96 protein-coding genes and 5 pseudogenes (1 of these 101 only partly in view) are annotated in these 115,343 nt (G+C 64.0%); 66 read left to right on the forward strand and 35 right to left on the reverse strand.

From position 1 onward, the window contains the following. Positions 1-433 precede the first annotated feature (433 nt). The 10 genes and pseudogenes from CR917_RS28255 to CR917_RS23655 form a co-directional block, all read left to right on the forward strand. A pseudogene (locus tag CR917_RS28255) lies at positions 434-748 on the forward strand (transposase); the annotation flags it as partial. An 87-nt stretch (positions 749-835) separates the two neighbouring features. Further along, entirely contained in the window at positions 836-2,374 is a 1,539-nt protein-coding gene (locus CR917_RS23615; protein ID WP_088515468.1) for a ShlB/FhaC/HecB family hemolysin secretion/activation protein, read from the forward strand. Positions 2,375-2,404: 30 nt separating this feature from the next. Next, positions 2,405-4,210 (forward strand): DUF2341 domain-containing protein, encoded by a 1,806-nt coding sequence (locus CR917_RS23620; protein ID WP_054916079.1) that lies wholly within the window; start codon positions 2,405-2,407, stop codon positions 4,208-4,210. A 10-nt stretch (positions 4,211-4,220) separates the two neighbouring features. After that, positions 4,221-4,646: a biopolymer transporter ExbD gene (locus CR917_RS23625; protein WP_043860333.1), complete on the forward strand. Its 426-nt coding sequence runs from the start codon at positions 4,221-4,223 to the stop codon at positions 4,644-4,646. 8 nt (positions 4,647-4,654) lie between these two features. Beyond that, a complete protein-coding gene (locus tag CR917_RS23630; protein WP_371920444.1) occupies positions 4,655-5,329 on the forward strand; it encodes an energy transducer TonB in 675 nt (224 codons plus the stop codon). A 53-nt stretch (positions 5,330-5,382) separates the two neighbouring features. Further along, a complete protein-coding gene (locus CR917_RS23635; protein WP_104573033.1) occupies positions 5,383-7,065 on the forward strand; it encodes a putative porin in 1,683 nt (560 codons plus the stop codon). 24 nt (positions 7,066-7,089) lie between these two features. Further along, positions 7,090-7,749, forward strand: coding sequence for a hypothetical protein (locus tag CR917_RS23640; protein WP_043860179.1), 660 nt, complete (start codon positions 7,090-7,092; stop codon positions 7,747-7,749). A gap of 17 nt (positions 7,750-7,766) precedes the next feature. Beyond that, positions 7,767-8,243 carry a YbjN domain-containing protein gene (locus CR917_RS23645; protein ID WP_043860180.1) on the forward strand — a complete coding sequence of 159 codons (477 nt, stop codon included), beginning with the start codon at positions 7,767-7,769 and terminating at the stop codon, positions 8,241-8,243. Continuing rightward, positions 8,240-9,196: a peptidylprolyl isomerase gene (locus tag CR917_RS23650; RefSeq protein ID WP_058541152.1), complete on the forward strand. Its 957-nt coding sequence runs from the start codon at positions 8,240-8,242 to the stop codon at positions 9,194-9,196. Before CR917_RS23645 ends, CR917_RS23650 begins: the two co-directional genes overlap by 4 nt. 54 nt (positions 9,197-9,250) lie before the next feature. After that, positions 9,251-10,219: a LysR family transcriptional regulator gene (locus tag CR917_RS23655; protein ID WP_104573034.1), complete on the forward strand. Its 969-nt coding sequence runs from the start codon at positions 9,251-9,253 to the stop codon at positions 10,217-10,219. Positions 10,220-10,272: 53 nt separating this feature from the next. Here the strand turns inward: CR917_RS23655 and CR917_RS23660 are convergent, their stop codons facing one another. Then, positions 10,273-11,898 (reverse strand): methyl-accepting chemotaxis protein, encoded by a 1,626-nt coding sequence (locus CR917_RS23660; protein WP_104573035.1) that lies wholly within the window; start codon positions 11,896-11,898, stop codon positions 10,273-10,275. A gap of 127 nt (positions 11,899-12,025) precedes the next feature. Further along, on the reverse strand, positions 12,026-12,937 hold the full coding sequence (locus CR917_RS23665) for an AraC family transcriptional regulator (RefSeq protein ID WP_043860183.1): 912 nt from the start codon (positions 12,935-12,937) through the stop codon (positions 12,026-12,028). Positions 12,938-13,043: 106 nt separating this feature from the next. Between CR917_RS23665 and CR917_RS23670 the strand changes: the two genes are divergently transcribed. From CR917_RS23670 to CR917_RS23690, 5 genes are read left to right on the forward strand one after another with little or no spacing between them, the layout of a single operon-like run. Further along, positions 13,044-13,604 carry a carboxymuconolactone decarboxylase family protein gene (locus CR917_RS23670; protein ID WP_043860184.1) on the forward strand — a complete coding sequence of 187 codons (561 nt, stop codon included), beginning with the start codon at positions 13,044-13,046 and terminating at the stop codon, positions 13,602-13,604. A 51-nt stretch (positions 13,605-13,655) separates the two neighbouring features. Then, the gene (locus CR917_RS23675) at positions 13,656-14,723 is read left to right on the forward strand and encodes an acyl-CoA dehydrogenase family protein (protein WP_058541149.1); all 1,068 of its coding nucleotides are present in this window, start codon (positions 13,656-13,658) and stop codon (positions 14,721-14,723) included. Beyond that, a complete protein-coding gene (locus CR917_RS23680; protein ID WP_043860186.1) occupies positions 14,720-15,568 on the forward strand; it encodes an ABC transporter ATP-binding protein in 849 nt (282 codons plus the stop codon). The genes CR917_RS23675 and CR917_RS23680 overlap by 4 nt, the downstream gene beginning before the upstream one ends. Then, positions 15,534-16,733 carry an ABC transporter substrate-binding protein gene (locus CR917_RS23685; RefSeq protein ID WP_104573036.1) on the forward strand — a complete coding sequence of 400 codons (1,200 nt, stop codon included), beginning with the start codon at positions 15,534-15,536 and terminating at the stop codon, positions 16,731-16,733. The genes CR917_RS23680 and CR917_RS23685 overlap by 35 nt, the downstream gene beginning before the upstream one ends. Beyond that, the gene (locus tag CR917_RS23690; RefSeq protein ID WP_054916072.1) at positions 16,733-17,485 is read left to right on the forward strand and encodes an ABC transporter permease; all 753 of its coding nucleotides are present in this window, start codon (positions 16,733-16,735) and stop codon (positions 17,483-17,485) included. The genes CR917_RS23685 and CR917_RS23690 overlap by 1 nt, the downstream gene beginning before the upstream one ends. A gap of 69 nt (positions 17,486-17,554) precedes the next feature. Here the strand turns inward: CR917_RS23690 and CR917_RS23695 are convergent, their stop codons facing one another. From CR917_RS23695 to CR917_RS23715, 5 genes are all read right to left on the reverse strand, one after another. After that, positions 17,555-18,385: an AraC family transcriptional regulator gene (locus CR917_RS23695; protein WP_058541147.1), complete on the reverse strand. Its 831-nt coding sequence runs from the start codon at positions 18,383-18,385 to the stop codon at positions 17,555-17,557. Then, on the reverse strand, positions 18,382-18,705 hold the full coding sequence (locus CR917_RS23700) for an AzlD domain-containing protein (protein WP_043860190.1): 324 nt from the start codon (positions 18,703-18,705) through the stop codon (positions 18,382-18,384). Before CR917_RS23700 ends, CR917_RS23695 begins: the two co-directional genes overlap by 4 nt. Beyond that, positions 18,702-19,400, reverse strand: coding sequence for an AzlC family ABC transporter permease (locus CR917_RS23705; RefSeq protein ID WP_058541146.1), 699 nt, complete (start codon positions 19,398-19,400; stop codon positions 18,702-18,704). The genes CR917_RS23700 and CR917_RS23705 overlap by 4 nt, the downstream gene beginning before the upstream one ends. Positions 19,401-19,483: 83 nt before the next feature. Next, the gene (locus CR917_RS23710) at positions 19,484-20,170 is read right to left on the reverse strand and encodes a hypothetical protein (RefSeq protein ID WP_043860192.1); all 687 of its coding nucleotides are present in this window, start codon (positions 20,168-20,170) and stop codon (positions 19,484-19,486) included. 36 nt (positions 20,171-20,206) lie between these two features. After that, positions 20,207-21,160: a LysR family transcriptional regulator gene (locus tag CR917_RS23715; protein WP_078480214.1), complete on the reverse strand. Its 954-nt coding sequence runs from the start codon at positions 21,158-21,160 to the stop codon at positions 20,207-20,209. A 117-nt stretch (positions 21,161-21,277) separates the two neighbouring features. Between CR917_RS23715 and CR917_RS23720 the strand changes: the two genes are divergently transcribed. The 3 genes from CR917_RS23720 (at position 21,278) to CR917_RS23730 (ending at position 25,702) form a co-directional block, all read left to right on the forward strand. After that, positions 21,278-22,492, forward strand: coding sequence for an MFS transporter (locus tag CR917_RS23720; RefSeq protein WP_104573037.1), 1,215 nt, complete (start codon positions 21,278-21,280; stop codon positions 22,490-22,492). Positions 22,493-22,546: 54 nt separating this feature from the next. After that, entirely contained in the window at positions 22,547-24,907 is a 2,361-nt protein-coding gene (locus CR917_RS23725) for a DNA polymerase II (protein WP_104573038.1), read from the forward strand. A gap of 243 nt (positions 24,908-25,150) precedes the next feature. Then, positions 25,151-25,702, forward strand: a complete 552-nt coding sequence (locus CR917_RS23730) for a DUF4174 domain-containing protein (RefSeq protein ID WP_043860195.1) — start codon at positions 25,151-25,153, stop codon at positions 25,700-25,702. A gap of 79 nt (positions 25,703-25,781) precedes the next feature. On the opposite strand, the gene CR917_RS23735 is transcribed toward CR917_RS23730, so the two are convergent. Continuing rightward, complete coding sequence (locus tag CR917_RS23735) at positions 25,782-26,228, reverse strand: GNAT family N-acetyltransferase (RefSeq protein ID WP_104573039.1); 447 nt, start codon at positions 26,226-26,228, stop codon at positions 25,782-25,784. A 132-nt stretch (positions 26,229-26,360) separates the two neighbouring features. On the opposite strand from CR917_RS23735, the gene CR917_RS23740 reads away from it, so the two are divergent. The 4 genes from CR917_RS23740 (at position 26,361) to CR917_RS23755 (ending at position 32,824) form a co-directional block, all read left to right on the forward strand. Beyond that, the gene (locus CR917_RS23740) at positions 26,361-26,867 is read left to right on the forward strand and encodes a sigma-70 family RNA polymerase sigma factor (protein WP_043860201.1); all 507 of its coding nucleotides are present in this window, start codon (positions 26,361-26,363) and stop codon (positions 26,865-26,867) included. After that, positions 26,864-27,838 carry a FecR domain-containing protein gene (locus tag CR917_RS23745; RefSeq protein WP_104573040.1) on the forward strand — a complete coding sequence of 325 codons (975 nt, stop codon included), beginning with the start codon at positions 26,864-26,866 and terminating at the stop codon, positions 27,836-27,838. The genes CR917_RS23740 and CR917_RS23745 overlap by 4 nt, the downstream gene beginning before the upstream one ends. Before the next feature lie 84 nt (positions 27,839-27,922). Continuing rightward, positions 27,923-30,361 carry a TonB-dependent siderophore receptor gene (locus tag CR917_RS23750; RefSeq protein ID WP_104573215.1) on the forward strand — a complete coding sequence of 813 codons (2,439 nt, stop codon included), beginning with the start codon at positions 27,923-27,925 and terminating at the stop codon, positions 30,359-30,361. A gap of 240 nt (positions 30,362-30,601) precedes the next feature. Beyond that, positions 30,602-32,824: a TonB-dependent receptor gene (locus tag CR917_RS23755; protein WP_104573041.1), complete on the forward strand. Its 2,223-nt coding sequence runs from the start codon at positions 30,602-30,604 to the stop codon at positions 32,822-32,824. Positions 32,825-33,057: 233 nt separating this feature from the next. On the opposite strand, the gene CR917_RS23760 is transcribed toward CR917_RS23755, so the two are convergent. Then, complete coding sequence (locus CR917_RS23760; protein ID WP_104573042.1) at positions 33,058-33,939, reverse strand: LysR family transcriptional regulator; 882 nt, start codon at positions 33,937-33,939, stop codon at positions 33,058-33,060. A 120-nt stretch (positions 33,940-34,059) separates the two neighbouring features. Here CR917_RS23760 and CR917_RS23765 point away from each other — a divergent pair, with 120 nt between their 5' ends. Further along, positions 34,060-34,668 carry a LysE family translocator gene (locus tag CR917_RS23765; RefSeq protein ID WP_043862636.1) on the forward strand — a complete coding sequence of 203 codons (609 nt, stop codon included), beginning with the start codon at positions 34,060-34,062 and terminating at the stop codon, positions 34,666-34,668. Here the strand turns inward: CR917_RS23765 and CR917_RS27495 are convergent. Then, positions 34,665-34,835, reverse strand: a complete 171-nt coding sequence (locus tag CR917_RS27495; RefSeq protein WP_221181553.1) for a DUF6026 family protein — start codon at positions 34,833-34,835, stop codon at positions 34,665-34,667. The genes CR917_RS23765 and CR917_RS27495 overlap by 4 nt on opposite strands. Before the next feature lie 191 nt (positions 34,836-35,026). On the opposite strand from CR917_RS27495, the pseudogene gnd reads away from it, so the two are divergent. The 5 genes and pseudogenes from gnd to nudC form a co-directional block, all read left to right on the forward strand. Beyond that, positions 35,027-36,013: pseudogene (gene gnd / locus CR917_RS23770) on the forward strand (phosphogluconate dehydrogenase (NAD(+)-dependent, decarboxylating)); the annotation flags it as partial. Further along, positions 36,010-37,509 (forward strand): glucose-6-phosphate dehydrogenase, encoded by a 1,500-nt coding sequence (gene zwf, locus CR917_RS23775; RefSeq protein WP_104573043.1) that lies wholly within the window; start codon positions 36,010-36,012, stop codon positions 37,507-37,509. The pseudogene gnd and the gene zwf, both read left to right, overlap by 4 nt. Before the next feature lie 10 nt (positions 37,510-37,519). Further along, entirely contained in the window at positions 37,520-39,319 is a 1,800-nt protein-coding gene (locus CR917_RS23780) for a glycoside hydrolase family 15 protein (RefSeq protein WP_104573044.1), read from the forward strand. 134 nt (positions 39,320-39,453) lie between these two features. Beyond that, complete coding sequence (locus CR917_RS23785) at positions 39,454-40,266, forward strand: crotonase/enoyl-CoA hydratase family protein (protein WP_043859926.1); 813 nt, start codon at positions 39,454-39,456, stop codon at positions 40,264-40,266. A 30-nt stretch (positions 40,267-40,296) separates the two neighbouring features. Continuing rightward, positions 40,297-41,127: an NAD(+) diphosphatase gene (gene nudC / locus CR917_RS23790; protein ID WP_058541138.1), complete on the forward strand. Its 831-nt coding sequence runs from the start codon at positions 40,297-40,299 to the stop codon at positions 41,125-41,127. Here nudC and CR917_RS23795 read toward each other — a convergent pair. The 5 genes from CR917_RS23795 to CR917_RS23815 all read right to left on the reverse strand — a co-directional run bounded on the left by CR917_RS23795 (position 41,095) and on the right by CR917_RS23815 (position 45,166). Further along, entirely contained in the window at positions 41,095-41,874 is a 780-nt protein-coding gene (locus CR917_RS23795; protein ID WP_043859924.1) for a TSUP family transporter, read from the reverse strand. The genes nudC and CR917_RS23795 overlap by 33 nt on opposite strands. A 166-nt stretch (positions 41,875-42,040) precedes the next feature. Next, complete coding sequence (locus CR917_RS23800) at positions 42,041-42,808, reverse strand: SDR family oxidoreductase (RefSeq protein WP_043859923.1); 768 nt, start codon at positions 42,806-42,808, stop codon at positions 42,041-42,043. Between the two features lie 28 nt (positions 42,809-42,836). Further along, entirely contained in the window at positions 42,837-43,904 is a 1,068-nt protein-coding gene (locus CR917_RS23805; RefSeq protein ID WP_054915451.1) for a phosphotransferase family protein, read from the reverse strand. A gap of 178 nt (positions 43,905-44,082) precedes the next feature. Next, positions 44,083-44,400 (reverse strand): SCP2 sterol-binding domain-containing protein, encoded by a 318-nt coding sequence (locus CR917_RS23810; RefSeq protein WP_043859921.1) that lies wholly within the window; start codon positions 44,398-44,400, stop codon positions 44,083-44,085. A gap of 55 nt (positions 44,401-44,455) precedes the next feature. After that, positions 44,456-45,166: a histidine phosphatase family protein gene (locus tag CR917_RS23815; RefSeq protein ID WP_104573045.1), complete on the reverse strand. Its 711-nt coding sequence runs from the start codon at positions 45,164-45,166 to the stop codon at positions 44,456-44,458. A gap of 197 nt (positions 45,167-45,363) precedes the next feature. On the opposite strand from CR917_RS23815, the gene sohB reads away from it, so the two are divergent. Both sohB and CR917_RS23825 read left to right on the forward strand, forming a co-directional pair. After that, entirely contained in the window at positions 45,364-46,380 is a 1,017-nt protein-coding gene (gene sohB / locus CR917_RS23820; RefSeq protein ID WP_054915449.1) for a protease SohB, read from the forward strand. A gap of 69 nt (positions 46,381-46,449) precedes the next feature. Next, positions 46,450-51,372 (forward strand): NEL-type E3 ubiquitin ligase domain-containing protein, encoded by a 4,923-nt coding sequence (locus tag CR917_RS23825; protein ID WP_104573046.1) that lies wholly within the window; start codon positions 46,450-46,452, stop codon positions 51,370-51,372. A 53-nt stretch (positions 51,373-51,425) separates the two neighbouring features. Here CR917_RS23825 and CR917_RS23830 read toward each other — a convergent pair whose 3' ends face one another. Beyond that, positions 51,426-51,920, reverse strand: coding sequence for a DUF934 domain-containing protein (locus tag CR917_RS23830; protein ID WP_043859917.1), 495 nt, complete (start codon positions 51,918-51,920; stop codon positions 51,426-51,428). Beyond that, positions 51,904-53,562: a nitrite/sulfite reductase gene (locus CR917_RS23835; protein ID WP_043859916.1), complete on the reverse strand. Its 1,659-nt coding sequence runs from the start codon at positions 53,560-53,562 to the stop codon at positions 51,904-51,906. The genes CR917_RS23830 and CR917_RS23835 overlap by 17 nt, the downstream gene beginning before the upstream one ends. A 228-nt stretch (positions 53,563-53,790) precedes the next feature. On the opposite strand from CR917_RS23835, the gene CR917_RS23840 reads away from it, so the two are divergent. Then, positions 53,791-54,873 (forward strand): ABC transporter substrate-binding protein, encoded by a 1,083-nt coding sequence (locus CR917_RS23840; protein ID WP_058541135.1) that lies wholly within the window; start codon positions 53,791-53,793, stop codon positions 54,871-54,873. 272 nt (positions 54,874-55,145) lie between these two features. Here CR917_RS23840 and CR917_RS23845 read toward each other — a convergent pair whose 3' ends face one another. Both CR917_RS23845 and ccoN read right to left on the reverse strand, forming a co-directional pair. Next, positions 55,146-55,358 (reverse strand): cbb3-type cytochrome c oxidase subunit 3, encoded by a 213-nt coding sequence (locus tag CR917_RS23845; protein WP_371920445.1) that lies wholly within the window; start codon positions 55,356-55,358, stop codon positions 55,146-55,148. Between the two features lie 10 nt (positions 55,359-55,368). Continuing rightward, entirely contained in the window at positions 55,369-56,796 is a 1,428-nt protein-coding gene (gene ccoN, locus CR917_RS23850; RefSeq protein WP_043863022.1) for a cytochrome-c oxidase, cbb3-type subunit I, read from the reverse strand. A gap of 451 nt (positions 56,797-57,247) precedes the next feature. On the opposite strand from ccoN, the gene CR917_RS23855 reads away from it, so the two are divergent. The 7 genes from CR917_RS23855 (at position 57,248) to CR917_RS23885 (ending at position 65,325) form a co-directional block, all read left to right on the forward strand. Next, positions 57,248-58,864, forward strand: coding sequence for a phosphopantetheine-binding protein (locus CR917_RS23855; protein ID WP_104573047.1), 1,617 nt, complete (start codon positions 57,248-57,250; stop codon positions 58,862-58,864). Continuing rightward, positions 58,851-60,428 carry a class I adenylate-forming enzyme family protein gene (locus CR917_RS23860; RefSeq protein ID WP_104573048.1) on the forward strand — a complete coding sequence of 526 codons (1,578 nt, stop codon included), beginning with the start codon at positions 58,851-58,853 and terminating at the stop codon, positions 60,426-60,428. Before CR917_RS23855 ends, CR917_RS23860 begins: the two co-directional genes overlap by 14 nt. 58 nt (positions 60,429-60,486) lie before the next feature. Next, the gene (locus tag CR917_RS23865) at positions 60,487-61,413 is read left to right on the forward strand and encodes an alpha/beta fold hydrolase (RefSeq protein ID WP_104573049.1); all 927 of its coding nucleotides are present in this window, start codon (positions 60,487-60,489) and stop codon (positions 61,411-61,413) included. A 12-nt stretch (positions 61,414-61,425) separates the two neighbouring features. Continuing rightward, positions 61,426-62,112 carry a ribulose-phosphate 3-epimerase gene (rpe, locus tag CR917_RS23870; protein ID WP_043863018.1) on the forward strand — a complete coding sequence of 229 codons (687 nt, stop codon included), beginning with the start codon at positions 61,426-61,428 and terminating at the stop codon, positions 62,110-62,112. Positions 62,113-62,139: 27 nt separating this feature from the next. Further along, positions 62,140-63,225, forward strand: coding sequence for a uroporphyrinogen decarboxylase (hemE, locus tag CR917_RS23875; RefSeq protein ID WP_054915444.1), 1,086 nt, complete (start codon positions 62,140-62,142; stop codon positions 63,223-63,225). After that, positions 63,218-63,646, forward strand: coding sequence for a MarR family winged helix-turn-helix transcriptional regulator (locus tag CR917_RS23880; RefSeq protein WP_043863016.1), 429 nt, complete (start codon positions 63,218-63,220; stop codon positions 63,644-63,646). Before hemE ends, CR917_RS23880 begins: the two co-directional genes overlap by 8 nt. A 179-nt stretch (positions 63,647-63,825) precedes the next feature. Continuing rightward, positions 63,826-65,325, forward strand: coding sequence for an aldehyde dehydrogenase family protein (locus CR917_RS23885; RefSeq protein WP_104573050.1), 1,500 nt, complete (start codon positions 63,826-63,828; stop codon positions 65,323-65,325). Between the two features lie 23 nt (positions 65,326-65,348). Here CR917_RS23885 and feaR read toward each other — a convergent pair whose 3' ends face one another. From feaR to paaY, 3 genes are all read right to left on the reverse strand, one after another. Then, a complete protein-coding gene (gene feaR / locus CR917_RS23890; protein ID WP_104573051.1) occupies positions 65,349-66,257 on the reverse strand; it encodes a transcriptional regulator FeaR in 909 nt (302 codons plus the stop codon). Positions 66,258-66,323: 66 nt separating this feature from the next. Continuing rightward, positions 66,324-67,247, reverse strand: a complete 924-nt coding sequence (gene paaX, locus CR917_RS23895) for a phenylacetic acid degradation operon negative regulatory protein PaaX (RefSeq protein ID WP_054915441.1) — start codon at positions 67,245-67,247, stop codon at positions 66,324-66,326. A gap of 73 nt (positions 67,248-67,320) precedes the next feature. Further along, positions 67,321-67,917: a phenylacetic acid degradation protein PaaY gene (paaY, locus tag CR917_RS23900; protein WP_043863012.1), complete on the reverse strand. Its 597-nt coding sequence runs from the start codon at positions 67,915-67,917 to the stop codon at positions 67,321-67,323. A 261-nt stretch (positions 67,918-68,178) separates the two neighbouring features. On the opposite strand from paaY, the gene paaF reads away from it, so the two are divergent. The 18 genes and pseudogenes from paaF (at position 68,179) to CR917_RS23990 (ending at position 87,479) form a co-directional block, all read left to right on the forward strand. Continuing rightward, positions 68,179-68,952 carry a 2,3-dehydroadipyl-CoA hydratase PaaF gene (gene paaF, locus CR917_RS23905; RefSeq protein WP_104573217.1) on the forward strand — a complete coding sequence of 258 codons (774 nt, stop codon included), beginning with the start codon at positions 68,179-68,181 and terminating at the stop codon, positions 68,950-68,952. Positions 68,953-68,996: 44 nt separating this feature from the next. Next, on the forward strand, positions 68,997-69,788 hold the full coding sequence (gene paaG, locus CR917_RS23910; protein WP_043863010.1) for a 2-(1,2-epoxy-1,2-dihydrophenyl)acetyl-CoA isomerase PaaG: 792 nt from the start codon (positions 68,997-68,999) through the stop codon (positions 69,786-69,788). A gap of 2 nt (positions 69,789-69,790) precedes the next feature. Further along, entirely contained in the window at positions 69,791-71,365 is a 1,575-nt protein-coding gene (gene paaH / locus CR917_RS23915; protein WP_104573052.1) for a 3-hydroxyacyl-CoA dehydrogenase PaaH, read from the forward strand. Further along, positions 71,358-71,807 (forward strand): hydroxyphenylacetyl-CoA thioesterase PaaI, encoded by a 450-nt coding sequence (paaI, locus tag CR917_RS23920; protein WP_043863008.1) that lies wholly within the window; start codon positions 71,358-71,360, stop codon positions 71,805-71,807. Before paaH ends, paaI begins: the two co-directional genes overlap by 8 nt. Beyond that, positions 71,800-73,005 (forward strand): 3-oxoadipyl-CoA thiolase, encoded by a 1,206-nt coding sequence (gene pcaF, locus CR917_RS23925; protein WP_078480200.1) that lies wholly within the window; start codon positions 71,800-71,802, stop codon positions 73,003-73,005. The genes paaI and pcaF overlap by 8 nt, the downstream gene beginning before the upstream one ends. Before the next feature lie 82 nt (positions 73,006-73,087). Next, positions 73,088-74,404, forward strand: a complete 1,317-nt coding sequence (gene paaK / locus CR917_RS23930; protein WP_054915437.1) for a phenylacetate--CoA ligase PaaK — start codon at positions 73,088-73,090, stop codon at positions 74,402-74,404. A gap of 229 nt (positions 74,405-74,633) precedes the next feature. Further along, entirely contained in the window at positions 74,634-75,623 is a 990-nt protein-coding gene (gene paaA, locus CR917_RS23935; RefSeq protein WP_054915436.1) for a 1,2-phenylacetyl-CoA epoxidase subunit PaaA, read from the forward strand. Positions 75,624-75,648: 25 nt separating this feature from the next. Then, complete coding sequence (paaB, locus tag CR917_RS23940) at positions 75,649-75,930, forward strand: 1,2-phenylacetyl-CoA epoxidase subunit PaaB (protein ID WP_043863004.1); 282 nt, start codon at positions 75,649-75,651, stop codon at positions 75,928-75,930. 8 nt (positions 75,931-75,938) lie between these two features. Beyond that, positions 75,939-76,703 carry a 1,2-phenylacetyl-CoA epoxidase subunit PaaC gene (paaC, locus tag CR917_RS23945; RefSeq protein WP_078480199.1) on the forward strand — a complete coding sequence of 255 codons (765 nt, stop codon included), beginning with the start codon at positions 75,939-75,941 and terminating at the stop codon, positions 76,701-76,703. Continuing rightward, positions 76,690-77,223, forward strand: a complete 534-nt coding sequence (gene paaD, locus CR917_RS23950) for a 1,2-phenylacetyl-CoA epoxidase subunit PaaD (RefSeq protein ID WP_054915435.1) — start codon at positions 76,690-76,692, stop codon at positions 77,221-77,223. The genes paaC and paaD overlap by 14 nt, the downstream gene beginning before the upstream one ends. Positions 77,224-77,254: 31 nt before the next feature. Further along, complete coding sequence (gene paaE / locus CR917_RS23955; RefSeq protein ID WP_043863001.1) at positions 77,255-78,331, forward strand: 1,2-phenylacetyl-CoA epoxidase subunit PaaE; 1,077 nt, start codon at positions 77,255-77,257, stop codon at positions 78,329-78,331. 118 nt (positions 78,332-78,449) lie between these two features. Then, positions 78,450-78,758, forward strand: coding sequence for a DUF485 domain-containing protein (locus tag CR917_RS23960; RefSeq protein ID WP_043863000.1), 309 nt, complete (start codon positions 78,450-78,452; stop codon positions 78,756-78,758). Then, positions 78,749-80,317: pseudogene (locus CR917_RS23965) on the forward strand (cation acetate symporter); the annotation flags it as partial. The gene CR917_RS23960 and the pseudogene CR917_RS23965, both read left to right, overlap by 10 nt. Positions 80,318-80,348: 31 nt before the next feature. Next, entirely contained in the window at positions 80,349-81,590 is a 1,242-nt protein-coding gene (locus CR917_RS23970) for an OprD family porin (RefSeq protein ID WP_043862998.1), read from the forward strand. A gap of 32 nt (positions 81,591-81,622) precedes the next feature. Further along, the gene (gene paaZ, locus CR917_RS23975) at positions 81,623-83,677 is read left to right on the forward strand and encodes a phenylacetic acid degradation bifunctional protein PaaZ (protein WP_104573053.1); all 2,055 of its coding nucleotides are present in this window, start codon (positions 81,623-81,625) and stop codon (positions 83,675-83,677) included. A gap of 235 nt (positions 83,678-83,912) precedes the next feature. Beyond that, a complete protein-coding gene (locus CR917_RS23980) occupies positions 83,913-86,006 on the forward strand; it encodes a PQQ-dependent dehydrogenase, methanol/ethanol family (RefSeq protein ID WP_104573054.1) in 2,094 nt (697 codons plus the stop codon). Positions 86,007-86,094: 88 nt separating this feature from the next. After that, positions 86,095-86,961, forward strand: a complete 867-nt coding sequence (locus tag CR917_RS23985) for a transporter (RefSeq protein ID WP_043862995.1) — start codon at positions 86,095-86,097, stop codon at positions 86,959-86,961. 128 nt (positions 86,962-87,089) lie between these two features. After that, complete coding sequence (locus CR917_RS23990; protein WP_146095038.1) at positions 87,090-87,479, forward strand: hypothetical protein; 390 nt, start codon at positions 87,090-87,092, stop codon at positions 87,477-87,479. Positions 87,480-87,573: 94 nt separating this feature from the next. On the opposite strand, the gene CR917_RS23995 is transcribed toward CR917_RS23990, so the two are convergent. Next, positions 87,574-88,821 carry an MFS transporter gene (locus CR917_RS23995; RefSeq protein WP_104573055.1) on the reverse strand — a complete coding sequence of 416 codons (1,248 nt, stop codon included), beginning with the start codon at positions 88,819-88,821 and terminating at the stop codon, positions 87,574-87,576. A gap of 103 nt (positions 88,822-88,924) precedes the next feature. On the opposite strand from CR917_RS23995, the gene CR917_RS24000 reads away from it, so the two are divergent. Beyond that, positions 88,925-89,893 (forward strand): AraC family transcriptional regulator, encoded by a 969-nt coding sequence (locus CR917_RS24000; RefSeq protein WP_104573056.1) that lies wholly within the window; start codon positions 88,925-88,927, stop codon positions 89,891-89,893. A 126-nt stretch (positions 89,894-90,019) separates the two neighbouring features. On the opposite strand, the gene CR917_RS24005 is transcribed toward CR917_RS24000, so the two are convergent. After that, entirely contained in the window at positions 90,020-90,328 is a 309-nt protein-coding gene (locus CR917_RS24005) for a DUF3077 domain-containing protein (RefSeq protein ID WP_078480193.1), read from the reverse strand. Between the two features lie 640 nt (positions 90,329-90,968). On the opposite strand from CR917_RS24005, the gene CR917_RS24010 reads away from it, so the two are divergent. After that, entirely contained in the window at positions 90,969-92,783 is a 1,815-nt protein-coding gene (locus CR917_RS24010; protein WP_256589752.1) for a hypothetical protein, read from the forward strand. After that, positions 92,783-95,863: an AAA family ATPase gene (locus tag CR917_RS24015; RefSeq protein ID WP_104573057.1), complete on the forward strand. Its 3,081-nt coding sequence runs from the start codon at positions 92,783-92,785 to the stop codon at positions 95,861-95,863. The genes CR917_RS24010 and CR917_RS24015 overlap by 1 nt, the downstream gene beginning before the upstream one ends. A gap of 338 nt (positions 95,864-96,201) precedes the next feature. Here the strand turns inward: CR917_RS24015 and CR917_RS24020 are convergent. Then, a pseudogene (locus CR917_RS24020) lies at positions 96,202-96,762 on the reverse strand (GNAT family N-acetyltransferase); the annotation flags it as partial. Positions 96,763-97,320: 558 nt separating this feature from the next. Here CR917_RS24020 and CR917_RS24025 point away from each other — a divergent pair. The 5 genes and pseudogenes from CR917_RS24025 to CR917_RS27835 all read left to right on the forward strand — a co-directional run. After that, complete coding sequence (locus CR917_RS24025; RefSeq protein ID WP_043862990.1) at positions 97,321-97,863, forward strand: redoxin domain-containing protein; 543 nt, start codon at positions 97,321-97,323, stop codon at positions 97,861-97,863. An 11-nt stretch (positions 97,864-97,874) separates the two neighbouring features. Then, positions 97,875-98,414: a thioredoxin domain-containing protein gene (locus tag CR917_RS24030; RefSeq protein ID WP_012051936.1), complete on the forward strand. Its 540-nt coding sequence runs from the start codon at positions 97,875-97,877 to the stop codon at positions 98,412-98,414. 98 nt (positions 98,415-98,512) lie between these two features. Beyond that, on the forward strand, positions 98,513-99,613 hold the full coding sequence (locus tag CR917_RS24035) for a low temperature requirement protein A (protein ID WP_104573058.1): 1,101 nt from the start codon (positions 98,513-98,515) through the stop codon (positions 99,611-99,613). A gap of 228 nt (positions 99,614-99,841) precedes the next feature. Beyond that, the gene (locus CR917_RS24040; RefSeq protein ID WP_043862987.1) at positions 99,842-100,144 is read left to right on the forward strand and encodes a putative quinol monooxygenase; all 303 of its coding nucleotides are present in this window, start codon (positions 99,842-99,844) and stop codon (positions 100,142-100,144) included. A gap of 197 nt (positions 100,145-100,341) precedes the next feature. Beyond that, positions 100,342-100,521, forward strand: a pseudogene (locus CR917_RS27835) (potassium transporter); the annotation flags it as partial. A 38-nt stretch (positions 100,522-100,559) separates the two neighbouring features. Here CR917_RS27835 and CR917_RS24050 read toward each other — a convergent pair. From CR917_RS24050 to CR917_RS24090, 9 genes are all read right to left on the reverse strand, one after another. Next, entirely contained in the window at positions 100,560-101,543 is a 984-nt protein-coding gene (locus tag CR917_RS24050) for an LLM class oxidoreductase (RefSeq protein WP_043862986.1), read from the reverse strand. A 412-nt stretch (positions 101,544-101,955) separates the two neighbouring features. Beyond that, entirely contained in the window at positions 101,956-102,522 is a 567-nt protein-coding gene (locus CR917_RS24055) for a hypothetical protein (RefSeq protein ID WP_104573059.1), read from the reverse strand. Between the two features lie 197 nt (positions 102,523-102,719). Further along, positions 102,720-103,352 (reverse strand): hypothetical protein, encoded by a 633-nt coding sequence (locus CR917_RS24060; protein ID WP_104573060.1) that lies wholly within the window; start codon positions 103,350-103,352, stop codon positions 102,720-102,722. A 111-nt stretch (positions 103,353-103,463) separates the two neighbouring features. Then, the gene (locus tag CR917_RS24065; RefSeq protein ID WP_104573061.1) at positions 103,464-104,690 is read right to left on the reverse strand and encodes an MFS transporter; all 1,227 of its coding nucleotides are present in this window, start codon (positions 104,688-104,690) and stop codon (positions 103,464-103,466) included. Positions 104,691-104,738: 48 nt separating this feature from the next. Next, complete coding sequence (locus CR917_RS24070; protein WP_043862984.1) at positions 104,739-105,125, reverse strand: ectoine synthase; 387 nt, start codon at positions 105,123-105,125, stop codon at positions 104,739-104,741. Between the two features lie 36 nt (positions 105,126-105,161). Beyond that, positions 105,162-106,244 (reverse strand): acyl-CoA dehydrogenase family protein, encoded by a 1,083-nt coding sequence (locus CR917_RS24075; RefSeq protein ID WP_256589753.1) that lies wholly within the window; start codon positions 106,242-106,244, stop codon positions 105,162-105,164. A 91-nt stretch (positions 106,245-106,335) separates the two neighbouring features. Beyond that, positions 106,336-107,370 (reverse strand): hypothetical protein, encoded by a 1,035-nt coding sequence (locus tag CR917_RS24080; protein WP_043862982.1) that lies wholly within the window; start codon positions 107,368-107,370, stop codon positions 106,336-106,338. 16 nt (positions 107,371-107,386) lie between these two features. Next, entirely contained in the window at positions 107,387-108,928 is a 1,542-nt protein-coding gene (locus CR917_RS24085) for a class I adenylate-forming enzyme family protein (protein WP_104573063.1), read from the reverse strand. Positions 108,929-109,490: 562 nt separating this feature from the next. Then, complete coding sequence (locus CR917_RS24090) at positions 109,491-111,665, reverse strand: TonB-dependent siderophore receptor (RefSeq protein ID WP_104573064.1); 2,175 nt, start codon at positions 111,663-111,665, stop codon at positions 109,491-109,493. Positions 111,666-111,840: 175 nt separating this feature from the next. Here CR917_RS24090 and CR917_RS24095 point away from each other — a divergent pair, with 175 nt between their 5' ends. Then, positions 111,841-113,295 carry a DUF1254 domain-containing protein gene (locus CR917_RS24095; protein ID WP_104573065.1) on the forward strand — a complete coding sequence of 485 codons (1,455 nt, stop codon included), beginning with the start codon at positions 111,841-111,843 and terminating at the stop codon, positions 113,293-113,295. 33 nt (positions 113,296-113,328) lie between these two features. Continuing rightward, on the forward strand, positions 113,329-114,822 hold the full coding sequence (locus CR917_RS24100) for a DUF1254 domain-containing protein (RefSeq protein WP_043862979.1): 1,494 nt from the start codon (positions 113,329-113,331) through the stop codon (positions 114,820-114,822). A 56-nt stretch (positions 114,823-114,878) separates the two neighbouring features. Here the strand turns inward: CR917_RS24100 and CR917_RS24105 are convergent, their stop codons facing one another. After that, a protein-coding gene (locus CR917_RS24105; protein ID WP_043862978.1) for a recombinase family protein crosses the window boundary here: on the reverse strand, positions 114,879-115,343 show its 3' portion. Its footprint extends 99 nt past the window's final position; 465 of the gene's 564 nt are visible here — the last part of the coding sequence; the start codon falls outside the window, past its right edge; its stop codon occupies positions 114,879-114,881.

Genomic DNA, 115,343 nt, shown 5'->3' on the forward strand with positions numbered 1-115,343 from the left:
ACTGGATAGCCCAGGCCCTGCATCTCTCTTCATGAAGCTTTGGTGACAAAAGTTCGGTAGCAAAGCGCCACCCCCGTCATGGGTATGTGCAGTCACTGCGCAGCCGCACAGGGACGAAGGGAGTGGAGCGATGGGAACCATGGAACGCTACGCAAAAGTCGGAATGCAGGAACTCGATCAACGCCTGGCGAAGATCGTCGAAGCCGCGCGCAAGCAACCGGTGTCGGTGTACCGCTACGGCGCACCCTGGGTGTGGATCGTGTCCCAGGACGACTGGCAAAGCGCGCTCAAGGAAGTCTCCAGCTGCATCCCGCCAGGCCATTCGCTGGTGATGCTCAAGCCCAGGGTCGAGGAACTGCTGGCCGCCCACGCGCAGGAGCTGGCCGACCTGGCCCGGCGCAACGCGATGAGCATCGCCCCGCACACCCTGATGCACCTGCTGCTGTTGCAGCTGCTGTATTCGGTCCCCAGCGAAAAACAACTCTACGAACAGCTCAACTACAACCTGCTGTTCCGCTGGTTCGTGGGCCTGGAACTCAAGTCGCGGGTGTGGAGCTTCAACCTGTTCAGCCACGACCTCAACGCACTGCTGGCCTGCCAGCAGGCCACGCGCCTGCTGCAGTCGATCGTCAACGAGGTGTGCAACGCGGGCCTGGCGCAGATGCCCGAGTTCAGCCTCAACCTGGCCCAGCTGCACAGCTGGCTGGCCCGCCACGCCGGTCACGGCGGCGCAGACAACCATTCATAAGACACGGCCCTGGGCCAGACGGATTTCCTTGAACGAGGGGGCGGTGTGGAGCATTTGTTTTTCAACGGGTGGCGAGCCGGCGCAGTGATGCTGCTGGCCCTGGGAACCCACCACGCAAGCGCCGAACAGGCCGAGCGTCGCGTCGACATCAACGAGTACGTGGTGCGCGGCAACACGGTGCTCGATGCCCGCGCCATCGAGGAGGCGGTGTACCCCTACCTCGGCCCGCAGAAGACCCTGGTGGATCTGGAAGGCGCCCGCGAGGCCCTGCAGAAACGCTATCAGGCGCTGGGCTATCAGTCGGTGTTCGTCGAGCTGCCCGAGCAGCAGGTCGAAGGCGGCGTGGTGTACCTGCAGGTCAGCGAAACCAGGGTCGGCCGGGTACGAGTGGTCGGCGCCAGGCATTACTCGCCCGTGGAGATCCGCGAGCAGGTGCCGGCCCTGAGCGAGGGCCAGGTACCGGACTTTGCCAAGGTCCAGGGCGAACTGGCCGCACTCAACCGCGGCCCCGGGCGCCAGGTGATGCCACTGGTGCGCGAAGGCCAGCGCCCCGGCACCCTGGACGTCGACCTGCAGGTCGAAGACAAGCAGCCCTGGCACGCCAGCATCGGCCTGAACAACGACTACAGCGCCGACACCAGAAAGCTGCGCAGCGTGGCCACCGTGGGCTACAACAACCTCTGGCAACTGGGTCACAGCGTGTCGCTGACCTGGTTCACCGCCCCCCAGGACACCGACAACGCGCAGGTGTGGTCCGGTTCATACAGCGCGCCCCTGAACCCGCGCTGGACCCTGCAGGCCAGCGGCTACAAGTCCGACAGCAGCGTGGCCACCGTGGGCGGCAGCAACGTGCTGGGCAAGGGCCATTCCTACGGGCTGTCGGCGATCTACTCACTGGTGCCGGACGGCAACTGGGCCAACTCGTTTTCCGTGGGCATCGACTTCAAGGACTTCGACGAGCAGGTCGAACTGGGCGGCGAGCGCGATACCGTGCCGCTCAAGTACGCACCGATCACCCTGGCCTACAACGGCTTTCGCTACACCGAAGCCTCGCAACTGGGGCTGGGCCTGAGCCTGGTGGCCGGCACACGCCGGCTGTTCGGCTACGGCAGCGACGACGAGGCCTTCGACTACAAGCGCTACCGCGCCGACTCCAGTTTCGCCGCGCTCAAGGGCGATGCGAACTACACCTTCACGTTTGCCGGCGACTGGCAGAGCGCAACCAAGCTGGGCTTTCAACTGGCCTCCGGGGCCCTGGTGTCCAACGAACAGTTCGCTGCCGGCGGCGCCACCTCGGTGCGCGGCTACCTGGCCGCCGAACGCACCGGCGACGACGGCCTGCTGTTCTCCCAGGAACTGCGCACGCCCTCGCTGGGCCGCTACGTGGGCAGCTACATCAGCGACTGGCGCTTCTATGTGTTCGCCGAAGGCGCGCAGCTGTCGCTGCAGGACCCGCTGCCCGAGCAGGACGACCACTTCAGCCTGGCCAGCGTCGGCCTGGGCACCCGCGCCACCCTCAACGACTGGCTGTCCGGCAGCCTGGACTGGGGCCTGCCGCTCAAGGACGGCGCGAACACCGAGAAAAACCACTCGCGTCTGCACTTCAGCGTACAGGCAACCTTCTGACCCCATCGGCATCGACCCTGGAGACATTCCATGCAACGCCTCATCTTGACCCTGCTCATTTGCCTGGGCTTTGCCCTGCCGGGCAGCGCCAGTGCCTGGTGGCAGGACGACTGGCAGTTCCGCAAGCAGATTTCCGTCGACACCACGCCCCAGGGCGCGGCGCTGACCCAGTCGCTGGGCCGCACGGCACTGCTGGTACGCCTGCACACCGGCAATTTCAGCTTTGACGGGGTCAATGAAAACGGCGCGGACATCCGCTTCGTGGCCAGCGACGACAAGACCGTGCTCAACCACCAGATCGAAAGCTTCGACCCGCTGATGGGCATGGCGCTGATCTGGGTCGACGTGCCGGACGTGCAGGGCGGCCAGCGCCAGGACCTGTGGATGTACTACGGCAACCCCAAGGCGCAGCCGGCCAATGCGCAACCGGCCTTCGATGCCGACTACACCCTGCTGATGCACTTCGACGGCGCCGCACCGCGTGACGCCAGCCCCTACGGCAACCAGGCCCAGGGCAGTGCGGCGAGCATCGAGGGCATCATCGGTCGCGCCATCCAGTTCAACGGCCAGCCGCTGCTGCTGGCACCCAGCCCGTCGCTGCAACTGCCGGCTGGCGCCGCCTTCACCTTCAGCGCCTGGGTACGCCAGGACCAGCTGCTGGGCGATCAGTTGCTGCTGGCCCGCCATGAAGGCGAAAACCGCCTGCTGCTGGGTGTGAGCCAGGGCCTGCCGTTCGTCGAGGTCAACGGCCTGCGCAGCGCTGCCGGCCAGGTGCTCGATGCCGGCCAGTGGCAACACCTGGCGCTGGTGGGCGAGGGCGGTACGCTCAGCCTGCTGGTGGACGGGCGCCAGGTCGCCAGCCTGACCGCGGCGGTGCCGGCGTTCAATTCGACCCTGGCCATCGGCGCCGACCTGCCGCCGGCCGAGGGTCAGCCAGCCGGCGCCTATGTGCCGTTCGTGGGGGCGATGGACGAGCTGCGCCTGTCGCGCATCGCCCGCGCCGTGCCGGTGCTGCAGGCCGACGCGCTGGCCCAGGGCGCCGAGTCGCGCCTGGTGGTGTACGGGGTGGATGAAGAGCAGTCCGGTTTCGGTTTCGGCAGCCTGGGCTTTCTGCTCAAGGCGGTGCCGCTGGACGCCTGGATCATCATCGCGGTGCTGGTGCTGATGATGGTGCAGTCGTGGGTGATCATGCTACGCAAGAACCGCACCCTCAACCACGTCAGCCAGGCCAACCGGCTGTTTCGCGAGCAGTTCGCCAACATCGGCACGCGCCTTGAGATGTTCGCCGACGACACCGCCCTGGGCGAGCGCCTGACGCACTCGTCGCTGTGGCGCCTGTACCTGGTGGCGGTCAAGGAGATCCGTACCCGCCGCGCCCAGGGCTTCGACACCTCGGCGGTGTCGGCGGCCACCATCGAGGCCATTCGCTGCTCCATGGACGGGGTGCGCACCCGCGAGAACCAGGCGCTGGGCTCGAAGCTGTCGAGCCTGTCCAACGCGATTGCCGGCGGCCCTTACATCGGCCTGCTGGGCACCGTGCTGGGGATCATGGTGGTGTTCCTGGGCACCGCGATGGCCGGTGACGTGAACATCAACGCCATCGCCCCCGGCATGGCCGCGGCGTTGCTGGCCACCGCCATGGGCCTGTTCGTCGCGATCCCCGCGCTGTTTGGCTACAACCGCCTGATCACCCGCAACAAGGAGGTCAGCGCCGACATGCGCGTGTTCGTCGACGAGTTCATCACTCGCCTGGCCGAGCTGCATGGCGAAGGCCAGGCCGGCGAGGCCAGCCACCGGCGTGCTGCCCACGCTGCCCACCCGTCCGTACCGGCCTGAGGAGAGCGCCATGGCAGCCATGAATGCTTCCCACGACGATGACGACGACGCGGCCGTCGACAGCATCAACGTCACCCCGCTGGTGGATGTGCTGATGGTGGTGCTGGTGATGTTCATCCTCACCGCCACCGCGCAGGTGTCGGGCATCCAGATCCAGCTGCCCAAGGCCAGTGCCTCGGTGTCGCTGTCCCAGCCCAAGACCAAGGCGATCTCGGTCAACGATGCCGGGCAGGTGTTTCTCGACGCCTACCCGGTGACCCTGGCCGAACTGGAAGAGCGCCTGCGCAGCGAGAAGGCGCGCAGCCCGGACTTCCCGATCATCGTGCGCGGCGACGCGGCGGTGCAGTACCAGAAGGTGGTCGAGGTGCTCGACCTGTTGCGTCGGCTGGAGCTGGCCCAGGTCGGGCTGGTGACCGGCAAGCCGAACCAGGGTTGAGGATGCCCATGAACCAGAAGTTCGATAGCCGGCGCCTGCTCAAGTGGGGCGCCGTGGCACTGGTGGGCGCGGGCCTGGCCTGGTTGCTGTGGCAGTGGGCCAACGACATGAGCGGGGTGCGCCGCGAGGCACCGAAGATCCCCGCGATCATTCCGCTGCCGCCCCCCCCACCGCCGCCGCCCCCCGAGCCCCCCAAGGAACCGGAGCCGCCCGTGGAAGAGAAGATTGTCGAGCCGCAGCCGGTGCCCGAGGCCGAGGAGGTCAAGCCGGCCGAGGAGGCGCCGCCGAGCCCGGCCGATGACATGGCCAACCCGATGCAGATCGACGGCGATGCACAGGCCGGCGGGGACGCTTTCAACATCGGTGCCGGCAAGGGCGGCGGCATGGCCGGCGGCGGTGGCGGGCTGGGTAGCGGCAGCTACGGCCAGTTCCTGGCGTATGCCTTCCAGCGCCTGCTGCGCGACAACCCCGAGCTGCGCAACCTGACCTTCAACCTGCAGGGCGATGTTTGGCTCAGCGAAACCGGCGAGGTGACCCGCGTCGAGCTGGTGCGCTCCAGCGGCGATGCCGCGGTGGACGCCCAGGTGCTGGCCGCGTTGCGCGCCGCCCCGGCCATGACCCAGCGCCCGCCGGCGAGCCTGACCCTGCCGGTGCGCATCGCCTTGCAGGGGCGCCGCGGATGAACCCGGCGCCCGATCCCTACGACGCACGACTTACCAACAGGAGCGGTAAATCCATGATGTGCTCAGTGAACCGATTGACCCTGGCAGTCGGCCTGGTGGTCGCCGCGGCGGTCGGTCCGGCCGTGGCGCAGACCCCGGCGCCGTCGCAGAACGCGACGATCAACCTGATCCGCCTGCTGGTGCAGCAGGGTGTGCTCAAGCAGGACCAGGCCCAGGCCCTGATCGACCAGGCCGAAAGCGAGGCGGTGCAGGCCCGCGCCAGCGTGGCGGCGGTGCCGGCGGCCAATGGCGAGGTGCGCGTGCAGTATGTGCCGGCCATCGTGCGCGACCAGATCCGCGACGAGGTCAAGGCCGAGGTGATGGCCCAGGCCAGGCAGGAGAACTGGGCCGCGCCCAACACCTTCCCCGACTGGGCCTCGCGCATCAGCTTCGATGGCGACGTGCGCCTGCGCGACGAGTCGCGCTACTTCTCGGGCAACAACAGCAACGAGATCATCGATTTCGCCAAGCTCAACGCCGACGGCCCCTACGACGTCAACCCCAACAACGGGCGCAACCTGCCGCCGCTGCTCAATACCCGCGAAGACCGCGAGAACCTGCTGCGCCTGCGCGCGCGCCTGGGCCTGAAGGCGGTGCTGTCGCCGAGCTGGACGGCGGGTATCCGCATCGGCACCGGCAGCGACAACGGCCCGGTGTCCACCACCCAGACCCTGGGCGGCGGCTTCGGCAAGAAGGACCTGTGGCTCGACCAGGGCTACCTGAGCTGGGTGGCCAGCGAGCGCGTGACCCTGACCGGCGGGCGTATCGCCAACCCGTTCATGTCCACCGACATGCTGTATTCCAACGACCTCAACTTCGACGGCGTGGCGGCCCTGTTCAACCAGCCGCTGAGCGACAGCCTGAGCCTGTTCGGGACCCTCGGCGCGTTCCCGGTGGAGTACAGCGCCGACACCGCCAGCAGCAACGGGCTGGACAAGGAGAGCAGCGACAACAAGTGGCTGTACGGCGCGCAGCTGGGCGCCAACTGGCAGATCAACGACAGCAACCGGCTCAAGGGCGCGCTGGCCTACTACCGCTTCGACGACATTGCCGGCGAACGCTCCGGGGCATGCGAGCCGTGGAACGGCGACCCTGGCTGCGACAGTGACGGCAGCCGCCCGACCTTCATGCAGAAGGGCAACACGCTGTTCCTGCTGCGCGACATCACGCCCAACCCGGCCAACCCGGCCGCCACCCCGCAGCCGCAGTTCGTGGGGCTGGCGTCGGAGTTCAACCTGCTGGACCTGAACGCGGTATGGGACACCGAGCTGCCGCACGACTTCAAGCTGCGCAGCCAGGCCAACTACATCCACAACCTGGCCTACGACGAAGGCGAGATGCGCAAGCGTTCGGCCGGCCAGTTGGCCAACAACCTCGACAGCGACGGCAACATCAAGAGCGGTGCCAATGCGTGGATGGTGCAGTTCACCCTGGGCAACGCGCTGGAGCTGAAAAAGCAGGGCGACTGGAACCTGTTCGCCGGCTACAAGCACATCCAGCCCGATGCCTTGCCCGACGGCTTCAACGATTCCTCGTTCCACCTGGGCGGCACCAACGCCAAGGGCTACATCCTCGGTGCCAACTACGGCCTGGACCAGAACGTGTACGCCACGGCGCGCTGGATGAGTACCGAGGCGGTGTACGGCGCGCCGTTCGATATCGATGTGCTACAACTTGAAGTCAACACGCGCTTCTAGCAGGCGCGCACAGGGAGAAAGAGCATGAACAAGCGAGCCTATCGGGCCTGTTGTTCGTACCTGCTGGTGGCGTTGGGCGTGAGCTGGGCGGGGGTGGCTGCGGCCGAAGGCATGGAAGAGCGCCTGCGCACCCAGCTGCGCAGTACCACCCAGCAGTTGCAGGCGCTGCAGAGCGAACAGGCGCAGGCTTCGGCGGCGCGCCAGAGCGCCGAGCAGCAACGCGATGCGGCCCAGGCCCAGGTGCAGCAACTGACCGCGCAACTGGCCCAGGCCCGTGGCCAGGCCGAGCAGCTGCTGGGCCAGCAGCAGGCCCTGCACGGCCAGGCGCAGGCGCTGGTGGCCAGCAGCAACGCGCAACTGGGCAAGTACAAGCAGGCCTACGACGAGCTGCTGGGCATGGCCAAGGCCAAGGAAGCCGAGCGTGCGCGCCTGGCCGCCAGCCTGGCCGAGCGCGAGCAGCAGGTGCTGGCGTGTTCGGCAAAGAATCAGCAGATGTACGGGGTCGCCAAGGGGATTCTTGCGGCCTACGAAAAGATCGATGTGGCGGATGTGATGAAGATGCGCCAACCCTTTGCCGGGGGCGCCCGGGTGAAGTTCGAGGAACTTGCCCAGGCCTACGGCGATCAGCTGTACCAGACCCAGTTCGATGCCGCGCAGGGCGGCAGCAAACCGCAAGTCAATTGACACAAGGAAGCGAAGCCATGAGCGACAACCAACTGATCGAAACCGTCAGCGCCGACTCTCTGACCACCCTGTTGCAGGATGCAGGTTGCCGAGTCAATCGCAGCGAGCAGAATGCCGTGGTGCAACTGCTCAGTGCCAGCCAGGGCGTGGGCTATGCGGTGCGCTTTGGCAACCGTGCCGAGCGCGAGGGCGAGTTCCTCGACTTCACCTACAGCTGCGCCCTGCGCATCCAGGGTGAGCTGCCGGCCGGGCTGGCCGAACGCTGGAACGTGTCGCGCCGCTTCGCGCGGCTGTCGGTGCAGGGCGAGTTCCTGGTGATGGAGATGGACGTGATGGTGGCCGACGGCGTCAGCCACAAGCACCTGCTGGGCAGCCTGGTGCTGTGGGACCGCCTGCTGCAGGAGTTCATCGTGTACCTGCGCGACTACAGCCGCAACGTGGCCCAGGTGCAGGACGAGGCGGTGGCCGGGGCTGAAGCGGTGAGCGCTTCGTGACTCGACGTACGCTGTGGGCCGGCGCGGGCGCGCTGGCCGTTCTGGGCGTGGCAGTGGTGTTGGCACTGCGCACGGGGGATGACCCGGTGGCAGCCAGCGCGAAAGCGCCGGCGGTTGCCGCTGTGGCGAGCGATGCGGGGCCGGCGCTGGCGCGCCTGGGCGACCAGCAGGTCAGCGTGGAGGAGCTCAAGGCGCTGTTCGCCAAGCTGCCGGCGCCGGCGCGCGAGGAACTGAGCGGCAATCGCCAGGCCCTGGAGGGCTGGATTCGCTCGCGCCTGGCGGAAAAGGCGCTGTACCAGCAGGCCCAGGCCCAGGGCTGGTCGGAGCGTCCCGATGTGCAGGCGCAGACCCATGCGGTGGTGGAGCAGATCGTGCTGCGCGACTACCTGAACTCGGTCAGCCAGGTACCGGCCGACTATCCCAGCGAGGCTGAACTGCAGGCGGCCTACGAGAACGGCAAGGCCAGCCTGCAACTGCCCACGCGCTATCACCTGAGCCAGATCTTCCTGGCGGTGCCGGACGAGCAGTCGGTGGCACGCGTGCGCAAGCAGGCGCTGGCCCTGAGCAAGCAGGCCCAGGCTGCCAATGCCGACTTTGCCGCGCTGGCCAGGGCCAACTCGCAGGACCGCGAGAGTGCGCAGCGTGGCGGCGACAGTGGTCTGCAGCCGCTGAGCCAGTTGCTGCCGCAGGTGCGCGATGCGGTGCCGCAGCTCAAGGAAGGGGCGGTGAGCGAGCCGTTGCAGAGTGCGGCGGGCTTTCACATCGTCAAGCTCATCGAGGTGCAGCCGCCGCGTGTGGCCAGCCTGGACGAGGTGCGCGACAGCCTGCGTGACCTGTTGCGGGCCCAGCGCCAGGAACAGGTGGCCCGGGCCTACGTGGACGGCATGTTCAACAGCGCGACGCTGAGTATCGATGGCGCTGCGCTCAATCAGGTCATGGACGCCAGCCGCTAGGCGGCGTCGATCAAGGAAGAGCGGGCCCTGGCCGGGGCCCGGCAGGAGGCGAGGATGCCGATGTTCGATATGCCGCACTACGTGCCCGATTATCCGCCGGCCGAGCCGCTGGCCAAGGTGCGGGCCGGGCTGGGCTGGGTGCAGGACGAGCAGATGCTCAGCTGTTTTCTGGCCAGTGCGCGGTGCGGCTGCTTCATGCAGGCTGCGCGCAGCCTCAACCTCAAGTCCACCCTGTTGCGCAAGAAGCTGGCGCAGCTGGAAGCGCGGGTGGGGTATCCATTGTTCGTCAACCGCGGCCATGCCCTGGTGCTCAGCCGCGAGGGGCGCCAGTTGCAGGCGTTGCTGCAGTCGAGCCTGAGCAGCAAGCCACAGGCCATGACCGCGCTGGATGCGCCGGTGCTGGTGCACCTGGCGGTGGCCGAACCGATCATGCAGGACATTCTGGCGCGCAACCTGGTGGCCTTCGTGCGCCAGAACGCCGGGATCCGCCTGGACGTCAGCGGCCTGGATGCACAGGGATTGGCGCAGGCCGATGTAGTGCTGTGGCTCGATGACGAGGCGGGCAGCGTGCCGCTGCCGGGGTTTGCCGGCGAGGCGCCGACGCGCCTGGCGCAGCTGGAGTATCACCCGCACATTGCCAAGCGCTATTCGCGCGAGAGCAACCGGCCGGTGTGCCGGGACGACCTGCGCGACTACATGCTGGTGCAGTGGCAGGGCGAGGCCCAGGTGGCGGCGCTGGCGCCGTGGAACCGCCTGTTGAACGAGCGCGAGGCGGGGGTGACGCGGGTGCCGGGCTACGGCCTGTTCAGCCAGTTGATCAAGTGCAGCGCGTGCATCGGCTTGCTGCCGCATTATGCGGCGCAGCTGGACCGTGGCCTGCTGGCATTGCCGGGGTTGCTGGAGGCGCCGATGCGCCGCACGGTGTGGCTGGCGGTGCATGAGCGTGCGGCGCAGGCGGCGTTGGTGCAGGTGCTGGTGACCATGATCCGGGCCGCGTTCGAGGAGCGTCGGGAGTGGTTCTGAAGGGGCGCGGTGCCCTGTAGGCGCCGGCTTTGCCGGCGAACCGGCGCCGCACCTCAGACGATAAAACGCGTGACCAGCGTGGTCAGTTGCGTGGCCAGCTGCGACAGCGCATGGCTGGCGACGCGGGTCTGCTCGGCGCCCGCCGCCGAGCGGCCCGACAATTCACGAATGTTCAGCAGGTTGCGATCCACCTCGCGGGCCACCTGGGCCTGCTCCTCTGCCGCGCTGGCAATCACCAGGTTGCGCTCGTTGATCTGGCCGATGGCCGTGTAGATGCCCTCCAGCACCTGGCCTGACGCCTGGGTGATGCCCAGCGTGGACTGCGCGCGGCCGGTACTGGCCTGCATCGAGTCCACCGCCGCCTGGGTGCCCTGTTGCACGCTGTTGATCATCTGCTCGATTTCCTGGGTCGATTGCTGCGTGCGGTAGGCCAGGGTCCTGACCTCATCGGCCACCACCGCAAACCCGCGCCCGGCCTCGCCGGCACGCGCCGCCTCGATGGCGGCATTGAGCGCCAGCAGGTTGGTCTGCTCCGACACCGAACGGATCACCTCCAGCACCGTGCCTATCTCGCGAATCTGCACCGCCAGCTGTTGCAGGCGCTCGCCGCTGATCGCCACTTCGCGAGCCATGGCCTGGGTGCCGTCGATGTTGTCGGCCACCTGCTGGCGGCTCTGTTCGGCCAAGGCATTGGAGGCACTGGCCGCCTGGGAGGTGGACACCGCATTGCGCGCCACTTCCTCGACCGCCGTGGTCATCTCGGTAACCGCCGTGGCGGCCTGTTCCAGCTCCTGGTCCTGCTGGCGCAGGCTCTGGGTGCTCTGCTCGGTCACGCTGTCCAGGGCCTGGGCGGCGCTGGACAGCTGCGTGGCGCAGGCGGTGATCTGCCCCAGGGTATCGCGCTGGCTGTGCTGCATGCGCTCCAGTTCGGCGAACAGCTGGCCGATCTCGTTGTGGCTGCGCACCGTCACCGGCACGCTCAGGTCGCCCCCGGCAATGCGCTGAAAATGCACGCCGGCCTCGCGCAGCGGGCGTAGCACACGGGCGACGATAAAGGCCCAGCACACGGCGGCCAGCACCAGGGTCAACAGCCCCAGCAGCACGCTCAGCCACTGGGCCGTGGCCAGGCGCTGGTCGGACTCGGCCATGATCTGCCGGCTGCGCTCGGCCAGGGCTGCCACCAGTTGCTGGCGCAGCGCCTGCAGGCCACGCATGGCGTTGCCGGCATCCACGTTGACGGTGAAGTAGTCGTCCAGCGAGCCCTTGAGCGTGGCGGCGCGCTGCCCGGCCACGGCGTTGGCGTAGTCGGCGAAGGTGCGCTGCAGGTCCTGGGCCAGGGCCTTTTGCGCCGGCTCATGGGTGTTGGTGACGAAGGCGTCGACCAGCGCCTGGCTGTCGCCCAGCAGCTTTTGCGACATGGCCAGGCGCGCCTTGGCACTGTCGAGGTGGCCGCCTTGCTGCTCGATAAAGCCCGACGACACGTTGGCACTGGCGCGAATCGCCATCAGCAGCGCGTTATTGAGGCGGTCGGACTGCTGGGCGGTCTGGTCCAGCTCGTTGATCTGCGCGTCGCTGCCCACCGCCGCCCGCCAGGCGCTGACGGTGGAAAACAGCAGGGTGGCGCTGAACAGCAGCAGCACCCAGAACATTCCGGTGCGGATCTTGAGGTCGGCAAGCATGCGGGCATTACTCCTGGCAGTAAAAAATACCCCCACTCTGTGCGGTGGGTAGGCTGCTATCGGAGGCGCGGCGCATGACTTTAGGGGGCGACGACGGGTTCTGTTCGATTACCGCACAGCCTTTGTTTCAGCGGCCCTCGTGCTGGCGGCGGTAGGCGCCGGGCTGCACGCCGATGGCCTTGCCGAACGCCCGGGTGAAGGCGGCGATGGACTGGTAGCCCACCGCTGCGCAGACCTGCTCGACGGTGTTGTTGGCCTTGAGCAACTGGCAGGCGTGACGCATGCGCAGCGCCAGCAGCACCTGGCCCGGCGACTGGCCGGCCAGCTCGTTGAAACGCTTGAAGAAGGCCGAGCGCGACAGCCCTGTGCAGGCGGCCATGCTCTCCAGCGACCAGGGCTGTTCGGGGTGTTCGATCAACTGCTCCAGCAGCGGGGCGAACGCGGGGTGACGGGCCAGGGCGACCAGGCCGCCAAGGTCCTGGTTGTCGCTCACCTGCTGGCGCAGCACGTACAAGAACAGCAACTGGCTCAGGCGCTCCAGCAGGGTGGAGGAGGGTGCGGGGGTGCGCTGGCATTCCTCCAGGATCAGTTCGAATAGCGCCCGCGCCGCCTGCAGCGACGGGTCGCCGGTGCGCAGGATGATCCAGTCGGCCAGCGACTCGGCCATCAGCGACGACAGCCCCGGCTGGAAGTGAAAGAACCCGCACACCAGCCCCACGCCATCCGCCGCCTGGCTGTCGAGTGCCTGCATCGGGATGCGCGGCTGGCAGCGCGCGGTGTCGCTGTCGGCGCTGTCGGACAGGCGATAGGGCAGGTCGCGCAGCAGGAACACCGCCTCGCCGGCCTCCAGCCGCTGCGGCTCGGGCTGGCCGTCGATGTGCAGCCAGCAGTGGCCCTGCACCACCACATGAAAGCTGGCCCGGGCCAGGCCCTGGGTGCTGGCGTGCCAGCCACCGCAGTAGCGCCCCACATGGAACAGGCTGGCGTCCAGTTCCAGACGCTCTAATAACCAATCGACCAAAACGCTGGAAGAAATCATCTAATGGAAACACTCAGGAGCAAGTAATCGCGACTGTAGAATATGGATCGGTTTTCTTATAACCAACAGACTTGGCGAACACCTTCAGTATGCAGGAGACCACGCCATGTCACGCATCACTCTACACACCGTGCAAAGCGCCCCGGAAGCCGCGCGCCCGTTCCTGGAGAACGCGCAGAAGAATTCCGGCTTCATTCCCAACCTGCTGGGCGTGCTGGCCAACGCGCCGGCCGCGCTGGAAACCTATGTGACGGTTTCGGCGCTCAATGGCAAGGCCGAGCTGAGCCTGGCCGAGCGCGAAGTGGTGCAGCTCATTGCCGCCACCCAGCACGGCTGCGACTTCTGCGTGGCCGGCCATACGGCGGTGGCGCTGAACAAGGCCAAGCTGCCCGAAGAAGTGGTGCAGGCCCTGCGTGCGCGCGGCGAGTTACCATCGCCCAGGCTCGAAACCCTGGCGAAGTTTGCCCGCGAAGTGATTGCCACCCGTGGCAATGTGAGCGATGCCACCTACGCTGAGTTTCGCGAGGCCGGTTACACCGAAGGCCATGCCCTGGAAGTTATCCTGGGGGTGAGCCTGGCCACGCTGTGCAATTTCGCCAACGTGTTTGCGCGCACGCCGCTCAATGACGAGCTGGCCAAGTATCGCTGGCAGGCCGACGCTCAGTGAGCCCCGTGGCGCCAGTGTGTGGCTGGCGCCCTGTTCTAAGGAGGAAAGAACATGCTTGATCCCGTATTGCAGCACTGGCTGGAGGCCAATGCCGAGGCGCTCGACCAGGGCCGGTGCGACCCGCAGCAGGTGCTGGGGCAACTGGCCGCAGCCAAGGTGCTGGGTGTGGGTGTGGACCCGCGTCAGGGCGGCAGCGGCGCCAGTGTGGCCGACGCCGTGGAAACCGTGGCCAGCGTTGCCAGCTATTCGCTGGCCGCCGCCTTCGTGTTCTGGGGCCAGCGGGCCTTTATCGAATACCTGCTGCACAGCCCCAACAGCGCCCTGCGCGAGCGCCTGCTGCCGTCGTTGCTCAGCGGTGAGCTGGCCGGTGCCACCGGGCTCTCCAACGCAATGAAGTTTCTGTCCGGCATCGAGTCGCTGCAGGTCAGCGCCACGGCGCGCGGCGAGCAGGGCTGGGCGCTCAACGGGCGCCTGCACTGGGTCACCAACCTGCGCAAGGGCGGCTTCGTGGTGGCCGCCGCCATCGACCGCGCCGAAGGCGGTGCACCGTTCGTGGTGGCGATCCCCGACGGCATCGCGGGGGTGCAGCGCTCCCCCGACCTGCAACTGATGGGGCTGCAGTCGAGCAATACCGCCGCGCTGGATTTCGATCAGGTGGCCCTGGGCCGCGACTGGCTGCTGCATGAGGATGCCCGGCAGTTCCTGCCGGCGGTGCGCCCGGCGTTCCTGGGCCTGCAGTGCGGCATGGCCATCGGCCTGGCGCGGCGCGCCTTGCAGGAAGCGCAGGGGCACCTGCAGGGGGTGCGTTCGGTGCTGGCGCAAACCCTCGAGGCGCAGCGCGAGCTGCTGGCCGATGTGGTGAGCGAGCTCAAGGCCGGCCTGCTCGACGGGCGCTTCCTGGGCAACCCGGCGTCGCTGTTCAAGGTGCGCATCAGCCTGGCCGAGATCGTTGGCGAGGCGCTGCAACTGGAGCTGCAGGCCAGCGGCGGCAAGGCCTACCTGAGCGAGTACGGCGCAGGCTTTGCGCGGCGCTGGCGCGAGTCGGCGTTCGTGCCGATCGTGACCCCGAGCCTGGTGCAACTGCGCGCCGAGCTGCAACGCCAGGCACGCGCAGCATGAGCAAGGTGGTACTGCAGGCCCGCGGTATCAGCCTGGGCTACGCCCGCGAACAGGGCTGGCAAACCCTGCTCGAAGGCTTCGACCTGGACCTGGCGCCGGGCGAAGTGGTGTCGATCCTGGGCCCCAGCGGGGTGGGCAAGTCCAGCCTGCTGCGGGTACTGGCCGGCTTGCAGGCGGCGCGCGATGGTCGCGTGAGCCTGCTCGGCGAGCCGCTGGACGGCCCGCATCCACGGGTGGCGGTGGCGTTCCAGGACCCCAGCCTGCTGCCCTGGCTGAGCCTGGAAAGCAACGTCGCCTTCGGCCTGGATTTCGCTCGCCAGCCGCGTTTGGCCAAGGCCGAGCGCGAGGCGCGCATCGACCATGCGATCGCCGCCGTGGGCCTGCAGCATGCACGCCAGCATTACCCGGCGCAGTTGTCCGGCGGCATGGCCCAGCGCACCGCGCTGGCGCGCTGCCTGGCGCGCCAGCCCCATGTACTGCTGCTGGACGAGCCCTTTGGCGCGCTGGACGAAGTGACCCGCGCCGACATGCAGCAACTGCTGCTGAGCGTGATCGCCGAACACGGCACCGCTGCGGTGCTGATCACCCACGATATCGACGAGGCCCTGCTGTTGTCCGACCGCATCCTGCTACTGGGCGACCACCCGGCGCGGACCCTCGGCCAATGGCCCATCGACCTGGCGCACCCGCGTGAGCAGCAGGTCGAGGCGCTGGGCGCGTTGCGCATCGAGATTCTCAAGACCCTTCGGCGGGCGAGCCGCACCCACACTTCCCCAACCGATTCTTTGCCTACGCCGTCGGAGACTGCCCATGTGCCTGGACGACTTCACCCACACTCGTCGTGATTTTCTCAAACTCAGCGCGGTGCTCAGTGCCGCCGGTGCGATGCCGCTGCTGAGCAGCCTGCAGGCGCGTGCCGCCGCCGAGCCGGATGCGCCGGTGCGCATCGGCTACCTGCCGATCACCGACGCCACGCCGTTGCTGGTGGCGCACAACAACGGCCTGTTCGAGGCCGAGGGCATCAAGGCCGAGCGCCCGGTGCTGCTGCGCAGCTGGGCGCAGGTGATCGAGGCGTTCATTTCCGGGCAGGTCAACGTGATCCACCTGCTGTCGCCGATGACCGTGTGGGCGCGTTACGGCAGCAAGGTGCCGGCCAAGGTGGTGGCCTGGAACCACGTGGGCGGCTCGGGGCTGACCGTGGCCCCGGACATCACCGAGGTGAAGCAGCTGGGCGGCAAGACGGTGGCGATCCCGTTCTGGTACTCCATTCACAACGTGGTGGTGCAGCAACTGTTCCGTGATAACGGCTTGGAGCCGGTGTCGCGGGCGGCTACGGCTGCGGTGGCGGCCAACGAGGTCAACCTGGTGGTACTGCCGCCTTCGGACATGCCGCCGGCGTTGGCCAGCAAGCGCATTGCCGGCTACATCGTCGCCGAGCCGTTCAATGCCCTGGCCGAGGAACTCAAGGTCGGGCGCGTGCAGCGCTTTACCGGGGACGTGTGGCGCAACCATGCATGCTGCGTGGTGTTCATGCACGAGCACGACCTGAACAACCGCCCCGAGTGGTCGCAGAAGGTGGTCAACGCCATCGTCAAGGCCCAGCTGTGGACCCGCGACCACCGCGCCGAGGCGGCGCAGATTCTGTCCAAGAGTGGCGCCAATCGCTATACCCCGCATGCCCCCGAGGTGCTGGGCCGGGTGCTCACGCCGGCTGCCGACAGCCGCGAACAGTATGTGCAGAGCGGGGCGATCCGGCATGCGCAGTGGGACGAGCAGCGCATCGACTTCCAGCCGTACCCGTTCCCCAGCTACACCGAGGAACTGGTGCGCCGCCTCAAGGACACCCTGATCGAAGGCGACAAGGGCTTCCTGGCCGCACTGGACCCGCAACAGACCGCCCGCGACCTGGTGGATGACCGCTTCGTGCGCAACGCCATCGGTGCCGTCGGCGGGCTCAAGGCCTTCGGCTTGCCCGACAGCTTCGAGCGCAGCGAGGAGTTCGCGGTCTGATGGTCAAGCCAGTCAAACACGCGGCCCTGGGTATCGCCGGGCTGCTGGTGCTGTTGTTGCTGTGGTGGGGTGGGATCGTGCTGTTCGGCGGTGACGGGCTGGCCTTGCGGTTTGCGCCGCAGGCCACCTTTGCCAGCCTGCTGGAGCTTTTGGGGCATGCCGAGCTGTACGAGCATGTGGCGGTGAGCCTCAAGCGCATTCTGGTGGGGTTGGTGCTGGCGTTGCTGGTGGGCGTGCCGCTGGGTTTGCTGGTGGGCAGCTACCGGCGCCTGGACGCGGCGACCACCCCGGCGTTCCAGTTCCTGCGCATGATCTCGCCGCTGTCGTGGATGCCGGTGGTGGTGATGCTGATGGGGGTGGGTGATGCGCCGATCTACTTCCTGCTGGCGTTTGCCGCGTTGTGGCCGATCTTGCTCAACACGGCGGCGGGTGTGCGTCAGCTCGACCCGCGCTGGTTGCAGTTGAGCCGCAGCCTGAGCGCCACGCGCTGGGAGACCTTGCGCAAGGTGATCCTGCCGGGGGTGGTGGGGCATGTGCTGACCGGCGTGCGGCTGGCCATCGGCATATTGTGGATCGTGCTGGTGCCGTGCGAGATGCTCGGGGTGAGTGCGGGGCTGGGGTATTTCATTCTGGATACCCGCGACCGGCTGGCGTACTCGGAGCTGATGGCGATGGTGCTGGTGATCGGGGTGCTGGGCTTCATGCTGGATGCACTGGCGCGAGGGCTGCATCGGCGCTGGGTGCATGGGTGAGGGGCTGACCCCTTCGCCGGCAAGGCCGGCTCCTGCATTGGCTCCAGGTCGTGGGGGCAGCCCGGCACCTCACATCGAACACGCCCGCCGATACTCCCCCGGCGTCACGCCGTACGCCTGCTTGAATTGCCGGTTCAGATGACTCTGGTCCGAATACCCCAGCGCAAACGCAACGTTGAACGGCAGGCAATCAGCCTTGAGCAATTCCCGTGCACGGCTCAGCCGGCGCTGCTTGAGCCAGGCATGCGGCGGCAGGCCGGTAGCCTGGCGAAACACCCGGGCAAAATGAAACGGCGACAACCCCACCGCAAGCGCCAACTCCTCCAGCGACGGCGGGTAGGCCAGCCGGCTTTCCATCAGCTCCTTGGCCCTGGCCACCGACTGCGGCTCCTGCCCCGGTGCCCGCGCCTCGCGCGCCCCGGCATGACGCTGCACCAGCAGCAACACCGCCTCGCGCCAGGCGGTCTGCTGCTCCAGCGCACTGGCGCCATGCTCGGCCAGGCTGTGCAAGCCACTGAAGGCACGCGCCAGCTGCGGGTCGTGCAGCACGCTGGCCTTGAAGATGGGCAGGCCGCCGCGCTTGAGCTCCAGCTCGTCCAGCACCGAGGTGATGCGCTCCTGCTCGGGGTAGTAGCCACGGTAGCGCCAGCCGTGGGCATGCGCCTTGGCACCGGTGTGCAGCTCGTCCGGGTTGATCAGCACCATGCTGCCCTCGGGCGCCAGGTGCTCGCTGCCACGGTGCCAGAAGCGCTGTGCACCGGACTCGATGATGGTGATCACGTAGCCTTCGTGCACATGCGGGGCGAAGCGCTGCTGCACGTAGCGCGCATGCAGCATCTCGATGTCGCCCAGCGCCTGGGCCTGCCACAGGCGGGTCTGTTCACGCAGCACGGTTTTCATGGGGCGCCGTTCAACCACCAGCGCAGCACGAAGAACAACCCCATGCTCAGCAACATGCTGAGCAGCACGCTGCGGGTCCACAGCACCAGCACGACGGCCACGATCGCGCCCAGCAGGTAGGGGTTGGCCAGGCTCAGGTCGAGCTGGTGGTCAGGCATGAACACGATCGGCCCGCAGATGGCGGTGAGCATGCCCGGCACGGCAAACCCCAGGAACTGCCGCGCATTGGAACTCAGGCGCAACGGCAGGCGGGGTTCGAGAAAGGCGTAGCGGTTGAGAAACACCAGCAGGCCCATGGCAACGATCAGCAGCATGATCATGTGCGTGCTCCGGTCAGTTTCTGGCAGATGAAGCCTGCGCTCATGCCCAGCAGCCCGGCCAGCACCAGCGCGGTTTCCCAGTGCCAGTAGCTGAACAGCACCGAGCTGAACAGGGCCACCGCCACGCAAACCACGGTGGCCAGGTTGCGTACCAGCGGCGCGATCAGCGCCACGAAGGTGGCGACGATGGAGAAGTCCAGGCCCAGCTGGTCCAGGTGCGGGATGTTGCGCCCCAGCACGATGCCGGCCAGGGTGAACAGGTTCCAGGCAATGTAGAAGGTCAGGCCCACACCCAGCGCGTACCAGCGGTTGAACTGCTGGCGGTCGTACTGGCTGGTGAGGGCGAAGAATTCGTCGGTCAGCAGAAAGCCCAGGCCCAGCCGCCAGCGCAGCGGCAGGTCGGCGATCACCGGGCGCATCGACAGGCCGTACAGCAGGTGCTGGGAGGTCAGCAGCAGGGTGGTGAGCAGGATCGAGAACAGGTTGGCGCCGCCCTTGAGCATGCCAATGGCCACCAGTTGCGCGGCGCCGGCGAACACGATGGCCGACAGGCCCTGGCCTTCGAGCGGGGTGAGGTTGGCCTCGATGGCCATGGAACCGGCCAGCAGCCCCCAGGGGGCCACCGCCAGCGACAGCGGCAGGCAGGCGATCGCGCCTTGGATGTAGGCAGTGCGGGCAACGGCAGAACGGGACATGACAACACACGCTTGGGGTCGGTTGCACAGGATGCCAGAGCCGTGGGCGCTTGCCTTGTACGATCTTGCGGTGCCCGCGTACTTCAGCGCTGGCTGGTGAGGCGTCGCTGCGCCGGCAGGCAGCCGTTGATGTCGACGGCCTTCTGGTAGTAGGTAAGGCGCTGGCCCGGGTCGATGGTGCCCAGCAGGCGGTAGACCTCGGCCTGGAAGTCACGCTGGCGCCCCCACTGCATGTTCAGCCCCTGGGGCTGCTGGCGATTGCATTCAAGGCGCACCGCCGGCTGCGGGTAATAGGGGGCGTACAGGGTGTTGTTCAGCGGTATGCGTTCCAGCGCCTGGCGGTAGTCGGCGCTGTCGCTGAAGGCCGGGCACCAGGTGGTGATGCCCAGGGCGGCCGGGGCGAAGCCCTGGCGAATGCTGGCTTCGAGCAGCGGGCAGGCGGACCTGGCGATGTCGTTCTGCGGCAGGTAGGTGATGTAGAACAGCGCCAGGCGGTACTGCGCCACCGGGTGGTCGAGTTCGGCCGCCTTGCGCAGCAGCGCCACCGCCGGTTCCAGGATGCGCCCCAGCGCCTCGACCTCGCCGATCAGCTCCTGGTCGCCGGGCTCGGGGGTCAGTGGCAGGGCACGGCTGCGTGCATCGGCCTGCTCCAGAAACGGCAGGGCCTGGCGGTACAGCAGGTCGGCGTGGGGGTCGATGCGCACCTCATCGGCCAGGGCCAGGGCGGGCAGCAGACAGAGCAGGCTGATGTAGCGACAGGCAGAAAACACGTTAACGTTCCATCCGCGAAAAAAGGGCAGCGCTGGTCATGTCGGTATCCGGCTATCCATGGTTGGGTGGGGCTCCTGGGTCGGCATTCTAGCGGTTGGCGGCACCGGGGCAAACAGCCGTTGCTCCATGAAGTCGATGAATACCCGCAGCTTGGGCGACATCTGTCGCCCCGATGGCCACAACAGGTACAGACAACCGCCGTGGTCCAGGTGTTCATCCAGTACCGTCACCAATTCGCCGCGTTCCAGTTGCTGGGTGATGGTGAAGTCCGGCAGGCAGGCGATACCGTGGCCGCGCATGGCAAAGCAGATGCGTGTTTCCAGGTGGTTGCACACCATCGACACCGGCACCTCGTGGTCGGCGCCGTTGTCGGCGCGGCGCAGTGGCCAGCGCTGGAGTTTGCCGGTGGTCAGGAAGCGGTAGTGCAGCCCGGCGTGACGGGCCAGCTCGCGGGGATGGCGCGGTGTGCCGTGCTCGGCGAAGTAGGCCGGCGAGCCCACCAGCACATGCCGGAAGTCGCCCAGGCGGCGGGCATTGAGACGCGAATCGGAGGGTTCGCCGGCCCGCAATACCACGTCGAAACCTTCGCCGACGATATCCACCATGCGGTCGCTGAAGTCCAGGTCCAGTTCGATCTGCGGGTACTGCCCGATGAAGTCGCTGAGCAGCGGCACGATCATGCTGCTGACCTGGGGCAGGCTCACCCGCAGCTTGCCGCGCGGGGCCTGGCTGGCCTGGGACAGCTCGGCTTCGGTGGCTTCGATTTCGGCCAGGATGCGCCGGCTGCGCTCCAGAAACAGCGCGCCCTCGGCAGTGAGGGTGATGCTGCGGGTGCTGCGGTGGAACAGGCGTACCGCCAGCCGGCTCTCCAGCCGCGCCACGCGCTTGCCCACCGCCGAGGCGCTGACCCCCAGGGCCTTGCCGGCGGCCACGAAACTGCGGGTTTCGGCCACTTTCACAAACACCACGAAGCCGCTGAGGCTGTCCATGGTCGTTCTCCGATTGCGGACAGGTGTGTCCGGATTGTGCGGAATTCTACCCGTCTTTTTCCGCAGTGGCGGGAAGGATTACCGTGCAGTCACTTTTTTATTTCAGGAGTTTGCACCATGTCCCAGAGCAGTTGCCCGGCCCAGGCCGCAGCAGGGGTGGAGGCCGAACCGGCGTTCCCGTTGTCCGGCCTGCTGGCGTTGTCGATGGCCGGCTTCATCGCGATTCTCACCGAGACCCTGCCGGCCGGCCTGCTGGGGCACATCGCCAGCGGCCTGCAGGTCAGCGAGGCGATGGCCGGGCAACTGGTCACGGCCTATGCGCTGGGCTCGCTGCTGGCGGCGATCCCGCTGGTGACCCTGACCCAGGGCTGGCGCCGACGCAGGGTGCTGATGCTGGCGGTGCTCGGCTTCGGGGTGTTCAACACGGTGACGGCGGTGTCCGAGCACTACACCCTGACCCTGGTGGCGCGCTTCATGTGCGGGGTGGCGGCCGGCCTGGCGTGGGGCGTGATCGCCGGGTACGCACGGCGCATGGTCAGCGTGAGCCAGCAGGGCCGGGCGATGGCGGTGGCCATGATCGGCGCGCCCCTGGCGCTGTCGCTGGGGGTGCCGGCGGGCACCTGGCTGGGCGACCTGCTGGGCTGGCGCAGCACCTTCGTGCTGGTGTCGCTGGCGACCCTGGTGCTGATGGGCTGGGTGCTGCTCAGCGTGCCGGACTTCGACGGCCTGCCGGCCGGCAGGCGTGCCGCCATCGGCCAGGTGCTGGCCACCCCCGGGGTGAGCGCGGTGCTGGCGGTGATCTTCACCTGGGTGCTGGCGCACAACGTGCTGTACACCTACATCGTGCCGTTTCTGCAGGCCGGCGGCATGGCCGGCAGCACCGGCCCGGTACTGCTGCTGTTCGGCTGCGCCGCGCTGGTGGGGATTGGCGTGGTGGGCGTGCTGATCGACCGCCACCTGCGCCGGCTGGTGCTGGGCAGCCTGGTCGGTTTCGGCGTGGCGTCGGTGCTGCTGGGCCTGGCTACCGGTGCGCCGCTGCTGGTGTACTTCAGTGTGGCGCTGTGGGGCCTGAGCTTCGGCGGCGCCGGCACCCTGCTGCAGACCGCCAGTGCCGATGCGGCGGGCGAGGGTGCGGACGTGGCGCAGTCGATGATCGTCACCGTGTGGAACCTGGCCATCGCCGTGGCCGGGCTGGTGGGCGGCGTGCTGCTGAGCCACTGGGGCGTGCAGAGTTTCCCGTGGCTGCTGCTGGCGCTGGTGGGGCTGGCGTTGACCCTGACCCTGCGTTCGCACCGGCACGGTTTTCCGCTGGGGCGGCGCAATGCCGGGTAAGCCCGGCACTATCAGGTAGAATCGGCGCATTGACAGGGGTACGAGGTTGCAGCGGTGGAGGTTCAACAGGGCTTTGTCCTGACCCGGCACTGGCGGGATACGCCAGAGGGCACATGCGTGGAGTTCTGGCTGGCGACCGACCAGGGCCCGCGCCAGTTGCGCCTGCCCGTGCAGACGTCGGTGGCGTTCGTCGCCGCCACCCAGCGTGCCCATGTCGAGGCGGTGCTGCGCACCGAACGCGACGTCGAGCTGCGCGAGCTGGCGCTGTGCGACTTCCGCCACCGACCGGTGCTGGGCCTGTACTGCCGCCAGCATCGCCAGCTGATGCAGCTGGAAAAACGCCTGCGCGCCGCGGGCGTCGACCTGCTGGAAGCCGACATCCGCCCGCCCGAGCGCTACCTGATGGAGCGCTTCATCACTGCCCCGGTGACGTTCAGCGGCCGCCCCGATGCCGACGGCCTGCTGCTCGACGCCCAGCTCAAGCCGGCCCCGGACTACCGGCCGAACCTGCGCCTGGTGTCGCTGGACATCGAGACCACCGAGCGCGGCGAGCTGTATTCGATTGCCTTGGAAGGTTGTGGCCAGCGCCAGGTGTACATGCTCGGCCCGGCCAACGGCGACGCCAGTGGCGTGGACTTCGACCTGGAGTACTGCGCCAGCCGTGCCCAGCTGCTGGAGCGCCTGAACGACTGGATGGCCCGGCACGACCCCGACGCGATCATCGGCTGGAACCTGGTGCAGTTCGACCTGCGCGTGCTGCACGCCCATGCCCAGCAGTTGCAGGTGCCGCTGCGCCTGGGGCGCGGCGGCGAGGTGATGGAATGGCGCGAGCACGGCAGCCGCACGCACTTTTTTGCCGCCGCTGCCGGGCGCCTGATCATCGACGGCATCGAGGCGCTGCGGTCGGCGACCTGGAGCTTCCCCTCGTTCAGCCTGGAGAACGTCGCCCAGACCCTGCTCGGCGAAGGCAAGGCCATCGATACGCCGTACCAGCGCATGGACGAAATCAACCGCATGTTCGCCGAGGACAAGCCGGCCCTGGCGCGCTACAACCTCAAGGACTGCGAGCTGGTCACGCGCATCTTCGCCAGGACCGAGCTGCTGACCTTTCTGCTCGAACGCGCCACGGTCACCGGCCTGCCGGCCGACCGCAGCGGCGGTTCGGTGGCGGCGTTCTGTCACCTGTACATACCGCTGATGCACCGCCAGGGCTTTGTCGCCCCAAGCCTGGGCGGGCGCCCGGACGAGGCCAGCCCCGGCGGCTTCGTGATGGATTCGCGCCCCGGCCTGTACGAGTCGGTGCTGGTGCTGGACTACAAGAGCCTGTACCCGTCGATCATCCGCACCTTCCTGATCGACCCCATCGGCCTGGTCGAGGGCCTGCGCGAGCCGGATGACGAACACTCGGTGCCGGGTTTTCGCGGCGCACGCTTCTCGCGCACACGGCATTGCCTGCCGGCCATCGTCGAGCACGTGTGGCAGGGCCGCGAGCAGGCCAAGCGCGAACACAATGCGCCGCTGTCGCAGGCGCTGAAGATCATCATGAACGCCTTCTACGGGGTGCTTGGTTCCAGTGGCTGCCGCTTTTTCGACCCGCGCCTGGCGTCGTCGATCACAATGCGCGGGCACGCGATCATGCGCCGCACCCGCGAGCTGATCGAGGCCCAGGGCTACACGGTGATCTACGGCGATACCGACTCGACCTTCGTGTGGCTCAAGCGGGCCCATGACGAGGCGCAGGCCGGGGAGATCGGGCGTGCCCTGGTGCAGCAGGTCAACCAGTGGTGGCGCGAGCACCTGCGCGATGAGTACGGCCTGGACAGTGCGCTGGAGCTGCAGTACGAAACCCACTACAAGCGCTTTCTGATGCCCACCATCCGCGGTGCCGAGGAGGGCAGCAAGAAGCGCTATGCAGGCCTGGTGCACCGCGAGGGCGGGCCCGACGAGATGGTCTACAAGGGCCTGGAGGCCGTGCGCACCGACTGGTCGCCGCTGGCCCAGCACTTTCAGCAGGAGCTGTACCAGCGCATTTTCGAGCGCAGGCCGCACCAGGCCTATGTGAAGGACTACGTGCAGCGCACCCTGGCCGGGGAGCTGGACGATCAACTGGTCTACCGCAAGCGCCTGCGCCGGCCCCTGGACGACTACCAGCGCAACGTGCCGCCGCATGTGCGGGCGGCACGCATGGCCGACGAGTTCAACGACAGCCAGGGGCGGCCACGCCAGTACCAGAATGGCGGGTGGATCAGCTACGTGATGACCCTGGCCGGGCCCGAGCCTTTGGAAAACCGGCGCAACGGCATCGACTACGAGCATTACCTGACCCGGCAGCTGCAGCCGGTGGCCGATGCGATACTGCCGTTTGTGGGGGATGACTTCAGCACCCTGATCGATCGGCAGATGGGGTTGTTCTGATGGGGCTGTTGCGCCCCTGCACACCACCATTGAGCGAACCTGCAGGAGCCGGCCTGGCCGGCGAAGGGGCCAGTGGCCCGACACATCCCTGACCTTCAGCTATCCTCTGCACATGCACAGCTACCCTTGAAACCGAAAGTTACTTTTGTAAACGTCCACACACGCGGGCAGTCGTTTAGGCTCGCTCGGATCTTTCGCTTTGATCTGTAGTCTTTGGTGCATGGAAACAAGAAGGAGATGCACATGCTTGTTCGGTCACTGACCTTCGCCACCCTGCTGGCAGTCGCCAGCCCGCTGCTCGCCGATGACGCGCCCCTGGCCGTTGACCTGGGCAAGTCCAGACCCCTGATCGTGATTGCCCCCAGCACCGCCGACCCGACCTTGCGCACCCTGAACGAGGCCCTCAAGGACCCGGCGACCAAGAGCAAGTTCGAGGAGCGCAACCTGGTGCTCTACAGCGTGGCGGGCATGGTCGGCAAGCGTGACGACAAGAACCTCGAGCAGCAGACCACCATGGCGCTGATTCGCGAACTCAGCCTGGGCGCGCGCAAGGGCACCCAGGTGGTGCTGGTGGGCAAGGACGGCGAGAAGCACATCATCGAGCATGACGGCACGGTGGAGCCGGAGCAGATCTTCGCGGCGGTCGACCAGTTGCCGGCCAGCGAAAAGGCCATTGTGGCGCCGACGGTCGCAGCGCCCGCCGCCGAGCCTGCGCCAGAGGGCAAGCCGGGCAAGCATGCCAAGCCGGCCAAGCCCGCCAAGCCGGCTGCGCCGCCCAAGCCGCTGGAAGACTGAGACACCCCTTCGCCGGCAAGGCCGGCGCCTACAGGTTCAGCGCTACGCCTGTAGGCGTCGGCCTTGCCGGCCAGGCACTTCAGCCGCCCAGCCGCTTCTCCATGAACACCCGCCGAAACCCCGCCTGCACGGCCCTGTGGGTTTCGCGATAACCCAGCCGCTCATACAGCCCCAGGTTTTCGCTCATCGCTTCATTGGTGTACAACCGCACCACCTCCAGCCCCAGCTGCCGGGCACGCGCTTCGGCATGCGCCATCAGTTGTCGCCCAAGCCCGCGGCCCTGAGCGGCCGGGCTTACCGCGACATTGTCGAGCAACAGGCCATCGGCCTGGGCGATCAGCACCAGCACACCGAGCACCTGACCTTGCTCTTCGAACACCTCGACCCGACCCTGGGCGATCAGCGCGGCGTAATCCTCCAGCATCGGCCCCGGCCTGGCACCGATGCGTGGAATGTACAGCGCATAGGCAGCCTCGATCAGTGCCTGTACAGGTGCAACGTCGTGGGCGGTGGCGGGGCGGATCATCGGCAGGCTCCTGGTGGGTGGCAGCAAGCGCCTACCTTAAATCAAGGCGTTGTCGCAGGGCAGCATTGCTTTCATGGCAAAACATCAACATGATAATGAGACAAATTACCATTCGTGTCGGATTTGCCCAGCGTGCCCACGCCTTCAGACCCCAACGCCCTGTTCACCGCGCTCTATAGCGACAACTACCGCTGGCTGCGCGGCTGGCTGTATCGCCAGTTGCACTGCCCGCAGGATGCCGCCGACCTGACCCAGGACACGTTCGTGCGCGCTCTGGGCTCGCAGCAGTTGCCACAGCTGGAGCAGCCGCGGGCCTTCCTGGCCACCGTGGCGCGCCATCTGCTGCGTAACCTGTGGCGCCGCCGCAGCCTGGAGCGCGCCTACCTGGAGCAGCTGGCTTTGCTGCCCGACAGCTTCAGCCCCTCTGAAGAAGACCTGGCCCTGGTGCGCGAGGCCATCGAGAGCATCGACCGTCTGCTGGCGGGCCTGCCGCTGCGGGTGCGCCAGGCGTTCGTGCTGCATCGTCTGGAAGGCCTGTCGCAGCCGGCAATAGCCGAGCAACTGGGCGTGTCGCTGGCGACGGTGGAGCGCGACCTGCGCCGCGCCTTTGTGCATTGCCTGAGCGTGGTGGGCCCATGAGCGTGCCCAAGGTGGATTCGGCCACCCAGTCGGCGGTCGACTGGTTGCTGCGGCTGGAGTCGGTACCGCCTGGCGATGCGCGGCATCAGGCCTTCGAAGCCTGGCTGTCGGCCAGCCCGGCCAACCGCCACGCCTGGCAGCGGGTCAATGCACTGCTCAGCCAGCCGCTGGCCAGCCTCGAAGAAGCCGAGGCGCGCAGCCCCGGCCAGCGCCAGGCCGCCAGTCGCAGCTTGCTGGCGGCGCCCGTGCACGGCCGGCGCAAGGTGCTGGGTGGCGGCCTGGCGATGCTGCTGCTGGGGCTGGGTGCAGGCGGCATCGCCAACCGTCTGACACCGCTCGAAGGCCTGTTTGCCGATCTGCACAGTGCCACGGGTGAGCGCAAGCGCGTGACCCTGGCCGATGGCAGCGAACTGTTGCTCAACGCGCGTAGCGCCGTGGACATTCGCTTCGACGCTGCGCAGCGCCGTGTGCTGATACGTGAAGGTGAGGTGCTGGTAAGGGTGGCGGCCGATGCCGCGAGGCCCTTCGTGATTGCCACGGCGCACGGCGAGGCGCGTGCCTTGGGTACGCAGTTCCTGGTGCGCCAGAGCCGTGACCACAGCCTGGTGGCAGTGCAGCAGCACAGCGTGCGACTGACCACCCGTGGGGGCGCCAGCAGCGTTGTCGAACAGGGCCAGGCGGCGCGTTTCGATGCGCAGGGTATCCACCCCGAAGCAGTGTCGCTGCGCAGCCGCGCCGACTGGCAGAGCGGGCAACTGGTGGTACACGACGAGCCCTTGGGCGAGGTGGTCGAAGTGCTGCGCCGCTATCGTCCGGGGCTGCTGCGCATAAGCCCGCAGGCGGCGCAGGTGCGGGTGTTCGGGGTGTTCAGCCTGGATGACAGCGATGCCACCCTGCACGCATTGGCCGAGACCTTGCCGATTCGCCTGGAGCAGTACGGCGGCTGGCTGACCCGAATAGAGGCGCGCTGATTTTTTTGCACCCGGTGTGAGGGGGTTGGCGTTTTCGTCGGTCTTGCTCGTTGAATGCCAACCTACAACGAGCACCTTGCCACCATGTCACACATGACTTTCCGCCCAGGGCTGCTGGCCCTGGCCATCGCCCTTGGCCCGCTGTCGACGATGCCTGCGCAGGCCGACAACGCCATCGCGGCCAGCAGTGTCGTGCACCGTTTCGACCTGCCGGCCGGGCCGCTGGGCGAGACGCTCAGCCGTATCTCTCGCGAAGGCGGGCACACCCTGTCGGTAAGCCCGGCGCTGCTGGAGGGCAAGCGTGCCGCTGCGGTACGCGGTAATTTCACTGCCGAACAGGCCGCGCGCCAGGCGCTGACCGGCACTGGCCTGGGGCTGGGCAGCACCCGCGGCGGCACCTGGAGCCTGTACCCGTTGAGCGATGGCGCCGCGCTCAACCTGGCGCCCACCGCCATCGATGGCCGCAGCCTGGAAGACGCGCGCGGCCCGGTGGAAGGTTACGTGGCCACCCGCAGCGCCACGGCCACCAAGACCGACACGCCGATCCTCGAAATCCCCCAGGCAGTCAACGTGGTCACCGCCGCCCAGGTGCAGACCCAGGGCGCTCGCAACCTGACCCAGGCGTTGCGCTATACGCCGGGGCTGAGTACCAACGGCTACACCGACCGCAACACCATCGCCGACGAGATCGGCAGCCGCGGCTTTGCGCCGACCCTGCTGTACCTGGATGGCGCCTACCTGCCGTATGCCGGCAGCCTGGGCGGCGCGCCGCAGATCGACCCCTACCTGCTTGAACGCATCGAAGTGCTCAAGGGCCCGGCTTCGGTGCTGTACGGCCAGAACCAGCCGGGCGGCATGATCAACCTGGTGTCCAAGCGCCCGGGCACCGAGGACCATCATCAGGTCAAGCTCAGCTATGGCAGCTATGACCGGGTCAAGGGTGCCTTCGACGTGGGCGGTGCGCTGGACGCCGACAAGACCCTGAGCTATCGCCTGGTGGGCCTGGCCAAGAGCGGCAACGAGCAGGTCGAGCATGCCGACGAGTCGCGCACGCTGATCGCGCCGAGCCTGACCTGGGCGCCAAACGAGCAGACCGAGTTCACCGCCTACGCGCAGATCCAGCGCGACAAGGGCGCGGCGGACTATCAGGCGCTGCCGGTCATCGGCACGCTGTATCGCAACAGCCGCGGCCAGCATATCGACCGCGACGTGTTCCTGGGCGACAGCGACTGGAACGCCTACACCCGCGACCAGCAGGTGTTCGGCTACGACCTGGCGCACGTGTTCAACGACAACCTGAAGTTTCGTCAGAGTGCACGCTACATCGACGTCAACGATCGCTACCGCGGCTTCTACCTGAACCGCTTCGTCACCGATGCCAACGGCGTGGTCGACGATACCCGCGCCACCCGCACCAAGCTGGACTGGCGCCAGCACAACACCACCTACAGCATCGATAACAACCTGGAGGGCACGTTCAGCACCGGGGCGCTGGAGCACACCCTGCTGGGCGGCGTGGACTACCGCAAGTTCACCCGTCGCTACCAGGGCTACAACCTCTACAACGCCGAGATCATCGACCTGTACAACCCCACCAACTACCACACCGACGGCGTGCCGACCCTGACCACCAAGTGGGACAACACGGTGAAGCAGACCGGCCTGTACGTGCAGGACCAGATCCGCTTCGACCGCTTCATCCTGACCCTGGGCGGGCGCCAGGACTGGGCCGAGGTCGAGAACCGTGACCTGCTGGCGCAAAGCCCGGCAGAGCGCAAGGTGCCGCAGAAGGACAAGAAGTTCACCAAGCGAGTGGGCCTGACCTACGTCACCGAGTTCGGCCTGGCGCCCTATGTGAGCTATGCCGAATCGTTCATGCCGTCGGTGGGCAAGAGCTCACCGGCGCGTGGTGCCAGTTCGTTCAAGCCGATCGAGGGCGAGCAGTATGAAGTGGGGGTCAAGTACCAGCCGCAGGACAACACCCTGATCACGGCGTCGGTGTACCAGATCAAGCAGAAGAACGTGCTGACCACCGACCGCGACGACCCGATGTACCAGACCCAGGATGGCGAGATCCGCTCGCGCGGTATCGAACTGGAGGCCAAGAGCAGCGTGGGGCAGGTGGACCTGCTGCTGGCGCTGTCGTACCTGGATTCGTTCCGCACCAAGAGCGCCGACGGCGACGAGGGCAACCGCAACGCGGCGCAGGCACCGTGGTCGGCCAGCAGCTGGGTGGCCTGGCATTTCGACGACAGCCTGGCCGGGCTGACAGTAGGGGCAGGGGCCAGGTACACCGGCAAGAACTACGGGGACTCGGCGAACACCTTCAAGACACCGTCGTTCGTGGTGTATGACGCAACGATCAACTACGACCTGGCGCAGCTGGGGTTGAAGGGCCTGCAGGCGAGCCTGAACGTGCAGAATCTGTTCGACCGGGAGTATGTGTCGACGTGCGTGTATGCGTTTGGCTGCTATTACGGTCAGGAGCGTACGGCGGCGCTTGAGTTGACCTACGACTGGTAAAAGCTTCGCGGGTCAAGCCCGCTCTTGCAGGGTGGCGGTGATCACTTTGGGAGCGGGCTTGACCCTCGATGGGCTGCGCAGCAGCCCTGATGCCCAGCACACAACCCGCTGCTGCCACACTGTTGCCTGGTCAGCAGCCGCTGTTCGAATAATCCATAAAATTCATATAATTCAACTACATAAAGCATTGGCACGCTGCTTGCGATAGTCCGCTTACCCTGACTTATCGGAACCCCCGCCATGCCTGCCCCTACCGCCTATCTACCCCTTGCGCTGGCCATTGCCGCCACGTTGCACGGCACCGCCGCCCTGGCCGCCGCACCGCCCGCCGACGCCTTGCCCACCGTCACCGTGACCGCGCAGAAGCGCGAAGAATCGGTACAGGACGTACCCTCGGCGATCTCGGTGGTCAGTGACCGCCAGATCGACCGCAGCGGCGGCGGCTTCAGTGCCGGCAAGGCCCTGCAGAACGTGCCCAACGCCATCGCCCCCGAGTTCGCCGGGCACCAGCGCCCGCGCTGGTACATCCGCGGCATGGGCTCGGGCGACATGGCCTCGACCACCGTGTACCCGGTGGGCATCTATACCGATGACGTGTACATCGACCCGCACGTGGCCACCGGCTTCCCGCTCTACGACATGGAGCGCGTCGAGGTGCTGCGCGGCCCGCAAGGCACGCTGTGGGGCAAGAACACCACCGGTGGCGCGATCAACTTCGTGTCGCGCAAGCCAAGCTTCGAAGACGGCGCCAACGGCTACTTCAAGCTCGACCTGGGCAACTACAATTCGCGCCTGTACGAAGGTGCCTACGGCGATACCCTGGTCAAGGACCGCCTGGCCGCGCGGGTGGCGTTCATCGACCAGAGCAGCGACGGCCAGCTCAAGAACGAGGTCGATGGCCACACTGCCGGCGACATCCATGACCAGGCCCTGCGCCTGCAACTGCTGGCCCAGGTCAACGACGACCTGCAGGCCACCCTGCAGCTGCACGCCCGTGACTACAAGGGGCAAGGTATCGTGGCCCGCGCCTGGGGTGCCGGGCCGGGCGGCAGCACGCTGTTCGGGCCCGCGCCCAAGCCTGCCTCCGACAAGGTCGCCTTCACCGGCAAGGCCGATGACCGCATCGAGCACAACGGCCTGCAACTGGCGCTCAAGTGGGACCTTGGCGAGCTGCAGCTGGACTCGATCACCGCCTTCGACGACGTGCACGAAAAGGCCCAGAGCCCGAACATGAGCATCTACGAGTTCGGCCGTGGCTATAACGACGACCGCTGGAAGCAGGTGTCGCAGGAGCTGCGCCTGTCGTCGGCGAAGAACCAGCCGGTGAGCTGGATCGTCGGCACCCACCTGTTCCACGAACAGCTCGACAGCCACAACAGCAATGCGCTGTTCCCCGAAGCCTACAACCAGGCCTTCGGCGTGGCCGACTTCGGGCGTACCGACATCGACCAGAAGACCGACAGCTTCGCGCTGTTCGGCAGCAGCACCTGGCAGGCCACCGACGACCTGAGCTTCACCGCCGGCCTGCGCTGGACCCGCGAAACCAAGGACATCGACCTGCGCCGGGTGGCCGCGCCGGATGCTGCCAGTGTCGACTTCAGCAACCGCAACGACTGGTGGAAGCATTACAGCGGGCCGCTGGTGACCACGGTGGTGCAGGACGAGAAACGCACCTGGAACAAGCTGACCTATGATTTCACCCCCGAATACCAGCTCAACGACAACGCGCGGGTGTACTTTCGTTATGCCAAGGGCTTTCGTTCCGGCGGCTTCAGCGGCGGGGCGCAGGTGCAGGCCGAGGCCTCGGTGGTGGCGCCGGAGAACGTCGACGCCTACGAACTGGGGGTCAAGAGCGAGTGGTTCGACGAGCGCCTGATCGCCAATGCCAACGTGTTCTACTACGACTATTCGGACATCCAGGTGAACGCGGTGTCGGTGCGCAACGGGCAGGTGGTGTCGCTGCTGACCAACAGCGGCCAGGGCGTGATACGCGGTGCGGAGTTCGAGTTGCAGGCGCTGCCCTTGGCCAACCTGGAACTGCATGGCTCGCTGGGGCTACTGCACACCGAGTTGCAGGACTTCGAATCGGGGGGTGTGGACTACTCGGGCAACCGCATTGCACGTTCGCCGTCGCGCACACTGGCGGTGGGGGGCAGTTATCGCATTGCGCTGGAGAACGGCGACGACATCACCCTGGGCACCGACTGGCGCTACCAGAGCCGGATCTTCTTTCTGCCCACCGCGCAGGCCGACCACAGCGTGTCGCAGGGTGGCTACACATTGGGCAATGCCAGCGCCACGTACCATGTGGGCGGGCAATATGACCTGGACTTCACCGCCTACGTGAACAACCTCACCGACAAGCAGTACAAGACCGACAGCGTGCCGCTGCCGTTCGATGTGGCGTGGGATGCGCGGGGGGATCGCAGGACGTTCGGGGTGAGTGCCACGACGCGGTTCTGAGGTCGCTCTTGCGGGCCTCTTCGCCGGCAAGGCCGGCTCCTACAAGGTTGCGCCGTCTGTAGGAGCCGGCCTTGCCGGCGAAGAGGCCAGCAGGTACACCCGCAATCGCTCGATGCTCTCGCGCCACGCACTGCCCACCGGCCATACCAGGTAGTAGGCATCTCCCGTTGCCACCGCCTGTTCGAACTGAGGTCGGGCTTGANTGTGGGAGCGGGCTTGCCCCGCGAAGTTTTTCAGGCCGGCAACTGCCCCAGCAGGTACACCCGCAATCGCTCGATGCTCTCGCGCCACGCACTGCCCACCGGCCACACCAGGTAGTAGGCATCTCCCGTTGCCACCGCCTGTTCGAACGGCAACGCCAGCCGCCCGGCGCGGACATCGTCGCTCACCAGCGCCAGGTCGCCGATCGACACGCCATGCCCGGCCATGGCCGCCGCAATCCCTTGCTCCAGCGTATCGAACAGCGTGCCGCGCTGCAGGTCGACCTGCTCGAGCAGGCCCGCCCCGCGCAGCCAGCGCTGCCAGTCCCGCCGGTCATTGGACGGGTGCAGCAACGCCACCCCGGCCAGCCGCTGCGCATCCCACACGCCATCCCCCAGCAACCCCGGCGCACAGATCGGGATCAATCGCTCATCGAACAGCCTGCACACCTCGACCTGCCCACCGAACTGCCCATTGCCCAGCAGCACCGCGCAGTCGTAGGGCTCGCTGGCAAAATCCACGCTGTCGACGTCCATCCACACGCTTGCCAGCTGCACGGTGTCGGCCTGGGCGTAACGCTGGATGCAGCCCAGCAGCCAGCGCATGGTCAGGGTGGAGGGCGCCTTCAGGCGCAGGTGGCGCGAAGCGCTGCGAAACGGCTGGCAGGCCTGTTCGATCAGGGCAAAGCCCGCCCCCAGTTGCTCGGCCAGGCGCCGCCCGGCGTCGGTGAGGCGCAGGCGCGGGCCGTGGCGCTCGAACAGGCGGCAACCGAACTGGGCCTCCAGGGTGCGGATATGGCGGCTGATGGCGCTCTGGGTCAGCGCCAGCTCTTCCCCGGCGCGGGTGAACGAACAGGTGCGCGCCGCCACTTCAAAGGCGCGCAGTGCATACAACGGGGGCAGACGTTCAACCATGCCAGGGGCAGTCCATGATGAGTATTTGTCGTAGTAGGGCAGAGCATTTTGCGTTTTTCAAGGGCCATGCAGCTGCGCACACTTTGCACCTGACCTGCATTGACGACAAAGGAGCCTCTTTTGAACACCACGCTGCTGTTGGCCTACCTGGGCACTGTACTCATTCTGATCGCCACCCCTGGGCCGGTGGTGGCGCTGGTGGTCGGCACCAGCGGGCGTTCGGGCACCGGGGCGGCCATACGCACGGCGCTGGGGGCCAATGCCGCCTCCCTGGTGCTGGTGGCCGCCGCTGCGCTGATCCTGGCCGGCAGCCTGGCACTCAGCCCGGTGGTTCTCAATGCGGTGGCGCTGGTGGGGTGCGTGTTCATGGCCTGGCTGGGGCTGGGGGCGCTGCGTGCGCCAGCCGTGGAGGATGCGCCGCCGCCCAGGGCAAGTGGCTGGTGGCACGGCTTTGCGGTGGGTATCGCCAACCCCAAGGACATTCTGTTCTTCGTGGCGTTCTTCCCGCAGTTCATCCACGTCACGGCCTCGTTCGGCACCAGCATCGGGGTGCTGGCGGCGTTGTGGCTGGTGGTCGACCTGGGGGTGCTGGCGCTGTACATCGCGCTGATGCGCGGCGCCCTGGCGCAGCGGCACCGGGCGCTGGTGGCCCGGCTGTCGGGGCTGGTGCTGTTGCTGGTGGCGGTGGCCGGCGCTGTGTATTCGGCGCGGGCGCTGCTGGCCGCCTAGAGAGTGACCACGGCCTTGTCGCTGCCCTGGGCCTGTTGCAACAGCAGGCTCAGCTGCGCCACCTGACGCTGCAACTGGTCGCGTTCTTCCTTGAGGCGGCGCAGTTCGTCGCGGCGCACGCTCACGTAAAGGGTCTGGGGTGGGCTCGCTGACATCAAGGTTCCCATTGCACACCTCGCAATTGGTTTGGTACATGGTTTGAGCGTAGACGCTCGATCGGCCGCGATTCTGAATTCTTTTTCCTGTCATGGGAACTTTTTTGTTTATCGCTGTCGTGCCGTTGGTCGATGAAACCAACCCGGGCCTGCCTGGACTAACCTTGAAGGCCTGAGCAGGCTTTCTACACTTTACGGAGCATCGGCACATGCAACTGGGAATCGTGGGGCTGGGCCGCATGGGCGGCAATATTGCAAGGCGCCTGATGCGCGAGGGGCACCACACCGTGGTGCATGACCGCAACGCGCCCGCCATCGATACGCTGGTGGCCGAGGGCGCCACAGGCGCCGCCGACCTGGCCGCACTGGTGCAGCAACTGGACGCGCCGCGCGCGGTCTGGGTGATGCTGCCGGCGGGCGAGGCCACCGAGCAGACCATCGCGCAACTGGCCGACCTGCTGGAGGCGGACGATGTGATCATCGACGGCGGCAATACCTTCTACAAGGACGACATCCGCCGCGCCCAGCACCTGGCCGAGCGCCAGTTGCACTACGTGGACGTCGGCACCTCCGGTGGCGTGTGGGGCCTTGAGCGCGGCTACTGCATGATGATCGGCGGCGAGCAGGCGATTTTCGAACGCCTCGAGCCGCTGTTCGCCACCCTGGCACCGGGTGAGGGCGACATTCCACGTACCCGTGGCCGAACCGGCCCCAGCGAGCGCGCCGAAAAGGGCTATATCCATGCCGGGCCACCCGGCGCCGGGCATTTCGTCAAGATGATCCACAACGGCATCGAGTACGGCCTGATGCAGGCCTATGCCGAGGGCTTCGACATTCTCAAGACCAAGGCCAGCGAGAGCCTGCCGGCCGACCAGCGCTTCGACCTCAACCTGCCCGAAATCGCCGAGGTGTGGCGCCGCGGCAGCGTGGTCACCTCGTGGCTGCTGGACCTGACCGCCGATGCACTGGTGGCCGACCCGCAGCTGGGCAGCTACAGCGGCTCGGTGTCCGACAGCGGCGAAGGGCGCTGGACCATCGATGCGGCGGTGGAGCAGGCGGTGCCGGTACCGGTGTTGTCCAGCGCACTGTTCGCGCGCTTTCGTTCACGCCAGCAGCAGGGCACCTACGGTGACAAGCTGCTGTCGGCGATGCGCTTCGGTTTTGGTGGCCATGTCGAGAAGCCCGAATGAGTGAACACGACGTCGAAGCGGCACCAGCCTGTACCCTGTTCCTGTTTGGCGCCAATGGCGACCTGGTCAAACGCCTGCTGATGCCAGCGTTGTACAACCTGCACCGCGACGGCCTGCTGGACAAAGGCATGCGCATCGTCGGGGTCGACCACAACCCGGCCACCGACGGCGAATTCGCCGAGCGCCTGGAAACCTTCATGCGTGAACGCGACCAGGGCGAGGGCGCCACCCGGTGCCTGGACGACAAGCTGTGGAAGCGCCTGGCCAAGGGCATCGGCTACCTCACCGGCGACTTCATGGAGCCCTCCACCTACCAGGCCATCGCCGAGCGCATCGATAAGGGGCGCACCGGCAACGCGATCTTCTACCTGGCCACCTCGCCGCGTTTTTTCAGCGGCGTGGTGCAGCAACTGGGGGCGGCCGGGCTGCTGGACGAGGCCAACGGCTTTCGTCGGGTGGTGGTGGAGAAGCCCTTCGGTTCGGACCTGGCCAGCGCCGAGGCGCTGAACGCCTGCCTGCTCAAGGTGATGAGCGAAAAGCAGATCTACCGCATCGACCACTACCTGGGCAAGGAGACGGTACAGAACATCCTGGTCAGCCGTTTTTCCAACGGCCTGTTCGAGGCGTTCTGGAACAACCACTACATCGATCACGTGCAGATCACCGCTGCCGAGACGGTGGGCGTGGAAACCCGTGGCGCCTTCTACGACACCACCGGGGCACTGCGCGACATGGTGCCCAACCACCTGTTCCAGCTGCTGGCGATGGTGGCGATGGAGCCGCCCGCCGCCTTTGGCGCGGACGCGGTGCGCAGTGAAAAGGCCAAGGTGATCGGTGCGATTCGCCCGTGGTCCAAGGCCATGGCCCTGAAGAACTCGGTGCGCGGGCAGTACACCGCCGGCAAGCAGGGGCGCAAGAAGCTGGCCGGCTACCGCCAGGAGCCTCGTGTAGACCCCGACAGCCAGACCGAAACCTACGTGGCGCTCAAGGTGATGATCGACAACTGGCGCTGGGTGGGCGTGCCGTTCTACCTGCGCACCGGCAAGCGCATGAGCGTGCGTGACACCGAGATCGCCATCTGCTTCAAGCCAGCGCCCTATGCGCAGTTTCGCGACAGCGACGCCGAGCGGCCCAAGCCCAACTACCTGAAGATCCAGATCCAGCCCAATGAAGGCATGTGGTTCGACCTGCAGGCCAAGCGCCCGGGGCCGACCCTGGCCATGGAGAACGTCGAGCTGGGTTTTGCCTACAAGGACTTCTTCAAGATGCAGCCCTCCACGGGCTACGAAACCCTGATCTACGACTGCCTGACGGGCGACCAGACGCTGTTCCAGCGTGCCGACAACATCGAGAACGGCTGGCGTGCGGTGCAGCCGTTCCTGGACGCCTGGGCGCAGGGCGGTGAGGTGCAGCCGTATGCGGCCGGGGAAGACGGGCCGCAGGCGGCCGACGAACTGCTGGCCCGCGATCGGCGGGTCTGGCACAGCATTGGTTGACGGGAGGTTCATGACGGGCGCCATCGAAGACTACGCACTACTGGGCAATTGCCGCAGCGCAGCACTGGTGGGCCGTGACGGCTCGCTGGACTGGCTGTGCTTTCCACGCTTCGACTCGCCGGCCTGCTTTGCCGCGCTGCTGGGCGACGAAGAAAACGGGCGCTGGCAGATCGCGCCGCGCGAAGCGCCACTGGAGGTAACCCGCGAGTACCAGCAGGACACCCTGATCCTGCACACCACCTTCGTGACTGCCAGCGGCCGTGCGCGGCTGATCGACTGCATGCCGCTGGACGATGCGCACCACAGCGTGCTGCGCATCGTCGAGGGGCTGGAGGGCGAGGTGGCCTTCGACATGGACCTGGTGATGCGCTTCGACTATGGCAGCAGCGTGCCCTGGGTCGAGAAGCTCGACCCGCTGACCTTGACCGCCGTGGCCGGGCCGGACCGCCTGACCCTGCGCAGCACGGTGAGCACCCACGCACGCGATCACCATACCGGCAGCCGCTTCAGCGTGAAGGCCGGTCAGCGCCACACCTTCAACCTGAGCCACCAGCCATCGCACCTGCCGTTGCAGCCGGCCTTCGAGCCGGAGCAGGCGCTGCTGGACACCGCGCACAAGTGGCGCGAGTTTGCTGCGCGCTGCCCGCAGGTGGGCGAGCACACGGCGCGGGTCAAGCGCTCGCTGATCACCCTCAAGGCGCTGACCTATGCGCCCACCGGCGGCATCGTGGCCGCGGCCACCACCTCGCTGCCGGAGCACCTGGGTGGCGAGCGCAACTGGGATTACCGCTACTGCTGGCTGCGCGATGCCACCATGACCTTGCTGGCGTTCATGAACCTGGGCTACTTCGAGGAGGCCCAGGCCTGGCGCGAATGGCTGCTGCGCTCGGTGGCGGGCAACCCCGAGCAGATGCAGATCATGTACGGCCTGGCCGGCGAGCGCCGGCTGCCGGAGTACGAGCTGCCCTGGCTGGCCGGCTATGCCGGTTCGCAGCCGGTGCGGGTGGGCAATGCCGCGGCGGTGCAGCACCAGCTGGACATCTATGGCGAGGTGGCCGATGCGCTGTGTCAGGCCATGCGCGGCGGCCTGCCGCGCTTGCCGCGCAGTGCGGCGATCGGGCGGGTGATCATGCCGTACCTGGAGACCATCTGGCGCCAACCCGACGAGGGCATCTGGGAGGTGCGCGGGCCGCAGCAGCATTTCACCCACTCCAAGGTGATGGCCTGGGTGGCGTTCGATCGGGCGGCCAGCCTGAGCGAGCCGACCGAGGAGGGCAAGGCCCAGGCTGCGCACTACCGCGAGGTGGCCGCGCAGATCCATCGCCAGGTGTGCGAGCAGGGCGTCGATGCGCAACTGGGCTGTTTTGTGCAGGCCTATGGCTCGCAGGAGATGGACGCGAGCCTGCTGCAGATTGCCCTGACCGGTTTTCTGCCAGCCGACGACCCGAGGTTTCTGGCAACCCTGGCGCAGATCGAGAAGCGCCTGCTGCATGACGGGCTGGTGCGCCGCTACGACAGCGACAGCGGCTGCGATGGGCTGGCGCCGGGGGAAGGTACGTTTCTGGTGTGCTCGTTCTGGCTGGCGGACGTGTACGTGCTGCTGGGGCGCCAGCAAGAGGCCCAGGCGTTGTTCGAGCGCCTGTGCGGGCTGTGCAACGATGTGGGGCTGCTGGCCGAGCAGTACGACCCGCAAGGTGGCCGCATGCTGGGCAATTTCCCGCAGGCCTTCAGCCATATCGGCATCATCAACACGGCGCTGAACCTGCACCGGGCGCAGTGTCCGGTGCGCGACAGGGCCCGCTGCGGGTGACTGCGGCGGCCGCTTCGCCGGCAAGGCCGGATCCTGCAGTGCAGGAGCAACAGCCCAGCCTTTGGCACAAGCGCCGCCTATGGTCTGCGATATAGTCCAGCCACCCCATCCCGCGTCAGCCCAAGGAGTGCCACGTGACCGACTACACCGCGTTCAAGGTCGAACTGTCGAACAGCATCGCCCACGTCCAGATCAACCGCCCGGAAAAGATCAACGCCATGAATGCCGCGTTCTGGAGCGAGATCGTCGAGATCTTCCAGTGGATCGACGAGACCGACGCGGTGCGCGTGGTGGTGATCAGCGGCGCCGGCAAGCATTTTTCTTCCGGCATCGACCTGATGCTGCTGGCCTCGGTGGCCAACGAAATGGGCAAGGACGTAGGCCGCAACGCGCGCCTGCTGCGGCGCAAGATCCTGCAGATGCAGGCCTCGTTCAATGCCGTGGATACTTGCCGCAAGCCGGTGCTGGCAGCCATCCAGGGCTACTGCCTGGGCGGCGCGATCGACCTGATCGCCGCCTGCGACATGCGCTACGCGGCTGCCGATGCGCAGTTCTCGATCAAGGAAATCGACATGGGCATGGCCGCAGACGTCGGCACCCTGCAGCGCCTGCCACGCATCATCGGCGACGGCATGCTGCGCGAGCTGGCCTACACCGGGCGCACTGTCGGCGCCGACGAGGCGCGCCAGATCGGCCTGGTCAACCGCACCTTCGACGATCAGGCCAGCCTGCTGGACGGGGTTTTTGCGATTGCCGCCGAGATCGCGGGCAAATCCCCGATTGCCGTGGCCGGCACCAAGGAGATGCTCAGCTACATGCGCGATCACCGCATCGACGACGGGCTGGAATACATTGCCACCTGGAACGCTGCCATGTTGCAATCCACCGACCTGCGGGTGGCGATGGCCGCCAGCATGAGCAAACAGAAACCGCAGTTCGACGACTGAGCCCGGTCGCGAACCCTCAAGGAACGCAACATGTCAGCGCGCTGGACCACTGCAGTACTGGACCCCAACACCCCCGGCGGCCTGGCCGTCGCCCACTGTGCCGAGGGCTTTCTGGTGGACGCCAACGGCGCGCTGTTCCCGCGGGACTGGCTCAGGCGCCAGGACCTGGACGTGGTGTGCGAGCACGGCATCGGCCACTTCGACGGCCAGCCGGTGTTTCTGCTCGAACTGCGCTCGGCACAGGCGCCCCAGGGCTGCAGCTGGCGCGGCCTGCGCCAGTTCATGCTGGAAGGCGATTCCGATACCTACACCCTCCTTGGTTATGCCGCGCAGATCGCCACCTGGGCCCGCGAGCACCGCTTTTGCGGCAGTTGCGGGCAGGCGATGGTGCAGATCCAGTGGGAGCGCGCGATGTACTGCGCCGGCTGCGAGCTGCGCAGCTACCCGCGCATTTCGCCGAGCATGATCGTGCTGATCACCCGTGGCGACGAGATACTGCTGGCGCGCTCGCCACGCTTCGTGACCGGCGTGTACAGCACCCTGGCCGGGTTTGCCGAGCCGGGCGAGTCGGCCGAGGACTGCCTGGTGCGTGAGGTGCGTGAAGAGGTGGCGCTGGAGGTGAAGAACCTCCAGTACGTGGGCAGCCAGTGCTGGCCGTTCCCGCATTCGATGATGCTGGGCTTTCATGCCGAATACGCCGGCGGCGAGATCGTGATGCAGGCCGACGAGATCGAGGATGCCCAGTGGTTCAGCGTGCATGCGCTGCCGCCGTTGCCGGCGGGCCGCTCGATTGCGCGTTACCTGATCGACCTGTACGTGGCGCGCCGCCTAGGCCTGGCCGAACCAGTGCTGCCACGCTAGGCGCACGGTCAGGGCCAGCACCACGGTGATGAACACCGGGCGGATGAACTTGCTGCCGCCGCTGATGGCGGTGCGTGCGCCGAAGAACGCGCCGACCATCAGCGACGAGCCCATGGCCAGGCCCACCGCCCAGTCCACCTGGCCGGAGAAGATGAACACCGACAGTGCTGCGGCGTTGCTCACGAAGTTCATGCTGCGCGCCACGCCGCTGGCCTTGACCAGGTCGATGGGGTAGAGCAGCAGGGTGCTGACGGTCCAGAACGCGCCGGTGCCCGGGCCGGCCACGCCGTCATAGAAACCCAGGGTCAAGCCCTGGGGCAGTTGCCACTTCTTCTTGATCGGCGCATCGGCGTCCAGCGGCGCCTTTGGCGTGCCGCCGAACAGCAGGTAAACGCCGCAGGCGAACACCACCACCGGGAGCATCTTGTTCAGCCATTCGGCCGGCAGGTAGTGGGCAACGATGGCGCCGATGAAGGCCCCTACCAGGGTACCGACCAGGGCATGTCGCCACTGTGCGGGGTGGAACAGCTTGCGCCGGTAGTAGGTGAAGCCGGCGGTGGCCGAGCCGAAGGTGGAGCTGAGCTTGTTGGTGCCCAGCACCAGGTGCGGCGGCATGCCGGCGGTGAGCAGAGCGGGGGTGGTGAGCAGGCCGCCGCCGCCGGCGATGGCGTCGATGAACCCGGCCACGAAGGCCACGGCGGCAAGAATGGCTAGGGTGGTGAGATCTACGCTGAGTTCGAAGGGCATGGTGTTGGGCTTATTCGACTGGGGCGCAGAACGGTAAAGCTGCGCCTGAGGGGCGCTATGGTAAAGGAGATGGTGCGTGCCTGTCAGGGCCCTATCGCGGGTCAAGCCCGCTCCCACAGAAATAGCGGTGATCCTTGTGGGAGCGGGCTTGACCCGCTATGCGGTATCAGGACAGGAACCCCCCATCCACATTCAACGCCGTACCGGTGGTGTAGCTGGACGCATCGCTGGCCAGGTACAGCACCGCGCCCGCCATCTCCTTCGGATCGGCCACGCGCTTGAGCGGGATCTGCTGCAGCGCCGTGTTCAGGATCGCTTCGTTCTTGACCAGCGCCGAGGCGAACCTGGTGTCGGTCAGCCCCGGCAGCAGCGCATTGCAGCGGATGCCAAAGGGGGCGCATTCCTTGGCGAACACCTTGGTCATGTTGATCACCGCCGCCTTGGTCACCGAGTAGATCCCCTGGAACACCCCCGGCGATACGCCATTGATCGATGCCACGTTGATGATGCTGCCGCCGCCGTTTTCGCGCATCAGCTTGCCGGCCTCGACCGACATGAAGAAGTAGCCGCGGATGTTCACGTCGACGGTCTTCTGGAAGGCGCTCAGGTCGGTGTCCAGCACGTTGCAGAACTGCGGGTTGGTGGCGGCGTTGTTGACCAGGATGTCCAGGCGCCCGAACTGCTCGCGAATGCCGGCGAACACCGCGCCGATCTGTTCCATCTCGCCAATGTGGCAGGCCACCGCCGTGGCCTTGCCGCCGGCGGCGATGATCGCGTCGGCCACGTGCTGGCAGCCGTCGAGCTTGCGGCTGGACACGATCACGTGGGCACCCTGCTGGGCCAGCAGGTGGGCAATCGCCTCGCCGATGCCGCGGCTGGCGCCGGACACGAAGGCGATCTTGCCGTCGAGGTCGAACAACTGGGTCTTGGACATGGGGCGGGTTCCTTGTAGTTGTAGGGCGTCAGAGCGTGGATTTGCCGATGACCTGGAGGCTCATGTGCTCCAGCAGCTTGTTCATGTGCACGAACTGGGCGAAGCGCTTGTCCTGGGTCTGGCCATGGAAGAAGCGGTAGTAGATCTGCTGCACGATGCCGGCCAGGCGGAACAGGCCGTAGGTGTAGTAGAAGTCGAAGTTGTCGATCTGCAGCCCGGCACGTTCGGCGTAGTAGTCGACGAACTGGCGCCGGGTGAGCATGCCCGGTGCGTTGCTCGGCTGGCGACGCATCAGTTGCACGGGCGCAGGGTCGCCGGCTTCGATCCAGTAGGCCAGGGTATTGCCCAGGTCCATCAGCGGGTCGCCGAGGGTGGTCATTTCCCAGTCCAGCACGCCGATGATGCGCATGGGGTTGTCGGCGTCGAGGATCACGTTGTCGAAGCGGTAGTCGTTGTGCACGATGGCGGGGCGTGGGTGGTCGGCCGGCATCTTCTCGCGCAGCCAGGCGATCACCGCTTCCCAGCGCGGTGCATCCGGGGTCAGGGCCTTTTCATAACGTGCGCTCCAGCCTTCGATCTGGCGCTGCACATAGCCTTCGGGCTTGCCCAGGTCGGCCAGGCCGCAGGCGGTGTAGTCCACCTGGTGCAGCTCGACCAGGCGGTCGATGAAGCTCTTGCACAGGGCTTCGGTGCGCTGGCTATCCAGGCCCAGTTCGGGGGGCAGGTCCGAGCGCAGGATGATGCCCTTGACCCGGTCCATCACGTAGAACTCGCCGCCGATCAGCGATTCGTCGGTGCAGTGCACGTAGGCCTTGGGGCAATAGGGGAAGCCGCTGTTGAGCTGGTTGAGGATGCGAAACTCGCGGCCCATGTCGTGGGCCGACTTGGCCTTTTGCCCGAACGGCGGGCGGCGCAGCACGAACTCGCGGTCCGGGTAGCTGAGCAGGTAGGTGAGGTTGGACGCGCCACCGGGGAACTGGCTGATCACCGGCGTGCCGCTCAGGCCTGGAATGCTGGCCTTGAGATAAGGGTCGATGAGGGCGGCATCGAGTTCTTCGCCGGGGCGAACCTGGGTCGACTGGTCGGTGAGCGTCATGCTTTTCCCTTATTCTGAAAGTCGCTGATTATTGTTTAATCTAATTCTCGCGGATAAACCGAACAAGTGTTTGACTGTGTTATAGGCCAGCGTGTTGCACCACGATCACCACCCCTGATGCCGGGCGAAAAAAAACCGAAGCACAAGGCTTCGGTTCTGGTCGGCATCAGCGCAAGGCTCAGGCCGGGAACAGCTCGCTGAGTTTCATCGACAGCATCATGTCGCCTTCGACGCGCAGCTTGCCGCCCATGAAGGCCTGCATGCCGTCGGTTTCGCCGCTGACGATGCCCTTGAGGGTTTCGCTGTCCAGCACCAGGGTGCAGTTGGCGTCAGGGTTTTCGCCTTCCTGCAGGTCGCAGGTGCCGTCCTTGACGATCAGCGAGAAGTGCTTGTCTTCGTCGGTGATGTTGAAGCCGAACACCAGGTCCAGGCCGGCAGCGGCGGCAGGGTTGAACTTCTCTTGCATGGCTTGAACGGCTTTAGCTACGTCGGTCATGGTGTATTCCTTATTAAGTGATGTAAGCGACCCTGGGGCCGCAACAGGCCGGTGCTCATCGGTAGGTGATGAGCGCCGGCACCCTCAGCAACTGCACGTGGGCCTGGTTGTTGAAGGAAGCCAGCGCCACCTCGCGGCCACGAAACTTCAGATGGCTGAGCGAGGTGTTGACGATCTGCCAGTTCAGCGCGAACGCCTGGCTGGGGGTGATGCCGGTGATCAGGTGGAGCAGGGCGGTGATGGTGCCGCCGGAGGTGAAGATGGCAATGTTGTCGCCTTGCCCGGCCTCGCGCAGCAGGCGTTGCAGGCCGTCGTGCACCTGCTCGACGAAGCCTTGCCAGCTTTGCAGGCCGTCGACATCGTGCTCGCCGCCGTGCCAGCGCTGCACCAGCAGGGCGAACAGGCGCTGGAACTCGCTGCGGTTGTTGCGGGCATTGCGCAGGATGTGCAGCGCCTCGGGCTCGTCCGGCAGCAGGCCGGGCAGCAGCGCGCGGATGACGGCGTCGGCGTCGAATTCGTTGAAGGCAGGGTCGGTTTCCAGGCTGGGTACCGCGCTGCCGGTAGCCTGCAGGCGGGCCAGGGCCAGGCGTGCGGTGTGCTGCTGGCGGCGCAGGTCGCCGGCCACGCAGCGATCCAGGCGCAGGCCCAGCTGGGCGAGGTGATCGCCCAGTGCTTCGCTCTGGGCAATGCCGGTCGGCGACAACACGTCGTAGTCGTCGGCACCAAAGGAGGCCTGGCCATGTCGAATGAGGTAGATGCTGCCCACGTCGTATGCCTGGAGTGAAGGTTCTGGCGAGGGTAGGTGGCCGATGGCGGCCTGTCAACGAAAAAACATACAAGCGTTTGAAAAGGTCGTTTGAACTGCGTTTCGGGGCGTTGCCCACGCTGGTGGAGGCGTGGCCGCGCCGGTATGCTTGGGCCACGTTTGGCGCCGTACGGGCGCAGACATGTTAAGGAGCTACTGTGGATTTTCTTGCTGAATACGCCAGCTTTCTGGCCAAGACCGCGACCCTGGTGATCGCGCTCCTGGTGGTGTTGTCGGCCATTGCCGGGTTGCGCGGCAAGGGCCGGCGCAAGGCCGGGGGGCAGTTGCATGTGACTCGCCTCAACGATTTCTACAAGGACCTGCGCGAGCGCCTGGAGTCGGGTCTGCTCGACAAGGCCCAGCTCAAGGCCCTGCGCAAGCAGCAGGCCAAGCGCGACAAGCAGCAGAAGAAAAAGCCCGAGGACAAGCCGCGGGTGTTCGTGCTGGATTTCGACGGCGACATCAAGGCCTCGGCCACCGAGAGCCTGCGCAATGAAATCACCGCGCTGCTGACCCTCGCCACGCCCAAGGACGAAGTGGTACTGCGCCTTGAAAGCGGTGGCGGCATGGTGCACAGCTATGGCCTGGCCTCCTCGCAGCTGGCGCGTATCCGCCAGGCCGGCGTGCCGCTGACGGTGTGCATCGACAAGGTGGCGGCCAGCGGCGGCTACATGATGGCCTGCATCGGTGACAGGATCGTCAGTGCGCCCTTCGCCATTCTGGGCTCCATCGGGGTGGTGGCGCAGTTGCCCAACGTCAACCGCCTGCTGAAAAAGCACGATGTAGACTTCGAGGTGTTCACGGCGGGTGAGTACAAGCGCACCGTGACCGTGTTTGGCGAAAACACCGAGAAGGGCCGCGAGAAGTTCCAGGAAGACCTGGACGTGACCCATCAGCTGTTCAAGGATTTCGTCTCGCGTTACCGCCCGCAGTTGCACATCGATGAGGTGGCCACCGGCGAGGTCTGGCTGGGTGTGGCGGCACTGAACAAGCAACTGGTGGACGAGCTGCGCACCAGTGACGAATACCTGAGCGAACGCGCTCGCGATTCGAACCTGTATCACCTGCATTTTGCCGAACGCAAGAGCCTGCAGGAGCGCGTTGGCCTGGCTGCCAGCGCCTCCATCGAGAACACCCTGGTGGGCTTGTGGAGCCGTCTGGGCCGCTGGCGCTGAGCAATATGTAGCACTTCACCTGCGTCATGATGGGGTCTGCTTGGGGTTCAATCTACCCCGAGGACCATCATGACCACTCCCACCGATTCCACCGACACCTATGTCACCCCGGGGCCGCACGGCCCCTTCATCCATCAGCGCATGCCTGACTGGCTCAAGCACTCCACCCCTGCAAGTTTCGCGGCCCTGAGCCAGCCCTGGGGCGCCGAACAGCACCAGGGCGCAGGGGATGCGCCGGCGCCCTGGTTCAGCAATGCCCGCGAGGACCAGCGCCAGGCACTGCTCGCCTGCCAGCAGCACGCCCGCGCCTGCGCCGACGCGTTGGCGCGTACCCTGCGCCCCCTCAAAGGCATCGTCGAGTTCGCCGAGCCGCTGCTCAAGGCCAGGCTCAAGCGCGACTTGCAGCGCGACGACGACGTCAACACCCACGAATTCGTGCACGTTACCCACGACACCGAACTGCTGGGTGCGCTGGTGCGCGTGGTGCCCAGGCGCCAGAGCCTGCTGCAGGCGGCGCTGCAGAACTTTGCCCGGGATGCCGAATTCGACGCCGGTACGGCCCTGGCGGCCAAGGGCGCATTTTCCATGGCTCTGGTACCTGGCAGCGAGCACGCGCCGCGCTATCGCTACGTTTACAGCAGCAAGCTGGCGGTGGCCCCGCGCGACTTTGCCCGTGTGTGCCATGAGCTGGACCTGGGCAAGCAGTACCAGGACCACCTGGCTGCAGTGTACGAGGCGCCGGCCACCCATGATCGGGTTCGCCGGCAGTCCATCGAGGCCTACAAGGCGCGCCTGCGCGTGCGCACCTGGATTGCGGCGATGAAGGGCGAGATTGGCGAGGCTGCCCGCAGCGCCTTGCTCGGCTGGCTCGATGGCACCGGTGCCGCCCAGTACAACGGCAAGCCCCTGGTGTTCAGCACCCTGGAAATGTTCGGCATTGGCTTGTCCGGTATCTGGGTGGCCAGTGCCGACCGCCTGCTCAGCGAGCAGACCGAGCCTGTGCTGGTGTATGTGCCTGGCGCGCCCCTGTACCCGCTCAAGGAATACCCGAGCATCGAGGCGTTCAAGCGCGACCTGCGCATCAACCTGATTTCGCCCGCCTATCAGCAGGCCATGCGCGGTTGTGTGGCCCGGGCCGATGAAGAGCGCTTCTTCGGGCTGCTGGAAAGCAATCTGTTTCACCTGGTCGATGGCCAGCACGGGCTGCTGGAGCGCCAGCCCAACCTGGAGGCGGACCTGTACCTGCGTGAACACCGTGTGGAAGATGACCTGTTCGAGTTGCAGCATCGACGCCTGATCGAGAAGGCCAAGGCTGATGCGCGGCACCTGGCCGTGCCCAGTGCCGACGCGGACGAAGCGGCCCGCGAGGCGCGCCTGGCGTACTGGGAAAGCATCGGTCTGAACGTGCTCAACAGCGCCGCCTTCTTCGTACCCGGGCTGGGGGAGGTGATGGCGGTGGTGGCGGCCGGCCAGTTGATCGGGGAGGTGGTCGAGGGCATCGAAGACTGGGAGGTGGGTGATCGCGAGCTGGCCATGGCGCACCTGCAGTCGGTGGCACTGAACATTGCATTCGCCGTGGGCCTGGGGCTTGCCCTCAAGCCGTTGGCCGTCGGGCCGGGCAGCGAGTTGCTGGAAGGCACAGTCCAGATCAGGCTGGCCAACGGGCAGTACCGGCTGTGGAAGCCGCAGCTGGAGCCCTATGCCGCGGATGTCGATCTGTCGGGGGTCGTGCCGGACCTTCAGGGGCGCTACAGCGTGGGCGACAAGACCTACATTCGTGTGCAGGGCCGCGCCTACGAGGTGGTCGGCACCGAAGCGGGCCAGTACCAGGTCCGCCATCCTCGCGATGACGCCTACCAGCCGCCGGTGGTGCACAACGGCGCCGGGGCCTGGCGCCTCGAGGCCGAAGACCCGCAGCAGTGGGAAGGCCTGACGTTGTGGCGGCGCCTGGGCCATCTGGTGGACGGCATGGGTGACGAGGACCTGCTGAACATGGCCGCCATCACCGGCATCGACGAGGCACGCCTGCGCCGCCTGCACAGCAACAACGAGCCTTTGCCGGCGTTGCTCGGCGACAGCCTGGTGCGCTGGCAGATGAGCCGCAGGGTGGCGGATGTGATTGCGGCCATGCGCGACGGGCAACCACTGGCCACCGAGCTCGATGCCTTGCCCCTGGCCTTGCTCACACGCATGCCGGGTTGGCCGGCCGGTGTGCTGGTGCGGGTGATGGAGGACGGGCAGCTGGTCAAGGAGTACGGTACGCCGCTGAGCGCCGACAACCGGACCCTGTCGATCACGCGCCAGGAACTGGTCGACGGTCGCTTCCTGACAACGCTGCTGCAGGGCTTGACCGAACAGGAAGAGAAGGCCCTGTTCGGCCCCTACCTGGCCAGGACCGAGGCTGGTCGCCTGACGCAATTGCGTGAAGCCTATGCCCTTTACGCCAGCGTCAACCGCAGCCAGGTGTTCGACAGCCTCTACCGCGCCGACCCGGTGCAGGAGGTGGCGGGCATGGCGGTGGTACGCAAGCAGTTTGCCGGGCTGGCGTGGCGGCAGGCCAGAGAGCTGGTCGAGAGTGCCAGCGTCAGCGAGCGAGCGCAGCTCACCGCCAACCCGCCGCGGGTGCCGTTGCGCCTGGCCGAACAGGCCCGCTGGCTGGCGGAGCAGGTGCGCGTGGTGCGTGCCCGTGAGGGCCTCTACCTGGGCTACACCGATCGCCTGGACTGCCTGAAGGTTGCCATGGACCAGTTGCAGGCCTTGCCGGGTTGGTCTGGCGATGTGCTGTTGCAGGTACGTGAGGGCAGCCCGTGGGGCGATGAGCTCAAGGCGGTCGGGAGCAGCACGGCCACCGGCACCAAGCGTATTCTCGCGCGGCTGGACGAAGGCTATCAGGCCTATGACAGCGAGCATAACGCGCTGGGCGGGGTGGAGCCGTTGTGCGCCGCCATGCTGCATGCGCTGCCCGACAGCGAGCGCGTGCTGCTGGGCCTGAACATCAACCAGGCCGACGCGTTGCGCCTGATGTTGGCCGAGAATGCCGCCAAGGATACGGCTGCGGTGCGTAGCAGCATCGGCGTGCGTCCGCGCACGCGCTGGTTCAAGCCGCCAATGCGCATGCTCGATGGCCAGATCGGTTATCCGCTCAGTGGCCGGCGCCCGTTCGGCAGGCCGCAGACGCCGATGCAGCGGGCCCGGGCGCTGTACCCCGACCTGGCGGTGGACGAGGTGCAGGCCTTTTTGCAGGAGCTAGGTGAGGGGCTCAGTGAGGAGGAGCTGCTGGTCAAGCTTGAGGGGCGTCGCCAGGAACTGTTCAAGCTGATCGATGAGCTGACCGCCTGGCGCAACGATCAGTCCGTGAGTTTCGCCACCCGTCGCCACCGGGAGGTGGCGGCCGATCGCATCGAGCGTTGCTGGCGGCGCCAGACCAGCCCGGTGGTAACCTTTGAAGGGCGAACCGTCGGCTACACCCTCAACCTGTCGGAGACGCGCCTTGAAGGTCTGCCGATTCTGAGTGCCGATTTCAGCCATGTGGCGTCGCTGTTCATGCGCGACATGCAGTTGAGCGAATTGCCCGAAGCCTTTGTCGAGCAGTTTGCCAATACGCGCTGGCTCAACCTTTCCAACAACCTGTTCAGCACCCTGCCTGCCGCGCTGGAAGCCATACCGCGCATCACCCGGCTGACGTTCAGCTACAACAGCCTGGTCATGGATGCTGCTGCCAATGCGGTGCTGGCCAAACTGGCTCGCCTGAGAATCCTCAACCTGGACCACAACCCCTTGATAACCGCGCCCGATGTTTCGACCCTGGTCGACCTGCGCGGGCTCAGGCTGCAGCACACGGGCATCAGTACCTGGCCGACCGGCCTGATGGACCTTGACATGCTCGAAGAGGTCGACCTGCGCGCCAACAACATTCAGGTGGTGCCGCAGGACGTGCTGGCGCCCGCAGCCGAGCGTGTCGATCGGGTGTTGAGGATCAATCGGGTCACCAGCCTGCACGGCAACCCGATCGATGCCGACAGCCAGGTCAGGCTGACGGTCTATCGTCAGCGCACGCGTATCAGCTTTGGCGTGACGCCGAACCTGCGCGTCCATTTTGCGCCCGAGCCGATGGCTGCTGGTGCCACGGCCTGGCTTGCCGGTGCAGATGCGGTGCAGGCGGCCGAACTGCAGGCGATGTGGGATGCGCTCAAGGCCGAACCGGGCACCGACGAACTGTTCCGGCTGTTCGATGACCTGGGGGAGACGTCCGATTTTCGCGAGACCTACGACGACCTCAAACAGCGGGTGTGGGCGCTGATCAAGGCAGTGAGCGCCAACACGGCGCTGCGCGAGGAGGTACTGCAGACCCTGGACAGCGTGCGCAACTGTGGCGATGCGGTGATCCTGGTGTTCAGCCAGCTTGAGGTGCAGGTGCTGATCAATCAGGCCCTGGCGCTGGGTACCCAGCTGGGTGCCGAGTGGTCACTGATGAAGCTGGCGCGCGGGCTGTATCGTCTGGAGCAGGTCGAGCTGATTGCCCAGCGGGTCATCGATGCACGTGTGCGTGCTGGCACGATGGTGGACGAGGTCGAAGTGCGGCTGGCTTACCGTACCGCGCTGACCGAGCCGCTCGAGCTGCCGGGGCAGCCCAACACCATGCGCTACCGAGCCACTGCCCAGGTCAGCGATGCCGATATCAAGGCTGCGCAGAAGGAGATCGAAGAGGGCGAGACGCCGGCAGTGCTCAAGGCTTCGATTGCCCAGCGCGACTTCTGGGTCAGCTACCTGAAGGTGCAGTATGCCGAGCGCTATCAGCGCATCGCCAAGCCGCTGCACGCCCGCATGGAGGCCTTGCAGGCAGATGCCGATGCCGGGCACATCACCGAAGCGGCGTACCTGCGCCAGAGCCACGTACTGCAAGCCAACCTGGCCAAGGAGGAGAAAAAGTTGCTGGAGACGCTGACGGCAGAAATCTGGAACAGCGTGCCTGACCAGGTCACCCGGTTGTAAATTCGACGCCACAAAAAAAGGCCCCGCAAGGGGCCTTTTTCATGGGGCGGTGTTCAGCGTCGACGGAACAGCGGCTGCGGCTCGTCGGTGGCGGCCTGGTAGGTCACCGAGAAGTCCTGCAGGCTCTGCAGCGCTTCGACCGGGTCCTTGTCGGCCCGCAGGGCGAAGGCGTCGAAACCGCAACGCTTCATGTAGAACAGCTGGTCGCGCAGCACGTCGCCGATGGCACGCAGCTCGCCGGTGAACTTGTAGCGGTCACGCAGCAGGCGCGCATTGGAGTAGTTGCGCCCGTCGGTGAAGGCCGGGAAGTTCAACGCGATGACCTGGAAGCTGGCCACGTCATCGCCGATTTCCTCGGCTTCCTCGTCGGCATCCAGCCACACGCCCAGGCCGCCGTCGCGGGCCTTGAGGGCATGGGCGTGCTCGCGCCACAGGTGCAGCGGCACGATATAGTCGTCGCAGTTGGTCAGTTCGTCCAGGGTGACGTCCTTGGGCAGCAGGTGCCAGGTTTCGTCGACGATCTGGTTGCCCTTAATGATTCGCTGCATAGACGCGCTCCTTGAAAGGGTCGATGCCAATACGTTGGTAGGTGTCGATGAAGCGCTCGTCTTCAGTACGTTTCTCGACGTACACATCGATCAGCTTCTCGATCACGTCCGGCATGTCGTCCTGGGCGAACGAGGGGCCGAGGATCTTGCCCAGGCTGGCGTCGCGGCTGGCGCTGCCACCCAGGGACACCTGGTAAAACTCCTCGCCCTTCTTGTCCACCCCGAGAATGCCGATATGGCCGACGTGGTGGTGGCCGCAGGCGTTCATGCAGCCGGAGATGTTCAGGTCCAGTTCGCCGATGTCGAACAGGTAGTCCAGGTCGTCGAAGCGGCGCTGGATGGATTCGGCGATCGGGATCGACTTGGCGTTGGCCAGCGAGCAGAAGTCGCCGCCCGGGCAGCAGATGATGTCGGTCAGCAGGCCGATGTTCGGCGTGGCGAAGCCGTTTTCACGCAGCTCCAGCCACAGCGCGTGCAGCTGGCGCTGCTCGACGTCGGCCAGGATGATGTTCTGCTCGTGGGAGGTGCGCAACTGGCCGAAGCTGTAGCGTTCGGCAAGGTCGGCCACCGCGTCCAGCTGCTTGTCGGTCAGGTCGCCCGGCGCCACGCCGGTCGGCTTGAGCGACAGGGTAACGGCCACATAGCCCGGCTTCTTGTGCGCCAGGGTATTGCGCGTGCGCCAGCGGGCGAAGCCCGGGTGCTGCTGGTCGAGCTCGGCCAGCTGGCTGTCGAGGTTGTCCAGCGCCAGGTAGTCGGGGTCGACGAAGTGCTTGGCCACGCGATGCACTTCGGCATCGGTCAGGGTGGTGCTGCCGCCGCGCAGGTGCTCCATTTCGGCGTCGACCTTCTGGGCGAACACCTCCGGCGTGAGGGCCTTGACCAGGATCTTGATGCGCGCCTTGTACTTGTTGTCACGGCGACCGTAACGGTTGTACACGCGCAGGATCGCGTCCAGGTAGCTGAGCAGGTCCTGCCAGGGCAGAAATTCGTTGATGAAGGCGCCCACCACCGGGGTACGGCCCAGGCCGCCGCCGACCAGCACGCGAAAGCCCAGTTCGCCGGCCGCGTTGTGCACCGGCTCCAGGCCGATGTCGTGCACTTCGATGGCCGCACGGTCGCTGGCCGAGCCATTGATGGCGATCTTGAACTTGCGCGGCAGGTACGCGAACTCGGGGTGGAAGGTGGTCCACTGACGCACGATTTCACACCATGGGCGCGGGTCGATCACTTCGTCCGCGGCAACGCCGGCGAACTGGTCGGTGGTGACGTTGCGCAGGCAGTTGCCGCTGGTCTGGATCGCGTGCATCTGCACCGTGGCCAGCTCGGCGAGAATCTCGGGGATGTCCTCCAGGGCTGGCCAGTTGTACTGCACGTTCTGCCGGGTACTGATGTGCGCGTAGCCCTTGTCGTAGTCGCGAGCGATTTTGGCCAGCATCCGGGTCTGGCGCGACGTCAGCTGGCCGTAGGGCACGGCTACCCGCAACATCGGGGCAAAACGTTGAATATAGAGGCCATTTTGCAGGCGCAGGGGGCGGAACTCTTCTTCGCTCAGCTCACCGGCCAGGTAGCGTCGGGTCTGGTCTCGGAACTGCTTGACGCGGTCCTCGATGATCCGCTGATCGTACTCGTCGTATACGTACATAGGGGTCCTGTTCTCAGGCTGCTTGCAGCTAATCGCGCGCACGGCCGCGCACTCCGGGGCGGAGCCGAGGCAAGATAGCAGTTTGCGTTTATGCGCAAAAGTGATGTTTTTGCATATGAAAAGAACTATATGGACTAAGTGAGACTGGCTAGCGTTTGGCTGTCACCTGAGCGTTGCCCGTGCCGTCGCGGTTATACTCGGCGCTTTGCGTTGCAGGAGCGTACTCGAATGCTCAAGGCCTTGTGCCTGTCGGTGTGGCTGGGCCTGTCGCTGGTGAGTGGCGCCCAGGCGGCCTCGGTGGTGTTTCTCAATCCGGGCAATGCCGACGAGACCTTCTGGGTCAGTTACTCGCGTTTCATGCAAGGCGCCGCGCAGAACCTGGGCATGTCCCTGCGAGTCGAGTACAGCGGGCGTGATCGCCAGCGTGTGCTGCATCAGGCGCGACAGGCGCTTCAGGGGCCGCAGCGGCCGGACTACCTGGTGCTGGTCAACGAGCAGTACGTGGCGCCGGAGATCATCCGCCTGTCGCGCGGCAGCGGGGTCAGGCTGTTTCTGGTCAACAACGGCCTGACGGTCGACCAGGCGCGGCAGGTGCACGAGTATCCGGACCGTTATCCGCCGGTCCTCGGCACCCTGACCGGCAACGACGAGGAGGCCGGCTACCGCATGCTCAAGACGCTGGTCGAGCAGTTGCCGCCCGCTGCCCTAGAGCAGGGCGTGGACCTGCTGGCGTTCTCGGGGTTGAAGCACACCCCGGCAGCGCAGTTGCGTGAGCAGGGCATGCACCGGGCGTTGGCCGAGTTGCCCGGCGTGCACCTGCGCCAGCTGGTGTATGGGGAATGGAGTCGCCAGCGCGCCTATGAGCAGGCGCAGTTGCTGGGTGCGCGTTATCCGCGTACGCAGCTGGTGTGGTCGGCCAATGACGAGATGGCGTTCGGCGCGATGCAGGCATTCGAGGAGGCCGGGCGGGTGCCGGGCCGGGATGTGCTGTTCAGTGCGGTGAACAGTTCGCCACAGGCCCTGCAGGCGCGAATCGAGGGTCGATTGAGCGTGTTGATGGGCGGGCACTTTTCTCTGGGCGGGTGGGCCATGGTGCTGCTGCACGATGATGCGCAGGGCGTGCCGATCGGTCAGTTGCTCGCCCGGCCGCGGCCGGTGCCGGTGCTTCAGCTGATCGATGCGGTCAAGGCACGGCGCTGGCTCACGCTTGAACAGCAGGGCGACTATGGGCTGGATTTCAAGGGGTTCAGCGCCGTTGGCAAGGCGCCAGGGTATCGATACCCGTTCCTGAAGGACGCGATGGACTACTAACCGACGAGCTGTACAAAAACCCTGCTTGAGCAAAGGGCATTGCTGGACTTAACTGCATCAGGTGCAGTGCATTCCCATAACCACAACAAGAGGCAATGCAATGGGAAATCCAAGCAAGGCAAGCAAGCCGGACAGCAGTGTCGATGCGTGGGCGATACTCTGCCTGATTGTACTGGTGGTCGTGACGGCGGTTTACTGGGTCAGTCACCAATAGGCCAAGCCGCAAGAGCGAATCAACCCGCTCTTGCGGACATGCCGGTACAGCACCACCCTCAAGCCTTCAGCAAAGCCTCCGGTGCCTCGGCAGGCACCGGTCGCCCGATGGCCTGCTCGACCCGGCGCGCCACCACCGGGTCATCGGCAAAGGGTATGAGGCTTGCCTGGTCATCCACCTGGTCGCTATGGCGCCTCAGGCAGGCGCTGGTGATCAGGTAGAAGAACATCAGTCCGGTCACGCAATACAACCCATATGCCCAGCCGTTCATTCGCTGCCCCTTACGCCATCTGCGCGTTGTCCAGTGCCAGTTTCGGGTCTGCCACGCGTACCGTGCGCCAGGTGTTCCAGGCCATCAGCAGCATCCCGCTCAGGAAGCACACGCCACCGACGAAGCGCACGATGAAGCCCGGGTGGCTGGCCACCAGTGCCTCCACGAACGAGTAGGTGAGGGTGCCGTCGTCGTTGATGGCGCGCCACATCAGGCCCTGGGTGATGCCGTTGACCCACATCGAGGCGATGTACAGCACGGTACCGATGGTGGCCAGCCAGAAGTGCAGGTTGATCAGCCCGATGCTGTACATCTTCTCGCGGCCGAACACCTTGGGAATCATGTGGTACAGCGCGCCGAAGGTGATCATCGCCACCCAGCCCAGCGCACCCGCATGCACGTGGCCGATGGTCCAGTCGGTGTAGTGCGACAGGGCGTTGACGGTCTTGATCGCCATCATCGGCCCTTCGAAGGTCGACATGCCGTAGAACGCCAGCGACAGCACCAGGAAACGCAGGATCGGGTCGCTGCGCAGCTTATGCCAGGCGCCCGAGAGGGTCATCATGCCGTTGATCATGCCGCCCCAGCTCGGGGCCAGCAGGATGATCGACATCGCCATGCCCAGCGACTGCGCCCAGTCGGGCAGGGCGGTGTAGTGCAGGTGGTGCGGGCCTGCCCAGATGTACAGGGTGATCAGCGCCCAGAAGTGCACGATCGACAGGCGGTAGGAATACACCGGCTTGCCGACCTGCTTGGGCACGAAGTAGTACATCATCCCCAGGAAGCCGGTGGTCAGGAAGAAGCCGACCGCGTTGTGGCCGTACCACCACTGCACCATCGCATCGGTGGCCCCCGCGTACACCGGGTAGGACTTGAACCAGCTGACCGGAATCGACAGGTGGTTGACCACGTGCAGCATCGCGATGACCACGATGAAGGCCCCGAAGAACCAGTTGCCGACATAGATGTGCGTGCCCTTGCGGCGCAGCAGGGTGCCGAAGAACACCACGCCATAGGCCACCCACACGATCGCCATCCACACCGCGCCGGTGAATTCGATCTCGGCGTATTCCTTGGTGGTGGTAAGGCCCAGGGGCAGGCTCAGCAGCATGATCACGATGGTTGCCTGCCAGCCCCAGAAGGTGAAGGCCGTCAGCCAGTCGCTGTAGAGGCGTACCTGGCAGGTGCGCTGCACCGCGTAGTAGCTGGCGGCAAATTGCGCGCTGCCGGCGAAACCGAAGATCACCAGGCTGGTGTGCAGGGGGCGCAGGCGGCCGAAGGTGGTCCAGGGCAGGTCCAGGTTGAGCTCCGGCCAGACCAGTTGCGAGGCGATCCATACGCCCATGGCCATGCCGACGATGCCCCACACCACCGTCATGACCACGAACTGCCGGACCACCTTGTAGTTGTAGGCCTGTGCCTGTTGATGAGTACTCATGGCTGTTTATCCGCGTTTCCTTCCTAGCCCACCCCCCGACGGGACGAGCACAGGCGCTGACTCTAGAAAGCCTGCCGCAGACAAAACAGACTCAGAAACAGGCCTTATATACGGATCAGATAAAAGCCCTGTATTCATTGGGCAAAAGCGCTACTGATCTGTAACAGCTGCGACATTTGAACGCTGTTATGCGGCCTAAATCGCCGTCAACGGGGTGACCATCGGCCGCAGCCAGGGTTCATTGGAATTATCTTGACATCACCGCGAAACGCAGTAGAGAATTTCACAAACTTTGCGCGCAAAGTTTTGCAGGCAGGGGCTTTCTGTCGTTGTTGCAGGCGTTGCGCGATCCGATACGACACTTAACGCGCCAGGGCTAACGGGACGACGCAGGTGCGCATCCCGCGCACGCATTCGGCACCGGAAAATATAATAACGAAGGGAGCAACAGATGAAGCTTTCCAAAGAATTGGTCCTCCAGGCAAAGGCGACATTCGGTACGCCTACCTACCTGTATGACGAGGCGGTGCTGCGCAGCAGTTTCAATGAACTGCGCGACGCCTTGCCCGACTGCGTGGATATCTTCTACGCGCTCAAGGTCAATCCGAATCTGTCGCTGGTGAAGCTGATCCGTTCGTACGGCGGCAACACCGAGGTCTGTTCGCTGGGCGAGCTGGAAATCGCCCTGAAGGCGGGCGTTGCACCCCAGGACATCATTTTCCTGGGCCCCTATAAGAAGCCCGAGGAACACCGCCGGGCGCTGGAAGTGGGGGTGTACGCCATCGTCGTCGAATCCGAAACCGAACTGCGCGCGCTTTCTGCCCTGGCCGGCTCGCTGGGCTGTACCGCACCGGTGGCCATTCGCATCAATCCCAATTTCTCGGCCTCGGGCTCGCCCTGGAAGATGGGCGGGCGCCCGACCCACTTCGGTATCGAGGAAGACACCGCAGTGGCCAATTTCGGCCAGTACCTGGCGCTGCCCAACCTGCATATCAAGGGCATTCACGTCTACAACGGCACCAAGATCCTCGACGCCCAGTCGGTGTATGACAATGCCAGCTACATCCTCGACCTGTACCGCAACCTCACCCTTCGCTACGACCTGGACCTGAGCATGGTCGACGTCGGCGGCGGCCTGGGCATCAAGTACTACGAGAACGAAAAGGAACTCGACACCCGTCAGCTCAAGCAGCTGCTGGCGCCGCTGTTCGACAGTTTCCATCGCCAGTTCCCGCGTACCCGCATCATCGTCGAGTCCGGCCGTTTCGTGGCCGGCAAATGCGGCGCGCTGCTGGTCACCGTCGACAACATCAAGCACAACCACGGCAAGACCTTCGCCGTGACCGACGGCGGCACCAACTGCCACGGTGCCGCGGCGGGCAGCGGCCAGGTGCTCAAGCGCAACTTCCGCATCGTGCACGCCACCGGCAGCAATGGCGCGCCGCTGCGCGAGTACCATATCTCCGGCCCGCTGTGCAGCCCCGACGACCTGCTGGGGCGTGACGTGCGCATCGAGACCCTGAGCGAAGGCGACCTGCTGGCGGTGACGGCCTCCGGTGCCTATGGCCCCACGGCCTCGCCCACCCTGTTCCACAGCCATGGTCACCCGGCCGAGGTGATCGTCAGCCACGGCCGCCTGTTCCTGGCCAGGGCCCGTCAGACCGCACTGGAGATCCGCGACAGCCACGCCGACGTGGCGCTGGACGACATGCTCGCCGCCCCGGCCAGCGCACCTGCTGCCAGCAGCGCACCGGGCGTGACGGCCAGCGGCGCCACGCAGGCGCAACTGATCGAGATCCTGCGGGTGGTGCTCAAGCTGCCAGCCAGTACCGAGGTGCGTGCCGACTCGCACCTGCGTGACCACCTGGGGCTCGACTCGCTCACCTCGATGGAGCTGCTGGTCAGCCTGGAGGACGAGATCGAAGGCTTCTTCGTCAACCCCGACACCATTGCCCCCGGGCACTTCAATACCGTGACGACGCTGGCGCAGTACATCGACGCCAACCGCCAGAACGCCCCCGAAACCGCCTCGCAAGGCCAGCCAGAGGTACAGTATGAGCCGGTCTAGCGTGCTCCTGCAGCAGGTACTGGAGGCCAGCAACGGCCTGTACCCGCGCAAGGCGGCAGTCATCTATGCCGATGAAACCTACACCTATGCCGACCTCGACGATTCCAGTTCGCGGCTGGCCTCGGGCTTGCAGGCCTGTGGCCTGCAGCGTCAGGAACGGGTGGTGCTGTGCCTGGGCAACCGGGTAGAAACCATCTGTGCCTTCTGGGGTGTGCTCAAGGCCGGTGGCGTGGTGGTCAATGTCGGCCTGGAGACCCACGCCGACGGCCTTGACTACATCGTGCGGGACGCCGAGGCCTCGGTGCTGATCACCACCTCGGAGAAGTTCGCCAGCCTGTCGGTGGACACCCCGAGCCTGCCGTACCTGCGCACCATCGTGCTGCTGGACGGCGAGGCCGACTCGGCGCTGACACGCACCTTCGAGGGTGTGCTGATGCAGGGCAACGGAGCTCCGGTGCCTTGCGGCACGCTGGACCTGGACCTGGCCGCGATCATCTATACCTCCGGGTCCACCGGCGAGCCCAAGGGCGTGATGCTGACCCATCGCAACATGCTCGCGGCGCTGTCGTCGCTGCACACCTACCTGGGCTACAACGACAGCGACCACGTGCTCTGCTCGTTGCCGCTGTCGTTCGACTATGGCCTGTACCAGATGATCATGGCGCTGAGCGCGGGCGCCACCCTGGTACTGGAAAAGGAATTCACCTGGCCGATCTTCCTGATCAAGAAGATCCGCCAGTACCAGATCACGGTCATCCCGTTCGTGCCCACCATGCTCATGCTGCTGCATGAGTACGCGAGCAAGCGCAACGCCAGTTTCGAGCACGTGCGCATGGTCACCAATACCGGCGCGGCGCTCAAGCCGCCGCACATTGCGCAGATGAAGGCGCTGTTTCCGCAGGCGCAGATCTTCTCCATGTACGGCCTGACCGAGTGCAAGCGCTGCACCTACCTGCCGCCAGAGGACATCGACAGCAAGCCGGGCAGCGTCGGCATCGCCATTCCCAACACCGAGTTGTGGCTGATCGACGAGCACGGCCAGCGCATCGACCAGGCCCACCAGGTGGGCCAGTTGGTGATTCGCGGCGCCACGGTCATGGCCGGCTACTGGCGCAACCCGCAGGCCACGGCGAAAAAGCTCAAGCCCGGCCCCTATCCCGGGGAGAGCGTGCTGCATACCGGCGACTACTGCCACCTGGACGAAGACGGCTACCTGTATTTCGAAGGCCGGATGGATCACGTGATCAAGTCCCGCGGCATGAAGGTCAGCCCGGCGGAAGTGGAAGACTTCTTCTACGCCATGGCAGGCATCGACGCGGCAGCGGTGGTCGGTGTCGAGGATGCTGCGGCCGGCGAAGGGCTGTGGGCTTTCGTGACCTTGAGCCAGGGCGTCACGCTCAGCGCCGAGCAGTTGCTCGAACGCTGCCGCGCCGGGCTCGAGCCGCACAAGGTGCCACTGGCAATCAGTATCGAGCTCACCTTGCCGCGCACCGCCAACGGCAAGTTCGACCTCAAGCAGTTGCAACACACGGCACGCTCGGCACAGCTGGCGGCCGCCGGCTGACAGGCGCTGCGGGTGTTGCCCGTTACCTCGAAACAATGCTTACGCAGGGAGTATCTACATGCGTCTTGGCAATAAAAGCAGGGACCAGACCCTGGACGTCAACGGGCAGACGTTTGCCCTGCGGGTCTGGGGCGAGGAGGGGGCTCATCCGGTATTGGCCGTGCATGGCTGGCTGGACAACGCCGCCTCCTTCGAACAGGTGGCGCCGTACCTGAAGGATTGCTTCGTGGTGGCACCGGACCTCGCCGGGCACGGACGCTCGGACCATCGGCGTGCCGACAGTGGCTACTATCTGTGGGAACATGCCGACGACATGAATACCCTGGTCGAGTGCATGGGCTGGAAGCGCTTTTCGGTGATCGGCCATTCCATGGGCAGCGGCATCGCGTCGATCCTGGGGGCGATGAACAAGTCCATCGACAGCATGATCTTCCTCGATGGCATGGGCGCTCCGTTCACCATCGCCGAAGAAGACACCGTGGAGCACCTGAAGAAGGCCCATCGCCTGATGCGCCTGGCCCTGCGCACCCGCCTGCATGGGTTCTCGGCCCCCGACAGCGTGCAGTTCAGCAGCGTCGAGGCGGCGGTCAACGAGCGGCGCAACAGTATCGACGGCCTGCTCTCGCCGGCCTCGGCACGCCTGCTGGCCATGCGCGACCTGCTCAGCGTGGGGGATGGCTACCGCTGGCGTCACGACCCGCGGCTGGTGCTGCCCGAACCGATGCAGCTGACCGAGCGTCAGGCCTGCGACTTCCTGCGTCAGATCAGTTGCCCGCTGCATGTGATGCTCGGGCGCCAGGGCCTGTTTGCCGGCCCGGAATTCGACAAGCGCAAAAAAGCGTTGCCCTGGGCCAGCCGTGTGCACTGGCATGATGGCGGGCACCATTTTCATCTCGAAGCGGCAAGTGACAGCCTGATCGCACAGATCAACACCGCCCTTGCGCAAAACGAGCAGGGCCCGGTGCGACGAATAGCCAATGAGTAACGGAGTAGGCGTGTGAAAGAGTTCTGGATTGCCCCGTCGATGCTGGCGGCCGATTTTGCCCGGTTGGGCGAGGAAGCCGAGCGGGTTCTGGCTGCCGGTGCCGACGTCATCCACATCGACGTGATGGACAACCACTACGTACCCAACCTGACCATGGGGCCGCAGTTCTGCAAGGCCCTGCGCAGCTACGGCATCACCGCGCCGCTGGATGTGCACCTGATGGTCACCCCCGTGGACCCGATGATCCAGGCATTTGCCGAGGCGGGTGCCGACTACATCTCGATTCACCCCGAGGCCACCGTTCACCTGGACCGCTCCCTGCAACTGATCAAGGATCTGGGGTGCAAGGCGGGCCTGGCCTTCAATCCGGCAACAGGGCTGGAGGAATGCAAGTATGTGTTCGACAAGCTCGACCTGTTGTTGCTGATGTCGGTCAACCCCGGCTTCGGCGGGCAGTCGTTCATCCCGGCGGTCTTGCCCAAGATCGAAGCAGCGCGCAAGCTGATCGATGCCAGTGGCCGTGACATCCGCCTGGAAGTGGATGGCGGGGTCAACCTTCACACCATCGGCCAGGTCGCTGCGGCCGGTGCCGACATGTTCGTGGCCGGTACGGCGATCTTTTCCCAGCCCGATTACCGCGCCACGCTCCACGCCTTGCGCAGCACGATTGCCGATGCCGCCCCGCGGCGCCAGTCATGAGCTGTGCAGTGAATTTCGCGAACCAGCATGAGTTACCCGTCCTTGCACAATAATACGTTTATCAAGGCCTTGCTGCGCCAACCCACGGCGCATACGCCTGTCTGGCTGATGCGCCAGGCCGGCCGCTACCTGCCCGAGCATCGTGCCCTGCGTGCCAGGGCCGGCTCGTACCTGGACCTGGTGAAGAACCCGGACCTGGCCACCGAGGCCAGCCTGCAACCGCTGCGCCGTTTCAGCCTGGATGCCGCCGTGGTGTTCGCCGACATGCTCAGCCTGCCCGACGCCATGGGGCTGGGCCTGTACTGCGTGAACGGCGATGGCCCGCGCTTTCGTCACCCCTTGCGTGACGAGGCGGCCATCGAGCGCCTGCGCGTGCCCGAACCCGAGGCGCTGGAGCACACCTACCAGACCCTTGCCCAGGTGCGTCACGAACTGGAGGGCAAGGTGCCGGTGGTGGGCTTTGCCGCAAGCCCCTGGACCCTGGCCTGCTACATGGTCGAGGGTGGCCCGCCGGGCGACTGCCAGTTGATCAAGAAGATGCTCTACCGTCGCCCGGAACTGCTGCACCGGTTGCTCAAGGTGCTCGGTCACGCGGTGGCTGCCGACCTCAATGCACAGATCGAGTCCGGCGCCCAGGCGGTGATGCTGGTGGACAGCTTCGGCGGTGTGCTGGCCGACGCTGCCTATCGGCGTTTCTCCCTGTATTACCTGCGTGAAGTGCTGGCGCGCCTGCACAAGACCCAGCATGGCGTGCGCATTCCCTCCATCGTGCATACCCGTGGTGGCGCCCAGTGGCTCAGCCCGCTGGCCGACAGCGGCGCCGATGCGCTGGGCCTGGACTGGACGTGTGACCTGGCGCTGGCACGCCAGCTGGTGGGCAACTGCGTGGCGCTGCAGGGCAACCTCGACCCGGCCGTGCTGCTGGCAGACGAGGCGAGCATTCGCCGCGAGGTGCGACGCACCCTGCAGACGTTCGGACCACCGGCGGCCGGTTTCGGCCATGTGTTCAACCTGGGGCAGGGCATTTCGCCGGCCACTTCGCCAGAGGCGGTTGCAGTACTGGTCGACGCGGTGCATCACTACAGCCGCGTCGCGGGAGGTGTGCATGCTTGACCCGACGTTCGACTTCGACAAGATGCTGTGTTTCTCGCTGTATTCGACAGCCAACGCCATGGTTCGGGACTATGCCGAACCGCTCAAGCGACGTGGCGTCACCTACCCGCAACTGCTGGTGATGGCCGGGTTGTGGGGCAAGGATGATGTGTCGATCAGCGCCTTGAGCGAGCTCACCCTGTTCGACCTGGGCACGTTGACGCCAATCGTCAAGCGCCTGGCGGATGCGGGGTTCATCACCGTGTACCTGGACCCCAGCGACCGGCGCCGACGCAACCTGCTGCTGACCGACAAGGGCCGTGAGCTCAAGGCCGAGGCGGCGCAGGTGTTCAGCAACATGGCGTGCAAGATCGACCTGGGCGAGGGCGAGGTGGAGCAGGTGCTCAACGTGTGCCACCGGATCCGTACCCGCCTGCGCTGACCCGCACCCATTCGCCAGCAAGGCCTGCTCCTGTAGGAGCCAGCCTTGCTGGCGAACAGCCACACCACCCACCACATTGGCACACTCGCCAACCACCCTGGCAGCCAGCGAAACATCCCGCCTGCGGCGGCGCCATACACTCTCCTGGGATGTTCCCAACCATAACAAAAGGAGTGTTCATGACTGCCGGCACCGTACCCCTGCTAGCCAGTGTCCAGCGTTTTCTCGGACGCCAACACGGCCTGTACATCAATGGCGGCTGGCGGCCGTCCACCTCCAGCCAGACCCTTACCGTCTTCAACCCGGCCAACGGCCAACCCATTGCCGTGACCCCCGATGCCAGCGCCGAGGATGTCGACCAGGCCGTGCAATCGGCGCATCGGGCATTCGTCAGTGGCGTGTGGGCGCGCCGCGCCCCGGCCGAGCGCGAGCGTATCCTGCTGCGCTACGCCGATTTGCTCGAACAGCACGGTGAAGAGCTGGCCCAGCTCGAAACCCTGGAACAAGGCAAGTCGATCAACATCGCCCGCGCCTTCGAAGTCGGCAGTACCCTGAACTGGATGCGCTACACCGCCGGCCTCACCACCAAGATCTGCGGGCGCACCCTGGATGTGTCGATCCCGGTGCCCGAAGGTGCCCGCTACACCGCCTATACGCGCAAGGAGCCGGTCGGCGTGGTGGCTGGCATCGTGCCGTGGAACTTCCCGCTGATGATCGGCATGTGGAAGGTGATGCCCGCCCTGGCGGCCGGCTGCTCGATCGTCATCAAGCCCTCCGAGATCACCCCGTTGACCCTGATGCGCATGGCCGAGCTGGCCACCGAGGCCGGCATTCCGGACGGCGTGTTCAACCTGATCACCGGCAGCGGCAGCGTATGCGGCAGCGCCCTCACCAGCCACCCGCGGGTGGCGAAGATCAGCTTTACCGGCTCTACCGCCACCGGCAAGCACATTGCCCGTTCGGCGGTCGACCGCCTGACGCGCCTGTCACTGGAGCTGGGTGGCAAGAACCCGGCCATCGTGCTGGCCGACGCCGATCCGCAGCAGGTGATCGAAGGCCTGATGATGGGCAGCTTCCTCAACCAGGGGCAGGTGTGCGCCGCCAGTTCGCGTATCTATGTCGAGGCGCCGCTGTTCGACCGCCTGGCAGCGGACTTCGAGCAGGCGATCAAGGGGCTGAGCGTAGGCCCGGGCCTGGATCCCAGCGCGCAGATCAACGCCGTGGCTTCCGGCGCGCACCAGCAGTCGGTGCAGGCCTACCTGGCCGATGCCCGCGAGCAGGGCGCGCAGATCATCAGCGGTGCCAGCGCGCCGGATGCCAATGGCTACTACGTCAGCCCGTCATTGATCCTCAACCCCGACGACAACCTGCGCCTGACCCGCAGCGAAGTGTTCGGCCCGGTGCTGAGCCTGACCCGCGTGGCCGATGTGGAAGAAGCGCTGGCCCGCGCCAACGACAGCGACTATGGCCTGACCGCCAGCCTGTGGACCACCAGCCTCAAGTCGGCCATGGACCTCACCCCGCGCATCGAGGCCGGCACCGTGTGGGTCAACAGCCACACCCTGATCGATGCCAACATGCCGTTTGGCGGCTTCAAGCAATCCGGTACCGGGCGTGATTTCGGCGTCGACTGGCTGGACGCCTTCACCGAGACCAAGTCGGTGTGCATCCGCCACTGAGGCGGCTGGCAGGCCGCAGGCGCTCAGCTGTAGCGCTTGCGGTACTCGCCGGGCGACACGCCAAAGCGCTGCTTGAACGCAGTGGTGAAGTAGCTGCTGTTGGAGAAGCCCCAGGTGTACCCCAGCGCCGACAGCTTGAGGGTCGACTGCGGGTTGCGCAGGGTTTCGGCGCAGATGTCCAGGCGCCGGTTCTTGATGTACTGCGCGATCACCAGGCCCTTCTTGGCGAACACCCGGTACAACCCGCGCATCGACACGCCGATGTCGCGCGCGATCATCTCCGGGCACAGCGCCTCGTCGGCAATGTGCGTCTCGATCAGCGCCAGGCTTTTGCGAAAGATGCGTTCATGCGGGTCGGGGTTGCTGTCGCTGCCGCACAGTGCCGGGCGCATCAGGCTGATCAGCGCATCGATCACCGCTTCGCTTTCGGCCAGGCTCACCTCGTCCAGCTGGGTCGAGGACAACAGCATCTGCTGGGCGAGCAGGGCGACCGGCGAACCGGCCGGGATCTTGCGCCCGATCTCCACCGGGGTGAAGCGCAGCAGCTGGTCGACCCGGTCGTGGGGCAGTATCAGCGAGATCTGCTGGGAGGTATCGCCAAAGGTGAAGTCGCTGGGGCGTGCACTGTCGATCAGCAGGATGTCCCCCGGCATCAGCACTTCGCGGGCGTCGTCCTGGGCCATGTTGGCCATGCCCTTGAGCTGGAACACCGCAAAGTACTTGTGTTCGCTGCTGCGCTGCACCTCGCGCGGCGTGCGCAGCAGCCGCGCGTGAGAGCTGCTCACGTGACTGAAGCGCAGGGCGCCCAGCTGGCGGGGGCGAATCTCACCGCTGAACGCATCCCCCAGCGCGGCACCGTCGAACTCGCCGCAGGCATGGTTGATGTCGGCCAGCCATTGCTGGAAGTGCTGCTGGGCAGTAGCGGTATTCATGGGTCACACCTCACACCTGGCATTGTTGTTAGGGTGCATGTGATGGCTGGGGGCACGCGCTGCAGGTTAGCGCAGCCCGCCGAAGCGCCGGTAGAAGTTTTCGCTGGCATCGGGCAGCGGGCCGTCTGCGGTTTCCATCGCACTGCTCAGCCACTGTTCGGCCGGGGCACAGGTCAGTCGGTACAGGTTGCGGCACAGCTGGCGTGCGGCGCGGCCCTCCCAGTCGCCCGGCAGCAGTTCGTCGGGCAGGTGCGGGTCGCGCAGCAGCAGCTTGCGGTACTCGTGAATCAGCAGCAGGCGCACCATGAAGCAGTCCATCGGCTGCAGGCTGTCCTGCTCGCGCAGCGCCTGCCACACCGGGCGAAACAGCTGGATGAACTCGCTGTACTGCGCCCCCAGCTCCTCGATACGCCAGCTTTCGCGCACCTGGGCACGCAAGGCGCGGGAGGCCATCACGTCCTGGCCGGTGGTCTCGAACAGGATGGTGTCTTCCAGCGCGTCCAGGTCCAGCAGGGTGGCGTTGATGTCGGTGCGGTCGGCCCGCGGGCTGGCCAGCACCACCGGCGAGATGGCGCCAAAGCCCTGCCATTCGAGCTCTTCGCGCACCTGCTTGCGCTTGTCGGCAGACAGCTGGGTGAGCATCGCCAGGTGCCAGGAGCCATCCCACTGCGGCACCACCGAGCTGTACACCCGCTTGAAAGCCTTGTCGAAACGCCGCCGCCCGGCACCGGTGAGGCTGTAGTAGCTGCGCCGGCCGACCTTTTCGGCGGTCAGCCAGCCTTCCTTGGTCAGGCGGAACATCGAGGTGCGGATCAGCCGCTCGTTGATGCCGAAGGGCTCGAGCAACTGGATCAGGCTGCCCAGCCACACGGTGCCGCCGTGGGGTTCGATGGCATCGCCATACAGGGTGACGATCAGCGAACTGGCACGGATCGGGATCTGTTCCTGGAAACGGGTGACGAGCTGATTGAGGGGCGCGAGCGACGACATGGAGGATCCGCTGGGTGAAACCCCGGAATATAACTGCCGTTTGTCCTTCAAGGCCAGCGTTGCCGCCGGCACTTCAGGCCGTGTGGTTTTTCGGGCGGAACGTACTGTCGCTGACACGTCTGCGGTCCTGTTCGGGTTGGCTCAAGGGGCTGCATTCCACCATCTGCTCCAGGCAGCGCCGGGTCAGTGCGTGGTACTCGCCCGTGCCGCCCTGCTTCCAGTGCACTTCAGCGTCGCTCAGGCTGCGTTTGACCTGGGCCGGCGAGCCCACCACCAGCGAGCGGGGCGGGCAGTCGAAGCCGGCCTTGACGAAGGCGGTGGCACCGACGATCGAGCAGGCACCGATCACGGCGCCGTCCATGACCACCGCATTCATGCCCACCAGCGCATCGGCACCGATGCGGCAGCCGTGCAGCACGGCGCCGTGGCCCACGTGCCCGTTGCGCTCGATCACCGTGTCGCTGTCGGGGAAGCCGTGCATCACGCAGGTGTCCTGCAGGTTGGCGCCCTGTTCGAGAATGATGCGTCCGAAATCGCCGCGCAGGCTGGCCAGCGGGCCTACATAGCAGTCGGGGCCGACGATCACGTCGCCAATCAGCACCGCCGAAGGGTGCACGTAGGCGCTGGGGTCGATGACCGGGGTGATTCCGCCAAGGCTGTAGCAGGTCATGTCGGTTTCCTGTGGACGGGGATGACAGCGAATATAACGTATTGTTACTTGTTTGCAATGCTTCGATGTATCGCTTCCTGGCGCTTTACTCGCTATAAGCGCAGTGTTTGCTGGGTTTATTTGGCACGCATGGAAAACAAATAGACACAGACAAGTCGCAGTAATGTTGATTTTGTGTATCGTATTGTGGCTATACTCTGCCGCAATCGGCCTCGACCCAACAATAACAGCCAGCCTCGACTGGCCCGTGCGGTGACCGTCATGCCTGACACCCTGTTGCTTGATAACTCCCACGCCGGCATCTGCCTGGTGACGCTGCACCGCCCCGAGGTGCTCAATGCCCTCAACACCCGCCTGCTCGGCGAGCTGGCAGCCGAACTCGAGCGCCTGGAGCGTGACGACAGCTGCCGCGCCGTGGTGCTCACCGGCAGCCGCAAGGCGTTTGCCGCCGGCGCCGACATCAACGAGATGGCCGAGCGCGATGCGGTGGGCATCCTCAACGACCCGCGTGTTGCCTGTTGGCAGCAGATCAGCCGCTTCAGCAAGCCCCTGGTGGCGGCCGTCAACGGCTTTGCCCTGGGCGGTGGCTGCGAGCTGGCGATGCACGCCGACATCATCGTGGCGGGCGTGGATGCGCGCTTCGGCCAGCCGGAAATCAACCTGGGCATCATGCCTGGCGCCGGCGGTACCCAGCGTCTGCTGCGCGCGGTGGGCAAGTCCATGGCCATGCAGATGGTGCTCACCGGCGAGCCCATCGATGCGCGCACCGCGCAACAGGCCGGCCTGGTCAGCGAAATCACCCAACCCGAATTCACCGTCGAGCGCGCCGTGCAGATCGCCCAGGCCATCGCGCGCAAGGCCCCGCTGGCCGTGCGCCTGGCCAAGGAATCGCTGCTCAAGGCCATGGATACCGACCTTGCCAGCGGCCTGCGTTTCGAGCGCCACGCCTTCACCGTGCTGGCCGCCACCGATGACCGGCGCGAGGGCATCAATGCCTTTCGCGAAAAACGCGCACCGGTGTTCACCGGCCGCTGAGTGCGCCGGCCCCTTTTACTTCAACCTTGCGAGCGGTACTGGTCATGACCTTCGAGCACATTCTTTTCGACATAGACGACGGCGTGGCCTTTCTGCGCCTGAACCGTCCCGAGCAACTCAACAGCTTCAACGCGCAGATGCACGCCGAAGTGAAGGAGGCGCTCAAGCAGGTACGCGCCAATGCCCAGGTGCGTGTGCTGCTGCTTACCGGTGAAGGGCGCGGCTTCTGTGCCGGGCAGGACCTGTCCGACCGCAACGTTGCGCCCGGTGCGCAGATGCCCGACCTGGGCGAGTCCATCGAAAAATTCTACAACCCGCTGATTCGCGCCCTGCGCGATTTACCGCTGCCGGTGATCTGCGCGGTCAACGGCGTGGCCGCCGGCGCCGGGGCGAACATCCCGCTGGCCTGCGACCTGGTGCTGGCGGCGCGGTCGGCCAGCTTCATCCAGGCGTTCTGCAAACTCGGCCTGGTGCCCGACTCGGGCGGTACCTGGTTCCTGCCGCGGCTGGTCGGCGTGGCGCGGGCCAAGGCCCTGGCGCTGCTGGGCAACAAGCTGTCGGCCGAGCAGGCCGAGCAGTGGGGGCTGATCTACCGCTGCGTCGACGACGAGGCCCTGCGCGACGAGGCCCTGGGCCTGGCGCGACAGCTGGCGACACAGCCCACCTCGGGCCTGGCACTGATCAAGCGAGGGCTCAATGCCAGCCTGGACAACAGCCTTGACCAGCAACTGGACCTGGAGCGCGACCTGCAGCGCCTGGCCGGGCGCAGCGAGGACTACCGCGAGGGCGTGGCCGCCTTCATGGCCAAGCGCGCCCCCGTGTTCAAGGGGTGCTGAGCATGAGCGCACTGGACACAAGCGTTGTGGTGGCGGTGATCGGTGCCGGGGCCATGGGCGCCGGCATTGCCCAGGTGGCGGCGCAAGCCGGGCATCCGGTGCTGCTGCACGACAGCCGCCCGGGGGCGGCGAGCGCGGCCATCGAGGGGCTGGGTGTGCAACTGGGCAAGCGGGTGGAGAAGGGCAAGCTCGACCCCGCGCAGCGCGAGGCCACCCTGGCGCGCCTGCACGCGGTGCAGGCGCTCGACGAGCTGGCGGATGCGGGGCTGGTGATCGAGGCCATCGTCGAGAACCTCGACGCCAAGCGCGAGCTGTTTGCGCGCCTGGAGGCAATCTGCACGGCCGACTGCGTGCTGGCCAGCAACACCTCGTCGCTGTCGATCACCCGCATCGCGGCCGGCCTGGCGCGGCCCGAGCGGTTCGTGGGGGTGCACTTCTTCAACCCCGCGCCGGTCATGGCGCTGGTCGAGATCGTCTCGGGGCTGGCCACGGCGCCGCAGGTAGCAGCCAGCCTGTATGCAACGGCCAGGGCCTGGGGCAAAGCGCCGGTGCATGCCAGCTCCAGCCCGGGCTTCATTGTCAACCGCGTGGCGCGCCCGTTCTATGCCGAAAGCCTGCGCCTGTTGCAGGAGGGTGCGGCCGAGTGCGCCACGCTGGATGCGCTGATGCGCGAGGCCGGCGGCTTTCGCATGGGCGCGTTCGAGCTGACCGACCTGATCGGGCATGACGTCAACTACGCGGTCACCTGTTCGGTGTTCGATGCCTATTACGGCGACATGCGCTTCCAGCCGTCGCTGATCCAGGCGGCGCTGGTGGATGCCGGCCGGCTGGGGCGCAAGAGCGGGCAGGGGTTCTATGACTATGGGCCCTCGGCCGCGCGCCCGGTGGTCAGCGAGCTGCGCAGTGGTTTGCGCATCGAGGCCTGCGAAGTCGAAGGCGACCTGGGCGTTGCGCAGGGCTTGCTGGCGCGTATCGAGGCGCACGGCATCAAGGTGTCGCGGGCCCCGTCGCGGGTCGAGCCCGCGCCCACCGGTCGTTGTGGGAGCGGGCTTGACCCGCGATGCGGGCACGCAGTCATACGCGTGGGCGACGCCGTGCTGGCCCTGACCGACGGTCGCCTGGCCAGCCAGCGTGCCCGCGACGAAGGCTTGCACAACCTCGTGCTGTTCGACCTGGCGCTGGACTACGCCACCGCCGGGCGCATCGGCATCAGCTGGTCCGCCGACACCACCCCCGCTGCCCGCGACCAGGCCGTGGCCTTGCTGCAGGCCGCGGGCCTGGTGGTCAGCCCGCTGGCCGACGTGCCGGGGCTGCTGGTGATGCGCACCGTGGCCATGCTTGCCAACGAAGCCGCCGACGCGGTGCTGCAGGGCGTGGCCACGGCGGCGGATGTCGACCTGGCCATGCGCAAGGGCGTGAACTACCCCCAAGGCCCGCTGGCCTGGGCCGACGCCATCGGCCCGACGCAGGTGCTGGCGGTACTCGACAATCTGCAGGCCGCCTACGGCGAAAGCCGCTACCGGCCATCACTGCTGCTGCGGCGCACGGTCGCCGAGGGGAGGGCATTGCATGACTGACCTGAACGCCACCGAGCTTGCCAGCCAATGTGCCCAGGCCATGCTCGCCCGTGACCGCGCCAGCCTCGCGCTGGGCATGCAACTGCTGAGCGTCGCGCCGGGCAGGGCGCGCCTGAGCATGCCGGTGCGCGCCGACATGATCCAGGGCCATGGCACCTGCCACGGCGGCTACATCTTCACCCTGGCCGACTCGGCGTTTGCCGTGGCCTGCAACACCTACAACCAGGTCACCATCGGCCTGGGCTGCAGCATCGACTACATCGCCCCGGCACTGATGGGCGACACGCTCAATGCAAGTTGCGTCGAGCAGAGCCGTGGTGGACGCACCGGCAACTACGACGTGCGTGTGGAAAACCAGAACGGGCAGCTGATCGCGCTGTTCCATGGCAAATCTTACAAGGTGCAAGGCACAGTGCTTGCCCAGGAGACCGCAGATGAATGACGCCCTTATCATCGACGCCGTGCGCACCCCCATCGGGCGCTATGCCGGCGCGCTGAGCACGGTACGTGCCGACGACCTGGGCGCGGTGCCGCTGCGTGCGCTGATGGCGCGCCACCCGCAGGTGGACTGGTCGCAGGTGGACGACGTGCTGTTCGGCTGCGCCAACCAGGCCGGCGAAGACAATCGCAACGTGGCGCGCATGTCGGCGCTGCTGGCCGGCCTGCCGATGGAAGTGCCGGGCACCACGGTCAACCGCCTGTGCGGCTCGGGCATGGACGCCATCGGCCTGGGCGCACGCTCGATCCGCAGTGGCGAAGCCGGCCTGCTGCTGGTGGGCGGGGTGGAGTCGATGTCACGCGCCCCGCTGGTGATGGGCAAGGCCGAACAGGCCTTCTCGCGCCAGGCGCAATTGTACGACACCACCATTGGCTGGCGCTTCGTCAACGCCGCGATGGAAAAGGCGTATGGTATCGACTCGATGCCGGAGACTGCCGAAAACGTCGCCGCACAGTTCGGCATTTCCCGTGCCGACCAGGACGCCTTCGCCCTGCGCAGCCAGCAACGTGCGGCGGCTGCCCAGGCCAGCGGGCGCCTGGCGCAGGAGATCGTGCCGGTGTCGATTGCCCAGCGCAAGGGCGAGCCCAGGCGCGTCGAGCACGACGAACACCCGCGTGGCGACACCACGCTGCAGATGCTGCAACGCCTGGGTACGCCGTTTCGCGAGGGCGGCAGTGTCACGGCGGGCAATGCCTCGGGGGTCAACGACGGTGCCTGTGCGCTGCTGCTGGCAAGCCCGGCGCAGGCTGCGCGCTTCGGGCTCAAGGCCCGTGGGCGGGTGGTGGCGATGGCCACGGCCGGCGTCGAGCCGCGCATCATGGGCATCGGCCCGGTGCCGGCCACGCGCAAGGTGCTGGAACTGGCCAACCTGAACCTGGCCGACATGGATGTCATCGAGCTGAACGAAGCCTTCGCCGCGCAGGGCCTGGCGGTGCTGCGCGAGCTCGGGCTGGCTGACGACGACCCGCGGGTCAACCCCAATGGTGGCGCCATCGCCCTGGGGCATCCGCTGGGCATGAGCGGCGCTCGCCTGGTGACCACCGCACTGGTGGAACTGGAGCAGCGCGGCGGGCGGTACGCGCTGTGCACGATGTGCATCGGCGTGGGGCAGGGTATCGCGATGATCATCGAGCGAACCTGAGCCGGCAACACAGCGGGAGCCGTGCAGCTCCCACACTCGGGCCCGTCAGGGGCTGAACCATAAAAAGAATCAGAGTGAACACATGAACATGGCCGCCTTGAACACTGCTGTACTCGACCCGCTGGAGACCGCCAGCATCGATGAACTGCGCCAGCACCAGCTTGACCGCCTGCGCTGGAGCCTGTCCCACGCCTACCAGAACGTGCCGCTGTACCGCCAGCGCTTCGACCAGTTGGGGGTGCACCCCGACGAGGTGCGTTCGCTGGACGACCTGGCCCGATTCCCTTTCACCACCAAGACCGACCTGCGCGACAACTACCCCTACGGCATGTTCGCCGTGCCCATGCATGACGTGGTGCGGGTGCACGCCTCCAGCGGCACCACCGGCAAGCCGACGGTGGTGGGCTACACGCAGAACGATATCGACACCTGGGCCAACGTGGTGGCGCGCTCGATCCGCGCCGCGGGCGGGCGCAAGGGCGACAAGGTGCATGTGTCGTATGGCTACGGGCTGTTCACCGGCGGGCTGGGCGCGCATTACGGCGCCGAACGCCTGGGCTGCACGGTGATCCCGATGTCGGGCGGGCAGACCGAGAAGCAGGTGCAGCTGATCAACGACTTTCAGCCGGACATCATCATGGTCACGCCCTCGTACATGCTCAACCTGGCCGACGAGATCGAGCGCCAGGGGCTGGACCCGCACAAGCTGGCGCTGCGCCTGGGGATCTTCGGTGCCGAGCCGTGGACCGACGAGCTGCGCCGCTCCATCGAGCAGCGCATGGGTATCACTGCGCTGGATATCTACGGGCTGTCGGAAATCATGGGCCCGGGCGTGGCCATGGAGTGCGCCGAGACCAAGGACGGGCCGACCCTCTGGGAAGACCACTTCTACCCCGAAATCATCGACCCGGTGACCGGTGCGGTGCTGCCCGACGGGCAGATGGGCGAGCTGGTGTTCACTTCGCTGAGCAAGGAGGCGCTGCCGATGATCCGCTACCGTACCCGCGACCTGACGCGACTGTTGCCCGGCACCGCGCGGCCAATGCGGCGCATCGACAAGATCACCGGGCGCAGCGACGACATGCTCATCGTGCGCGGGGTCAACGTGTTCCCGACCCAGGTCGAGGAACAGGTTCTGAAAATAAAACAGTTTTCAGAGTGCTATGAGATTTATCTGTATCGCGATGGAAATCTCGACACGGTGGATGTGCACGTGGAACTGCGCGCCGAATGCCAGCACTACGACGAGGCCCAGCGCAGGCTGCTGACCGCCGAGCTGGGCAAGCAGATCAAGACCTACATCGGCATCAGCACGCGCATTGTGCTGCAGCCGTTGGGCACGCTGAAACGTTCGGAAGGCAAGGCCTGTCATGTGTATGACAAGCGTCTGGCCAGCTGATAGCTGATGGCTGCCGAAGCCCCGACCTGGTCGGGGCTTTTTTTTGTTCTTGGGTAAAGCGTGTTCCTGTGGGAGCGGGCTTGACCCGCGATGGAGCGCGTAGCGGTCCGCTTTCAGTGCAAAGCGATACAAAAAAACATTAGATACACTAAAAAGCTGTTTGATATTGAATTGTGTATCGCTTATAAATACTCCCATGCCCAACCAGCCTTGAGGCGGGAGCCCGAACATGTACGCACAGCTTGTCGAAACCGGCGTCAAACGCATCAAGTCCCTGGACGAGATGTCGCCCCAGGAACGTGCCTTCCAGGAAAAGATCGACGCCGAAATCAAGATCGAAGCCAAGAACTGGATGCCCGACGCCTACCGTCAGACCCTCATCCGCCAGATTTCCCAGCACGCCCACTCCGAGATCGTCGGCATGCTGCCCGAGGGCAACTGGGTCACCCGTGCCCCGACCCTCAAGCGCAAGCTGCAGCTGATGGCCAAGATCCAGGACGAAGCCGGCCACGGCCTGTACCTGTACAGCGCCATGGAAACCCTGGGCGCCGATCGCGACGAAGAAATCGCCAAGCTGCACAGCGGCAAGGCCAAGTACTCCAGCATCTTCAACTACCCGACCCTCAACTGGGCCGACATGGGCGCAGTGGGCTGGCTGGTGGATGGCGCGGCCATCGTCAACCAGGTGGTGCTGCAGCGCACCTCCTACGGCCCCTACGCACGGGCCATGGTGCGCATCTGCAAGGAAGAGAGCTTTCACCAGCGCCAGGGCTACGAGATTCTGCTGACCATGATGCGCCACGGCACCCAGGCCCAGAAGGACATGGTGCAGGACGCGATCAACCGCCTGTGGTGGCCGGCGCTGATGATGTTCGGCCCCAGCGACGACAACTCGCCCAACAGCGCGCAGTCGATGGCCTGGAAGATCAAGCGCCAGAGCAACGACGAACTGCGCCAGCGCTTCGTCGACCAGACCATCCCGCAGCTCGAACTGCTGGGCTGCACCGCCCCCGACCCCGATCTGAAGTGGAACGCCGAGCGCGGCCACTACGATTTCGGCGCCATCCAGTGGCAGGAATTCTTCGACGTGCTCAAGGGCAACGGCCCGTGCAACCAGGAACGCCTGGCCACCCGACGCAATGCCATCGAAAGCGGCGCCTGGGTGCGTGAAGCCGCCGTCGCCTACGCCCGCAAACAACAGAACAAGAACGCCGCCTGAACCGGCGACTGATGGGAGATACACGATGTCTGTCTGGACCCTCTACGAAGTGTTCGTGCGCAGCAAGCACGGCCTGAACCACAAGCATGTGGGCAGTGTGCATGCCGCCGACGACGCCATGGCCATCGAGAACGCCCGCGAGCTGTACACCCGCCGCAGCGAAGGTGTAAGCCTGTGGGTGGTGCCCTCGGCGCTGATCGTGGCCTCCTCGCCGGACGAGAAGGACCCGCTATTCGACCCGGCCGACGACAAGGTCTACCGGCACGCCAGCTTCTACGAGCTGCCCGACGAAGTCGGACACATGTGAGGTCGACCATGAACAGCACCCAAGACGATCTGATCCATTACCTGCTGCTGCTGGGCGACAGCGCCCTGATCCAGGGCCAGCGCCTGTGCGAGTGGTGCGGCAAGGCACCGGCCATCGAAGAAGAACTGGCGCTGATGAACGTCGGCCTGGACCTGGTGGGCCAGGCGCGCAACTGGCTGGACTACGCCGCCGAGCTGCTGGCCGACGGCCGCGATGCCGACGACCTGGCGTTTCGCCGCGACGAGCGCGCCTACCGCAACCTGCTGCTGGTGGAGCAGCCCAACGGCGATTTCGCCGTGACCATGGCCAAGCAGTTCCTGTTCGACGCCTGGCACCTGCAGGTGCTCAAGGGCCTGTGCGACTCCACCGACCTGCGCATCGCCGGCATCGCCGCCAAGGCGCTCAAGGAGGTCACCTACCACCTGCGTCGCTCCAGTGAATGGGTGCAGCGCCTGGGTGGCGGCACCGACGAAAGTCGCCGGCGCATGCTCGCGGCCATCGCGCAGGTGTGGCGCTTCACCGTGGAGCTGGCCAGCGGCAGCGAGGCTGAAACCCGCCTGGCCGCAGCGGGCATCGGCGTCGACCCGGCGCAGGTCGGCGCGGCATGGCTGCACCAGGTCGAGGCCACCTTCGCCTCGGTCGAACTGCCGCTGCCGCCTGCGGCCAGCCACTTCTACCTCAGCGGACGTACCGGCATGCACACCGAGCACCTGGGCATCCTGCTGGCCGAAATGCAGTTTTTGCCACGGGCCTACCCCGATGCAACCTGGTGAGCTGATCGCCAGCGACCACGGTGCGCGGGCACTGCGGGCCGATGACCTGAGCCACGCCTGGACGGTGCTGGAGCAGGTGATGGACCCGGAGGTGCCAGTGGTCAGCGTGGTCGACCTCGGGATAGTGCGCGACCTGCACTGGCAGGCCGGCCACCTGCACCTTGTGGTCACGCCGACCTATTCGGGCTGCCCGGCCACCGAGGTGATCGAGGGCGATATCCGCCAGGCGCTGGAGCAGGCCGGGTTCGCCGCGCCGTGCCTGGAGCGGCGCCTGACGCCGGCCTGGAGCACCGACTGGATCACCGAGCAGGGGCGCGAGCGCCTGCGTGCCTATGGCATCGCGCCGCCCGTGGGCAGTGCCAGCAAGCGCAGCCTGCTGGGCGAAAGCCCGCAGGTGCTGTGCCCGGTGTGCGCCAGCAGCCACACCGAGCTGCTCAGCCAGTTCGGCTCCACGGCCTGCAAGGCCCTGTACCGGTGCCGCGAGTGCCTGGAACCTTTCGACTATTTCAAATGCATCTGAGCGCGCTGGCGCCGTGCAGCGGGAGAACAGCATGAGTCAATTTCACAGCCTGACCATCAAGGATGTGCGCGCCGAGACCCGCGATGCGGTGTCGATTGCCTTCGAGGTGCCGGCGCACCTGCAGGACGATTTCCGTTTCACCCAGGGCCAGTACCTGGTGATGCGCACGCAACTGGACGACGAGGAAGTGCGCCGTTCGTACTCGATCTGCAGCGGCGTGGAAGACGGCGAGCTGCGCGTGGCGATCAAGCGCGTGGCCGGCGGGCGCTTCTCGGCGTTTGCCAACGAGGTGCTCAAGGTCGGCCACAGCCTCGAAGTGATGCCGCCTTCGGGCAGCTTCCATGTGCCACTGGACCCGACCCGTCGCGGCAACTACCTGGCGGTGGCGGCGGGCAGCGGCATCACGCCGATCCTGTCGATCATCAAGACCACCCTGGAGCGCGAACCCGACAGCCGCTTCACCTTGCTCTACGGCAACCGCTCAAGCTCCGGCGCGCTGTTTCGCGACAAGCTCGAAGACCTGAAGAACCGCTACCTGCAACGCCTGAACCTGATCTTCGTGTTCAGCCGCGAGCAGCAGGACGTGGACCTGTACAACGGGCGCATCGACGCCGACAAGTGCGGTCAGCTGTTCTCGCGCTGGCTCGACCCCAGGGCGCTGGACGCCGCCTTCATCTGCGGCCCGCAGGCGATGACCGAGACCGTGCGCGACAGCCTCAAGGCCAATGGCATGGCGGGGGAGAAGATCCATTTCGAGCTGTTTGCAGCGGCGGGCGACGAACGCAAGCGTGAAGCCCGCGAGGCGGCACGCCAGCTGGACGCCGCCGTCAGCCAGATCACCGTGATCAGCGACGGTCGGGCGCTGGCCTTCGACCTGCCGCGCAACACCGTCAGCGTGCTGGATGCCGGCAATGCCATCGGCGCCGAGCTGCCGTACTCGTGCAAGGCCGGGGTGTGCTCGACCTGCAAGTGCAAGGTCATCGAAGGGGAGGTGGAGATGGACAGCAACCACGCCCTGGAGGATTACGAAGTGGCGGCGGGGTATGTGCTGTCGTGCCAGACGTACCCGGTCAGCGACAGGGTGGTGCTGGACTTCGATCAGGTCTGATAACGCGTCGGTCCCATCGCCGGCAAGGCCGGCTCCTACACGGCGATGAGGCCCGCCTGAACACCGCAACACCTGTGTGCCCTGAAAACTAAAACAACAACACCAAGAGAGCGCCCCAATGACCCCCGAAGACATCGACAGCATCTGCAAGCACCCCGACTTCAAGCAACTGGTACGGCGCAAGCAGCGCCTGAACTGGTCGCTGACCCTGGCCATGCTGGTCATCTACTACGGCTTCGTGCTGCTGGTGGCGTTCTCCCCCAGCACCCTGGGGCAATCGCTCAGCGGCGGCGTGACCACCGTCGGCATGCTGGTCGGCGTACTGGTGGTGCTGGTGTCCTTCGGCCTCACCGGGATCTACGTGTACCGCGCCAACAACGTGCTCGACCCGCTCAACGACAAGGTCCGCCAGGAGTGCGCGAAATGAACTGGACAGCCATCAGCATGTTCCTGCTGTTCGTCGTGTTCACCCTGGGTATCACCCGCTGGGCCGCACAGCGCACCCGTTCGGCCAGTGACTTCTACACCGCAGGCGGCGGCCTCACCGGCTTTCAGAACGGCCTGGCCATCGCCGGCGACATGATCAGCGCCGCCTCGTTCCTAGGCATCTCCGCGATGATGTTCCTCAACGGCTATGACGGCCTGCTGTACGCCCTGGGCGTGCTGGCCGGCTGGCCGATCATCCTGTTCCTGATTGCCGAGCGCCTGCGCAACCTGGGCAAGTACACCTTCGCCGACGTGGTGTCGTACCGCCTGGACCAGACCCCGGTGCGCCTGACCTCGGCCCTGGGCACCCTGACCGTGGCACTGATGTACCTGGTGGCGCAGATGGTCGGCGCCGGCAAGCTGATCGAGCTGCTGTTCGGCATCAGCTACCTGTATGCGGTGATGCTGGTGGGCGTGCTGATGGTGTTCTACGTGACCTTCGGCGGCATGCTCGCCACCACCTGGGTACAGATCATCAAGGCCGTGCTGCTGCTCTCGGGCACCAGCTTCATGGCGTTCATGGTGCTCAAGCACTTTGGTTTCAGCACCGAGGCGATGTTCAGCGCCGCCACCGAGGTGCACGCCAAGGGCACCGCGATCATGGCCCCGGGCGGGCTGCTGTCCAACCCCATCGACGCGATTTCCCTGGGCCTGGGCATGATGTTCGGCACCGCCGGGCTGCCGCATATCCTGATGCGCTTCTTCACCGTGAGTGACGCCAAGCAAGCGCGCAAGAGCGTGTTCTACGCCACCGGTTTCATCGGCTACTTCTACCTGCTGCTGATCATGGTGGGTTTCGGCGCCATCGTGATGGTCGGCACCGACGCAAGCTACCGCGACGTCAACGGCGCGATCATCGGCGGCGGCAACATGATCGCCGTGCACCTGGCCCAGGCCGTGGGCGGCAACCTGTTCCTGGGCTTCATCTCGGCCGTGGCCTTCGCCACCATCCTGGCGGTGGTGGCCGGGCTGGCGTTGTCCGGCGCCTCGGCGGTGTCCCACGACCTGTACGCCTGCGTGATCCGCAAGGGCCAGGCCACCGAGAAGCAAGAGATGCGCGTGTCGCGAATCGCCACTCTGGCCATCGGCGTGCTGGCGATCATCCTGGGCCTGATGTTCGAGTCGCAGAACATCGCGTTCCTGTCCGGGCTGGTGCTGGCGATTGCCGCCTCGGTGAATTTCCCGGTGCTGTTCCTCTCGATGTACTGGAAGGGCCTGACCACCCGTGGCGCGGTGATCGGCAGCATGAGCGGGCTGGTCTCGGCCATCGTGCTGCTGGTGCTCAGCCCGGCGGTGTGGGTCAACGTGCTGCACAACGAAACGGCGCTGTTCCCCTATAGCAACCCGGCGCTGTTCTCCATGAGCCTGGCGTTCCTGGGCGCCTGGGTGTTCTCGGTCACCGACACCTCGGAGCGGGCGGCGCAGGAACGCGGCCGCTACCTGGCGCAGTTCATCCGCTCGATGACCGGCATCGGTGCCGCAGGCGCAAGCAAACACTAATAAACCAAAACGATTGTCGGGTATAAAAATAATGAACCACATTCGCTTCATGCCGGCTTCGCTGCTGGCCGGCTTCGCCTTGCCCCTGGTCGCCGCGCCGGCCCTGGCCGACTTCATCGACGACAGCCATGCCAAGGTCGAGTTGCGCAACCACTACATCAACCGCGATTTTCGCCAGAGCAACGCGCCGCAATCCAAGGCCGAGGAGTGGGCCCAGGGCTTTACCGTGAAGTTCGAGTCCGGCTTCACCGATGGCCCGATCGGGGTAGGCGTCGACGCCATGGGGCAACTGGGCATCAAGCTCGACTCCAGCCGTGATCGGCGCGGCACCGGGCTGCTGCCGTTCGGGCCAGACAGCCTGGAACCGGCCGACGACTACAGCGAGCTGGGCCTGACCGCCAAGCTGCGCGCCTCAAAGAGCGTGCTGCGCCTGGGTACCTTGCAGCCGATCCTGCCGGTGGTGGTGTACAACGACACCCGCCTGCTGGCCGCAAGCTTTCAGGGCGGCCTGCTGACCAGCCAGGAGATCGACGGCCTGACGTTCAACGCCGGGCGGCTGACCAAGGCCAACCTGCGCGATTCGTCCAGCCGCGACGACATCGGCTACGGCGCGGCCAGCAGCGACCGCTTCGATTTTGGTGGCGGCACCTATGCCTTCACCCCGCAACTGAACCTGACCTACTACTACGCCAAGCTCGACCAGATCTACCGTCAGCAGTTCGTCGGCCTGGTGCACACCCAGCCGCTGGGCGAGGGCCTGAGCCTGCGCAGCGACCTGCGCTATTTCGACAGCCGTGGTGACGGCGCCGAGCGGGCAGGGCGCATCGACAACCGCAACTTCAACGGCATGTTCACCCTGGCCAGCGGCGCGCACAAGGTCAGTGCCACCTTCCAGCAGATGTCGGGCGACAGCGCCTTCCCGTTCCTCAACGGCGGCGACCCGTACACCGTCAACCTGGTGACCTACAACACCTACACCCGCGCCGGGCTCGACTCCTGGCAACTGCGCTACGACTACGACTTCGTCGCCCTGGGCATTCCGGGCCTGAGCTTCATGACCCGCTACACCGACGGGCGTCATGCCAGGACCGCGACCGTGGACAACGGCCGCGAGCGCGAACGCGACACCGACATCACCTACGTGGTGCAGAGCGGCCCGTTGAAGAACGTCAGCCTGCGCTGGCGCAACGTCACCTTCCGCTCAGGCAACGGCTTGACCAACAGCCTGGACGAGAACCGCCTGATCATCGGCTACACCCTGGCGCTGTGGTAAGCGCGCCCCTTAAAAGAACCGGAGGACACCTCATGTCTGTTGCCCCAACCTTGCAAAGCTTCATCGCCGGCCGCTGGCTCGGCCAGCATGGCGCGCAGCCGCTGCGCAGCGCCCTGGACGGGCACGTATTGGCATACAGCCATGAAGAGCGGCCCGACTTTGCCGAAGCCATCGAGCATGCGCGCCGTGAGGGCCTGCGCAGCCTGATGGCGATGGACTTCCAGCAGCGTGCCGCGCGGCTCAAGGCCCTGGCGCTGTACCTGGCCGAGCGCAAGGAACAGCTCTACGCACTGTCCCACCACAGCGGCGCAACCCGCGCCGACAGCTGGATCGACATCGAGGGCGGCAACGCCACGCTGTTCGCCTATGCCGGCATCGGCAGCCGCGAACTGCCCTCGGGCAACCTGCTGCACGAAGGCCCGGCCATCCCGCTGGGCAAGCAGGGCACCTTCGCCGGCAGCCACATCCTGGTGCCGCGTGCGGGGCTTGCGGTGCACATCAACGCGTTCAACTTCCCGATCTGGGGCATGCTTGAAAAGTTCGCGCCGACCTTTCTGGCCGGCATGCCGTGCATCGTCAAGCCGGCCACCTCCACCAGCTACCTGACCGAGGCGGTGGTGCGCCTGATGGATGAGTCCGGCCTGCTGCCGGCCGGCAGCCTGCAACTGGTGGTGGGCAGCACCGGCGACCTGCTCGACCGCCTGCAAGGCCAGGACGTGGTGACCTTCACCGGTTCTGCCGATACCGCGGCCAAGCTGCGGGTGACCCCGAACCTGATCCGCCACTCGGTGCCGTTCACCGCCGAGGCCGACTCGCTCAACTGCGCGATCCTGGGCCCGGACGTGAAGCCGGACGATGCCGAGTTCGACCTGTACATCAAGGAAGTGGTGCGCGAGATGACCACCAAGGCGGGGCAGAAGTGCACCGCCATCCGCCGCGCCATCGTGCCGGCCAAGCACCTGGACGCCGTGGCCACGCGCCTGCGCGAGCGCCTGAGCAAGGTGGTGGTGGGCGACCCGTCGGTGGAGGGCGTGCGCATGGGCGCGCTGGCTTCCCATGACCAGCAGCGCGACGTGGGCGAGCGGGTGCGCAGCCTGCTGCAGAGCTGCGACCAGCTGTTCGGCGCCAGCGATGGTTTCGAGCCACGGGGCGAGGGCGTGAGCGAAGGGGCGTTCTTTGCGCCGACCCTGCTGCAGGCACGCGACCCGCACGCCGATGGCGGTGCCCATGACATCGAGGCCTTCGGCCCGGTGAGCACGCTGATGGCCTACCACGACCTGGACGAAGCGCTGGCGCTGGCCGCGCGCGGCAAGGGCAGCCTGGTGGCCAGCCTGGTGACCGCCGACCGCGAGGTGGCAGCCAAGGCCATTCCGGTGGCTGCAGCCTGGCACGGTCGGTTGCTGATCCTCGACAGCGAGGCGGCGGCGGAGTCCACCGGGCACGGTTCGCCCTTGCCGCAGCTCAAGCACGGCGGCCCTGGGCGTGCCGGTGGCGGTGAAGAGCTGGGTGGGCTGCGGGCGGTCAAGCACTACCTGCAGCGTGCGGCAGTGCAGGGTTCGCCGAGCATGCTGATGGCGGTGACCGGCGAGTATGTGCGCGGTGCCCAGGTGTACGAGAGCGAGGTGCACCCGTTCCGTCGTCACTTCGAAGAGCTGCGCATCGGCGAGTCGCTGCTGACCCATCGGCGTACCGTGACCGAGGCGGACCTGGTGAACTTCGGCTGCCTGTCGGGGGATCATTTCTACATGCACTTCGACGACATTGCGGCCAGGCAATCGCAGTTCGGCAAACGCATTGCGCATGGCTACTTCGTGCTGTCGGCGGCGGCGGGGCTGTTCGTGTCGCCGGGCGAGGGGCCGGTGCTGGCCAACTATGGCCTGGACACCCTGCGTTTCATCAGCCCGGTGGGCATTGGCGACACCATCCAGGCGCGCCTGACCTGCAAGCGCAAGATCGATCAGGGCAAATCCAGCCCGCTGGGCCAGCCGCAAGGGGTGGTGGCGTGGGATGTGGAAGTGACCAACCAGCTGGGTGAGCTGGTGGCCAGCTACGACATCCTGACGCTGGTGCTCAAGCGCCCGGTGTAACGCCGAGCGCTGCGCGCTCGATCGCGGGTCAAGCCCGCTCCCACAAGGATTATCGCCGTCCCTGTGGGAGCGGGCTTGACCCGCGATGGGCTACGCAGCAGCCTCCGCAATATGGCACGCACACAAAAATACCTGGCACACACGCAAGCGCTTTACCCCCTCCGACTTTGCTCTAATCCCGTCATGGCCTGCCACGCCACTCATTGATCCACCCAGAACGGGATAACAATAAAAAATGAAACGCTTGATGCCGCTTGCCGTGCTCTACGTGTCAACGCTCGCCCACGCCGGCACGCCCGGCAACATCGACGCCAACCGACTGCTCAACGCCAACCAGGACGCCGCCAACTGGCTCGCCCACGGGCGTACCTACGACGAACAACGCTTCAGCCCGCTGACCCGCATCAACGACCAGAACGTCGCCGGGCTTGGCCTGGCCTGGACGCAGAAGCTCGACATCGATCGCGGTACCGAAGCCACCCCCATCGTGGTCGACGGCGTGATGTACACCACCGGTGCCTTCAGCATCGTGTATGCCTTCGACGCCGCCAGCGGCAAGCCGCTGTGGAAGTACGACCCCAAGATCCCCATGGAGAAACTCAGCCAGGGCTGCTGCGACGTGGTCAACCGCGGTGTGGCCGTGTGGCAGGGCAAGGTCTACGTGGGCAGCTTCGATGGGCGCCTGATCGCCCTCGATGCGGCCACCGGCAAGGAGGTGTGGAGCGTCGACACCGTTCTGGACCCCAACAAGAGCTACACCATCACCGGCGCCCCGCGCATCGTCAAAGGCAAGGTGCTGATCGGCAACGGCGGCGCCGAGTTCGGCGTGCGCGGCTATATCACCGCCTACGATGCCGAGACCGGCAAGCAGGCCTGGCGCTTCTTCACCGTGCCCGGCGACCCGGCGCTGCCACCGGAAAACGAGGCCATGGCCAAGGCCATGAAAACCTGGAAGGGCAATGGCTGGGTCAAGTGGGGCGGTGGCGGCACCGTATGGGACTCGATGTCCTACGACCCCGAGCTGGACCTGCTGTACGTGGGCACCGGCAACGGCTCGCCGTGGAACTACCAGTTCCGCAGCCAGGGTGAGGGCGACAACCTGTACCTGTCGTCGATCGTCGCGCTGCGCCCGGAAACCGGCGAGTACGTGTGGCACTTCCAGGTGACGCCCGGCGATCGCTGGGACTTCACCGCCACCCAGCAGATCGTGCTGGCCGACATCCAGATCGACGGCAAGACCCGCAAGGTGCTGATGCAGGCACCCAAGAACGGTTTCTTCTACGTGATCGACCGCACCAACGGCGAGTTCATCTCGGGCAACAACTTCGTGCAGGTGAACTGGGCCAGCGGCCTGGACCCCAAGACCGGGCGCCCCATCCTCACCGACCAGGCCGACTACGCCAAGGCGCCGAAGGTGATACAGCCAAGCTTCCTCGGCGGCCACAGCTGGCACCCGATGTCGTACAACCCCAACACCGGCTATGTGTACATTCCGGCCCAGGACACCGTGGCCGAACTCAAGGCCGCCGACAAGCCACTGTTCCTGCCGACCAAGTCGGTGGTGAACTTCGGCCTGGACGTGCCCGACCTGCCGGAAGACCCGAAAGTGTTCAACCAGATCCGCAGCGCCTGGCGCGGCCACCTGATTGCCTGGGACCCGGTCAAACAGCAGGCCGCCTGGACCCACGACTATGTCGAGTCCGGCAACGGCGGCACCCTCAGCACCGCCGGCAACCTGGTGTTCCAGGGCACCTCGGACGGCCGCGTCATGGCCTTCAGCGCCGACAAGGGCAAGCAGCTGTGGGAGCACCGCGCCAACTCCGGCGTGCTCGGCGGGCCGGTCACCTATGAGGTCAAGGGCGAGCAGTACGTGGCGTTCATGGCCGGCTGGGGCGGCATCATGCCGCTGATCGCAGGCGGCCTGACCGACAAGGGCAAGGTCCAGCCAGAGTCCCGCGTGCTGGTGTTCAAGCTCGGCGCCAAGGGCGAACTGCCGCCGCCGCGCAAGGCGCCGGTGCGGCCACCGCAAGTGCCCGCGCTGACCGCCTCGGCGGATGAAATCGCCCAGGGCCGCACCCTGTTCAACGGCATGTGCGGTGCCTGCCACGGCCTCAACGCCGCCAGCGGCGGGGTGATCCCCGACCTGCGCTACCTGAGCCCGGACAAGCACCAGGCCTTCGTCGGCATCGTCAGCGGTGCGTTCATGAGCAAGGGCATGCCGAGCTTTGCCGGGGTGCTGGACATGCCGCAGATGCAACTGATCCAGCAATACATCATCAAGCGCAGCCTTGACCTGCGCGCCGCCGCCGACGCCACTGCGGCGCAGTAAGCCACCCCTCGACCCCGCTCGCCAGGCGTGCGAGCGGGGCAGCCTCAACCCGTTCCAATAACAATTAACCGGTAGACAGGTGACCCCCATGAAAGCGCTTTTGCACAAAGGCGGCGCATTGCCGTGCTCGCTGTTCCTTGCCCTGTGCGCCAGCCCCGCGCTGGCCGATGTACGCCCCGACTCCGGCGACTATGCCGCGCTGCCACCGGGCACCGACCTGGCCTTGCTGTACCAGCAGAACCCGCGTATCGACCGCTCGTACATGGGCGGCAAGCGCGCCGCCGACAACCTCGACCTGGACCTGACCGTGGGCGTGCTGCGTCTGGTGCACTTCACCGAGTTCTTCAACACCGGCCTGATCTGGGACCCGCAGATCATCATCCCCTACGGCCATCAGGAAATCGGCGCCACCGGCCAGAAGAACAGCGGCCTGGGCGACATCACCTTCGGCGCCACGGTGTGGAGCCTGGCCGACATGGAGCGCAACCGCCACCTGGGCTGGTCGCTGTTCGTCACCGCGCCCACCGGCGCCGACAAGAACCAGGGCTTTGCCCTGAGCGGCAACCGCTGGGCGGCGGACTTCCAGGTGGGCTATGTGCACGGCTTCAACGAACGCTGGACGTGGGACGTGATCGCCGAGACCGAGTTCTACCAGGAGCAGCGCGACACCGGTGCGCACCGTGACCCGCTGATCCAGCTGCACAACCACCTGCGCTACAACTTCACCCCGGCCACCTCGGTGGCGCTGTCGTACCGGCACAACTGGGGCTCGCGCGAGACGCTGGACGGGCAGACCCTGGAAACCAGCCACAACAACGGCACCGTCGGGCTGTCGGCGACCACCATGCTGGGCAAGCAGTGGCAGGTAATGGGGCAGTACTGGCGGGATGTGGACGTGCGCTCGGGGCCGATGACCGACCATTCGCTGCAGTTCAGGTTGGCGTATATCTACTGAGGCGAGCCTGACGCACACCGGGTGAGGGGCACCCGGTGTGGTCACACGCCATGGCCGGGCTTAGACTGCGTGGCTTGGGCCTGTCAGTCGCCACGCGCCGGGCCGGACACTTGAACTGTGACGTGAACATGAAGCTCAAACTGTGCCTGCTGCTGCTTGTCTGCCCACCGCTGTTGGCCCAGGAGTTTGCCTGCCAACTGGGTGGCAAGATCGTTCCCGTTGCCGAGTATCGGCAGCCGACCCCTGTCTTCACCCGGCTGAAAAATGACGGGCATCCGATGACGGCCTTCGGCTTTTCAATTGCGCACAGTCAGGTGCTGGGGGCCGACAAAGCCGCGCGTGACTATTGCCAGTCGCTGATCGCAACAACGCGCACCGTTCTGTTGTCAGGTCAGTACCCGGCTGATCACTTTCACCCGGGCCAGACCCTGTCGCTCAAGCATGTGCATCGCGACCGCCATGTCTGGCCTTACTGGCCAGACTATTACTGGCTCGCAGATAGCCCCCGGGGCCGCTGACCGATTCTTCGCTGCCGCGTCGCCTGGCGTGTATCGACCAAGGGGAGGGCGGCGCGCAAGGCGCTATCGCGGATCGCGCCGCAGAGCTGAATCATCAGTGGCGCGCCGACCGGTTCAGCACAGCGCCCTCTACCGAAGGTACTCGCACCCGCAGTGCAATCAGCACCGCGGCCAGCAGCATCAGCACGGCCGCCGCCACGAATACGCCTGCGCTGCCACCGAGGCTGAACATTGCCCCACCCGCGGCTGCGCCTGTGGCGATGGCCGACTGTACCGACGCTACCACCATGCCCCCGGCGCTTTCCGCCTGGTCAGGGACCGCGTTGGCGACCCAGTTCGACCACGCCACCGGCACACCGCCAAAGGCCAGGCCCCACACCGCCAGCAGTACGGCCTGCCCTGGCACCGACGCCGGCAACAGGACCAGCGCCAGTGCCGCAACGCCCACCAGCGCGGGCATCGACACCAGGGTGGCCAGCGGGTAACGAGCAAGCATCCACCCGGCCACCAGGGTGCCGACAAAGTTCGCCACACCAAAACCCAGCAACATCAGCGACAGCCCTTGCGGGCCAATGCCGGTCGTGCCTTCGAGGAATGGCCGAACATACGTGAACATCGCGAAGTGGCCGCTGTGCACCAGCACACAACCGAACATCCCCATGGCAATGCCTGGGCGCAGCAATACTTCAAGCACCGTGCGCAGGCGTGCCGGGCGGCGCGGCGCAAGGCTCGGCAGCGTGATTGACTGGAACGCCAGGGTCACCACCCCCACCGCCGCCGCTGCAAAGAACGCGCTGCGCCAGCCATATAGCCCACCCAGATAACTACCCAGCGGGACCGCAACCACCGTCCCGATGGCGATGCCACTGAAAATGATCGAGAGCGCTCGCGGCAACAAAGCCCCCGGCACCAGACGCATCGCCACCGCCGCCGCCATGCTCCAGAACCCGCCAAGCGCGATGCCCAGCAAGATACGCATCAACAACAGCACCACGAAACTGGAGGAAACGGCGACCAACAGATTGGACGCGATCATCAACGTGGAAAAACCCAGCAACACCCAGCGGCGATCGATACTGCGAGTCAGGCCTGGCACCAACAGGCCGGCGAACAGCGCCACCACGGCTGTCACCGTTACCGCCTGGCCAGCCAGCGCTTCGGATACCCCCAGCTCGGTCGCCATTGGCGTCAACAGGCTGGCCGGAAGGTACTCCGCGGTCAGCAAGCCGAACACGCCCATGGCCAGCGAGAACACGGCCATCCACGCGGGGGTTGCAGGTTCTGCATCCGGCCCGGCGCCGGGACGGCTGTCGGGTACGGCATTGCAAACAAGGTCAGTCATTGCACGGATCTCCCAATCTTCAATTGCGACCCGCAGTCTAGGCGCGAGAACCCGGATGATCTATGATCGAAAAACTCGATTTTTTGACCAGAACACCTGAATCATGCCGACGGACCCCTCTGCCTTCTCTTCCGATCTCATCAACGAGCTGTTGCGCGGCATGCGCCTGCGCGGTGTCGACTACCGGCGTATCCAGGCGGGCCCGGCCTTCGGCTTGGGCTTCGCTGCCAAACCCGGGCATGCCTGGTTCCACTTCCTGGCGGTCGGCAACGCGGTGCTGCGCATCGAAGACGGCACAACCTATGCGCTGTGCGCCGGTAACGCCGTCTTCATCTCCCATGGCGCGGCCCATCAATTGCTCTCGGATACACACGTGCCCGTGCAGCAAATCGACCTTCTGGACGGCGAGCCGCTGGGCGACGCCGTCAGCGCGGTGGACACCGGAACCGATGTCGGTGCCATGCCGACCACGCTTTTGTTCAGTGGCTGCATGGAGTTCGAATTGGGCAGCCTGCATGGCCTTGGCAAGCTGATGCCGGGCCTGATGCTGATTGATGCCGGCGGCCAGCGTTACCCCGGGCTGGTGCCGATTCTCACCACCATGGAGCGCGAGGTCAGCGCCGCACGCATCGGCTTCGCCGGCATCCTCGCGCGGTTGGCCGACGTGGTCGCCGCCATGGTCGTTCGAGGTTGGGTCGAGTGCGCCTGCGGTAACGCCTCTGGCCTGGTTGCCGCCCTGCGCGATCCGCGCCTGGCTGGTGCACTGCTGGCGCTGCATCAACAGCCGGGCCGCGACTGGACCGTCGAGCAGTTGGCGGAGCAATGCAATACGTCCCGCTCGGTCTTTGCGGAGCGTTTTCAATTGACGATTGGCATGACCCCGCTGCGCTACGTCACCGAAGTGCGAATGCGGCTTGCCAGCCAGTGGCTGACGCTGGAAAGGTTGCCTATTGAAGAGGTCGCGCAGCGTTTGGGCTATACGTCTCAGGCGGCGTTCAGTCGGGCGTTCAAGCGTGTTACGGGTAAGACGCCTGGGTTGAGTCGCAGGTTGAGGCAGTCGGCTGCCGTCTGAAGCTGAGTGGGATGGGCGAGTGGGCCATCTTGGGCGGCCTTGGCACTATTTGAGACAAGGCCGAACGCGGTCGCTCGCACCTCTTTGCTTTCGATAGGCCGCGTGTGCGGCCCGTGTGTTGCGTCATCAGTTACTGACCGCTTTCGCCTCCATGCCATCAAGCACCGACTCGATCAATGCGTTGCTCAATTCCAGCGAATGTTGCGAGGCCATCAGCAGGCTTTTGAACTGCTCATCGGCGCGTTCGCAGGCTTGTGCGGTGGTGTCCCTTGCACACTGGATCATGATCGACAGGTAGACCAGCGCATCTTCGAGCTTGATGTCTTCGCGCACGGAAAACAGGGGAGGGTGATCGCCGTGGCAACAGCCGAAGGAGGTGTAGGCGGGTTTGCGCGGGGTGTTGGGGAGTGGGGGATCAGGGACGATTTTTGTCATTGTGCAGCTCCTTGATTGGTGGAGCCGACCAGCATCGTGACCAAACGATGGGTGGCGGCTGTACGCAGGTTGGTCAACCGGGAATCAAGGAACCCGGCGCGCACGAATGCGCCCCACGCACAGCCGCCATAACACGAAACAGCAGACACAAAAAAGCGCCACTGATTCGGATGCGGCGCTTTGTGCGCCTTGATTTATCTCAGGTGACCAAACCTGGACGCTGGATTTACAGCGACTGAGCAAGGTTAACGGGGTTGGGGTGGGGATTCAAGTTTCTGGCAGAGGGAAGGAGGAGGCGTTACCGTCTGAGTGCTGATGCATTCATTTTGACGATCTGGCTTGCTTTTGAATTCAAAGGTTTAAGGCGCGCAGAGCGGCCTGCGCTTGAGGCTGACCAATACGTTGCAGTCTGTTGCGGCAGCTAGAGATTCTGGCCGTATGCGGTCTTGGGTGAAAGACCGCTTACGACCCTAAGCTGCCCTTCGCCAAGGGCAGCAGTCGGCCAAAAGCGATCACTCCACGATTCGGCGAAACCCCTTTGCTCTTTGTTACACTCGACTGACAGAAGGATGCTGAGTCACCTGAGCACTTCGCGTGTACCGAAAGTTATTCGTCGGCATCTGGTCCGGGAGATTGGTTGGTGATAAGGATCGTAGAAGTAGAACAAGTGCTGCGGGAGCAAGCGATTCCCCTTTGGCTGATGAGCTTGCAGGCGCTAAACCCAGCCCGCGAACCCTATAGGGCTATCCTTCTCCAACCTACCGGCGTGATTGAAGCCAACGAACAGCGTATTGGCCATGCGGACAGGGAGATTGGGCATGCCCTTTGTAGCGGCTTTCTCGAGTCCGCCGTTCAACAGCATGCGGATTTGGTGGTCGCCCCCGAATACTGTGTTCCTTGGACTGTCGTAGAGGAAATAGTTGCCGGACGCTATCGACCGCCACAAGGCTCTATATGGGTGCTTGGATGCGAGAGTATTTCCCCGAATGCTTTGCAGGACTTGGGAAATCGTTTTCAGGCTGCAGACCATTGCGTATTTCTTCATGAGCCGCTCGATCCAAGACAGGCGGCGCAACGACGCTATGTCGATCCACTGCTCTACGTCTTCTGGGCTCATGACCAAAATGGTCAATCCGTGCTAGTGCTTTTAGTACAACTAAAGACTGTCGCGTGTCGAGACTCTCTGGATGTAGAGCAATCCTCGTTGTGTTTAGGGCAAGCGGTGTATGTCTTCAATCGTGCAGTCGGAAACATGTGCCTTGCCTCCATCATATGTTCCGACGCCTTCGATTTCACGGAGCACGTAGATCACCTCCATACTAACTGTCTTCTGATCCATATCCAGCTCAATCCCAAGCCAGCACATGCTGATTATGCAAGCTATCGCACCAGGCTTTGTTCTGTTGGATCGAACAGTCACGTAGAGCTTCTGTGCTTGAACTGGGCTCAGAACGTCAAGGAAGCCAAAGGTGCAGGTAGGTTTTCTGAATGGAACAACGTTGCAGGATCAGCTTGGTATGCTCCTCCGGCAAAGTTCAGCGCTGATGATGGTCTGATTGATGAGCTTCATCGTGGTGGTTTGTACTACTGCCTGCTTGATCAACGGTGGCATGCCTTCTTCCTGAACTACGAAGGACAGGTCATTCTTCTGCAAAAGCAGAAGCTCCTGTTTCCGGGTGAGCAAGCACTGGTTACAAAAAACTTCATCAGGGTTGAAGAGCGCTGGGCCTGGAACGCGGACACCAGCAGTTGGCTACCCGGCTCCGTCGCAAATGACGGTTTTGCCGAAGCGCTGGTGGGGTATCGGTCGATCAGTGCAGATTTACTTCTAGCATCTACGGCTAGCCCACTTGCAGTGGAGCGTGCAATTGAGATTCTCATGGGGCCTCGAGGCAAACCATCCACGTGGTACACCACTAAGGAATTGGATGCTCTGCGCCTCGATAGGGATGAAGAATCCATTCGCCGCGTGACAGTCCATCAGGATAAGGACGTGAACCGGCCTGGAGTGTCGTATCGCACTCAAAGATTGCAGCGCGCACACGATGCAATTGGGCTTGCCCAGTCTGCCGTTCCCTGGCCGGCGGCGGTTCGTGACTTGGCCCAAGGTTTCAAATTCTCGTGGCGCCGACAAGCTCCGCATCACAACATTGAACCCACGTCCGGTGGCCTCGGTTCTGCGGCACTTGTCTACCTCTCTGACCAAGCGAACGATGCTGCCATCGAAAGTGCACACCGTATGCTTCGCTTAGCGCTCGTTGAACAAGCGTCCATTGATGCTGCACGCGCAGGCCTGGACTCCGAAGCCATGAACGATGCCATCGTACGCGCTCCTGACAGACTTTGTGTCGTGTTCCGCAGGGACAATCAATACGGCGCTAGAGGCCCTGAGGGAATGAATCTCATCGACACACCCGCCAGCGCGTCTCCGGTGGATTTTTCAGAGGATAGATAATGATCAATGCGCAACGTGTCGAGGCGATGCTCAAGAACCGATACCCTGATCTTGAGCATGTTGGAAATGGCATATTTCGAGGCGTTGACCGTTTCGGTGAGCGTGACTATGCCGTGCGCTACTTTGATCTGAATGATCAGCTTGCGCAAGCTGCGGCCTCTCTCAAGAGTTACCAGGAAGACGTTCTCTCCGGGATGTACTTCTCGAGTGATGTCTCGACGGATCTGCGCTGGAGCCATTATCTGTACTTCGTCACCAGTGATGAAGAGGCTCAAGGTGGTGAGTTCGGTCGGCTGAAAGCAACGATCGAAGCAGATCGGGAATATGCTAGAAAGCGAGTCATTCAAGAAGATGAGATCGCTCCACTGCTTGCAGATGCCGCTACACCGCAGGCTGTAAGAACCATGCCCGTCGACCTCGCGACAATATGGTCGGAGGCGCTATCCCAGCATAAGCTGAACTTCATCCTTGACAGTGACATCACGGTTCCCGAGGCGGTACGCAGAATTGTCGCTGGTGCAACCGACACGGTGGGGAAGGCCGTTTCTCCGGTTTCCTTGCTTTCCGGCGAAGAGGCCGCAGTCGATAATTTTATCCAGAGCCTGGCCATCACAGGTTTTCGCTCTCACCCTGAGCAAAAGGTTCATGAGCTTGGCCGGGTCAACCTGATAGTCGGCAGTAACGGAGTTGGAAAAACTTCACTGCTCGAGGCAATTGAGTTCGCTTATTGCGGAACGAATCGTCGGGAATCTCCCGTTCTCCCGAAAACATCTGTGGTTCTGGATTTTGGGGATACGGGAGAAAAGTTAAATTCGACCACGAATACGACGCGCCTGCGTGCGCGACACTCAAACTGGTACGCCAAAACCGACCTAAAGAACGCCACTATTCAGCACAGCTTTGCGAAGTTTAACTTTCTCGACACCGACGCAGCCGTCGAGCTCAGCGTTACTTCGAGTTCGGATCAAATCGGTGAAGATGTAACTCGGTTGGTGCTCGGCGCCGCGTCAGAACAGCTTGGGGATCGGTTGCGCCGCGTCCTTACGCAGTTGCAGGACGAGCTGAAGGGTTCTCGCCGAGAAAATTCTACAAATCAGCGGTTAAAAGAGTCATCTCAAAAGCGCCTGGACTATCTCAAAACAATCCCCAAGCTGTCTGACAGTTTGTTCTTGGAGTTACTGACGGCAACCCGAGCGTCGGGCTGGATTCAGCCACCGGCAGAAAAGGGGCACCTCGAGGCGTTCAGGGATGAACTTCAAAAGGCCACATCCGCAGTCGCGCTTATCCGGCGATCATCGATCGATGCACTTCACAGTAATTTCAGTGACGCTCAAATGATCCTTGCAAGCCTGGAGGACGAGGCCAGAAAAGCAGATGCGCTAGATCAGCGCGCCCAGGCCGCTCGGCTGGCGCAATCCAATGCGAACAGGGAAGCGCAGGCCACCTTGGAGTCGATCGCCGTAACAGAGTCACTACTGGCGTATGCTCGCACCGACTTTTCACGTTTGATTCAAGATACACAGGATCTTCAAGGGCGTGTGCGTGCTTCGAGCGCGAGATTAGCCACCACTCCCAGCCTCATCGATATGCAGCCGATCCAGACGTATCTGAACCAGCCACTGGCAGCTGTGATTGCTTCGATAACCGGTCAAGTAGAGGAGTCTGGGCGCCGACTTGAATCAGCGCGGTTGTCTCTTCAGGCTTTTGAAAAGACCCAAAGCGCCATGACCGTTTTGAAGCAGCGACTTCTGGTAGCTGCCCAGGAATTACTGCAAGTTCAGGTTGATCCTAATCATTGCCCGCTGTGCAAAACAGAGTTTGAGGAAGGTCAGTTACTTGCCCGCATGATGTCAGATATTGAAGGCAGCACATCGGAGCACGCAGCGATGTTGCAAGCGACGATCACGTTCGAAAGCGACGAGCTGGCTAAAGCCAAAGTGACTATGGCGACTCTGACTTCAGTGAAATCGTTTTTCGGCAATTCTGATCTGCTCATCACCGTCGAAGAGGCGCTCCGGTTGATTGATGAGGAAAAAAGGAAGTTGGAGCAAGACCGATACGAGCTTGATGCCAGCCTATCGAAAATCAATCTGCTCTCGGCAGAAGGTCTTTCTAGTGAAGACCTTTCCCGAAAATTACTGATCGCAGGACTGTCTGAATTAACGTCTCTAGATGCGCTGCTCCAAGTTCAGGCTGATAAAAAAGAATTGCTAAATGCCACTCAGGCTGCCTCAGCTTCCGCAATTGAGGAGTTGAATGAGGTAAGGCAAGAAAGTGAAGCCTTGGCTGCTCGCTTATCGATTGAAGTGCTAGACGATCCCGAGCAGTTCGCTCAGGCCGTCAAAAAGCAGTTTCAGGATTTGGATGCTGCTTTGGGTGCTCGACAGACCTTAACTTCGATCCTAACAATCGATACTGAATCGACCGCCGAACAGATTGGTATCAACCTTGCCACAATGCGGCAAATGCTTATCAACGTCGCCACAGCGGAAGCTGTTGAGACCTCAAACGATACGGAGCTCAATCAAGAGGCATCGACCATCGCTGAGCTCGATACCAAGATTGGCGAATTGGACACGCAAATAAGGCGTGCAGTTGAAGCCGAAGCAGTGCTGGGGGAGCTTGCTCAACAGCGTTCGGGAGGGGAGTTGACCAACCAGATTTTGACTGAAAACGCTGCGGAGATCGCCCGCACATTTGCAAGCATCCACATGCCCAACGAGTTTGAGTTAAAGACTGATCAAGGCAAGCTTGTAATTATTCGCAGGAGCAACGGTGCAGAGGTTCAGCTTCATCAAATGAGTACCGGCCAGCGGGCTGCCTTCGCCTTGTCGCTGTTCTTGGCAATGAATGGCCGCCTGCAGTCAGGGCCACCTATTTTGCTCTTCGATGACCCGGTGGCACACATCGACGATATCAACATGTTGTCATTCCTTGATCACCTGCGAGATCTGGCAATCAGCGGTTCGCGTCAAATCTTCTTTGCAACAGCGGACAACAAGCTTGCAGGGCTGTTTCGTCACAAGTTCCGATTCCTGCAGGATGACTTTAAGGAACTGCGACTGTCGCGAGCTTCGTGACAAAGAGCAAGCGAGGGTCGCTCTAGTGCCGTCCTGCTAAGCCGTGATGAGCATTGGAACCGGGCGACGCTGCCAGCCACGTAGTCGGAATCGCTGGCCGCGTTTACAGGGTAGATTCGGCATGAAGCTAAGGCAAAGAATTTTTTCCTTAGCTTCCTTTTGTACGCTTAACACAAAAAATTGCTTGCTGGCTCAGACGGCTTCTTTTGGCCGATTGCCGACCTCGGCGAAGGGCCGCTTTGGGTCGAAAGCCGCCGCTCCGGACTGACCGCTCCCGACCCATTGCAGCCGTTCAGCACTGGCAGATTTCGATCCCTCGCGGCCAGTGCTCCCGACACTTACAGTTCCCGAGCCCAAGTCTGGCTGACGAGGTCTTTTCCGAAGCTGTGTACCTGTTCTTCTTCGACCAAATGGAAACCTGCTTTCTGATAGAGCTTTCGGGCATCGACAAGCACACTGGTTGTCCAGAGGATCATGTGCTTGTAGCCCGCGAGCCGCGCAAACCGAATACTCTCTTCCAGCAACCGATTGCCGATTCCCATGCCCCTGGCGCTCGCGTCAACGTAGAGCATCCGCAGCTTGGCGGTCGTCTGGTCATGTTTGACGACAAAGACCGAACCGATAACTGTGCCCTCTTTTTCCGCGATCCAGCATCGCTCGCAGGACGGGTCGAACTCACGAAGGTAGTTGGCGACGATTTCCGCCACCAGCGCTTCGAACTCCATATTCCAACCGTATTCGCGGGCATAGAGTTGCGCTTGTTGCTGAACAACGATACCCATATCGCCCGCTTGTGAATCGCGCAGGATGTAGGAATGATCACCGTCGCCCAATTGAGTCTGGATCTGTCTCATGGCTTGGATCAATTGTTCTTGCTGGCGCTCAGGCAAGCCTTGCAACATCAACACACTAATGACAACGACTCGTTTGTCCAGAGCATTTCCCATAGCAACCTTCATTCTGTAGACCTGAAGGCGGTTTCAGTGTCTGCCTCTGGTCGATTTCTGCTTGTCGTAAGGGGCAGCAGTTGTCGTCCAGAAAGCAGATGTAAATTTGTCTGAAGTGGCGAAATAGCTGCCAAAATCATCGTGTTAAAACGCCGCCTGAAATGGCAGCAAGATAAGCGCGTGAGTGTTGTTGGCACTGGAGGGTAGCGAAAAATCGTTCAGCTACTACGGTAAGCGTCATCAACGACTATAGTCATTGGTGAGCCAGAGCGAATCTGACCATTCCCCTGCCAACCTGGCCTAATCCAATTCCGCGATTACACGGCGGATCTTCTTGTGTTCCTTGATGCGGAACGTGAACGTTTCGCTGCCGAAATCACTCAGGCTCAGGCTGAGATCGAGGTAGCGTTGTCTTTTTTTGAACCCCTTGATGGTGGATGGAGTTATCCCGCCGGGCACGTCGCATCCCACTGAGCACGTCCCAACCACCCATCTATCAAGGTTCAAGCTATGAATACTTTAGAGTTCGATGATGCACAAAAAACCAATGGCGACCGGGTTCAGGGGCCGCTGCCGGCCGGCACTGTCGCGCCCGACTTCACTCTTCAAGCAACCCCTGATCAACAGTTGTCGCTGCGTGAGCTAAAGGGAAATACCGTGATATTGGCGTTTTATCCCGCTGACTGGACTTCGGTGTGTGGTGACCAACTGACTTTGTACAACCAGTTGCTACCCACATTCAGAGAATACGGTGCGGCGCTACTGGGTATCTCGGTTGACAGCGCCTGGTGTCATCAGGCCTTTGCCAAAGATCGGAATTTTCACTTCAGCCTGCTGGCCGATTTCGAGCCCAAAGGGGCTGTGGCACGACAGTATGGAGCGTACGAGTCCCAGCTCGGGGTTTGTAAGCGTGCGCTGTTCGTGATTGACAAGGACGGGATGGTTGCCTGGAGCTACGTCTCCCCGATGGCAATCAACCCTGGTGCGGACGGTATTCTGGATGCGCTGGATGCTTTGGCGAATTCGCCACAAAGCACGCCAACCAAAAATTAACAGGTGATTAGATGGCCACTCTCAAAGTCCCGGTAAGTGCCGACGACCATCGCCAGGGAAGTGCGCATGCCAAGGTCACCTTGGTCGAATTTGGCGACTATGAATGTCCCTATTGCGGTGAAGCTTATTGGATGGTCAAGAATCTGCAACAGCATTTTCGCGATGACTTGCTGTTTGTGTTCCGTAACTTCCCTCTGACCACCGCTCACCCCCATGCATTGGGTGCAGCGGTCACCGCTGAGTATGCCGGGAGTCGAGGATTCTTCTGGGAGGCCCACGACGGATTGTACGAAAATCAGGATCGATTGGGCCTGCCGCTGTATCGCGCCATCGTTCTCAAACACGGCCTTTCCAGGGAGGAATTCGATCTTGCAATGCAAGAGGATACTTACATTCCCAAAATACAAGCCGATTTCAATGGCGGTGTACGCAGCGGCGTGAATGGCACCCCAGCGTTTTACATTGACGGGCTTCGGTATGACGGAGTTCCAGAGTTCATCGGGATGAGTCAGATGATTGAGCTTTTGTTAGTGCGTGGACGAAATCGCTAGAGAGCCAAATCGGCTTGGCATCACCCACATCGGAGCCGGGGAAAAACCAACGTTAGCTTCCTTTTACATTAAAGAGGTGGGCACGGAGCCGGCAACTAATGAAATCTTTGAAGTATTATGAAGAAAATCGACACGCCACATGGTTGGAGTTGTTTTTTGACCTGACTTTCGTTGTTACGATAGGTCAAGTTACGCACACTCTCGGACATGTTCATGATGGGCACTTTGAACATAAGCAATTATGGACATTCTTACTGCTTTTTGTGCCGTTGTGGTGGATCTGGTCCAGTCACACGATTTATTCCAACAGGTTCGATACAGACAGCAATCTTCACCGTTTGGCAACATTATTCATAATGCTCCTGCTCATTGTGCTATCGGCACGGATCGGGGAAGACTTGGAAGTGAACTACCCGCTCATTATTGTCTGCTATTCTGGTATACGTGCAATCATCAGTGTTATGTATATTTCATCCATTAGTAAACTCGGTTCTCGCGGCGAACTTTCCTCAAGGCTTGGCTTCGCCCTATTAGTTAGCGCAGTTATTAGCCTTTCATCCGTTATTTTTGACCCGCCCTTGCGTTACCTTGTTGCTTATATTGGGATTGTTCTTGATATTCTGTTTCCTGTATTTTTCTGGACTAAACTAAAACCGTTGCCAGCACACACAGAGCACTTGGTTGAGCGCATAGGCCTACTCACCCTAATCTTATTGGGGGAGTCAATTATTAGCCTTTCCGGAGGCTTATCTAACATTCAATGGGGTTATTATAATGTGATGGCGGCCATCACCGGATTTATCATGATTTGCAGTATCTGGTGGATCTATTTTGATAGTTTTTACTTGCTGAACAAACATCAAAGCAGGATGAGTGGGCACGCCTTAATCTACTCGCACCTTTTTCTTTTTATGGGGCTGGCACTTCTGGCAAATTTGATTAGGCATGCGATCCTGAACGACATTGCGATACGCGATTTCCAGATTATGTCGATCACCGGCATGGCCTTGTTTTTCCTAGGTAAGCAATATGGCTATTTCATAGCCGTGAGTAGAATAAGGGAATACATCCTACAAAACACGTTGATAGTGTTTTCTTTGGGCGGGTTAGTCGTGTTTTTACCCCGCGTCGAGTACATATTGGTCGGCCTGACAGCAACCATGATCTCTTATGTTTTTCTAAATTTCAGATATCGTTGAATCATCATTATCAGACCAGAGGGTGGGACCAAGTGAGCAAGTGGCTGACTTGCGGTTACATGCTGCCCACTACGTCGTTCTCACTGCTCGTGCGCTACTCGCCGCTACCCTTGGTCTATTTGGGTTTGTAATCCTGGTATCGTCGACCATAGTTAAGAGTCTCGGATGCCCCTCTTAGCTATCGCGATCTGATAGCGCCAGCCGCATCGTAACAACAGGAGCCACATCATGGTCAAAGTAGCGTTGTTCGTTCGCCTAAAAGCAAAACCCGGGAAAGAAAAGGATGTAGAGAGCTTTCTTTTGGGTGGCCTTCGGTTAGTGGAGGAGGAGCCAGCCACTACAGCCTGGTTTGGAATCCGCTTGGGGCCGTCCACCTTTGGCATCTTTGACGCATTCCCGGATGAAGCGGGCCGGCAGGCTCATCTTTCGGGCAAGGTCGCGGCGGCGCTCATGGCAAACGCTGCCGAGCTATTTGCCGAACCGCCATCAATCGAGAAGGTTGACGTCCTTGCGGCCAAGCTACCCAGCTAAGCAAACCCAATAGGAAGCTCCAGTCAGTACTGGGAGGCCCACGATGTATTTTGTGAAAATCAGGATAGCCTGGGCCTGCTGCTGTTCCGGGCGGTGATCAATCAAAACACTTGTATTGAAGATAAATGTCATGGCTAAAGTGCCGTGTCCAGGATTCATGCCATGCTTGCGCGCTCGGTATAAGTGAAAGGATATGCGCGCAAATCGTGTCCAGGGACGGCGTGGAAGCCGCACAGAATATGCAAGGCAACGTGCTCATCACGGGTTTAGGCTGGGTAGGGTAGATTGTTTGCCGGGCACCGGTCGCTCATGGCGCGAAGATCTCCATCATTGATATAGAACCGGAGGTCATCCGCGCCGTGACACCTTATGGTTTCGTCAAGTGAGCATTCGTCGGCGTAGCAGTGACCGATGTTCAATGAGCTGCCTGACGCGGCTGCACTCCGAACTGCGCAACGATGTGCGTACCCAATTCCTCAATAACTTCCACCGCAGGGCGCTTGCCGTATTTGAGATTGAGAATGACGTGGTCCACGCCGATTTCCTCAAGCGACTCCAGCAAAAAACGTAGATGGTAACGTCCAAGTCTGAACCCCAAATGGATACGTGTGGGTGGCGTTGACGGATTCTCATCGAGATCGATGTACAGCGACTGAGTAAAGGGCTTATACACAGAACCACATTGTTTCGTGACCTCCAGTCGCCAATCTTCCACGACCAGCCGCTGCATGTTCGGAATGCGTGGATAGTTGATCCATCCGTTGCTCTCACGCGCGATCCAATCCAGTGACTGGCGACTGTTGCCGGTCACGAGCATTGGAATGAATTGGGTGGTCGGTTTCGGAATCAGGTCTGCGCCTTGCATTTCACCAGTGCTCCAGTGGATGGGCTCAAAACTGGTGCTGTGGGCGCGGCGAATCACTTCGTAGTGTTCTCGAAAGATCTCTCCGCGCCTTTCGGGATCGACGCCAAATGCCGAAAACTCCACTGGCCGATCTCCCGAAGCAACCCCCAGAATCAAGCGACCAGTGCTCAACTGATCTACGCTGGCAGACGCCTTGGCCGTGTGCAGGGGATGGTGCAGCGGGATGGCGATGGAGGCGGTGCCAAGTGCAATCTCCGAGGTATGGGCGGCCATATAACCCAGGTAAACCCAGGGGTCGAAGACTTGGCCGACATCGCCGAAGCCAGGGTCGCGAAGCGGCACGTCGCGAAACCAGAGCGCGCAGAAGCCCAGCGCCTCGGCTTGTTTAGCCAGTGTGACCTGGTTGAGCATGCTCGGAGTGTCCCCGTCGAACGCCTCCATGGGAAAGAATAATCCAAGGCTCAAATGCCCCTGAGTGAAGGTTCGGCTGAACCCTCGATGCTGCTGGTAAGGAATCGTGCTCGGCCGATACATACGGATTGACCTCATGGCAGAACGTGAACAGCGCCCCCGTTTCCAGAGGTGCTGCGGCATCGGTCGCTTTTGAACAGCAGGTGGGGGGACTGGGTCTGGCTTTTACCCGTTGCGCCGTACTGCTGGTCGTGTGGACCGGACTCAGGGGGCAGTTGCTGGCGATAGGCGCGGGTTGGTCCGGGTGGGTGTTAAGCGGACGGTCAAAGGAAGTCAGATCTCTCGGCTCTATACCACCAGATGGGCAAGGCGTTCGAGGAATCATTCTATAAGCGTAGGCGGTTTTGCAGCTCTCCGCCATATTCTTACAATCGAGCCGCTGGTGGGCGAAAGTCGCGTATCGAAGGCAGTTATCGGTCGTTTCCTGCCATTCCAGAACGACCGCTATTGGCCGATAGCGGTCAGCCAACGTGTCTCAAAAGGGATCGAGCCGTGCGTCGATGCCAGCCTGCTTAGCCAGCGAGATCAGGTTTTCGACGCAATCTTGCTCAATGATGCAACCCACATAATCGGCGCCGCCTGTATCCACATGCAGAAAGCGCTTCCCGAACCCGGTCAGCCATTGATCGAAATCGATCAGCACTTGCATCAGTGATGGCGTCTCTTCCAGCTTGTAGGCATAAATCTGGTCAATGCCGCTGGCTTCAATCAGTTTCGGTGCCAGGTACTTGAAATCATCGAAGCCGTGCACGTCCACGGCCATTAGAACCAGATTATTGAGTAACTGGCCTTTATCAGCGTCCAAAAGACCACTGACCAACGCGGTGGCCGGGTCTTCACCTAGGTTGTAATAGCGCGACACCCTTCTCAAGAGACGCGCACGTTCCTTTTCAGGCAGCCGCGCCAACAGGGCCTGGGTGAACGTTTTCAGTTGCGCACCGAATGGATAAAGCTCACGCATAATCGCGGCATCGCTCAACCTTGGTTCATCGGGTGGGGGTTGTGTGAAGCGATCGCCGAACAATCGACTGAACAAGCCCATCGCCGTTTATTCTCCTTGGTGGGTAAAGCCTCTGGCGCGAAGCTTACCCCAGCGGTTCGATGACGGCGAATAGGGTCAGGGTTGACATCTATTCAGTCTACGTGTGGCAGCAATCGACCCATAGCAGCCATTCACGAAGGGCCGCATTCGGCCAGTGCCGCAGCAGTGGGCCGCAGCATGAGTGCGAAGTCCTTTAATTACTCGACCTTTTTACCTGGCAATGGGGCCGTATGAATTTCGTCAAACATAGCGGTTGCCACTGAAGCAGCATAAACAATGTATTTCACATCACTTTCTTTGCTCTTGACTTCATAGATTTCACAAAGAAGACTTTTGTTGTTCTTGGGCAACGCTGCAGGCGACCAGGATGAAGGGCTCTTGAAGTTATACTCAGGGCCTTTGTACATTAAGGATTTTATGCCAACAACGGTACGCTTGTATTTTTGTCTGTCAGGTCTTTTGGAATTTTCATAGTCCCCTATAAATGATCCTAAAGAACCGGAGACAACATCTATGCACTCCTTGTCTAGCGCGGTCTCATAATCAGCAGCCGCGTAGGTTCCAACGCTGCCATGGTTGGAATAGAATTTTTGACGGGGCGTCAATTTCTCTTCTGGCTGCTTGGGTTTATATTCATCACCCTCGAAATGGTATTCGATGTACCCTCGCGAAATATCCACCCTGTTGTATATTTTTCTCTTTTCTATCACGTCTTCAAAAGTGTACCAGCGATGCTCAATTAGTGTGTGCTCGACGTCTAGCCCGCTCGCCATCACTTTTAAAGAAAGCACGGAGCCGAACAGGATATATGCAATGTTGATACTTTTCATGAGCTCGCCCAGGGCATGGTTTTTTAAAGTTTACTTGATTCTAGCCAGTGCACGATAGAGTTGTAAATTTAACTAATAGCAAAATCAACCTCAGTCAATGCGCCCCCTCACTCACTTGCCGGGATCTTGGCCTGCCTCCAGTGCCGATGCGTCGAGCTGGCCCGGTGCCTTTCCAAACCACCACAGCGCCCCCGCACCCAGCAACGTAGCCGACACAGCCAGCATCAGAATCACCCCTTGCGTGCCCAAAGGGGCAGCCAACAATGCCACCAGCAAGCCGGCCAGGGGCTGCGACAGATTGTTGAGCAAGGTGATCACCCCCACCGTCTTGCCAAAGTCCTGAGGCGCGATGACCCGCTGACGGATACTGCGCATGTAGACGTTGAACATCTTGTCGAAGCCGACGATCAGCAGAAACCCCACCACGTAACCGATCAGATCTGGGCTCCAGGCGCTGATGAACGCGCCTGCGACGATCATCGAATAGGCCACGCCCCCCATTACACCTAAAGACAACACCACCCGGGCGAGAAAAAACAGAATCACGATGGTGGTCACTGCGCCAACTGTCTGCAGCCCTGCGTAGTCATCCTTGCCGGCGCTGTACTCGCCGAGCACCATGGCCGCCGAGGTGGCCAAGGTGACCCCGACGATCAGGTTGACCCCAACCGCTAGCACGATGATCTTTTTCAGCTCCGCCAATGCGCGGATATGCCCGAAGGCGATGCGCAGTGGCTGCAGCCAGATATCCTGATGCTGCTCGAACACTCCCAGCGTGATGCGGCTTAGACGTTGCCACACCAGCATGCCGATGTCGGCCAGCAAGAACAGCACGGCCACCCCAAGCACCACCCAATGCCAGGCCCAGACTTCCAGTAACAGCGCTGCCACCAGCGGCCCGAGCACCAGCCCGGTCTGGTCGGCTATCTGCGAGTAGGCCAGGGTCTTGGCGTAGCTGTAGTGCTGGAAGATATGCGGCATCAGCACCTCTCTGGCCATGATGCCCTGCGTGGTCAGTACCCCACACAGCGCCGACAGCACCACCAGCCAGGCAATGCCGCCGAAAAGGGCGTAGAACACCACCGCCAGCACGCACAGAAGCGCTCGGTAGATCTGGCTGATGTGCAGGATCCTGATGGGGCAGAACTTGTCGCACAGGGCCCCGCACACAGGAAACGCCAGAAAGCGTGGCAGTGATTCAACGAAAAAAGCGAGCCCGGCCCAGGACGCACTGTCGGTGACCTGAAACACCACCAGCGGCACGATGAACAGAAGTATCTGGTCTGCCAGTCGAGAGAAGAACAGTGAGGTGAAAAAAGCCAGGTAGTCCTTACGCACAACAACCTCCTGCCGCTTGGCGGCGTGGCGTGACGGCATGCCGCTACATCAATAGGCAGAGCCCGAGTTGTCGTTGAGGTTATGTCGCTCGTCACCGCGCAAGGGCGGGTTGAAAACGCTCACCAGAATCAGATCCTGTTGCTTGCCCCCGCGCAGGTAATGGCGATCATGCTGGTCGAGCACATACACGTCACCGGGTCGAATCGGATAGACATTACCCTGCATGTCTTCGACTTCGCCTTCCCCTGCGATGCAGTAACACGCCTCCAGGTGATTGCGATACTGCAGCAGTGATTCAGTGCCAGCACGGACCAAGGTGTGGCACAGGGTAAAACCCATGGCGTCCCGCTCGGTGAGCAGGCGATGGCTTGTGCCGGCGCCCCATTCGACAAAGTACGGGGTTTTCTCGACGTCGGATTTGTTGCGAACGAACATATAGGCCTCTCTGGCAATGCAGGGATTAAGAAGGAGTCAGGCCGGTTCTGTATTTGTACTGACGGGAAGCAGGATGTTTTTGCCGCAGGCCAGCATCGCGTCGCTCCAGACCAGGTCGCGGTGCGCGGCCATGGCCTGAATATCGCGCCAGTGACGCTGAAGCGGATTGCCAGTCACCAGCGACGAGGCGCCCAGCCGCTCGACCAGGCGCTGCACCACCTGCACGCATTGTCGTGCCAGATAGGCGCGGTCGCGTTTGAGCAGCAACAGTTGCGCTGCGTCCAGAGCGTGGCTACGAATACCGGCGTCATGCAACCGGGAAATCAGCGAGTCATACAGCAGCCTGGCGCTGTAGAGCTGCGCCGAGGAGTGGGACACCTTTTCGGCGTAGCGTGGATCGCTGGACAGAGGCGATCCGGCCAGGGTCGCCACATATTCGGCATGCGCGCCCTCGGCACAACCCAGTAGCGGGCCGATGATGGAGGTAGTGAGGTAGGGTGCTAGCGGAAGCCCGTCGATATAGTCGGCGCCGGGTGCGAGCGGGCGCTGGCCAAATATTTCGTTCAAGGGGAAGGCCTGTTCGTGGGGCACCAGCAACTGGTGGGCCAGCACATCGTGCGAACCGGTTGCCGCCATGCCGTAGCTATCCCAGCTGTCCAGCTTCTGGACCTTGTGCGCAGCGACCAGCAGTAGGAAACGCGGGGTCCGCTCGGCATCCGGGTGGTTCGGGCAGGGGGCATTGAGTATCAACCACGTGGCGTTCTCGATGCCCGAGCTGAAGCGCCAGCGCCCGCTAACCCGAACGCCCTCGGCCTCGAATGACAACTGGCTGTCTGCGCTGTTGGAAGCTGAGGCGAACAGCTGTCGAGGGCCTTCGGCGTATAGCCGGGCTTGGCAGGATGGAGGCAGGCGCCGAGCGATGCAGCTGTGGCCGCCCACCAGGGCCAGCATCCAGCCCGTGGAGGCACAGCCCATGGCTGCGATGCGCGCGCTCTCCACCAGTGTTGGCCAGTGCCCGCTGCTGGTGGCCGGGGCGCGGGGTGACAGCAGGTCCAGCCAACCGCCAGCAAACAGCTCGGTGAACGTAGCGCTGTTCAAGCGGCGGTTTTTTTCTGCCACGCTCGCTCGTTCCCGCCAGCCTGGCAGGTGTTGTCGGGCTCGTTGACAGAGTGCGGGCAGGGCCGCCTGGTGAGGCATCTGTTCAGCGAAATCAAACATTACCCGAGCCCCCATCATCGCTCGGCGAGGACGAAATGGCGCCCAGGCGCGTGCTTTCAAAGCTGAAGTCTGCGGGTTGCACCACCGGGCCCAGCAGACTGAGGAAGTGTTCGATTTTCTCCGGGTCGTCAGAGGCGACGAATTCGCAGAAGTTACTGCTGCTCCAGAGGAGGTGAACGTGATTGAAATGGGTCGAGAGGGTGCTGACTAACTCTTCCAAGGTGACCTGGCCGTTTTGCATCTGTTGGAGCATCTGTTGGCGTTTCCAGCGAATTTCTTCTTCGCTGAAGTAGCGAGCTTTGAACACCTCGTCCTTGATGCGCTCCCGACGCAGGTATTCCATAGGGTCGGGGTGGTTAAGCTTCTCAAGAAAAAATGCCAACCCCCCAGGTTTGAGAAATTGCTTGATATGGCTGATTTGCCGATTGCGGTCACGGCTATAGAACTGGAACGCGGCCATTTCATAAATGAACTCAAAACCCAGGTTGAAGCTCTCGTATTCGGGGCTTTGCAAGAGGGGCGGGCACACCTTGAAGAAAGACTGCGGATAGAACCGCGACAATGCCGGGTCTGCGTGCCTGTCGAAGGTGATCTGGTTCGCCCGATTGGGAGATGAGGTGAAGCTGCGGATCAGGCCTTGCGAATGGCCGGCCAGAGCACGGCCGTTACTGCCATCAAAGGCATCTACTTCGAACAGGCTGAAGGTCTGGCCGGCTTCTGTGGTGCGGGCCTGGGCCAGGCGGGTCAGGGCTACGCCAACCCTGGACAGCTCTTCGAGAATGTATGGAACACTGGCGAGGAAATGAGAAAAGAGTGGCCCCGCACCCTCTATCAAGCGGTCATGGTAGTCAAGGACTCGTGGGTCTTCGATCTTCGACTTCAGATGGCTGTGCAGGGATTGCAAGGGCACTTGGCTGGCGCCTGTTGCCAGGCTATGGAAGTGGCCGGCCAATTTGAGCATGGCGCTTTGTTGCAGGTCCTGGTCCAGAATGGCGTCGTCCAGTAGAGGCTGGGTACAAGTGGTCATTTTGTCATTCCTGCCATCAGATCAGTCCTTGGGTGGTGAACTTGCCTGAGTCGGTTCTCGGCAAAGCTTCGAGGAATACGAAGTGGGTGGGCACCATGTGCCAGTCCAGCCGGGCTTTGCAGTGATCGAGCAGAGCTTGCTCGCTGGTCTGGTCATGGCCCGCTGCAAGCACGATGCAGGCCCTTGGCACGTGGCCGGCCGATTCGTCGGCGACAGGCACAACCAGCACCTCGGCCACCGCTGGGTGCGCGGCCAGGCACTGCTCGATTTCCAGCGGGTTGACCATCCAGATATTGCGTGCGAACACATCGTCCTTGCGGGCCACGTAGTAGAGGTAACCCTGAGCGTCCTGCTTGAACAGATCGCCAGTGCGGAACATCCGAGAATGACCGAAGGCATCGTGTACGAAGGCTTTGGCATTGGCCTCGGGCATGTTCCAGTACTCGAGCATCAGGTAGTCGCTGGTTACCAGCAGCTCACCGATTTGGCCGGGCTGGTCGATGGCTCGACCCTGTTCGTCCACAAGGCAAATGCTGATGCCAGGCAGGGGTTTGCCCACTGAAGTTGGGCGCTCGTCGATTTGCCCGGGGGGCAGGTAGCTGACGCGCTTGCACTCTGTGAGCCCGTAGCTGGAAAAGAGCTTCACCCTGGGCAGCACATTGCGTACCTGCTGAATTTGGCGGACGTGCAAGGCCTGTCCGCTGCTGGAAATGTAGCGCAGGCTGGGGACCCGAACCTGCCATTCAGGGCCAGCATTGGCTAGCAGGGAAAATACCGGGGGGAAGACATGCATCGCCGTGACTGCCTCGCGCTCGACAACCGCGAGCACATCGTCGGCGGTGCTGGCGGGGCGGCTTTCTATGACGCTGGTGGCGCCGGCGAACAGCGGCATCACCACGTTGTAGACGCCATAGTCGGAACCCAGCGTCGAATAGCTGAGGATGCGGTCGTCGGGTTTGATCTGCAGGTACTCGGTGACCCGGCTGCAGGCCGCTAGCATGATCCGATGATTGACCAGCACCCCTTTGGGATTGAAGCTCGAACCCGAGGTATAGAAGATCGAGGTGGGTTGCTCGGAGTCCATGACTAGCGGCATAGCGGCCGGGGCATTCTGATCCCTGTACGAGGCGATGGCATCAGCCAGTCGGATGACCTTTGGCGCAGCCGCGAATACCGGACCGGTGAGCAAAATCAGCTCCAGTCCGACTTCCTCAATCAGATCCGGCAGACCCTCGGTACAGTCGGTAATCAGCACACGCGTGCCTGAATCCTTGAGCTGATGAACCAGCTTCTCGCGACTTAGTGTGTGATGAGTTGCAGCGGTGATTGCCCCGACTTGCAGGATGGCCAGATAAGCAGCGATCAGCTCGACGGAAATGGCTGAGTACAGACCCACACGGTCGTCTGTTGCAATGCCCACCGTCTGCAGCAAGGAGGCGACGTCATCCGCATGCTGTTGCAGCACTTGATAAGGCGTTGTGATGCCATCCAGCACAATGGCCGACTTGGTAGGGTATTTAGTAGCATTATCTGCAATGACGTGATGGAGAAGCTGCATGGCTGAACATCCTTTCAGACTCAACGTTGGCAGTTACTTCGGTTTGTTATGCAGCAAGGCTTTCATCAGCCTTGGCTCTTCCGGATGACGAGGCAGTTCTATATTTATTATGGGGTGGTGGTTATTTAAAAGTGCCGGGCGGCTACGTGATGAAAAATATACTTCCATCTGGCGGGCAGGCCTGTCAAGTCGCGGTGCGACTGGGCAGAAGTTATTTTGTCACTGCCCGGTGACGTACTTAAGTTTTGAGTGTTAATGGTGTTTTTGGTCGAGAGGTGTTGGTTGCTGCAGTGGTAGGAAGTTTCCTATGATTGATAGCTTGTTTGATTCAGATATTGTGTTAAGTGGCGTTCAGTAGTTGCGAGATATTTTGATTGAAGTGAAAGGTGACATTATCTAAAGCGGATGGACCGCAACAGTTAAGTCATCACGGATTGAGGATGTCGCCCCAGAAAACCCACGCGCAATGGTTGAAGGGCAGGGACGGTTTGATCGAACGGCAGGACGTGCGTGGCGCACTGCGTACAGACAACAACACGGCGCATCCCTGCGCCACTTCACATCAGAAACTGTACTTGGCCGTGAGCATCATGTTGCGCGGTGTGCCGTAGGTGTCGCCGCCGTAGCTGGTCGAGTTGGAGATGGACGAGTAGTACTTGCGATCGAACACGTTGTTGGCGTTGAGCTGCAGGTCCAGGTTGCGGGTCAGCCGGTAGCCGGCCATCAGGTCGGTGACGGCGTAGCCACCCTGTTCCAGGCGATAGCTGCCACCGTTGGCCAGCGCCACGTCGTTGTACAGGCGGCTCTGCCACGACACGTTGCCGCCCACGCGCAGTTTCTCCAGCGGGCCCTGGAAGCGGTAGGTGGTGGTCAGCTTGAACAGGTGCTCGGGCGTGTCGGTGTCAAAGCGCTGGTTGACGTTCTGCGGGTTGGCGGCGTCCTTGAGGGTGTGCACGCGGGCATAGGTGTAGCCACCGCCCACCTGCCAGTTCTCGGTCAGCGCACCCTGCAGCTCGAAGTCGATACCCTGGCTGCGGATCTCGCCCGAGGCCTCGTAGCATTCGGTCTGCGGGCAGTTCGGCACGAACACCTGCACCGCACGGTTTTCCTGGTCGATGCGAAACAGCGCCAGGCTGGCGTTGAGCGCACCCTCGAAGTACTCGCCCTTGATGCCCACCTCGTAGTTCTTGCCCACGATCGGCTTGACCGGGGTGCCGGAGGTGCCCTTGCTGCTCTGCGGGGTGAAGATGTCGCTGTAGCTGACGTAGACCGAGTGATGCTCGTCCAGGTCGTAGATCAGCCCGGCATAGCGGGTGACGTTGCGGGTGACCTTGTAGTCGCCGTCGCCATCGCGGTTGTCGTAGTCATACCAGTCCAGGCGCCCGCCCAGGATCAGCTTGAGCGGGTCGGCCAGGCTCAGGCGGGTGGTCAGGTACACGCCATCCTGGGTGGTCACTTCGCGGCTGTTGCCGGTGTGGGTGAAGTTCGGCTTGCCGGCATCGATCGGCCAGTTGGGGTCGTAGGGGGCATAGTTGTGGGTGGTCATGTCGTAGATGCGCTTGCTGGCACCCACCACCAGTTCATGGGTGCGCCCCAGCGCTTCGAAGGGCCCGCTGACAAAGGCATCCACGCCGGCCTGGTTTTCATCGTGGGCCGACTGGTACACGGTGCGTGCCAGCGTGTTGTTGACCCAGCGCGACTGGTACGAGCCGGAGAACAGCGCGTTCTGCTCGGAATAGTTGGCGTTGACCTGCAGCTTCCAGTCGTTGGCCAGGCGCTGGCGTACCTCGGCAAAGACGGTGTTGATCTCCTGGTCCTTGTTCTCCCAGGGGGTACCCGGGTTGTACGAGCGCGGCAGGTTCAGGTGATGGCCGTCCAGGCCGATCATCGAGGCGCCCCAGAAGTAGTTGGTCTTGTCCTTCTGGTTGGAGAAGCCGAGGGTCAGGGTGGTGTCGTCGCTCAGGTCCGCCTCGGTGATGGCGTAGAACAGGCCGTGGGTCTCGTCCACGCCATCGACGAAGCTGTTGCTGTCGCGGTAGGACGTCACCACCCGACCGCGCAGGGTGCCGCTGTCGTTGAGCGGGCTGGAGGCATCGACCTCGCCGCGGTAGTCGTCCCAGCTGCCGGCCGCACCGGTGAGGGTGACCTTCTGTTCGGCCAGCGGGCGCTTGCGCACCAGGTTGATGGCTGCCGAAGGGTTGCCCGCACCGGTCACCAGCCCGGTGGCGCCGCGCACCACCTCCACCCGGTCGAACATCGCCAGGTTCGGCTGGGCGCCCACGGTCCAGCCCTGGTAGCCACTGGGGATGCCGTCGTACATCAGGTTGTCGATGTCGAAACCGCGCGCCGAGTACGTCTGCCGGCCAGGGCCGCTGGAGAAGTCGAGGAACAGCCCCGGGGTGGCCTTTACCACGTCGTTGATGCTGGTCATGGCCTGGTCGTCCATGCGCTGGCGGGTAATCACGGTAACGGCCTGGGGCGTTTCGCGCAGGGTCAGCGGCAGCTTGGTCGCGGTCGACATGGCGCCGGTGGTGTATGACTGGGTGCCTTCGGTGGTGCTGCCCAGTTGAGTGTTGACGATTTCGGTGGCGCCCAGCTCCAGGGTCGCAGCCTTGGCTGGCTGCGGTGTCGCAGAGCTGTCATCGGCCAGGGCGGGGGTCAGGGTGGCCATGCAGATGGCCATGGCCAACAGATTGCGGGGCAGGCCGGAGCAATGCGGCGGGGTAGGGCGCGACATGAAGGGTCCCAGTGGTAGTGATAAATATAATACATATGAGAATCGTTACCAAATGATGTGTCAAGGTGTGTCGCAATAAATAGCGGCGTTCTGGCCGATGCCGCGTCCTCTGCTAGGTTTCTAACCATCACCTTTTGTCACCCCACCCCCAGGCATACAGGCAAGGAAGCACCCGATGAACAAGACACCCCTGTTTTTCAGTGGATTGCTCGCTACCGCGGTACTGTTCGGTAGCACAGCGGCCCAGGCACAGACCCAGCCGGTAGTGCAGGTTTCCGGGCCCGAAGCGGATGTGAAGGTCACGGAAACCTACGTGCGGATGATGGCCAGGGAGGCGTACTTCTGGGGTTGGCCCATGGCCAACATCTTCAACCGCCGGCAGAAGTTCAAGGACCTGCCCGAGGCGGGGTTGATGGGCGGCATCGTGCCTGTGGCGCCGATCAACCACCTGTCGATGCTCACCGACTACATCTCGCCCGGGGAACGGCTCGTGGCCTGCCCCAACCAGGATGTGGTGTATGGCGCAGGCAGCATCGCCCTGGACATCGAACCCGTGGTGATCCAGGTACCGGACTTCGGCGACCGTTTCTGGGTGTACCAGATGGTGGACCTGCGCTCCGACAGCTTTGCCGAGCTGGGCAAGATGTACGGCACCAAGCCCGGCTTCTACCTGCTGGTGGGCCCGGACTGGAACGGCAAGGTGCCACAGGGCATCACCCAGGTGTTCCGCGCCAGCACCAACACCGGGTTCGTGATTCCACGGGTGTTCCAGGACGATACCGACGACGATCGCAAGGCCATCCAGCACTATCTGTCGGGCATCGACATGTACCCCTTGTCCAAGTACGACGGCAAGCCCAAGCAGCGTGACTGGAGCCAGTCGCCGAAATTCCCGGCCGAGGCGGCGGGTGAAGAGGAAACCCGCTGGGTGTTCCCGGAAACCTTCTTCGACGAGCTGCCGGCGATTCTCAAGGATGCCAGGCCGCTGCCCGGCGAAGAGGCGCGCTATGCGCAACTGACGGTGCTGGCGCAGATAGCCCAGCGCGATCCCGAGCTGAAGAAAGCCATGATCGACGAGGCGCAGAAGGCTGACAGCGAGGTGGTCAAGCCGTTGCTGCAATTTCGCAACTACGGCCAGCAGTTGCCCCACCACTGGAGCACCATCAGCAACGGCGCGGCGTTCGGCACCGATTATTTCCTGCGCACCGCGGTGGCCCGTTCGAACATCTTCGTCAACAAGCAGATCGAGACCAAGTACTTCTACCAGGACCTGGATGCCTCCGGCACCCGGCTCAACGGTGGCCAGCGCTACAGCGTGACCTTCCCCAAGGGCGCGCTGCCGCCGGTCAAGGGGTTCTGGTCGTTGACGCTGTACAACCAGCAGCACTTCTTCGCCGAAAACCCCTTGGGGCGCTACTCCCTGGGTACCAAGAACACGTCGCTCAAGACCAACCCCGATGGCTCGCTGACGCTCTACGTACAAAGCGATTCGCCCGGCGCGGACAAGGAGAGCAACTGGCTGCCCGCGCCCAAGGGGGCCGACTTCTCGCTCTACGTGCGGGCCTATTGGCCACAGGCGGCGGCGATGAACGGCCAGTGGACGCCGCCGGCCGTGGTCAAGGTCAACTGAACGGATTACCCCATCGCGCCACGAGGACACCTCATGAACCGTTTGAGCAGCACCGTGACGGCCCTGGCCGTAGCCATTTCCCTGAGCAGCGTGGCCAATGCCGCCACCCGTTACGAAGAACTGGCCAACCAGCCCTTCGAAAAGGGCTTCCCGACCGAAGCAACCGCACGCAGCCTCATCGACGAGCTGGTGTTCCAGCGCGCCGTGCAGTCGTACCTGTGGGCGTTGCCGGCGATCAACATCTGGTCGATGAAGGAGGCCTCCGAGAAGCACTTCGGCGCCGGCTACAACATCCTGCCCACCTGGAAGAAACGCATCAACGCCAAGACACTGGTGACCACGCCCAACTCCGACCTGGTCTACGCCATGAGCTACCTGGACCTGGCCAAGTACGGCCCGCTGGTGGTCGAAGCCCCGCCTGGGGTGCAGGGCATGTTCGACGACTTCTTCCAGCGCCCCATCGTCGGCCCGACCATCGACGGCAAGACCTGGCGCGGCGACGTGGGCCTGGCCGGCCCTGACAAGGGCAAGGGTGGCACCTACGTGCTGTTGCCGCCGGGCTACAATGGCCCGGAGCCGACCGAGGGTTACGTCTATCGCTCGCGCACCAACAACGTGTTCCTGTTCTGGCGCACCTTCTTCAAGGACCCCAACGACCTCAGCGTGCCGGTGGCCGAGGTCGAGCGCACCAGGATCTATCCGCTGGGCAAGAAGGACTCGGCACTGGCGATGCAGTTTCCCGATGCCACCGGCGCACCGATCAACATGCTGTTCCCCGAGGACGGTCGCTACTTCGACATGCTGTCGCGCTTCATCGACGCCGAAGCGGTGGACCCGGCCGACATGGACATGCGCGGGTTCCTGCACACCCTGGGCATCGAGAAGGGCAAGCCCTTCGCCCCGGATGCCGAACGGCGCAAGTTGCTCGATGAAGCGGCGCGCACCGCGTTCAAGATGAGCAAGGTGGTCACCAGCCACCTGCTGCCCAAAGAGCCTGGCGGCCTGTACTACAAGGATCGCCAGTTCGTGAACACCTTTGCCGGGGAGAACACCGAGTTCCAGGCCAGTGGCACCTTCACCAACCTGGAGCAGCGCGTGGCGTTCTTCACCTCGGCCTATTCGGACAGCCCGGGCATGGTGATGAACCTGGTCGGCGCCGGTGCCAAATACCCGGCCACCACCCGCGATGCCGAGGGCAAGTTCCTCGACGGTGCCCACACCTACAAGCTCAACCTGCCGGCGAACGTGCCGGCGGCCTTGTTCTGGTCGGTTACCGCCTACGACAACCTCACGGCATCGGGCCTGGACAACGGCCAGCCGTTCCCGTCGCTCAACCAGATGGACAAGCCGACGCCCAACAGCGACGGCTCCACCGACATCTACTTCGGCCCCACCTCGCCGGGCGAGGGCAAGAACTGGATCAAGACCCTGCCAGACAAGGGCTTTCTGGTGATCGTGCGGTTGTATGGGCCCAAACAGGCGTTCTTCGACCAGAGCTGGAAGCCGAGCGACCTGGTCAAGCAGTGAGGGTAGCCCAGGCGGCCTGGAACAACTAGTACCCAGGGCTCTTCTTCTGAAGAGCCCTAGGTCGATTTCAAATACCGATATAACGTCTGGCGACTGATATCGAAATCACGCGCCAGCCGGGATTTACTTTCTCCCGCGCGGGCGCGCTCAATTAAACTTACAACCTGATTGTCGGACAGTTTCTTCTTTCGACCTCGGTAGGAACCCCGATTTCTTGCAGTTGCAATACCGGCGGCCTGTTTTTCGCGCAGTGCCGCGCGCTCGAACTCTGCAAGCAACTCCATGGCCGCGACGATGGGGCCCGCAACTTCACGGCCGTCATCTCGGAATGTCAGGTTTTCATCCACAAACTTGAGCGTGACCTGTTTTTCGATCAAGCGGCGAATGAAGTTGCACAACTGCTCGGTATTGGCCGAAAGCGAGGCCATGCTGTCCACGATCACGGTATCCCCGCACTGCAGGTAACGCAGCAGCTTTTCAAAGCCTGCGCGGTGGGTGGCCGTGTCTGCAGGGGCATCGTA

Origin of the sequence: Pseudomonas sp. BRM28 (assembly GCF_002939405.1) — a bacterium.
Classification (GTDB): domain Bacteria; phylum Pseudomonadota; class Gammaproteobacteria; order Pseudomonadales; family Pseudomonadaceae; genus Aquipseudomonas; species Aquipseudomonas palmensis.

Coding starts and splice junctions, on each gene's coding strand:
- CR917_RS23620 (WP_054916079.1), top strand. CDS start 2,405: ATGCAACGCCTCATCTTGACCCTGCTCATTTGCCTGGGCTTTGCCCTG.
- paaK (WP_054915437.1), top strand. CDS start 73,088: ATGAACATGGCCGCCTTGAACACTGCTGTACTCGACCCGCTGGAGACC.
- CR917_RS23720 (WP_104573037.1), top strand. CDS start 21,278: ATGTCCCAGAGCAGTTGCCCGGCCCAGGCCGCAGCAGGGGTGGAGGCC.
- CR917_RS23865 (WP_104573049.1), top strand. CDS start 60,487: ATGCGTCTTGGCAATAAAAGCAGGGACCAGACCCTGGACGTCAACGGG.
- nudC (WP_058541138.1), top strand. CDS start 40,297: ATGTCAGCGCGCTGGACCACTGCAGTACTGGACCCCAACACCCCCGGC.
- CR917_RS23885 (WP_104573050.1), top strand. CDS start 63,826: ATGACTGCCGGCACCGTACCCCTGCTAGCCAGTGTCCAGCGTTTTCTC.
- CR917_RS24005 (WP_078480193.1), bottom strand. CDS start 90,328: ATGACAAAAATCGTCCCTGATCCCCCACTCCCCAACACCCCGCGCAAA.
- CR917_RS23995 (WP_104573055.1), bottom strand. CDS start 88,821: ATGACTGACCTTGTTTGCAATGCCGTACCCGACAGCCGTCCCGGCGCC.
- paaZ (WP_104573053.1), top strand. CDS start 81,623: ATGTCTGTTGCCCCAACCTTGCAAAGCTTCATCGCCGGCCGCTGGCTC.
- CR917_RS24000 (WP_104573056.1), top strand. CDS start 88,925: ATGCCGACGGACCCCTCTGCCTTCTCTTCCGATCTCATCAACGAGCTG.
- CR917_RS23715 (WP_078480214.1), bottom strand. CDS start 21,160: ATGGACAGCCTCAGCGGCTTCGTGGTGTTTGTGAAAGTGGCCGAAACC.
- CR917_RS23960 (WP_043863000.1), top strand. CDS start 78,450: ATGACCCCCGAAGACATCGACAGCATCTGCAAGCACCCCGACTTCAAG.
- paaY (WP_043863012.1), bottom strand. CDS start 67,917: ATGACCTGCTACAGCCTTGGCGGAATCACCCCGGTCATCGACCCCAGC.
- CR917_RS24100 (WP_043862979.1), top strand. CDS start 113,329: ATGAACCGTTTGAGCAGCACCGTGACGGCCCTGGCCGTAGCCATTTCC.
- CR917_RS23860 (WP_104573048.1), top strand. CDS start 58,851: ATGAGCCGGTCTAGCGTGCTCCTGCAGCAGGTACTGGAGGCCAGCAAC.
- paaB (WP_043863004.1), top strand. CDS start 75,649: ATGTCTGTCTGGACCCTCTACGAAGTGTTCGTGCGCAGCAAGCACGGC.
- CR917_RS27495 (WP_221181553.1), bottom strand. CDS start 34,835: ATGGGAACCTTGATGTCAGCGAGCCCACCCCAGACCCTTTACGTGAGC.
- CR917_RS23985 (WP_043862995.1), top strand. CDS start 86,095: ATGAAAGCGCTTTTGCACAAAGGCGGCGCATTGCCGTGCTCGCTGTTC.
- CR917_RS23690 (WP_054916072.1), top strand. CDS start 16,733: ATGGTCAAGCCAGTCAAACACGCGGCCCTGGGTATCGCCGGGCTGCTG.
- CR917_RS24095 (WP_104573065.1), top strand. CDS start 111,841: ATGAACAAGACACCCCTGTTTTTCAGTGGATTGCTCGCTACCGCGGTA.
- CR917_RS24050 (WP_043862986.1), bottom strand. CDS start 101,543: ATGTATCGGCCGAGCACGATTCCTTACCAGCAGCATCGAGGGTTCAGC.
- CR917_RS23760 (WP_104573042.1), bottom strand. CDS start 33,939: ATGGTTGAACGTCTGCCCCCGTTGTATGCACTGCGCGCCTTTGAAGTG.
- CR917_RS23640 (WP_043860179.1), top strand. CDS start 7,090: ATGAACAAGCGAGCCTATCGGGCCTGTTGTTCGTACCTGCTGGTGGCG.
- ccoN (WP_043863022.1), bottom strand. CDS start 56,796: ATGAGTACTCATCAACAGGCACAGGCCTACAACTACAAGGTGGTCCGG.
- CR917_RS23835 (WP_043859916.1), bottom strand. CDS start 53,562: ATGTACGTATACGACGAGTACGATCAGCGGATCATCGAGGACCGCGTC.
- CR917_RS23810 (WP_043859921.1), bottom strand. CDS start 44,400: ATGACCGACGTAGCTAAAGCCGTTCAAGCCATGCAAGAGAAGTTCAAC.
- CR917_RS24040 (WP_043862987.1), top strand. CDS start 99,842: ATGGTCAAAGTAGCGTTGTTCGTTCGCCTAAAAGCAAAACCCGGGAAA.
- CR917_RS24085 (WP_104573063.1), bottom strand. CDS start 108,928: ATGCAGCTTCTCCATCACGTCATTGCAGATAATGCTACTAAATACCCT.
- feaR (WP_104573051.1), bottom strand. CDS start 66,257: ATGAATACCGCTACTGCCCAGCAGCACTTCCAGCAATGGCTGGCCGAC.
- CR917_RS24055 (WP_104573059.1), bottom strand. CDS start 102,522: ATGGGCTTGTTCAGTCGATTGTTCGGCGATCGCTTCACACAACCCCCA.
- CR917_RS23745 (WP_104573040.1), top strand. CDS start 26,864: ATGAGCGTGCCCAAGGTGGATTCGGCCACCCAGTCGGCGGTCGACTGG.
- CR917_RS23630 (WP_371920444.1), top strand. CDS start 4,655: ATGAACCAGAAGTTCGATAGCCGGCGCCTGCTCAAGTGGGGCGCCGTG.
- CR917_RS23825 (WP_104573046.1), top strand. CDS start 46,450: ATGACCACTCCCACCGATTCCACCGACACCTATGTCACCCCGGGGCCG.
- CR917_RS23750 (WP_104573215.1), top strand. CDS start 27,923: ATGTCACACATGACTTTCCGCCCAGGGCTGCTGGCCCTGGCCATCGCC.
- paaG (WP_043863010.1), top strand. CDS start 68,997: ATGACCTTCGAGCACATTCTTTTCGACATAGACGACGGCGTGGCCTTT.
- CR917_RS24070 (WP_043862984.1), bottom strand. CDS start 105,125: ATGTTCGTTCGCAACAAATCCGACGTCGAGAAAACCCCGTACTTTGTC.
- CR917_RS23855 (WP_104573047.1), top strand. CDS start 57,248: ATGAAGCTTTCCAAAGAATTGGTCCTCCAGGCAAAGGCGACATTCGGT.
- paaF (WP_104573217.1), top strand. CDS start 68,179: ATGCCTGACACCCTGTTGCTTGATAACTCCCACGCCGGCATCTGCCTG.
- CR917_RS24080 (WP_043862982.1), bottom strand. CDS start 107,370: ATGACCACTTGTACCCAGCCTCTACTGGACGACGCCATTCTGGACCAG.
- CR917_RS23970 (WP_043862998.1), top strand. CDS start 80,349: ATGAACCACATTCGCTTCATGCCGGCTTCGCTGCTGGCCGGCTTCGCC.
- paaE (WP_043863001.1), top strand. CDS start 77,255: ATGAGTCAATTTCACAGCCTGACCATCAAGGATGTGCGCGCCGAGACC.
- CR917_RS23795 (WP_043859924.1), bottom strand. CDS start 41,874: ATGCCCTTCGAACTCAGCGTAGATCTCACCACCCTAGCCATTCTTGCC.
- paaC (WP_078480199.1), top strand. CDS start 75,939: ATGAACAGCACCCAAGACGATCTGATCCATTACCTGCTGCTGCTGGGC.
- CR917_RS23680 (WP_043860186.1), top strand. CDS start 14,720: ATGAGCAAGGTGGTACTGCAGGCCCGCGGTATCAGCCTGGGCTACGCC.
- CR917_RS23660 (WP_104573035.1), bottom strand. CDS start 11,898: ATGCTTGCCGACCTCAAGATCCGCACCGGAATGTTCTGGGTGCTGCTG.
- CR917_RS23625 (WP_043860333.1), top strand. CDS start 4,221: ATGGCAGCCATGAATGCTTCCCACGACGATGACGACGACGCGGCCGTC.
- paaX (WP_054915441.1), bottom strand. CDS start 67,247: ATGTCGTCGCTCGCGCCCCTCAATCAGCTCGTCACCCGTTTCCAGGAA.
- CR917_RS24030 (WP_012051936.1), top strand. CDS start 97,875: ATGGCCACTCTCAAAGTCCCGGTAAGTGCCGACGACCATCGCCAGGGA.
- CR917_RS23615 (WP_088515468.1), top strand. CDS start 836: ATGCTGCTGGCCCTGGGAACCCACCACGCAAGCGCCGAACAGGCCGAG.
- CR917_RS23700 (WP_043860190.1), bottom strand. CDS start 18,705: ATGATCATGCTGCTGATCGTTGCCATGGGCCTGCTGGTGTTTCTCAAC.
- CR917_RS23840 (WP_058541135.1), top strand. CDS start 53,791: ATGCTCAAGGCCTTGTGCCTGTCGGTGTGGCTGGGCCTGTCGCTGGTG.
- pcaF (WP_078480200.1), top strand. CDS start 71,800: ATGAATGACGCCCTTATCATCGACGCCGTGCGCACCCCCATCGGGCGC.
- CR917_RS23670 (WP_043860184.1), top strand. CDS start 13,044: ATGTCACGCATCACTCTACACACCGTGCAAAGCGCCCCGGAAGCCGCG.
- CR917_RS23665 (WP_043860183.1), bottom strand. CDS start 12,937: ATGATTTCTTCCAGCGTTTTGGTCGATTGGTTATTAGAGCGTCTGGAA.
- CR917_RS23990 (WP_146095038.1), top strand. CDS start 87,090: ATGAAGCTCAAACTGTGCCTGCTGCTGCTTGTCTGCCCACCGCTGTTG.
- CR917_RS23780 (WP_104573044.1), top strand. CDS start 37,520: ATGACGGGCGCCATCGAAGACTACGCACTACTGGGCAATTGCCGCAGC.
- CR917_RS23655 (WP_104573034.1), top strand. CDS start 9,251: ATGCCGATGTTCGATATGCCGCACTACGTGCCCGATTATCCGCCGGCC.
- CR917_RS23845 (WP_371920445.1), bottom strand. CDS start 55,358: ATGAACGGCTGGGCATATGGGTTGTATTGCGTGACCGGACTGATGTTC.
- paaA (WP_054915436.1), top strand. CDS start 74,634: ATGTACGCACAGCTTGTCGAAACCGGCGTCAAACGCATCAAGTCCCTG.
- CR917_RS23730 (WP_043860195.1), top strand. CDS start 25,151: ATGCTTGTTCGGTCACTGACCTTCGCCACCCTGCTGGCAGTCGCCAGC.
- CR917_RS23830 (WP_043859917.1), bottom strand. CDS start 51,920: ATGCAGCGAATCATTAAGGGCAACCAGATCGTCGACGAAACCTGGCAC.
- CR917_RS23800 (WP_043859923.1), bottom strand. CDS start 42,808: ATGTCCAAGACCCAGTTGTTCGACCTCGACGGCAAGATCGCCTTCGTG.
- CR917_RS23980 (WP_104573054.1), top strand. CDS start 83,913: ATGAAACGCTTGATGCCGCTTGCCGTGCTCTACGTGTCAACGCTCGCC.
- hemE (WP_054915444.1), top strand. CDS start 62,140: ATGAGTTACCCGTCCTTGCACAATAATACGTTTATCAAGGCCTTGCTG.
- CR917_RS23805 (WP_054915451.1), bottom strand. CDS start 43,904: ATGACGCTCACCGACCAGTCGACCCAGGTTCGCCCCGGCGAAGAACTC.
- paaD (WP_054915435.1), top strand. CDS start 76,690: ATGCAACCTGGTGAGCTGATCGCCAGCGACCACGGTGCGCGGGCACTG.
- paaI (WP_043863008.1), top strand. CDS start 71,358: ATGACTGACCTGAACGCCACCGAGCTTGCCAGCCAATGTGCCCAGGCC.
- CR917_RS24015 (WP_104573057.1), top strand. CDS start 92,783: ATGATCAATGCGCAACGTGTCGAGGCGATGCTCAAGAACCGATACCCT.
- CR917_RS24060 (WP_104573060.1), bottom strand. CDS start 103,352: ATGAAAAGTATCAACATTGCATATATCCTGTTCGGCTCCGTGCTTTCT.
- CR917_RS23755 (WP_104573041.1), top strand. CDS start 30,602: ATGCCTGCCCCTACCGCCTATCTACCCCTTGCGCTGGCCATTGCCGCC.
- CR917_RS23695 (WP_058541147.1), bottom strand. CDS start 18,385: ATGAAAACCGTGCTGCGTGAACAGACCCGCCTGTGGCAGGCCCAGGCG.
- paaH (WP_104573052.1), top strand. CDS start 69,791: ATGAGCGCACTGGACACAAGCGTTGTGGTGGCGGTGATCGGTGCCGGG.
- CR917_RS23735 (WP_104573039.1), bottom strand. CDS start 26,228: ATGATCCGCCCCGCCACCGCCCACGACGTTGCACCTGTACAGGCACTG.
- CR917_RS23645 (WP_043860180.1), top strand. CDS start 7,767: ATGAGCGACAACCAACTGATCGAAACCGTCAGCGCCGACTCTCTGACC.
- CR917_RS24035 (WP_104573058.1), top strand. CDS start 98,513: ATGAAATCTTTGAAGTATTATGAAGAAAATCGACACGCCACATGGTTG.
- CR917_RS24025 (WP_043862990.1), top strand. CDS start 97,321: ATGAATACTTTAGAGTTCGATGATGCACAAAAAACCAATGGCGACCGG.
- CR917_RS23635 (WP_104573033.1), top strand. CDS start 5,383: ATGATGTGCTCAGTGAACCGATTGACCCTGGCAGTCGGCCTGGTGGTC.
- zwf (WP_104573043.1), top strand. CDS start 36,010: ATGAGTGAACACGACGTCGAAGCGGCACCAGCCTGTACCCTGTTCCTG.
- CR917_RS23675 (WP_058541149.1), top strand. CDS start 13,656: ATGCTTGATCCCGTATTGCAGCACTGGCTGGAGGCCAATGCCGAGGCG.
- CR917_RS23685 (WP_104573036.1), top strand. CDS start 15,534: ATGTGCCTGGACGACTTCACCCACACTCGTCGTGATTTTCTCAAACTC.
- CR917_RS23705 (WP_058541146.1), bottom strand. CDS start 19,400: ATGTCCCGTTCTGCCGTTGCCCGCACTGCCTACATCCAAGGCGCGATC.
- CR917_RS24090 (WP_104573064.1), bottom strand. CDS start 111,665: ATGTCGCGCCCTACCCCGCCGCATTGCTCCGGCCTGCCCCGCAATCTG.
- CR917_RS23880 (WP_043863016.1), top strand. CDS start 63,218: ATGCTTGACCCGACGTTCGACTTCGACAAGATGCTGTGTTTCTCGCTG.